Genomic DNA, 100,371 nt, shown 5'->3' with positions numbered 1-100,371 from the left:
GACCGCCTCGGGCACCCTGGGGTGAGGGCTTCCGGCGGGGCGGTCGATTACTACGTCCGAGGTCTGAACCAACGCATCTAGCGCACCGAAGTACTGAGCGGAAGCAGGGTCGGACATCACCTGATCGTAGTGGCGGTCCGGCCCGCGTGGCCGTCGAGGACTTAGTCGCCGGGGGGATCTCGATACACCCGAGTCGCTTCGCTCCTCGGGCGCAGGTGGGTTGAGTGGCGGTGACGAAGGAGCCGCCGTATCGAAACCTCGATCACCCAATCAGCCGCTCGATCACCGTCGACTGAAGTGGTCCGGCGCTACGGCGATGCGGTGTGGCGGGGCCAGGTCCAGGCTGTGCGCAGGATGAAGGCCAGGATCAGTAGCTCGAGTCCGATCGAGAGAACGTAGAAGTAGGTCCAGGATTCACCCACTCCGTTGAATATCGCGTAGGGGATGCTCAGCGATGCCACGACGAGGTTGATGGCGCGGTTCGCGCGGGCTGGCAGCGTCATGGACAGCAGGATCATGAAGATCGAGATCGCCATGGACGTGAGGAAGACGACCAACAACGTCTGGCTGATGTCGAACTCGAAGACGACGCCGCGCCGGATGTCGTCGATGAAGCCGGGCTTGTACAGGGCGAAGTAGTCGACGTAGATGTAGAAGAACATGAAGCTGGTCCAGGCCGCCGCAAGTTTGGCCTGCACGGGCATGCGCGGATCTTCCAGCGCGCTCGGGGACGGCGAGTTGCCTAGCGCAGTGCGGGATTGAGGTGTTGTCATCACGATGATCCTTGCCTTGATCGGTTGGGTGCTTTCACCTTCACCGATGTCGGCGGCGGGCACATCGGCCCCGGAGACAGATTCGGCTTGGCCGTTGGTATGGCTGAACTCTTGTACTTTCGGCCGATACGCCGCCGACACGGGATGCCTAGGCTGATCAGATGGGCACCAACGCACTGCGCTCACTGTGGGCCGAGCCTCGACCCACGAACCCCCCGGGCCCGGGACCCCGGGACTGGTTCCTGGTCGCAGCGCTGATCTGCTGGTCCCTGGCGGAAGCGGTGCTCCGCCAGAATCTGGCGCCGCGCCCGCTGCTGTTGCTCGCGACGCTCGCTGCCGTCGGTCCGCTGCTGTGGCGACGTACGCACCCCTTCTTCGCGGTGGCGGTCGCCTTCGGCACCCTGACGATCGTCGACATCGTCAGAATCCTCACCGAGTCACAAGGCGCGCTGCTGAACAGCATGTTCGCGACGCTGATCCTGGCCTACGCCCTGTTCCGGTGGGGCTCCGGCCGGGAGGCCGCGACCGGTCTCGGCATCATCCTGCTCTGGCTGCCCATCACCACCGTCGCGGACCCCACCAGCTTGGCGGACAAGGTCGCCGCGTACGCGTTCTTCCTATTCGCCGCAGCGCTCGGCGCCGCGATCCGCTATCGCGCGAAGATCCGCGTCCGCGACATCGACGAAGCCAAGGCCCGCGAACGCGAACAGCTCGCTCGCGAACTCCACGACACCGTCGCCCACCACGTCTCGGGCATTGCCATCCAGGCCCAGGCAGGGCGCGCCGTGGCGGCGGCCGACCCCGAGCGCGCGGTCGAGGCCTTAGCCACCATCGAAGACGCGGCGACCCGAACCCTCACTGAGCTGCGCGCCATCGTCGGTGTACTCCGCGATACCCAGAACACCGAGTTCGCGCCGCAGCCCGGCGTGGCCGAGGTCGAGCAGCTCGCCACCGACGACCAGACGCGTCCCCGCGTTGACGTGACGCTGTCCGGCGAGTTCGACGACCTCAGCCCGGCGGTGGGGGCCGCGATCTACCGCCTGGCCCAAGAGTCCATCACGAACGCTCGACGGCACGCCCGCCACGCCACCCAGGTCAACGTCGCCGTCATCGGCGACGTTGACCACATACGACTGACGATCGACGACGACGGCTTCTCCGGCGCTGGCGGCCGGGCCCCGGCAGGCTACGGCCTGGTGGGCATGCGAGAACGCGCTTCACTGCTCGGCGGCACCCTCCAGGCAGGTCCGGTCGCCGAGCGAGGCTGGCGAGTGGAGGCCAACCTGCCCCGAACCCGGAGGACGCGATGACCATCAGGGTGCTCATCGCCGACGACCAGCCCATCGTGCGCACCGGGCTGACGATGCTGCTCGACGCCCAACCCGACATCGAGGTGGTCGGCGCGGCAGCAGACGGGCGCGAAGCAGTCCGACTGGCTCTCCAACTGCGCCCCGACGTCGGGCTATTCGATGTTCGCATGCCGATGATGGACGGCATCGAGGCCACACGACGTCTCGCCGGCCCCGATGTCACCGACCCCCTGCCGATCGTGGTCATCACCACCTTCGATCTCGACGAATATGTTCACGGGGCGCTCAAAGCCGGGGCGCGCGGGTTCCTGCTGAAGGACGCCGGACCCGCTCTGCTGACCCAGGCCATTCACGCCGCCGCCGACGGGGACGCACTGATCGCGCCCAACGTGACAGTCCGACTGCTCGCAGCGTTCGCCCACTCACAGACCTCACCACCGAGGCAGCCGATCGAGCCGCTCACCGCCCGCGAGGAGGAAGTCCTCGTGCCTGTCGCTCGGGGCCGCACCAACGGCGAGATCGCCGGCGAGCTGTGCATCACCCCGAGCACCGTCAAGGCCCATCTCGCCAGCCTCATGCGAAAGCTCGGCGCCCGGAACCGCGTCGAGGTCGCCATGTGGGCCCACGAGACCGGTCGTCTTTGATTGTCCGACGGCCTGCCGTCACCTGGTGGCTGGCCTGTCGGGTGGCGGTGATCTCGATACACCCGTGTCGCTTCGCTCCTCGGGCACTCGATCACCTAAATGGGACTCGATCACCCAGGGCGGGCCGGGTGGCGTGATCTCGATACGCCCGCGTCGCTTCGCTCCTCGGGCACTCGATCACCTAGCACCGTGCATCGACGATCAGTAGCGTGGTCGGGGCTCGCGTTTGATGGGGCGGACCAGCCCGGCTATCGCTACCGCATAGATCACGACGGCCGCGACCGGACCTAGCAGCGGCCACCACTGCCAGTCGGCGGGCAGGACGCTCGCGAACAGCGCCACCGCGCAGCCGCCGAGCGCCGCCCCCATGGCCGTCCCGGTGAACGCGTTAACGCCGGGTATCGCCGCCGAATGCACGCCCAGGAGGTAGGCCGCGGCCAGGCAGCCCGCGGCGACCGCCGCCACCGCGGGCACGTCGACCAAGACGAGCAAACCGGCAACGCATGCCACGGCCATGGTTGCCGCCGGACGGATGAACCATCCGAGAACGGCTAATCCGGCAGCGCCGACGGCGAGGAGCCCGATGGCCGCGTTCAGCAGGAACGCCTCGGTGGCGATCATCGTCGTCTCCCGGTGCCCGCGCCGGCCCCCAGGACGTGCATCGCCAGATGCAGTCCGACATCGGGGTGCCAGGCGACCAGATCGACACCGACCGCGGTGAGATCCCGATACATGCCGGACCGTTCCAGCCGCCACCATCGGGCGATGGTCGCGTCGGTGTCGTCGGCGAACGGTGAGCCGGGGAGCACGTCGACCGCGACGACGCGATGCCCCCGCGTGCGCAGGTCGACCAGAGCGAGTGCGAAATCGGTGTCGAGCAGCGTGGAGAATGCGATAACGATCGCGTTGGGCGGCATGGCCATTCGGGGGACGAGTGTGCCTTCGTCGCGCTGTGCGTCATCGGCGTCGAGGATGGTGTCGAGCACCCGATAGAACTGTCGGCGCCCGATGTCGGGCCGGAGCCATCGCACCTGGCGGCCCAGCGTCACGACCCCCACCCGATCGGCCGCCTGCAAGGCGCTGTCGACGACCTGAGTCGCGCCGCGGGCAACCCGGTCGCTCGCCGCAGTCGCAGGCCCCCGGGGCTGCGGGTGGGTGTCGAGCACGACGACGAGATCGGCGGAGCGGTCGGTGAACCGGTCGGTGACGTGCAGCTGCCCACGCCGCGCACTCACCCGCCAGTTCACCGCGCGCAATTGGTCGCCGGGCACATAGGGGCGGATGTCGGCGTATTCCACTCCCAGGCCGTGGTGGCGGGTGAGATGGGTGCCGATCCGGTCGGGGAGTTCGGCATCGGGCAAGGGAGTGGCGGGCGGATCGGCCACCGGAAACACCCACAGGTCGACGGCCGGCACAACCACGGATGCCGCGAAGAACCCGGAACGGGTGATCGCCTGGACGTGCGTCCCGACGCGGTACCGGCCCCAGCGCTCGGCGGTGGCCCGGATAGTGGCCGTCCCGGCCGCCCCCGGATCGAGTTCCACTTCGACTCCGGGGTCCACGTCGACCCCGGTGATCGTCAGGATTGATTGCGGCGCATCGCATTCGGGATACAGGAGTGCGTCGATCGTCTCCGCCTCGAAACAGCGCGCCACCGACGGATCTGCGCGCACCCAGACGGCGGCGGCATCGTCGCGCGGCCTGGCGGTGGCGGCCAGGATGCCCACCATCGGTGCGGCGAAAGCGAACAACTGCCATCGCCCGGCGAGTACCGCCAACGCCACGGCAACCGCTGCGCACGTCGCCAACGACATCGTCAGCGGCGACGGCCGCCAGACGATCGGCACATGATTAGGGCGGACGACGGTACTCATCGGCGAGACATCATTTCGGCGTGCGCGGGACGGGCAGACGCCGGAGCAAGTCATCGATCACATCGTCGCCGTGGATCTGACGGACCCACATCTCGGGGCGCAGACTGATCCGATGCGCGGTCGCGGCCACCGCAAGGGTCTTCACGTCCTCGGGTATTACATAGTCCCGGCCCGCCAGCAGCGCCTGGGCGCGCGCCATTTGCACCAGGTCGAGTTCGGCTCGTGGGCTGATCCCGACCTCTACCTGCGGGTGGGTGCGGGACGCCGCGGCCAATGCCACCACGTAGCGCACCATGTCGTCGTGAACGTCGACCTGTTCCACGGCCTCCCGCATGGCCGATACCTCATGCTGGTCCACGATCTGGCTGAGCGTCGGCGGCACCGACCCGCGGTCCAGGCGACGTCGCACCATCCGGGTCTCGTCGGATTCGTCGAGATAACCGAGTCGCAGCCGCAGCGCGAAGCGATCGCGTTGCGCCTCGGGCAGGGGATAGGTCCCCTCGTACTCGATCGGGTTGTCGGTGGCCAGCACCATGAACGGGCTGGGGAGCGGGCGGGTCAGACCGTCGACGCTGACCTGGCCCTCGGCCATCGCTTCGAGTAGGGCGGCCTGGGTCTTGGGCGGAGTCCGGTTGATCTCGTCGGCGAGGAGCAGGTGCGTGAAGATCGGTCCGGGCCGGAACTCGAATCGGCCGGAGGACATGTCGTAGATCGTGGAGCCGAGCAGGTCCGCCGGCAGCAGATCGGGAGTGAACTGAACCCGGGTGAAGTCGAGACCCAGAACGGCCGCGAACGACCGGGCGATGAGGGTCTTGCCGAGTCCGGGGAGATCCTCGAGCAGCACGTGGCCACCGGCAAGCGCCGCGATCATGATGAGCCGCAAGGCATCTCGCTTGCCGACGACGACGCGTTCGATCTCGGTCAGGATCTCCTCGGCCCGCCGGGCGGTGGTTGCTATCGACGGGACAGGACCGGATGTCATAGCTGCTCCAATTGCTTCAGGATGGCGTCCAGGGTGTCCCGGCCGGGTCCGGGCTGGTCCCGGTCGGCGTAGTTGGCGCCCAGCGGATCCACCCACGGCCACAGCTCGGGGCCGAACGTCATCCGGCCGGTCGCCCCGAGGGTTCCCGCCGTCGCACCGCGTCTCGCAGCTCCGTGCCGGTTGCCTGTGGCCATGAGAAATTCCCGCGCCAGAATCGGGCGCAGATGACGGTCCCAGTCGCCGCGCGTTCCGTCCGCCCAGGCGATCAGGTTGCGGGTCCGCGCCTGCCAGCGCACCAAGGCGTCGTCGCGCTCGGAGTCCCACGGTTGGGGCGGGGGCGCCGAGCGCGCCCCGAGCGATATCGACAGCCGGAGCACACCGAGGATGACGGCCGCCACCGCGCCACCAACCAGGAGCGCATGGGGCCGCAGCGGGCCCACCGCCGCGGCGACCACGAGGCCCGCCACCACGACGATCCCGGCCATGACCAAGCGGTCGATCATGGTCGGCCCCCGAGGTCGTCGAGCAACATACGCAGCCAGGTCACCGCGGACTCGCGATGCCGTTCGGTCATCTCGTGCGGGCTGAACCGGGCTTCGGCGAACAGACCGACCAGCGGAGCCGCCGCCGCGGTCTCGCGGTGCAACGCGCCGCGGGCAACCGCACGGTCGAGCACTTCCGAAGGGGTGTCCGAGGGCTGCGGCGCGACGCCGGGAGCATCGGCGAGTTCCCGTTCCATCACGGCGTAGCAGGCGATGATCGCCGCTCGTGGATCCCGCCCGGGTTGGGTCACCTCGGCCAGACTGAGTGTGGCCGCGCGGACCAACGCCGCGGGCGGGTCGTCGGTCGTGGGGGAGGGACCTTCGTCGGGATCGAACGACGCTTCCCCGGCCATCGCCCCGGACGGCGACCGTGCGGCGAGCAGGATGGTTCCACCGACGGCCAGTGCGACGAGAAGTACGGCCACCGCAACAATGGGAGCGGTGGGCACGTCGGATATCTGTCCGTCGGCGGCCGGCGGCGGTCGAGGCTGGTCGGTACCAGGCCCTGAACTGGGTTGTGAGGGCGTGGGTTGCGCATCGTCGGGGCCGATGGGCACGCGGATCGCCAGGAGGACGCCCATCGCCGCGAGGACCGCGACGATGATGAGGACCGCGGCCAGCACATGGCGCAGGCGTGGGCGCGGGCTCCTGGCGCGCGGCTGCATCGGGATCTGGGGCTTCACGCGTTGCGCCCGGTACGCCTCGACCAGGGTGAGCGCCAGGATCGCTGCGGCGACGAGGCCGAGCGCGACCAGCGTGATCATGGTCGCCGCACCGTCGGCGGGTCTACGCGCGGATGCGCTCGTGTCGGACTCGGGGAGTCGGCCGCGCAGGGCGACCAGGGCCAACGCGACGGCGCCGAAGACGACGCCGACGCGGAGTATGCGGTTGTCCGAACGGTCCATGTCGACCCCGTCTGGTCGCGGTCCATCGCTGCGTCGAAAGTGTCTTCGTTTTCATCGTGACACACGACTCGCCAGGGGTGGCCTGGGTTGGCCGGGTGCGGTGATCTCGATACGCCCGTGTCGCTTCGCTCCTCGGGCACTCGATCACCGTCGGGGACATCGCCGCCCGGTCTATGAGTGGTTTGGCCTGTTTGGGTGCGGTGATCTCGATACGCCCGTGTCGCTTCGCTCCTCGGGCACTCGATCACCCTGGCGGGTGCTGGCCTCGGTTGTGTCGCTCTCGATTACCGTGGGGCAGGCACTCGATCACTGTCTAAGACCAGGTTCAGACGTCGACCGTCTCCAGGGCCTCATTGAACGCCGCGCTCGGGCGCATCACCTCGGACAACCGCTTGGGATCGGCCGCGTAGTAGCCGCCGAGATCGACGTGGTTGCCCTGTACCTCGGCCAGCTCCGCGATGATCTTCTCCTCGTCGGCGGCCAATCGCTGGGCCAGCGGCTTGAACTGTGCGGCGAGTTCGGCGTCGTCGGTCTGGGCGGCGAGCGCTTCGGCCCAGTACAAGGTCAGGTAGAAGTGGCTGCCGCGATTGTCCAGCTCGCCGGTCGTCCGCGACGGGCTCTTGTCGTTCTCGAGGAGCTTGCCGGTCGCCTCGTCGAGAGCCTTGGCCAGAACGGTGGCCTTCGGGTTGTCGCCCTTGCGACCGAGATCTTCCAAGCTGACCGCAAGTGCCAAGAACTCGCCGAGCGAATCCCAGCGCAGGTGGTCCTCTTCGACGAGCTGCTTGACGTGGCGGGGAGCGGAGCCGCCCGCGCCGGTCTCGTACAGACCTCCGCCGGCCATGAGCGGCACGATCGACAGCATCTTGGCGCTGGTGCCCAGCTCCAGGATCGGGAACAGGTCGGTGAGGTAGTCGCGCAAGATGTTGCCGGTCGCGGAGATGGTGTCGAGGCCGCGGATGAGTCGTTCCATCGTGTACCGGATCGACCGCACCTGCGACATGATCTGGATGTCGAGGCCCTCGGTGTCGTGCTCCTTCAGATACTCGCGGACCCTGGCGATCAGCTCGTTCTCGTGCGGCCGGTACGGGTCGAGCCAGAACAGCACCGGCGTATCCGACAGCCGTGAACGCGTGATGGCCAGTTTCACCCAGTCGCGGATGGCCGCGTCCTTCACGGTGCACATGCGCCAGATGTCGCCCTCCTCGACGTGCTGAGTCATGAGGACTTCGCCGGTCTCGTTGTCGACCACATCGGCGGCACCGGCGAACGGGACCTCGAAGGTCTTGTCGTGCGAGCCGTACTCCTCGGCCTTCTGCGCCATCAAGCCGACGTTCGGGACGGTGCCCATCGTCGTCGGATCGAACTGCCCGTTGGTCTTACAGAAGTTGATCATCTCCTGGTAGATGCGGGCGAAGGTCGACTCCGGGTTGACCGCCTTCGTGTCTTTCAACTTGCCGTCGGCGCCGTACATCTTTCCGCCGGCCCGGATGAGCGCCGGCATCGAGGCGTCGACGATCACATCGGACGGGGAGTGGAAGTTCGTGATGCCGCGCGCCGAATCGACCATCGCGAGTTCGGGTCGGTGCTCGTGACACTCGTGCAGGTCTTCGATGATCTCGTCGCGCTTGGTGGTGGGCAGCGCCTCGATCTTGCTGTACAGATCCGACATGCCGTTGTTGACGTTCACACCCAGCTCGTCGAACAGATCCTGATGCTTGGCGAAGGCGTCCTTGTAGAACACCTTGATGGCGTGGCCGAAGACGATCGGATGGCTGACCTTCATCATCGTCGCCTTGACGTGGAGCGAGAGCATCACGCCGGTCTCGAAGGCGTCCTGGAACTGCTCCTCGTAGAACTCGCACAGCTTCTTGCGGCTCATGAACATCGAGTCGGCGACGTCGCCCTTGCCCAGCGCCACATGCTCCTTGAGCACGACCTTCTGCCCGTCGGCGCCGGTCAGTTCCATCCGCACGTCACGGTCCTTGTCGAGCGTCATGGACTTCTCGCCGTGGTAGAAGTCGCCCTCGGTCATGTGGGCGACGTGGGTCCGCGACGCCATCGACCACTTGCCCATGCTGTGCGGGTGCTTGCGCGCGTACTCTTTGACGGCCTTCGGTGCCCGACGATCGGAATTGCCTTGCCGTAGCACCGGATTCACCGCGCTGCCGAGCGCCTTCGAGTAGCGCTTGTTGATCTCGCGTTCTTCGTCGGTCTTCGGGTCGGCCGGATAGTCGGGGAGGGCGTAGCCCTTCTCCTGCAGTTCGGCGATAGCGGTGGTCAGCTGCGGGACCGAAGCACTGATGTTCGGCAGCTTGATGATGTTGGCCTCGGGACGCAGCGCGAGTTCGCCCAGGGCCGCGAGGTTGTCGCCGACCCGCTGCTCCTCGGTCAGATAGTCGGGAAACTGTGCGAGGATGCGCGCCGCCAGCGAGATATCGCTGGTCTGGACGTCGATCCCGGCAGCACCGGCGAAGGTTTCCAGTATCGGAAGAAACGAATAGGTCGCGAGAAGCGGTGCTTCGTCGGTCAGTGTGTAGAAGATGGTGCGTTGCTCGGAACTCACGTGTGCTCTCCTGATCCTCTGGGTGGGGATCTGCTCAGCGGCCTGTTTGTGGCCGACTCGATTTGTCCGGTGCGCGGGGTAAGCACCGGTGGCACACCCAACCTATCGCGAGCGGGAGAGCGACGCGGCGGTAACGGTCGTCGGCGGCGTCCGACGCCCGGACCGGGTCCTCGATGTGTGGCCCGGGCGACCGGGGCTCCTCCGGTCAGCCGTAGTGCGCGTAGCTGCACTCCGGGTTCGGATCGGTGACGAACGAGACCAGACTGCCGGCCATCGTGATCGTGCACCCGCTGGCACCGGGACCTTCGGCCTTCACCGATGTCGAGATCTCCGGGAACACGTCGTAGGTCTTGGTCCACGGCAGGGCGGCGTTCTCTTCGACGACCTCATCGGCTCCGTTGATCCGATACCGGATGGTCGCGGTGCCCGACCCTTGCACTTCCAACGTGGCCGAGCCGACGGGCGCACCGGTCGGCGTCGCCGCCTGGGACTGTGTCGGCGGGGTCGACGTCGACCTTTCGTCGGCAGACGGACCGCACCCGGCGGTAAGGGCGACGACGGCGAGGGCACTGGCGGCTGCGATGCGGATTCTCATGCGCGCCGAACCTACCCGACCGCCAGCGCAGGCGTGCGCGCTTGTCGGTTCCCCGATCGAAACCCGTGTCGTGTGGCTTCATTGGTGTGTCCGGTTTCCGACGAGCGGGGAGGATCATGGTCGACCACAGGCGGATCAACGAGAGCGATCGGATGTATCTGAGTCCGGTCTTCCTCCGGCCGGGTGAGGCAACGTCGCTGGCGCGGTGGGAGATCGCCGACGACATGCTGGCTCCGGAGACGGCCTATCAGATCGTTCACGACGAGGCGATGCTCGACGGCAACGCTCGCCTCAACCTGGCGACGTTCGTCTCGACGTTCATGGACAAGCACGCGCGCGACCTCTACGCCGAGACGGTCGACAAGAACATCATCGACAAGGACGAGTACCCCGCGACGGCCGCGATCGAGGAACGCTGTTGGCGGATCATCGGAAACTTGTGGAACAACCCCGATATCGACAATGCGATCGGCACGTCGACCATCGGCTCGTCGGAGGCGTGCATGCTCGGCGGGCTGGCGCTCAAGCGTCGCTGGCGCGAGCGGCGGGTGGCCGACGGGAAGCCGGTCGACAGTCCCAACGTGGTGCTGTCCACCGCCGTGCAGGTGTGCTGGGAGAAGTTCTGCAACTATTTCGAGGTCGAGCCGCGCTGGGTTCCGGTGGATGCCGACCATCTCGTCATGGACGGCCACGACCTGGAGAACTACGTCGACGAGAACACGATCGGCGTCGTCGCGATCATGGGGCAAACGTTCACCGGCCTATTCGAGCCGGTGAAGGCCATCGCCGAGAAACTCGACGAGATCCACGCCTCGACCGGGCTCGACCTCAAGATCCACGTCGACGCCGCATCGGGCGGGATGGTGGCGCCGTTCTGCCATCCGGACATCGAATGGGATTTCCGTGTGGACCGCGTCGCGTCGATCAACACCTCCGGCCACAAATACGGGCTGGTCTACCCGGGCGTCGGCTGGATCGTGTGGCGCAGCGTCGCCGACCTTCCGGAATCGATGGTCTTCCACTGCGCCTATCTCGGCGGCAATATGCCGACGCTCGCGCTGAACTTCTCGCGGCCCGGCGCCCAGGTCCTGCTGCAGTACTACCAGCTGCTGCGGCTGGGCCGTGCCGGCTACACCGCGGTTCAGCAGGGGGCGCTCGACGTCGCGCAGTTCCTGTCCTCGCAGATCGCGGCGCTGGGCCCATTCGACCTCGTCAGCAAGGGCGACACCATTCCGGCCTTCGCGTGGAAGCTGAAGGACGGCTATACCGAGAACTGGACGCTCTACGACCTGGAAGAACGCCTGCGGCTCAAGGGATGGCAGGTGCCGGCCTACCCGATGGCGGACAACCTGGCGGACATGACGCTGCAACGCATCGTCGTGCGTTTCGGGCTGAGCCACGATCTCGCGGAGTCGTTGCTGGCCGACATCAAGACCGAGGTCGCCTTCCTCGACTCGCTCAACAGCCCGATGCGCCGGGAGGCGACCGGCACCCACTTCCACCACTGACCGATCCGGAGTCTCCCGCCGGTGCCGGGCGCGGTGCGCCGTGCTGTTCATGTGCGCCCCGTGCGATCAGAAGTCGCGCTACGCTCGGACAATGCCGGCCAGCGCCGACTTTCGAACGTGGTGCGTCTCGGGCGACCGATTGGACGCACCCTCGGAGGTGGACGTGCGGGGTCAGCGGCTGGTGTCGGTGGCCTCCTACGGGTCGGCCGTGGTCGGCTTCGCCTTCGCCGCCGTCAGTTTCGCCGCCGGTTCACCACAGGTCGGCGCGGCCAATCTGGTCGTCGCGCTCGCGATCGCACTCGTGCCGTTGCTGAAACGGCTCGGCCCGTTGGCGCCGGCCATCGGCTTCGTCGCGACGGCCACTGTGTCGTTGCTCGTGCTCAGTCTCATCATCGGCACCGGCGCCGGGCTGTCCCTGTACTTCGTCATCATGGCGGCGGCCGCGCCGATGATCGTCGGAAGCAAACGACCCGTGCTGGCACTCGCGGTCCTCGGTATCGCGATCACGGCCGTGGTGGGTCTGCACCTGGGTGTGCCGTCGAACACCGGGCGGTTGCCCGACTGGCTGATGACGGTGGGCTTCATCGCTAACGCCGTCGGGGCGAGTGTGCTGGCTTTCGTGATCGTCGGCTACGGACTGTTGCAGATCCAGCGCGCCGAAGACGCGCTGGAGGAGGAGTACGAGCGGTCGGAAGCGCTCCTGGACAACATCCTGCCGCGCAGCATCGCGCAACGGCTCAAACAGCCGACACACATGGAGATCGCCGACACCTACGACGACGCCTCGATCCTCTTCGCCGACATCGCGGGATTCACGGCCATGTCCAGTCACACGTCGCCGACCGAAGTGGTGCGGTTTCTCGATCGTCTCTACACCGAGCTCGACGCGCTCGTGGAACGTCACGGCCTGGAGAAGATCAAGACGACCGGGGACTCGTACATGGTGGTCAGCGGCGTTCCCGAGCCGCGTTCTGACCACCTGCAAGCGCTGGCGCGCTTCGCCCTCGACATGCACGACGTGTGCGCCGCGGTCAACAGCGCCGACGGCGGTGCCATGCCGTTGCGGGTCGGCCTTGCCGACGGCCCCGTCGTCGCGGGAGTCATCGGCTCGACCAAGTTCTTCTACGACGTATGGGGAGACGCGGTGAATCTGGCGTCGCGAATGGAATCGACAGGGGTGCCGGGCCGCATCCAGGTGACGGCCTCGGTGCGCGACAGACTGGCCGGCAGCTTCGTTTTCGAGGAGCGCGGGGTCGTCGCCGTCAAGGGCAAGGACGACCAGAACACGTGGTTCCTCGTCGGCGAGCGTCCGCGCCGGGGGGCGCTGGCCGCCTAGCGTCGATGCCCGGTCAGGGCGTCACGATGTTGAAGTCGGGGTCGGGTCGTTGCAGCGCTCCCAGGATCGTGCCGAGCACCGTGGCGTCCCCGGTGACCTTCAGTCCCGCTGCCTGTGCGGCGGCGATGTCGCCGGTCACCAGGTGCACCAGCACCCCGTCGGGGACGGTGATCGTCGCGGCGACTTCGGTGTCGTCGCGATCGCGGCTGCGCAGCAGGACCCCGTTGTGGAGGCGGGTCACGAACCGGGTTTCGCCGAACACCCAGCGCGTCGTGATGTCGAGGTCCCAGACTTTCGCCGCGTCGATCTGGATGGCGAGTCCGTCGATGAACATCTCCGGCTGCAGGTGGCTGACGATGTCGTAGCCCGAGGCCGCGGTGGGGGTGCCGAAATTGCCGGTCCGCAGTTCCATCGCGCCGGACAGGAAGAAGTTCCGCCACGGGCCGTTCTCGGAGCCGAAGCCGAGCTTTTCCAGCGTGTCGGCGAGCAGTGCGCGGGCAGCTTCGTGCTCGGGCTCGGCGAACACGACATGGTCGAGGACCTGCGCCGTCCTCCGCAGATCGCCTTCCGCGAAAGACTTGCGCGCCTTCTCGACGACGGCATCTGCGCCGCCCATGAACTCCACGTAGCGCACCGCTGCCGCCTCTGGCGGATGCTGCCACAGGCGCGACGGGTTGCCGTCGAACCACCCGAGATAGCGCTGGTAGATCGCCTTCACATTGTGGCTCACCGACCCGTAGTAGCCATGGGTGTTCCACGCCTCGTCGAGCTTCGGCGGCAACTGGAACTGCTCGGCGATCTCCGGTCCGGTGAATCCCCGGTTGAGCATCCGCAGCGTCTGGTCGTGCAGGTAGGCGTACATCTCGCGCTGGGTCTGCAAAAAGTGGCGGACGCGTTCGGCGCCCCACGTCGGCCAGTGATGGGAGGCGAAAACGACGTCGGTGTCGTCGGCGAACATCTCGATCGCCTCACCGAGGTAGTGCGACCATCCGTGCGGGTCGCGGACCACCGCGCCGCGCAAAGTCAGCAGGTTGTGCAAGGTGTGGGTGGCGTTCTCGGCGATGCACAACGCGCGCAGGTCCGGGAAATGGAAGTGCATCTCGGCCGGTGCCTCGGTGCCGGGAGCGAGTTGGAACACCATCCGGATGCCGTCGACGGTCAATTCCTGACCGGTCGCGGTGATGTCGACCGTCGGCTCGATCAGAGTGACCGTGCCCGTCGAGGTGGTCTGTCCCAGTCCGGCGCCGACCCCGCCCCGCGGGTTGCGGGGGAGTGCGGCACCGTACATGTAGCCCGCGCGGCGGGACATGGCCGTTCCGGCGTAAAGGTTCTCGGCGATCGCGGGCTCGAGGAACCCCTCGGGGGCGATGATCTGGACCGTTCCCGCGTCCACCTCCTCCTGGCTGACTATGCCCTTCACGCCGCCGAAATGGTCGACGTGGCAGTGCGTGTAGATCACCGCGACGACCGGTCGGTCGCCCCGGTGTTCGCGGTAGAGGGCGAGAGCGGCGGCAGCGGTCTCGGTGCTGATGAGCGGGTCGATGACGACGATGCCCGTGTCGCCTTCGACGACCGTCATGTTCGACAGGTCGAATCCGCGAATCTGATAGATCGAGTCGGTGACCTCGTAGAGGCCGTGCTTGACGGTGAGCTGCGATTGCCGCCACAGGCTCGGGTGGACGGTGTCGGGCGCTTCCCCGTCGAGGAAGGCGTACGAGTCGAAGTCCCAGATCGCCTGGCCGGCTGAATTCGTGATCGCAGCGACGTCGAGCGTCGCGGTCAGGCCTCGATCCGCATCCCTGAAGTCCTGCACGTCGTCGAACGGATAGCTGCCGTTGGCGGTCATTGCCACTCCCTTGGCCGATGGCGGTCCGACGCGCGTCGGCCCGTGCGCTAACACTGGCACACGGAAGGGACGCGCGGTCGGAACACGGCGAGCGGTTCACGCCGAGCGGGTGACGGCGAGACCGAATGCGCGGATTCGGTACCGGGCTGTGCCATGCTGTCGAGGACTGGCGACCGGTGAACGCAACAGGAGGTCTACCGACGATGTCTGACGCGCGTCACGGCGATGCCGACGATCCGGACGGCCCAGCGGTCGTCCCCGGGGCCGTCGACGCCCGATTCACCCTGGCGGCCGAACGAACGATGCTGGCGTGGCTGCGCACGTCCATGGGCCTCATCGCGGCCGGCGTCGCCGTCCTGCACATCTTCGACCCCTTCGACAACCCGCACGCCCGCACCACGATCGGTTCGGCGCTGGTCCTCATGGGTGCGCTCGCCGCTGTGACCGGTCTCGTGCGATGGCGTCGCGTCGATCGCGCGCTCGAAGCCGGCGGGCCGCTGCCCGGCCCGTGGCCGATTCTGGTGCTGACGATACTGATCGTCGCGGTTGCACTCGGCTTCATCGTCTGGCAGTAGGGCTTCGGAGCCGGCTGGGCGCCTCACCAGACCCCGGGCGCACGGAACTGGACGCTGATCCGGGCACCCGCGCACCGTTCCTTGGGCACGGCGTGATCCCAGGTGCGCTGGCACGACCCGCCCATCACGAGGAGATCACCCGAGCCGAGGGTGAACCGGCGGGATCTGCCGCCGCCGCGGGGCCGCAGCAGCAACGAGCGGGGAGTTCCGAGCGAGACGATCGCCACGAGCGTATCGGCGTGGCGGCCACGTCCGATGCGGTCACCGTGCCAGGCGACGCTGTCGGAGCCGTCGCGGTAGAGGCACAGTCCCGCTGTGGCGAATCCGTCGGGCAGGTCGTGGCGGTAGTGGTCGCTCAGGCGCGCACGTATCTCGTCGAGCAGCGGGTCGGGAAGGCGATCGGACGCCATGTAGTGCGCGACGAGACGCGGCACGTCAACGACGCGGTCGTACATCTCGCGCCGCTCGGCTCGCCAGGGAACACGATCGACGAGTTCCTCGAACAACCCGACCGACCCGGACAGCCATCCGGGCCGCACGTCCACCCACGCGCGAGCATCGAGCCGGACGCGATGAGCAACCTCCAGGCCGCCGAGTTCCGGACCGGCCTCGCCGGACACGGCTGCGTCGAAAAGCGAGCCCTGGAAACCGTCGACCATGCGACCAGAATACGCGATGTGTCGAACGTATGAGCTAATGCTGGCCACGGTCGGCGCCGGGGCCGAATAAATCGGTGGCCGTCATCGGCATGTGGGCGTAGCGTCGGGCGCGGACATGTCGTCGACGAAGGATTCGCTGTGCTCAATCGGGATCGCGCTGTAGCCCTGCGCTGACCTGACGCCTCTCACCGGAGGCTCGAATCGTCAGCGCGCCACTCGACGATCCGGAGTTTCCATGTCCATCCCGCACAACCCTGCTGTCGTACTCAGCGACCTCTCCTTCTCCTGGCCCGACGGCACGCCCGTATTCACCGGCGTCGACGCGGCGTTCGGCGCCGGGCGCACCGGCCTCATCGGGACCAACGGTTCCGGCAAGTCGACGCTGCTGCGACTCGTCGCCGGAGAGTTGACGCCGTCATCCGGCCGGATCGATATCGACGGCGTTGTTGGCTATCTGCCGCAGCAGCTGACCCTCAAGACCAACGCGACGGTGGCCGACCTGCTGGGAATCCGCGTCCGCCTCGACGCCCTGCGCGCCATCGAATCCGGTGACACCGACCCGCGCCGCTTCGACGAACTGGGCGATGACTGGGATGCCGAGTCCCGTGCCCGCGCCGCGCTCGACGTGCTGGGCCTCAGCTCGATCGGTCTCGACCGTCCGGTCAGCCAACTGTCCGGCGGCGAGACCGTGCTCGCCGCGCTCGCGGGCTTGCGCTTGGCGGGTGACGAGGTGGTGCTGCTCGACGAACCCACGAACAACCTCGACCGCCAGGCCCGGCACGGACTTTACGACGCCGTCACGGCGTGGTCGGGTGCGCTCATCGTCGTGAGCCACGACGTGACCCTGCTCGACCTCCTCGACGAGACCGCCGAGTTGCGGTCGGGCTCGATGACCGTCTTCGGCGGTCCGTTCAGCGCCTACCGCGAGTACGTCGCCGCCGAACAGGCCGCTGCCCAGCAGGCCGTCCGGTCCGCCGAGCAGGAGCTGAAGAAGGAGAAGCGCCAGCGCGTCGAGGCGGAGACCAAGCTGGCCAGGCGCAGCCGGTACGCCAAGACCGACTTCGAGAACAAGCGCAAACCGAAGATCATCATGAACATGCTCAAGGGCAGCGCGCAGGTCTCGGCCGGAAAGCTCCGCGGTCAGCTCGACGGACGGGTCGAGGCTGCGCGGGAGGAACTCGACAGCCAGGAGGCGCGCTTGCGCGACGACGCCCGGATTCGCATCGATCTGCCGGATCCCGGTGTCTCGACCGGTCGGCGCCTCGCCGAACTGCACGACGGGCGGCACGATCCGATCGTCATCGCCGGACCCGAGCGCGTGGCGCTCACCGGCCGCAACGGGATCGGCAAGACCAGGCTGCTCGAGTCACTGTTCGCCGACGACGAGTCGGACGAGGACCGCGTCCGGGCGATCGCTCAGACCGGCCGCATCGGCTACCTGCCGCAGCGGCTGGACAACCTCGACGACGAATCGACGATCTTCGAGGCGGTCCGCCAGACGGCCCAGCACACTCCGGCCGTCGAGATTCGCGCCCAACTGGCACGGTTTCTGTTTCGCGCCGACGACGTACTGCGGCCGATCGGCGTGCTTTCCGGCGGCGAGCGATTCCGGGTGGCCCTCGCCCGGTTGCTGCTCGCGGACCCCCCGAATCAGCTCCTCATCCTCGACGAACCGACCAACAACCTGGACCTGGCGAGCATCGACGAACTGGTCGACGCCTTGGACGCCTACCGAGGCGGGCTCATCGTGGTGAGCCACGACGATGCTTTCCTGGAGCGGCTTCGCATCGATACCAGGGTCGTGCTGGACGACGACGGGCTGGCGATCGAACGCTAGCGTCTCGTGCGATACGGGCGAAAGCACCAGAACGCCGCGAGAGGGGCGTACCAAGGAAGGTGGGACGTATCGCGAGGCAATGGAGGCGCACATGACTACCGACCGCTACCGAAAACTCACGGCGGAAGAAGCCGCGGAGGCGGTGCCAGCGCCCTGGCATGTCGCCGAGGGAGCGCTGCGCGCCGAATACCGGACGCAATCGATGGTTCGCGGCCTCAATCTCGTCACCGAAGCGGTCGAGGCCGCCGAGGCTGCCAATCACCACCCGGACATCGACTTCCGGTACGGCACCGTGACGTTCACCGTCATCACGCACGCGGTGGGGCAGCTCACCGACGCCGACGTGGAGCTGGCGACCGCTATCGCCCGGATCGCCGAGCGCCTGGACATCGCCAACGACTGAACCGGCGGACGCGCCGAAGAGGTCTCGTTACGGTTGCACCATGGCCCGCGAGGAGATCATCGGCGTCGTCGGGGCGACGACGAACAACCTGCGCAACGTCACCGTCGACGTGCCCAAACAGGCTTTCACCGTCGTGACCGGGGTGTCGGGGTCGGGTAAGTCGTCGCTGGTGCTCGACACCATCGCCGCGGAGGCCCAGCGCCTGGTGAACGACTCGTATTCGGTATTCGTCCGCAACAGGCTGCCGCAGATGCCCGCGCCAGAGGTGCAGTCGATGTCCGGTCTCACCTTCACCGCGCTGATCGATCAGCGGCGCTTCACCGGCAACGCGAGGTCCACGGTGGCCACGGCGGCCGACGTGGCACCGCTGCTGCGCCTCGTCTTCTCGCGGATCGGCGAGCCGTCGGCCGGGTACTCACCGTCCTATTCGTTCAACGATCCGTCCGGGATGTGCCCGGTCTGCGAGGCCTCGGCACGGTCGTCGACATCGATGTCGACGAGTTGATCGATCCGTCGAAGAACATCGACGAGGGGCCCGTGCGGTTCAGCCAGTTCCGCCCGGGCGTGTACCGGTGGAAGCGATTCGCCCACTGCGGGCTGGTCGACCGGAAGAAGCCGCTCAAGGACTACACGCCCGAAGAGATGACGCTGTTCCTCTACGCCGACCAGGTGAAGCTCCCGAATCCGGATCCGGAGTTCCCGCAGACCGCGCGTTTCGACGGCGTCGTGACCAGGATGCGCGATGTCTATGTCAAGAACCACCCGACGAAGATCTCGGCATCGGTGCGCGAAGAACTGGACCGGTTGATGACTCGACGCCAGTGCTCAGAATGCGGCGGAGCGCGGCTCAACGCCGCCGCCAGGGCGAGCCTGATCGACGGCAGATCGATCGTCGACTGGTCGTCGATGTCAGTGGCGAAGCTGCGCGCGCTCGTCGGCGAGATGGACGTTCCCCGGATCGCGCCGGCGCTGGCGAACATCCGGCACACGCTCGACGCGTTGCTGTCGGTCGGGCTCGGCTACCTCTCGCTCGACCGGCAGTCCGGGACCCTGTCGGGAGGGGAGGCGCAGCGCGTGAAGATCGTCCGCCACCTCGGCAGCGCGCTGACCGACGTGACCTACGTCTTCGACGAGCCGTCCACGGGACTGCATCCCGCCGACGTCCAACGGCTCAACAAGCTGCTCCTGCGCCTTCGGGATGCCGGGAACACCGTCCTGGTGGTGGAGCACCACCAGCAGGTGATCGGTGCCGCCGACCACGTGATCGATATGGGACCGGGAGCGGGGGCGGACGGCGGCCAGGTGCAGTTCGAAGGTTCGCCCGCCGATCTTCGGCAGAGCGCGACGCTGACCGGCCGGTTGTTGGCTCGCCGGCTTCGCGTCAAGAAAACGGTGCGTGATTCGCGAGGTCGCGCGACGGTCACCAACGCCCGGGCGAACAACCTGACCGGGTTCGACGTCGACATTCCGCTGGAGGTGCTGACCGCCGTCACCGGCGTCGCCGGTTCCGGGAAGAGTTCGCTGGCCACCGACGAACTCGCACGTCAGCACCCGGAGTTCACCGTGGTCGGCCAGGACCCCCTGCGTGGCGGCGTGCGATCGACCTCGCTGAGCATTCTCGGTGTCGCCGACGACGTGCGCGATGCGTTCGGGTCCGCGTCCGGACTCGCGCCGTCGTGGTTCAGCTTCAACTCCAAGGGTGCCTGCCCGGCCTGCGGCGGCAAAGGGTTCATCACCACCGAGCTGGCCTTCCTCGACGATGTGTCCATGCCCTGCGACGTGTGCCGCGGCGCCCGATTCAACGACACCGCGCTAGCGGCGAAACTGGACGGCCATTCGATCGCCGACGTCCTGCACATGCCGGCACCGCGCATCGGGGAGGTATTCGCCGGCCATGCCGCCATCGCCACTGCCATGACGTGGCTGGAGCGGGTCGGTCTCGGCTACATCGCGGTCGGCCAATCCCTCGACACGCTGTCCGGCGGTGAGAAGCAGCGGCTGCTGCTGGCGCGACATCTCTGCGCCTCACCCGCGCTGGAACACGAGCGAATCGTGCTCGACGAACCAACGACCGGCCTGCATCCGAGCGATGTGGACCGGATCAACGCCCTGTGCGCCGACCACGTCATCGACATCGGGCCGGGAGCCGGTTCCGACGGGGGCACCCTGTTGTTCGCCGGGCCCCCTGCGGCGCTGCCCGAGTGCGAGAAGTCGTTGACCGGGCGGGCGCTCGCAGTCGCGGCGGGGGAGTAACGAGCCCGGCCTACTCGGCGTCGATGACAGCCTGAACGCGCGGGGCGAAAACCTCGATCAGGTCGGCGCCCGACGGCTCGGCGAAGGCTGGTACGCCGACGAGGTAGCGCATCGTCGCCAGCCCGAACAGCATGCTGACGACGGCGCGCACGGTGTCGGTGCTCACGCCGATCTCGGCGGATGCCAGCGGCACCATGGCGTCAGACACGAATCCGCCGAAGTTCTGGGACATCGCGTCGTCGGAGATCGCCGCGCGGAGGAACCCCTGGAGGGCGGTGCCGGTGAGCTCGTCGTCCCACACGGTGACAAACGAGGTGACCAGCCGCCGGCCGAGCTGATCCCGTGGACCGGTCGCCGCCTGCGCGACGATGGTGCCGGGGTCGATCGGCAACTCCATGGCGGCGACGAAGAGCCCGCGCTTGTTCGCGAAATAGTAGGGGATCAATGCGACATCGACGTTCGCCCGCGTCGCGACCGCGCGCATGCTGGTGCTGGCGAAGCCGTTCTTGGCGAACAGATCCCGCGCGGCGGCGAGGATGTCGTCGCGCGCGGTGCTGGGGCCTGAGCGTCGGCCGGTCGGGGTTGCCACGGACTCCACGGTAGCGGATTTCAACAATCGTTGACATCGCCGGTCGTTCGTCCTACCGTCGTAGTTCAACAACTGTTGAAGGAGTGGGGATGGACGATCATCTGGTGAAGAAGCTGGTCGGCGTCATCGTCGGCGCGTCGATCGCGATCCCGCTGATCCTGCTGATGTTCATCGGCCCGGCGTCGCGAGGCGCGCCGCACGACCTGCCGATCGGTGTCGTCGGTCCACCCGCGATGGTCACGAAGATGGGCGCCACGCTCGAGGCGCGCCAGCCCGGTGCCTTCGAGGTCCGGAGCTTCGCCTCGGCTGAGGAACTGCACGAGGCGGTGCGCGATCGTGAGGTGTACGGCGGCGTCGTTCCCGGTCCCGATCCGTCGACGGTGATCGCCTCGGGCGCGGGGCCCGCGGCCGCGCAACTCATCACCCAGCTCGGTGCTCGGATCGCCGCCGGGGGTGGACCTGGAGCGCCGGAACCCCGGGTTGTCGACGTCGCGCCGCCGGCCCCCGACGATCCGCGCGGGGCGGGCTTCGCTGCGATGGTCATGCCGGTCTTCATGGCCGGCGCCATCCTGGGCATCGCGCTGCCCCAGCTGACGCGCCGTGCCGGGCTCACCGCGGCGTTGTTGCCGGTCGGTGCGGCGGCGATCGGTGGGGCGAGCGTCGGCGCGGCCATGGCCGTCGGTGTCCTCCCCGGCGGATTCTGGTCTCAGGCCTTCGCCATGTCGACGGGCATCCTGGCGATCGGTGCGGCGATCGCCGGGCTCGTGACTCTCGTGGGAGTCGGTGGAATCGGCGTGGCGGTCGTTCTCTTCATGCTGATCGGCATGCCGCTGGCGGGGATCGGGTCGCCGCCGGAGTTCCTGCCGGGGATCTGGGCGAGCGTCGGCCAATGGTTGCCGCTCGGAGCGACGGGCACGGCGTTGCGCGGTGCGGCCTTCTTCGCCGACGGAAAGCTGATCGGCGCGGGGTCGGCGCAAGCCTTCGCGGCGCTCGTCCTCTGGATCGCCGTCGGATACGCGCTACTGGGGTTGGCGCACCGGCGACGTGAGCGCGTCGCGGTCGACGACTGAGGTGCCCACTCGGCGGGGGCGAGGTGCCCAGTCGGCGGGGGCGAGGTGCCCAGTCGGCGGGGGCGAGGTGCCCAGTCGGAGGGGGTGAGGTGCCCAGTCGGCGGGGGTGAGGTGCCCACTGGGCGTAGGTGAGGTGCCCACTCGGCGGAAAATGAGTCGGCGCGGTGTCGCTTCAATGCGCTGCGGCGCTTTCAGTCGGCACAATGGGAGGGGTGTGGACCACCCGGACCTTGTTGGCATCGATATCGGTGGTTCTCGTCGCTGTCGTCGCGACGGCGTGCGGCGGTCCATCCGCGCCCGATGATCCCCTTCCGACCCGGACCGGTCCCGCGACCGCGAGTGAAACCCACGTCGTGGCAATGGGTTTGGCCGCACCCTGGTCGATCGCCTTCTTCGGCCGGGTTCCGCTCGTCAGCGAACGCGACTCCGGGCGCATCCTCGAGATCGACGACGAGGTCGGCACGCGCGTCGTCGCGACGGTCGACGGCGTCGACGGGACGGGTGAGGGCGGCCTGCTCGGGATCGCTGTGCGCCAGCGCCACCTCTACGCCTACTACACGGGAGGTTCGGAGAACCGGATCGCCCGGTATCCGATCACGGGGACAGCGGGTTCGCTGGCCCTCGGGCGCGGCGAAACGATCCTGCGCGGTATTCCGTCGGCGACCTATCACAACGGCGGCCGGATCGCCTTCGGCCCGGACGGGATGCTCTACGCGACGACCGGTGACGCCGGACGCCCGGGCCTCGCGCAAGAACACGCCTCGCTGGCCGGAAAGATCCTCCGCATGACACCGACCGGCGCGGTGCCCGCGGACAACCCGTTTCCCGGGTCCCTGGTGTACTCGCTGGGCCACCGAAACTCCCAGGGGATCGGCTGGTCGGCGGACGGACGCATGTTCGCGTCCGAATTCGGAGCCGATGCCGAGGACGAACTGAACCAGATCGAGGCAGGCAAGAATTATGGGTGGCCGGCCGTCGAGGGAAGGCAACGCGGGGACCGTGCGCCGGAGTACACGGACCCGCTGATCACCTGGCCCACCGACGAGGCGAGTCCCAGTGGAATCGCCGTCGTCGGCGGCGCCGTCGTGATCGCGAATCTGCGCGGCGAGAGGCTGCGCGTCGTGCCGCTGAACGATACCGCCACCTCCGCCGACCGGTATGCCGGCGAATTCGGACGGCTGCGGGACGTCGTCGTGACGCCCGGCGGTGAACTCTGGGTGCTGACCAACAACACCGACGGGCGCGGCACCCCGGGCGCGGGCGACGATCGGATCGTCCGGGTCACGGTGGACGGCGCGCGGTAACTCCGGCGAAAACTCGGCATTACGATGCCGTTGCCCGACGCCGTTCCGATTGCGAACTGCGAGTTCACGCAGGGACAATCATGCTCATGAAACGTCCAGCGCCCGGCGACGCCGTGGCCGCGATCTCCCAGGCGGATGACCGGATCGGCCTATCCGAGTCGATTCGATCGGCACGGGACGTCCTGGCCATGGCCGCGCGTCAGGCCGATGCGGCGCAGGCCGCCGAGTGGTGGTCGGCGCTGGTCGTGGAGGCGGTCGCCGCCGCCGTCCGGGTCATCGGGGCGCCCGCCGGCGTGGAATGGGAGTGGTTCGTCACCGGGAGCTGCGCCCGGGGAGAGGGCCTGCCCGGTGCCGACGTCGAAACGCTGATCCGCTTCGGCCCCGACGCTGACCGGCGCCGGGACGTTCTCGCGGCGGCCGCCGACGTGCACGACGTGCTCGAACGAGCCGGAATCGCGCCCGATGGGAACGGCGCCATCGGCAGCCGTGCGCGCTGCTGCCGTACCGACGAGGGCTGGCGCGAGGCCACCGATTCCTGGGCCGCGGATCCGGCGACGGACCGGGGTGTCGTCATGGCCGGGCTGACCCTCGACGCCCTGCCCGTCACCGGCACGGGGGAGTCGTCCTGGCTGGCGCAGACGATGCTCGCGGCCTGTCGACGGCATCCGGCCCTGGCGGCCGCGATGGCACAGGATTGCTCCGCGGTGCGGGAGGTGGTGCCCGCTCGTCTCGCCGTGCTGACCCGGCGCGCCGACACGGTCGACATCAAGCAAGCGGTGGTGGATCCGATCGTGCGGCTGGCGCGGCTCAAATCCGTCCTCGGCGACTCGGGCGAGCGCTCGACGCAGGGGCGCCTGACCGCCCCCGACGGGGTGCTGACCGACATCGACTGGCCCGCCCTGACGCATGCGCTCACCGCGGCGACCGGTCTGCGCTGGGCGTTGCGCCGCGACCGCTGGATGGGCGGACGGTCGGTCGGCGACGTCGTCGCGTTGAGCGAGTTGGCGCCCCATGAACGGGCCTTGCTGAGGGGTGCGGGCCGCGAGGTCATGGGTGCCCAGCGGGTACTCGCCTACGTCGCGGCGACGGAGATTCGATGACGACGGCGATCGGCGCGGCGACGGTCGCCGCGTGGGCCGTCGCCGCGCAGCGCCTCGAAGGCTGGGAACCCGACGACGAGGAGATCGCCGCACTGAGTTCGCTGGCCGGGGGCGCGATCAGCGTGGGCGACTACCTGGCCGGGTGCCGGCGGAGATACGTCGACGACGTGCCGCGGCGCACCCCGGTGCTGGCCCGTCGGCGGCCCTATCTGATCCGCGGCACCGATGTGCTGGACAACAACCTGGACATCTCCTCGATGCAGGTCTTGGCGCGCGCCGAGCACGCGGTGGTGGCCGGACGCACTGTCCGCCTGCTGACCCAGCCGGTTGCCGTGCGTTCGGTCGGCGATGTGCACCGCGCGTTGTTCGCCGACGTCTATTCCTGGGCCGGGGAGCCGCGGACGATCGACATCAGCAAGCGGGGGACGCGGTTCGCCGCCGTGCACGAGATCGCGGCGGGAATGGCCCGGACCGACCGCGACGTGACCGAGGCCCTGGCCTGTGCCGATGGATACAGCCCAACGGCACTCGGCCACCGGCTTGCCCGGATCTACGCCGACTACAACGCGATTCATCCGTTCCGCGAAGGAAACGGGCGCGCGGGCACGATGTTGCTGCAGCTCATCGCCATGCGGGGCGGAAGGTGGTTGGCGCTGGACCGGCTCACCGGCGGCGAATGGCTTGCCGCGTCGCGCGCCTCGATCGCGGGTACAACGGTCGTCGGGCCGGACGCCGAGCCGCTGCGCGCCCTGCTCGAACCGCTGATCGTGGGCTGACGCGGCGGGCCCCGGCGCGGTTTCACCGTGAGGCGAGCCAGGCGAGATAGGCCGCGCCGCGGGGTGAGATCTCGTAGCCGACGTCGTGGCTGATGGTCAGCCCGAGCCCCTTGAGTTTCCGGATGTCGGTCTTCATCGGCGCCCGCTCGACACCGCGCAGCTCGGCCAGTCTGGTGGACACCACTCGTGGGTTCTCGGCTATCCAGGTCAGGATGTCGCGAGTCCACGCCCCGGATTCGCGGCGGTCGAGTCGCGCGAGACGGCGAGCGATCTGTTCGCATTCCTCGTTGGTGGGAATGGACTCGCGCAGCTCGATACGTGGATCCTCGCCGGCCCACTCGACGTCGATGCGGTAGACGTGTGCACCGCGGGTGCTCTTGCGCAACGCGGTCCGCAAGGTGTCCGCGTCGGCCATCCCCGCCGCGCGCGCCTGCGCGTCGGTGAGCCCGCCGAGGTCGTCGACCCGTGTCACGGCGGTGAGTCGAACAACCCCGGCGGCAGTCAGCTGAGTCCCGCCCACCCGCACCTTGGGCGAGTCCCAGCAGCGGTACTGCGCGGTGACGGTGCCGGCGCGGATGCCTTCGGCGATCGGTGTGGAGATGAGCACGTCAGCGATTCTGGCACCCCGTCAAGACCGTTGTCGTCGCATTCGGTCCGGCGTAGCGTGAAGACCATGTGCCGCAACATCCACACCCTGCACAATTTCGATCCGCCGGCCAGTTCGGACGAGGTGACCGCAGCAGCACTGCAGTACGTCCGGAAGATCGCCGGAACCACGAAGCCCTCCAAGGCCAACCAAGAGGCATTCGATCGGGCCGTGGCCGAGATCGCGCACAGCACCCAGCATCTGCTGGACGCGCTCGTCACCACCGCACCGCCGAAGAATCGCGAGGAGGAGGCCGCGAAGAAGCGCGCCCGGGCCATCGCGTCCGGCCGGTACGCCAGCTGAGCCGGGCGACACGAGAGGTCGGCGATATCCGGCTGACCGTCGCCGCCGCGGCCTAAGATCGTGCACATGAGGCTGCACGAGGTGTTCGACGGTGTCGCCACGGTTTTCGAAGCCGTCGGCGTGCTCGCGATTGTCGTGGGCTTCCTCGTTTCGTTCTACCTGTGGCTGTCCCGGCTGGTCCGCGGAGAAGCCGGCGCCCTGCAGGTGCTGCGAACCGCGGTGGGCAGCTCGATTCTGTTGGGCCTGGAGATCCTCGTCGCCGCCGATCTGATTCGGACGATCACGTCGGAGCCGTCGCTGGAGAACGTGGGCGTCCTGGCAATCATCGTGTTGTTGCGGACGGTGCTCAGCTGGTCGATTCAGATCGAGATCGAGGGGACGCTGCCGTGGAAGCGCGCGCTGACCGAATCCGGCGGAGCGATCCTCGCTCGTACGGTGGCGGCCGAACGCGGTCGCCATGAGGCGCTCGACGACAGGGGAGCCTAGGCATGTCAGGCACACGACCGACCACCGCCTCCGTCGCGGATTTCCTCGGCAAGGTCGGCGACGAGCGCAGGCGCGCGGACGCGACGGCCGTCGTCGAACTGATGCGCACGGTCACCGGCGTCGAGCCGGTCATGTGGGGGCCGTCGATGATCGGCTTCGGCGATCAGCCCTACACGACGGCCGACGGCAAGCAGCACGAATGGTTCGCCGTCGGGCTGGCGCCGCGCAAACAGGCGCTGACGCTCTACGGGCTCACCTTCTACGGAAGCAACACCGATCTACTCGACCGGCTGGGTCCGCATACGACGGGCAAGGGCTGCCTGTACGTCAAGCGGCTTTCCGACGTCGACGAGGAAGTGCTGGCCGAACTCATCCGGCGCGGGTGGCAGCAGAATCACCGGGACGGCTAGCGCCGCAACTGCTGGCTCGCGTCGAAACGCTCCTCGCGCTGACCCAGGTGCCACGCATGCCACCGGCACCATCGCCGCATCTGGGCGTCCTGCCACCGCCGGTCGATCGCCGGGACGAGCCTGCGCAGGATTTCGGCCACGGCGACGAGCGGCGCGCGCCCGACCAGTAGCGCGAACCCCGGCCAGCCCGAGGGCAACCGGTAGTCGCGCCGATTCCACGGGAGCATGAACAGACGCGTGTAGCCCGCCTGCAACTGCAAGTGGTACTTCGCCCGTATCCGGGCGATGCCGCGCAGGTCGGAATCGGGCTCGAAGGACGGAACGAAACCCTCCACCAGCTCGGCCCCGAGATCTCCGGAGTCGTGCTTGCGCGTCGCGTCGAAGAAGTAGAGGAGCCGCACACCGTCGGCGACCGACGTCGGATACATCTCGTCGACCTGACAGCCGACGAGATGGCCGAGGTAGCGGTTGAAATGCAGCACGGCGCGGATCTCCGCGGGGGAGGTGAGGAAGCCGAGCGCGTACAGGCCGAGCGCGGGCCCGACGCTGCCGCCGAGCAGCGTCAGCATCATCTCGCTCTGGCTGATCGGGAGCCCGTGGGCGGCGCGATCCCACTCCGGATGCTCGGCGACACGGGCGCGGATCGACACGTGCATGACGCGGACCTTCAAGGAGACTTCCCGTGCGCGCGAGCCCGGAGTCAGCGCGGCGCCGGGCCGGCAGACTTCGAGCCACCAGCGGCTCGTCTCCAAGTAGCGGTGCAACGCGCTGGCCCCGGCATAGCCGCCGGAGAGGGAGAGCGGAACGGCCAGCGACGCCTCGGTGTAGGTGTCCATCGTTCCCGCGTTGCCGACGGCGCCGAGGCTGTAGCCCCACCGGCGCCAGACGGCCGCTCCGCGCTCGACGAGGTCGGGATCGACCCAGTCGGGGATGGTCTCGAACTCGGCGAACAGTTCGCGCATCGACGCCGGGGCGTCGGGCACGTTGTCGACGCCGACCCGCAGCGCCTCGTCGAGGAGTTCCCGGGAACGCTCCGGTCCCAGCGCGCCGTGATAGGTCTCGGCGACGAAACGTTCGGCGACCGGGTCGCCGGTGTCGTGATCGCGGGCGAAACGGCGTTGCACCGACGGTGCGGGCAACAGGTCGAACCGGGTGAATCGGTGGACTCGGTCGCGCAGCTTCTGGTGCGCTGGCGAGACGACCAGATCGACCATGTCATCACTCCTGCCAGACGGGACACACCTGACAGTAGTGGGTCCGGCCGGCCGTGTGGTCTCCCCGGGCTGATGGCGCGTTGCTCAGGCCACCGACGCGGTCGACCTCGTCTCGACCGCCAGACCGCGAACGGTGAGCAGCGGAAGCACCTCGCTCACCACCCGCCGGACCAGGTGGGGGTCGGCCGACCGGAGAGTGACCCCGTCGGCGACGCGGGCCGCCCAGATGTCCCAGAGCAACCCGGCCAGGGTGGACGCGGTACCGGCGTGGACTAGCGACTCGGTGGGAGATCCGGGAGTCCATTCGGGATGGAGACGCGCGTACCCGGCGAACGCCGTCGACACGGTCTCCGCAAGGTAGACGTCCAGGTCGACGAAGGCGGGCAGCGGCGATCGGGCCGTGCGCTGTGCTGCGTCGCGCAAGGTCGGCGCGGCGAATCGCTCGACGTCGTCGGGGGCGGACGGTGTGAGTTCGACCCAGCGACGGTCGGAGCGGTCGTCGATCTCGACGGCGAGCCGCAGGGGTGCGCCGCTCATGCGAGACCCTCCCGGACGATCCGGTGGAACCGGCTGCGGTGGAACAGCAGCGGGTTGTTTGCCTCCGCGGCGAAGTGGTCGACGACCTCGAGTAGCGCGATCGAGTGATCTCCGGCGGGAATCAGCCGGTCCAGCCGCGTCGTGAAGCCCGCGGCGGCGCCGTGGAGGTGCACCGCGCCGTCGAGCGTCGAACTCCACCCGATGTCGGCGAACCGCTCGGCCGCCGGGCGCCGGAACTGCTCGGCGAGCGATTCCTGGTCCTCGGCGAGGATGCTGATGCCCCAATGCGTTTGATCGCGAAGGTGGGGCAGGGTCGACGATGAACGGCCGATGCTCACCGACACCAGCGCCGGATCGAGCGATACGGAGGTGAACGAGGACACGAGCAACCCGATGGGTCCGGCCGGGCTGAGCGCGGCGACGGCGACCAGTCCGGAGGGGAAGTGGGCGAACGCCCGGCGCAGCACTGCCGGGTCGGTGGGGGCGGTAGTCGGTGCGGACACGGATGTTCCTCTCAATTGTTCGGGGTCGCTGGCAGGAAGGGGGAACCGAAGCCGGAACCGGCGAAGCGAGGATCGCCGGGATGGCGGGCCGAGAGACCGCCGTCGAACAGGCCGTCGCGGGTCAGTTGCGGAATGACGCCCTCGCCGAACCAGTAGAGCTCCTCCAGATGCGGATAGCCGGACAGGATGAACTCGTCGATCCCGAGATTCGCGTAGCCGCGGATCGCGTCGGCCACCTCGCGGTGGCTGCCGACGAGCGCCGTTCCGGCACCGCCACGGACGAGGCCGACACCGGCCCACAGGTTGGGGGCGATCTCCAGCGTGTGCGGATCCCGCCACGACCCGTCGGCCCGGTGGGCGGCATGCAGTTCGCGCATCGCCGCCTGGCCCACCGACTCGCTGCGCGCCAAACCCTCCTGTGCCTTGGCCACCACGTCGTCGTCGAGGGCGTCGAGGAGCCGCCCGGCTTCGGCCCAGGCCTGTTCGGCCGTGTCGCGGGCGATGACGTGCAGCCGAATGCCGAAGCGCACGTCGCGGCCCTGCGCAGCGGCCAGTTCCCGGATCCACGCGATCTTCGCCGCCACCGCGTCGTGCGGTTCGCCCCAGGTGAGGTAGACGTCGCTGTGCCGGGCGGCGACCGGTCCGGCCGGCTGCGAGGATCCACCGAAATAGATCGGGGGAGCGGGCAGCGGGACCGTGGGCAGCGCCGCGTTCTCCACGGTCAGGTGCTCACCGGCATAGGTCACCGTCTCGCCGCGCCACAACGCGGTGACGATGTCGAGGAACTCGTCGGTGCGCGCGTAGCGGGCGACCTTGTCCAGCTGATCGCCGTAGGCGCGCTGCGTCGAGGTCTCACCTCCGGTGACGATGTTGACCAGGAGACGCCCGGGGGCGTGTTTTGCGAAGGTGCCGGCCATCTGGGCGGCCAGAGTTGGGCTGATCAGCCCGGGCTGCAGCGCGATCAGAAAGGCGAGTCGCCGCGTCTCCCGAGCGAGCATCGCCGTAGTGATCCAGGCGTCCTCGCACCATGGACCGGCCGGCGTCAGCGCACCGGTGAACCCGAAGTCCTCGGCGGCTCGGGCGATCGACGCTAGGTAGCTGATGCTGGCGTCCCGATCGCCGCCCGCGGCACCGGCGGGCACGCCGTGGCCGCCACCGACGATGGATCGGGAGTCGCCGTAGGTGGGGAGGAACCAGTGCAGTTTGACGGTCATCTCAGGCTTTCGTCGAATCGTCGGTGGACTTACAGGGACGTGTGGGTGGGCGGAATCTGGCGGCTCAGCGCCCACTTGCCCAGATGGTGGAGCTTCCACCGTTCGGGATCGTGCAATGTGTGGGTGCGCGCATCGCGCCAGAACCGGGACAGGTTGGCTTTCTCCGAGGCCGAGCGCGTCCCCCCGAAGTCGAAGAGTTCGGCGCCGGCGCGTCGTGCGGCCCGGCCGGCGGCCACCTTCGCCGCCGCCGTGGCCAGCGACGCCTCGGCGACCCGGTCCCGCCGCCCCTCGTCGCCGGAGGCATCGGCTTCGTCGATGCGGTCGGCGGCGGTGAGCAGCAGTGACTCGGCCGTTCGCACGGCCAGTTCCAGATCCCCGGCCTGAGCGATCAGGTAGGGGTCGTCGGCCGCGTCGTGCACGGTCGATTCGAACCACGGACGTGCCGCCGATACCGCGGGGCGGACGGCGTCGAGGGCGCCGCGCGCGATCCCGGTGTCGATGGCGGCGTGGATGAGCTGGGCCCGGGCGCCATAGGTACCGGGCGTCTCCAGCAGGGCGCTGAAGTCGAGGACCTGCTCCGGCTTCACCGCGACCCGGTCGAAGCTGACCGTGCCGCTGCCGGTGGTGCGCTGCCCGAATCCGTCCCAGTCATCGACGACGGTGATCCCCGGCGCGTCGGCCGCGACGTAGGCCACGACCTTGCGAGGCCGCCCACCGTCGTGCGCGACCGCGCGGACCGCGAGGAGATCGGCGTGCAGGGCCCCGGTGCAGTAGTACTTGACTCCCGACAGCAGCAGACCGTCATCGGTGGTGCGCAGCGTCGTGGAATCGTCGACGACGGTCGGTCCGGACCGTTCGGTCTGCGCGTTCGCCAGGCGCGCGCCGTCGAGGATGCGCGGGTAGACGCGTCCGGCGAGTTCCGCGGATCCGGCACGGCGCAGCGCCTCCAAGAAGGTGAAATGGCTTTGCGGTATCTGGGCCAGGCTCGGGTCGGCGGCCGCGATGATCGACACCACCTTGGCCAAGGTGGCGACCCCGACGTCGGCACCGCCGAACCGCGAGGGCACGGTGATGGCGAGTAGTCCCGAGTCCGACAGGGCCGCGACCTCGTCGTGCGGATGCACGCGGATCGCGTCGCGGTCGCCCGCACCCGCAGCGAAGGCGGGTGCGAGCGACTTGGCGACGTCGATGGCCTCGGCATCGTCGGCGATCCGGCGGGTGCTCGCGGTACGCAGCCCCGCCACCGGGTCGTCGGTGTTGCTGATGAGGTGTGTCATTCCGGCTCAGCTGTAGAGGCTGAACTGGGGTGCGCGCCGGTTCAGCGTCCAGTCGCCGACCTCGCGCGCCTTGTAGGCGACGGGATCGTGCACGGTGTGGGTGCGCAGGTTGCGCCAGTGCCGGTCGAAGCCGTACGCGCTGGTGGTGGCCCGGGCGCCCTGGATCTCGAAGAGGCGCGAGGCGACTTCGAGGGAGACCTTCGTCGTCAGGTACTTGGCCTCGGCGATCGCGACCGCCGTCGCCGCCCGCTGCTCGGCGGTGAGTTCGGGACCGAAGTCCAGTGACTCCTGCAGCGCGTCGCCGGCCCGGTCGGCCAACAGCGCGGCCGCGGTCACCTGCGACTTCAGTTCGCCGACGAGTTCGAGGATGTAGGGGTCGTCGACCGCGGTTTCCAGACCGGAGGTCTCCCACGCGCTGGCGTTGAGCTTGGTCCAGTCCAGCGCCTCCTCCAGGGCGCCCTCGGCGGTGCCGATGTAGAAGTTGACGAACGCCAGCTGCCAGTGCGGGGTGACCAGCGTCTGGTACGCGGAGAACTCCTTGCCCGTGATCGGGTCGGCGCCGAGGATCTGGTCGCGCGAGACCGGCGTGTTCACGAACTCGACGCCGCCGGAGTCGGTGAGCCGCTGACCGATGTTGTCCCAATCGCCGAGCGGCCGGAAGCCCTCCACGTCGCGGGGCAGGGCCAGGAACACCAGGTCGCCCTCGAACACCGCGGTCACCGAGAGCCAGTCGGCCACACTCGCACCGGACGCGAAGGTGCGGCGGCCGTTGAGCCGGAAACCGTCACCGTCGCGTGTGAGTTCAAGCGCCGAGCCGCCGCGTGGATTCTGCACGCCGCCCCAGAACGTCTTCTCCTCGGCGTTGCGCCGCGAGATCTCCTGCGCCTGCTCCGGCGTGCCGAACAAGTGCGGGATCCGCTGCTGCGCGTAGTGGTAGCCGAGCAGATGGGCGATCGACGTGTCGCCGCGGGCGATGCGCCGGGTGAGCTGCTGGCTCTGGGCGTAGTTCAGGCCGGAGCCGCCGAACTCGACGGGCTCGCCGACCTGGAGCAGGTCGGCCTGGCGCAGCAGGTCGACTTCGGCGACCGGGTCGGCGTTCGCGCGGTCGCGCTCGGCGGCGGTGGAGCGCAGCTCGGCGGCGACGAGATCGGCGCGCCGCAGGGCATCGTCGAAGCGGCCCTGCTGGTCGGCGACGTTCTCGGCGGGGGCGTTGGTGGTGACGGACATGATGATTTCCTTACTGGTTGTCGTGCGTGCTTGGTGGAGTGGCGGATGGGTCAGGCGAGGATGCCGTTGGCGGCGAGTTCGGATTCCAGGCGACCGCTGGAAGCGAGGTCGGCTTCGAGTTCGCGCACCAGCGGCAGGATCCGGGTGCCGAAGTACTCGACGTCCTCGAGGTAATGCAGGAAGCCCAGGAGGAAGAGGTTCACCCCGCGGGTCTTGTAGGCGACGATCCGCTCGGCGATCTGCTCGGGGGTTCCGATGAGCCCGGTCCGGAATCCGTCGTTGTACTGCACGAGATCGGCGAATTCGGAGTCCTGCCACATCCCCTTGCCGTTCGACGTCGACTGGCCGGCCTGCCGGACGGCCGAGCCGAATCCCTCGACGGCCTCGCGGTCGGCCTTGTCGACGATCTCGCGCAGCACGTCGCGCGCCTCGGACTCGGAGTCGCGGCCGACGAGGAAGCCGTTGAGACCGAAGCGCACGGTACGACCGTGCAGGGCAGCCTCGGTGTTCACGTCGATGACCTGCTCGGTGATGCCGTCGAAATCCTTGCCGTTGCTGAAGTACCAGTCGGAGACGCGGCCGGCCATCGCGCGGGCCGCGGTCGAGTTCCCGCCCTGGAAGATCTCCGGGTGGGCGCGGCCGGGAACGTCCACCGGCTTGGGCTTCAGGTCGAAGTCGTGCAGGCGATAGAAGTCCCCGTTGAACTCGGCGTGATCCGACGTCCAGATCTCGCGCAGGTAGGTGATGAACTCCTCGCTGCGCCGGTAGCGCTCGTCGTGTTCGAGCCAGGGCTCGCCCAGCTTGGTGAACTCGTCGCGGAACCATCCGCTCACGACGTTCACCGCGGCCCGGCCGCCGGAGATCTGATCGGCCGTCGCGAGCAGCTTGGCCAGCACGCCCGGCTGCCACAGCCCGGGGTGGACCGCGGCGATCACCTTGAGCCGCTCGGTGGCCAGCAGAAGTGCCAGCGAGAAGCTCGTCGACTCGTGCTGGTAGGCGGCGCCGTAGGAGGCGATGTAGCGCACCTGGCTCAGGGCGTAGTCGAACCCGTTGTTCTCGGCGAGGACGGCCAGCTGGCGGTTGTAGTCATAGCTCCAGTCGGTGCGCTGCTCGATCTTGGAGACGACGAGACCGCCGCTCACGTTGGGCACCCAGTACGCGAACTGCAGGGGAGCTGCGGCCGCGTCGAGCTGTTGTTCGGATCGGGATGCGGGCATGACGAAAGGGACCTCCTTGAAGGCCGGATCGGGATGGGTTGGTGGATGAAGGCGGCGACAGGTGCGCGCGATCAGGTCAGCGACATCGAGTGGCGCGACACATTCGGTGCGTCATGGGATTCAGTCTGCGCGAGCCGGCGCCCCAGGTCATCGTTGGGATCACGCGGGTTTCAAAGGAGCCCGTTGGGTCAGGCCAGACGGGTGACGCGCACCGTCACGTCGAGCTCGGATTGTGCGCTGCCGGTGTAGATCCCTTTGATCGGTGCGAGGTCGGCGTAGTCGCGGCCGGTCCCGACCGAGATGTGATGGTCGTCGATGAACTTGTTGTTGGTCGGATCGATTCCCCACCAGCCGCCGGTCCACACCTCGATCCAGGCATGGCTCTCGCCGTCGACGGCTTCGCCGATCTCCGCGTCGGCGAGCGGGTGCAGATATCCCGACACGTAGCGGGCGGGAATGCCGAGGCTGCGGAGCATCGCCAGCGTGATGTGGGCGTAGTCCTGGCATACGCCCTTGCGGTGCCGCCACGCGTCGGCCGCGGTCGAGTGCACCTCGGTCGTCCCCGGCTCGTAGGTCATGGCCTCGAAGACCTTGGTCACCACCGCCTCGGCCGCGTCGGCGGGACGCAGCCCGGCGGAGGAGTCCGCCGCGAACGCCGCGAGTTCGGCGGTGTGCGGCGTATACGCGGTCGGCCGCAGCATCTCGTCGTACTCGTCGACCACCGACCCGTTGCGCAACTGCACCCAGTCGACCGAGGTGGTCTCCTCGCCCCTCGTCTCGTTCTCGGTCTCCACGACCGCGATACCGGTGACCTCGAGCCGTTCGTGCGGCGAGTGCAGGTCGAAGGCGGTGACCACGGTGCCCCAGTAGTCGTTGTAGCGGAACTGCCGCGCGCCCGGCGACGTGTCGACGTGGTCGACGACGACGCTCTGGCGGCTGTCGCTGCGCGGGGTGATCCGCGCCTCGTTGAACGACGAGGTCACCGGCGCGGTGTAGGTGAATCCGGTGGTGTGGATCAGCCGCAGCCGGGCGCTCATGACGTTCCTCCGTGCTCGAAGCCGGCGAGTCCGGTGTCGGTCCACGACACGTAGGGCTCGATGTGGAAGTGCTCCTCGGCGATCGATTCGCTGACCGCCCGGCACGTCTCCTGCATGTCGAGGAGGTAGGCGGGCAGGTCGCGTACCATCTCGGCGCGCCCGATGAACTCGACGGAGCTGCGCGCCCGGCCGAGCAGGGTGAGTGCCGTCGACTGGGACCCCACGCGGTCGGGCCGTTTGTCCAATTCGGCGAGGAATCGTTCGGCGACCCGGAGGGAGTGGAACACCGACCGGGGGAACAGCCGGTCGAGCATCATGAACTCGACGACGTTCTCGGTGTCGACGGCGCCGCGGTAGGCGCGGACGTAAGTGTCCTGGGCGCCGGCCGCGACGAGCAGGCTCATCCACGAGAGGGCGTCGCGCCGGTAGGCGGAACGCGACATCAGCAGGCGGACGGTCATGTCGACGCGCTCGATGGAACGCCCGACGATCAGGTAGCTGTAGCCGTCGTCGTGGCTGAGCGTCGCGTCGGTCAATCCGGCGAACATCGCCGCCCGCTCCTTGATGTAGGTCGCGAACGCGTGCGGGCCGAGGAGGCGGGCCCGGCGCTCGGCGTCGTCGAGCCCCATGTAGGTCGCGTTCAGGCACTCCCACATCTCGCTCGAGATGACTTCGCGCGCGCCGCGGGCGTTCTCCCTCGCGGTCTCGACGAGACCGACGATCGATTCCGGGCACGAGCGGTCGTAGGCCACCCGGTCCACCATTGACCACACGGTGTGCTCCCGGTCGTTCTCGGGATCGAAGCCGAGGACGGCCATCACGTGGCGGACCATGGAATCGGTGTCGACGGTGGCGTCCTCGAGGAGCTGCTGGACGACGACGTCGAGAATGCGGGCCATATCGTCGGCTCGTTCGACATAGCGGCCGATCCAGTACAGCGAGTCGGCGTTACGGGCGAGCATCAGCGCTGCACCCCCTCGGATCGTCCCTGTTGCTGGGTCTGCTGGTGCCGGTGGGATTCGGTCTCGCGGGTCAGCAGTGGCTCGACGTCGGGGGTGGCCGGCGGCGACGCCGGTATTTCGGCGTCCACGAGTTCGTCGTCGTCGACGTCGCCGGGTGCTTTCGGCGCCGAGGTCGCCAGCACCCAGGTGTCCTTGGACCCGCCGCCCTGCGACGAGTTGACCAGCATCGACCCCTCGTCGAGCGCCACCCGCGTCAGCCCGCCGGGCAATACCCACACCGATTCGCCGTCGTTCACGGCAAAGGGGCGCAGGTCGACGTGGCGGGGTTGGAGCGCGTCGTCGAAGAGGGTGGGATTGGTGGACAGCGCCACCAGGGGCTGAGCGATCCACCCGCGCGGGTTGGCCCGGATCCGGTCGGCGAGGCGGTCGAGTTCGGCCGCGGTCGCGAAGGGCCCGAACACGATCCCGTATCCACCGCTGCCCTCGACCGGCTTGACGACCAGTTCGTCGATGCGGGCCAGGACTTCGGCGCACTCGTCGGGGAGCCAGCAGCGCAGCGTCTCGACGTTGCGCAGGAGCGGTTCCTCGCCCAGGTAGTAGCGAATGATCTCCGGCACATAGGTGTAGACGAGCTTGTCGTCGGCGACGCCGTTGCCGATCGCGCTGGAGATGACGACGTTGCCGGCGCGGGCGGCGTTGACGAGACCCGCGACGCCGAGCATCGAGTCCGGGCGGAACTGAAGAGGATCGAGGTACTCGTCGTCGATGCGTCGATAGATGACGTCCACGCGGGTCTGCCCGTCGGTGGTGCGCATGTAGACGACGTTGTCGCGGCAGAACAGGTCACGGCCCTCGACGAGTTCGATCCCCATCTGGCGGGCCAGGAGCGAATGTTCGAAGTAGGCGGAGTTCGCGACACCGGGGGTGAGCAGGACGACGGTCGGGTCCGACACCGAGGTGCGGGCCGACGCCTGCAGCGCGCGCAGCAGATGGCGCGGATAGTCGCGCACGGCACGCACCCGGTGGGTCGCGAAGAAGTCGGGGAAGACGCGGGCCATGGTCCGGCGGTTCTCCATGACGTAGGAGACGCCCGACGGGGAGCGGACGTTGTCCTCCAGGACGCGCAGCTCGCCGTTCTCGTCGCGGATCAGGTCGACTCCGGCGACATGGATGCGGACGCCGTTGGGCGGCCGGATCCCGGCGGCCTGGCGGTGGAAGTGGGCACACGAATTGATGAGGCGCCGGGGGAGGACGCCGTCGCCGAGGATCGCCTGTTCGCCGTAGACGTCGTCGAGGAACATCTCCAGGGCGCGAACCCGCTGTTTGATGCCGGCCTCGAGTCCCTTCCACTCGTCCGCGGAGATGACGCGGGGAATCGGATCCAGCGGGAACGGGCGCTCTTTTCCGGAGAGGGAGAAGGTGACCCCCTGGTCGATGAAGGCCCGCCCGAGGGCGGTCAGCCGCGCGCGCAGATCACTGGTATCGATCGAGCCGATCGCCGAGGCGATTCCGCGGTAGGGCGCGCGCACCGACCCGTCGGCGTGGAACATCTCGTCGATCGCCCGCTGCTCCCAGCCCGAGCGGTATCGCCGGAACGCGGGGATCCGCGCGTCCTGCGCTTGGGGGTGATCGGGGCGGGTCATGGCACGAATCGTCGCACAGCCGATGTGTCAGCTCGGGCGCCGTTGTGTTGCGCGTGCGTTAATCGTCTGTGTCGCGCCTCGGTGAGTCGCCCGGTTTCCGGCCGGACCCGTTGACGTGAGCTGCTTCACACCATACGGTTAGACATCATCCAAAAAACGTATGACGTGAAATGAGGTGTCGCGGGTGAGTCTCGGGAAACGAGCGGTCGTGCTGGGCGGAAGTATCGCGGGGATGTGCGCTGCCGGTGCCGCGGCGGCGTATTTCGACGAAGTGCTGGTGCTGGAGCGCGACATCATCCCCGACGACGCCGAGCACCGGCGAGGCATTCCGCAGAGCAAGCACCCGCATTTCCTGTTGAACTCCGGTCGCCGCGCGATGGATGCGCTCTTCCCGGGTTTCGAGGACGCGCTGATCGACGCGGGCGCCCTGCACATGATGCCGTCACTGGCCGCGGCGCACTGCGAGGGCGCCGGCTGGGTGCCTCGCAAGGAGGCGCCGATGACCATGGTCTACGCGTCGAGGCTGCTCATCGAGCGGACCCTGCGCGAGCGTCTTGCCCGGGTGCCGGGCGGGCGCGTCGTCGAGGGCGTCAACGTCGAGGGACTCGAGACCGCCGACGGCGGACGGGTCACCGGCGTGTGGGTGCGCGGTGGCGACGAGGGGCCGGACCGGCGGTTGGTGGCCGCGGATCTCGTCGTCGACGCGCTGGGGCGGGGCTCCGCGGTCGCGGATTGGCTGGCGAAGGCGGGCTGGCCCGAGGTTCCGGTGCAGTCGCTCGACGCGGGTGTCACCTACACCTCCCAGTGGTTCCAGAAACCGGCCGACCCGCCGGCGAGCTGGTGGTGGGCGCAGATGTCGGTGATGCCGACCGCCGACACCGGACCGCATCCGGTCGAGCACGACTTTCTCTGCCAGATCTTCCCGATCGAGGGCGACCGCGTGCTGGTCACGATGGGGTCGTGGGGCCATCCGATGCCGCGCAAGGAAGAGGAGTTCCTGGAGACCGTGCACAAGGTGCGGGCGCCGGCATTCGGTCGTGCGGTCGACCTGTGCGAGCCGATCTCGAACGTGTTCGTCACGAAGTCGACCGGCAACAAGCGCCGTCGCTACGACGCGCTGGCCGACCCGCCCGGCGGACTCGTCGTCATCGGCGACGCCATCTGCGGGTTCAACCCGTTCTACGCGCAGGGCATGAGTTCGGCGTCGAAGTCGGCGGTCCTGCTGCGGGACAAGCTGCGATCGGCCGATGCCGCTGGAGGAGACGTCGGCGTCGGGTTCTGCCGCGACTACTTCGCCTCGCAACGGCAGTTGCTCGACGACATCTGGACGCTCGCCCTCGCCCGCGATCAGGGCTACGCGAATGCACAGGGCACCGAGGTCGTGCCGCGCTGGCGACAGCGGCTCGCCAACCGTGCGAGCTGGCCGCTTTTCAACCACATCTCGGCGACGACGCGAGAGGATGACGTCGTCGCGCAGCATTTCGCCGACGTCTTCAACCTCGAAGAATCGGTGACGACGATGGTGCGCAGCCCGCGCGTGCTGGCGGGTCTGGCGTGGTTCGCGGGCAAACGCGCACTGGGCCGGACGAAGCTGCCCCTCGGGTTCGACAGTCAGCAAGACCCGCCGTCGCACGTGTGGCGCGACGGCAAGCCGCATCCGGCCGGCCGCGTACGCGTGATCCCCAAGGGGACGGCACCCGAAGACATGGCAGCCGTTTCGGCGGCGGGAAAGTAGGAGAAATGGCGGCCTGCACCCCGGGCGACGTCCCGTCGATCATCACCGGCTATCTCGGATTCGATTGCGAGAAGGCCAATCCCATCGTCACCGTGCGCAATCCGGCCGACCTGGCGAACTGGACGCTGCCGGTCCTGGAAGTGACGATCGTCCTCGGCGCGGTCCTCGCCCTGGTCCACGCCATCAGACGGCTGCGCCGCGATGGCGACCCGACGAATCTGGCGATCTGGGTGGGTTCGCTGGTCTACCTGTTCGTGATCGAGCCGCCGCTCTACTTTCCGGAGTGGTTCCGCGCCGAAGAGGCGATGGGATTCATGTTCTCCCACAACGTCTTCACGGTGAACTTCATGTTCGACCGGTTGCCGCTCTACATCGTCGCCTTCTATCCCGCGGTGAGCCAGCTGGCCTACGAGATCGTGCGCGCCTGGGGGTTCTTCGACGGGTCACGGCGCTCGGCCCTGCGGGGCTCGATCGTCGTGGCGCTCGTCTTCCAGGCCTTCTACGAGATCTTCGACCAGCTGGGTCCCCAGTTGAAGTGGTGGGCCTGGAACATCGACGCCCCGTTCTACGCGGACACGGTCCGCCAGATGCAGGATCGGGGCATACCGACCGACAAGCTGGGCAATCCGTCGGCGGTGCCGACGCTGGCGTCGGTCCCGTGGGGCAGCGTCTGGCTGTTCGCCACCGTCTCTTTCGCGGTGCTCGTCTACCTCGCCGTCCGCCTCGTGCGCAACGCCGCACTGGCCGGGAGTGCGCCGCGAGGGTGGTCGCTGACGTGGCGGATTGTGGTCGCCGGGGTGGTCGCGGTGATCAGCATGCCGTTGCTGTCGATTCCGACGGCGGTGTTCGGGCGAGACGAGCACGCGAATCAGCAGGCGCAGACGGTCGTGTACACGATCGAGCTACTCCTGGTCTGGGCGATCGGGCTGGCACTGCTCTACGCGCAGTGGCGCCGGTTGCGCGCTCAACCGGGCACGGGCGCCGATGACGCGCGCACCGCCTACCCCTTCCTCGTCGTCTTCCCGCCGTTGTTCCTGGCGGTGCATCTGGTGCTGTGGGTGACGGCGCTGCCCGCCTTCTTCGGCGCCGAGGACGGGCTGACCGCGGACAACACGCCGATCGGCAACCTTCCCTATGTGGTCGCCTGTTTCGCCGTCGCCGTGGGGGTGCTGGCGTTCGCGCTGATCCGTGGACGGCGGGCGGCGACGCCGTTCGGCGACGGGGCGGGTGCGCCGCGCGGCGCCGAGGTGCAGGCCGATGCCGTGTGAGACGATGGCCGCATGAGGACCCGGGGGTGGCAAGGCGATCTGCCTCAGGACTCCGATGAGGCCCGAGAGCGGATCCTGCGTGCCGCGGCGAGCTGCGTCGAGCGCTTCGGTGCTCAGAAGACCCGGCTGGCCGACGTCGCCAACGAACTGGGTGTCACCCGCCAGACCGTCTACCGCTACTACTCGTCGGTCGACGAGATGCTAGTCGCGGTCGCGCGAGCCGGCACGGCGGATTTTCTCGATCGGATGCGCGCGGATCTGTCGCACGTGCACACCGCGGCGGACGCGATCACCGAGACGATTCTCTACTGCCTGCGAGTGCTGCCCGACGAACCCGCGATCGGACTGATGCTGCGGGCGGGGGAGACGGAGTTCTTCACCCGCGAGGCGACGTCGGCCGGGGCCGTGGATCTGGGCGCTCAGATGCTGCGTCGGCTCGACGTCGATTGGGCGGCCGAGGGTTATGACGACGATGCGATGACCGGCCTCGCCGAGCTGGTCATGCGGATATGGCTCAGCTTCCAGCAGTACCCGACCGTCCCGCCGCGATCCGACGACGAGCTGCGCGCCTTCATCCGGCAGTGGATCTGTCCGCCCGCGCCCACTCGGCGCAGGTGAGGTGCCCACTCGGCGGATATCGCCTGTTGCCTAGTAGCCGATGACCCCTGCCGTGCCGTTCGACAGCCAGGTGACGCCGTCGAAGATCTGGTTGCGCGGCGCGACCAGCAGCACGGTCGGACTCACGTTGCGGCCGCATCGGATGTTGAGCCGATGGATCCCGGGCGCGACGTCCTTGCCGAGCAGGGTCGTCGACACGATCATCGGGGGAGCGGGGCGCCGTTCCGGAGCCGTCCGCCCGGCGGGCGCGGTCCGCCGAGGATTCGCCGGCTGCCGCTGACCCGTCGGCCGCCGCTGACCCGCCGGGCGCTCGGTCACGGCTTCCGGTGTCGCGACCACCCGATCGTCCATCCAGACGCGGCAGCGCGTGTCGATCCCGACCGCGGAGCCCCGGTGGTAGGTGATCTGCCAATCGGAATCGCCCGAGCCGGTCACGCTGATCGTCGGGACGGGCGCAGCGTGTACTTGCCCGGTGGCCGGGAGCGTCAACGCCGCTGACGCGACCAACACGAGAACGGAGGTTGCGAAACGTCTTCCTGTGAACAACATCGACAGATAATATCAAAAATATGACATTTGTTGAATGGATACTGTTGGCGATCGGCGCGTCGGTCGCGATCGCGCTCGCCGGCCTGCTGGCCGCAGGCGTTGCGGCCTCGATCGCGCGCCGGCCGGACCGCGCGCCGGTCGAGCCGTTGACCCCGGCCGAACTGGACGAGTATTTCCAGCGACGGGCGGCATTCGCCATCACCGTGTCCGCGCGTACGCCACTCGCGCCGGACGTGGTGTTCGACCGCCTCATGGGCCGCGCGTATCTCAGCAGCCTCCCGTTCCTCTCGGGGCCGGACTGGATCGACGGCCACAGCGCCCAGGAGCGGGGTGTCTGGTCCAGGCGCACGATGTCGGGAACCATCTATTCCGTCACTGAACAGGTGATATTGGCCAAACCGGCGGAGACGTTGGTGCTCACCGGAACGGCGGTCTGCACGCCTGCGACGATCCAGTCCTTCGCCGAGCGCTTCGATATCTCGACCGTCGGCGCGAGGGGAGTGACCGAAGTGAGTTGGACCGTGGCCGGCACGCCGAGATGGGTGGGATTTCTGCCGTGGCGCTGGGCGGCGCCCTTGGTGAGCCCCGTCCTCGCTTTCGTGCTTCGCCACATCCTGCGCCTCGGCGCTTTCCGTGCTCCGCGCGCAGAGACCGCGTAGGCCGCGTAGGCCGCCAAAAGGACCTAGGTACCGTTGTCACATTTCATATATGAAACATGTTAGGGTGATTTCGTTGTGATCACAGCCACAGCGCGCCGCGGATCGGGCCCGGCGCCGGATTACAACACCGATCGGGGGATTTGATGGCGTTCGAGCTTCCCGCCTCACGCGGGCCGGTTCGCGACCTCGCTGTGGAGGCGGGGCACACGCTGGGGTTCGCGTTGCAGGCGGTGGGGGCGCTCGTCGTCGCCACGCTGCGGTTCCGCCTGTCGCTCGCGGAGACGCTCAATCAGATCGTGTTCATTGGGCGGGTGAGTACCGGGCCGTCGCTGTTGCTGATGATCCCGGTGGGGGTCTTCATCGCGGTGTCGGTCGGCGAACTCGCCGGCCGCATCGGTGCCGGCGGTTACTCCGGCGCCGTGGTCGCCTTCGTCATCGTCGGGCAGGCGGCCGCCCTGGTGTGCGCCCTGATGATGGCCGGTGTCGCGGGGTCGGCGATCTGTACCGACCTGGGCTCACGCAAGATCAGGGAAGAGATCGACGCGATGGAGGTCATGGGCCTCAACATCATCGAGCGGCTGGTCGCACCGCGCATCGCGGCCGCGATCGTCGTCTCGGTCGTGCTCTGTTCGCTGATCACGGTCACCGGCGTCGGCGCTTGCTACCTCTATCACATCTACGTGCAGCATCTTCCCGCCGGCGCGTTCATGTCGACCTTCAGCCAGTACGGGCGCATGTCCGACTTCGTCATGGCGCTGGTGAAGGCGTCGATGTTCGCCTTGCTCGCGACCATCGTGGCCTGCTTCAAAGGACTGCACGCCCGCGGCGGTCCGAGCGGCGTCGCCGACGCGGTCAACGAGGCGGTCGTCGTGGCTTTCGCGCTGGTCTTCATCTTCAACACGATCCTGTCGCAGGTCTACACGGTGATCGTGCCGGCTGTGGGGGCGTACTGACATGGTTTCCACCACCGATGTCCGGGTACGGACGCGCCTGGGCTACCGCCGCCGCCTCGATCCGCTCGTCGACCACACGGTCCGCTTCGGCGAGTACGTCACCTTCATCGGCCGCGCGGTCGCCGCCATCCCGTACACGCTGGTCCACTACCGCAAGCACGTCGTCCGGCAGATCGCGGAGATGACCTTCGGCACCAAATCCCTTCTCTCGGGAGGCGGAACCATGGGCATCGTCCTCGCGATGTCGCTGGCCGCCGCGATGATGCTGGGCGTCGAGACGTATCGCGGCTTGCAGTTGGTCGGGATGACGTCGCTGTCGGGCATGCTGGCCGCGATCGCCAACACCAGGGAGCTGGCACCGGTCGTCGTCGCGATCGCCCTGGCCGCGAAGGTCGGGACTGGATTCACCGCCCAGATCGGCGCGATGCGGATCTCCGACGAGATCGCCGCGCTCGACGTGATGGCCATCCGGTCCATCCCGTTCCTCGCGACGACGCGGATGATCGCCGCGATGGTGTGCGTTCTGCCGATCTACATGATCGGTCTGCTGGCCAGCTACATCGCGACGCGCGCGGTCGTGGTCTGGTACAACGGCGAGTCGTCGGGCACCTACGACTACTTCTTCCATCTGGCGCTCACGCCCACCGACCTTCTCTATTCGGCGATCAAGGCCGTGGTATTCGCGGCGATCGTGACGCTGGTGCACTGCTCGTACGGCTACTTCGCGAGCGGCGGACCCGAGGGAGTCGGTCAGGCCGCTGGCCGCGCGTTGCGCACCTCGATCCTGGCGATCGGAATCTTCGACGTGGTGTTCACCTTCGGTCTGTGGGGGCTGGTCCCGCAGATCCCGGGATTGGGGCTGTAGCCGATGACGGTCATGTTGCCCGGAAAGTCGGTCTCCCGAGCGCGCTATGCGGCGCGCGCGATTCTCGCGGCCCTGTTGATCCTCGCGTTCTCGCTGTGGATGGTGTCGCGCAGCACCGGCGTGCTCGATTCGGACCCGAAGGTCTACGCCGAGATCCCGGCGTCGGCGGGTCTCATCCAGTCCGGGGCGCCCGTGCGATTCCACGGGGTCAAGGTCGGCGAGATCAGCTCGATCGACGCCGGCTCGGCGTCGTCGCGGGTCGGGCTGACCATCGACGGGGCGGCGATGGGGAGCATTCCGGCGACCGTGATGCTGCGCGTGCTTCCCCGCACCTTCTTCGGCGACATCTACGTGCAGCTCGCACCGATCCCCGGATCGCCGCAGACGCACGTCGCCGCGCCCCTGACGCCCGGCGCGCAGATCGCCGTCGACGACGGACCGGACGCGATCAACCTCTACAACATCTTCTCGAAGCTCTCCGAATTGATCGCCGAGGTCAAGCCGGACGAGATGAACGTCGCCCTCGCCGCCGTCGACAAGGCGATCGGCGGGCGCGGCGAGCAACTCGGCATGATGATCGACGACTGGTGGACGGCGTCGAAAGAGATGGAGTCGACGATCAACCGGTTCATCGACGCCACTCCGCAATTCGCGAGGGTCACCGAGTCGCTCAAGCGCGCGACGCCGGCGATGATGGAAACGCTGTCCTCGGTCGCGAACATCTCGCGCGGCGTGATCGACACCGGTGATCAGATCGCCGAGTTCTTCGTCTCGGCCAGCGGCTACCTGGGATCTGTCGGTCCGTTCGTGGCGAAGAACCGGAAGAACCTGATCACCGTCGTCGATTCGACGGGGACGATCCTCGGTACCGTCGCCGACAATCCCACCGGCATCACCCGAACCGTGCGGGAGGCGAGCAAGTTCGGCAAGGCCGGGACCATCCTGTTCGCGTCGGGCCGGTTCAACATCACCGCGGTGCCGACCTTCTCCCAGCCGCAGCCCTACTCGGCGGCGGACTGTCCGACCTACGGGTCGATGCGCGGAGCCAAGTGTTTCGGCAAGCGATCGCTGTGGGGGACGGGACCGGTGCGCGCACCCGGTCAGCGAAACGGAACGATCCTGCATCCGCCCAAGCCCCGGATGCGGCCGGCCGGTTTCACCGATTCGGGGGTGATCGACGGGGCCGGAGAAGCGTCGGCGCTGCGCGGGCTGGAAGCGGTGATCACCGGGCAACGGCACCGGCCTGCGTCCGGAAACCCCAATGCCGCTACGACGATGATGCTCGGGCCGATGGTCCGCGGCACGGAAGTGAGGGTCCGATGACCAGGCTGCGCCTGCTGACCGTGATCAAAGCGGTCCTGTTCGTCGGTGTGGGGGTCGTCGCCTTCTCCTTGATGGCCAACACGTTGCGGACTCCGGTTCACGGAGCCACCGCGGACTATCTGCTCAACTTCGCCGACGCGGAAGGGCTGGTCGAGGGCAACCCGGTGAAGATGTCGGGAGTGCGGGTCGGACGGGTCGCGGCGATCGAACTGGCGCCGCAAGCCGACGGCACCGCCCGGGCGCGTGTCCGCGTGTCCATCGAACGAGCCCACCGCGTGCCGGAGCACGCCCGCGCCGCCGTGCGCTACGCGGACATGCTGGGCGCCCGGTACATCGCGCTGTCCGACGGCGGCCCCAATACGCCGCGGCGCACCGGCAACGAGATACCCGTCGAGGCGACCGCCGGCCCGGTGAACCTGACGGCGCTGATGAACGGGTTCGAGCCGCTGTTCTCCGCGCTGGACCCCAAGCAGGTCAACGAACTCGCGCAGGGTTTCGTCGACACGTTCGCCGGTCGGACCAAGTCGGTGGACCTCTTGCTCCGCCAGATCGCGTCGATGGGTTCCAGCCTCGCGGCGAACGGTCCGGTTTTCGCCCGATTGGTCGCCAACCTCAACACCCTGATGTCGACCGCGGACAGCCGTAGCGCGCAGCTGACCGAGCTGTTCGTCGGACTCGGCCAACTGACGTCGGCGATCGTCGGCGACAACGGGCAACTCACCGCGCTGCTCGACTCCGGCGACCGCGCGATCGGTTCTCTCGCCCAACTGATGACGACGGCCGGCGACTCGTTCGAGCGCTCACTCACCGGCCTGCGGGAAGTCACCGACGCGTGGATTCCGAACACGCCGGCGTTCGAGACCTTTCTGGCCAGGTTCCCGGTCATGGCCGACCGGATCAACCACAGTGGACGTTACGGAGGATTCATGATGCTCTACCTCTGCAATTTCACGCTCAAGGCGTGGAACCTGGAGGCGAACATCTTCGGTCCGCTGCATTCGCCGGTGTGCAGGTAGGGGCCAGGACATGTTTCTCGTTCGGCTCATCGACGTCTTCGTCGGCATCCTCGAATTCGTCTTCAAATCCGACAAACGGGCTCAGGGTGCCTCGCCCGCCGTGCTGGGTACCGCCGGAATCATCACGCTGGTGGCGCTGCTGCTCTTGGCCACCGGTGTCCCGCACTGGCGGTATCTCGCTCGCAGCGAGCCCTACGCCGCGGAGTTGGGGAATGCGGCAGGTCTCACCACCTCCGACCCGGTCCTCATCGCCGGCGTGCCCGCCGGACGCATCGAAGCGGTCCGACTCGCCGGTGACCGGGTACGGGTCGAGTTCCGCCTCGACCGCAAGCAGCCCCTCGGCGACCAGACGCGCGCCACGGTGCGACTGCGCACGGTGCTGGGAAAACGCTACTTCGAACTCGTACCGGGCGGCCGCGGCCCGGTCGGCCCCGACAACACGATCCCGCTGAACCGGACCGACGCGGCGTACACGCTCGACGACATCTCGGCTGACGCACTTCGCTCGTCGACCGACGTCGACCCGACCGTCGTCCGGGCGATGCTGAACACGATGGAGTCCATGGTGCCCGACTCCCAGCAGTTGTCGTCGACGCTGGCCGGTGCCGGTGGGGCGGCACTGGCGATTTCGGGGACGGGGGCCCAACTCGACCAACTGCTCGGGATCGCGAAACGCCTGGCGCAGGCGACCGCGGGACAATCGGACTCCGTGTCCACCGCCATGGCGAACACGCAGGCGATCGTGCAGACCCTCGTCGTGCGCAGATACGTGCTGACGCGGCTGGCCGACAACCTGCGCCTGGTGCTGGCCAAGATGGCGCAGACGTTCCCGCGGATCCCGATGGCGGAGCTGACCACCAACATCATGGCCGTCACCGGGACGCTCAAAGCGAATGCCGCCACGATCGACGAGATCCTCAAGAAGCTGCCGCCGGCGATGCGCACGATCACCGATGCGACCGGCAACGGCAACTGGGCCGACGTCGTCTCCCCGTCGGCGGTCATTCCCGACGGTCTGTTGTGTGTGCTCGGAACGATGCAGGGGTGTAGCTGATGACTTTTCGCCAGGTCCGTGAAGTCCGCGTGCGCAAGCGCTACGGCGGCAAGGTTCTCACCGCGCTGGTGCTGGTGACCGCCATGGTCTACAGCGGGTGGTTCTTCCTGCTCCGCGATCCCCAAGTACGCACGATCGGCGCCGATTTCGCCTTCGTCAACGGGCTCTACCAGGGATCCAAGGTGACCATCCTGGGCGTGCCGGTGGGGCGGGTGGAAGAACTCGTGCCGCGCGGCGACCACGTCCACGTCGTGATGAGCCTCCCGAAGGGCATCGACCTGCCCGCCGACGTGCGCGCGCATGTGCTCAACCCCTCGGTCATCAGCGACCGGCACCTCGACCTGGCACCCGCTTACACCGGCGGCCCCACCCTCGCGGCCGACAGCACCATCCCGCGCGAGCGGACGAAGGCTCCGATCAGCTTCGACCAGCTGATCGGCAGCCTGGGGACGCTGACCCAGATACTCGGCCCGAGCGAGGCGCCCGGAGCGACCGATGTCGGCACGCTGCTCAACCGCACAGCGCAGTCGTGGAACGGCCGCGGTACCAAGGTCAATCAGGCGCTGACCGAATTGTCCGCCGCCAGCGGGGTTTTCGGTGCCCGCGCCGACGACATCGGCGCGTTGATCGCCAGTCTCGACCAACTGATGGCCACGTTCCGGGCCAAGCAGGTTTCCCTGGACGGGCTCGTGCGCTCGATGGGGGATCTGTCGGCCCAGTGGCAGGCGGCGAACCAGGATGTCGCGACGCCGATCAAGAATCTGCGCGTCGTCTTCGATCAGATCAACGGCTTCGTCGTGGCGCACGGCAACGATGTCGGCACCGTGGCGGCCAATCTGGACGAACTCGGACGGGTGGTCGCCGCCAACCGGGCCGGCTTCGCCGAATTCATGGACTTGGCGCCGTTGATGCTGCAGAACCTGTCGAGCACCATCGGACCCGACCGGCGGGGCCGCATCCGGCTCAACGTCTCGACGACGCTGACGCAGTTCAAGACGCTCAAACCGCTGTGCGATCGCTTTCCGATGCCCATCTGCATCGGTGCCGGGCTGACGAACCCCATCGGTTTCCCCATCTCCAGCTCCGATCCGCTCGGGATCGTATCGGCGATCACAGGCGGCCAGCTGCCGCCGAAGCCGGGGCCCCGATGAGCCCCCGGCGATGGGGGCTGACCGCCCTCGCGGTGGCATCGGCGGTCGCGACGGCGGGGTGCGGAATCGGCCTGCAGGACGTTCCCGTCGGAGGTGTGCGGGGCACCTTCGACGTCACCGCCGAACTCGACACCGCCGACGGGGTCGTCGACGGCGCCGACGTCATCAACGGGCAGCAGGTCGTCGGCCGGGTGACGGCGGTCCGCCTCGTCGACGGCCAGCCGGAACTGACGCTGTCGCTCCGCAAGACCACCGACCTCCCGCAGAACGTGACGGCGGCCGTCGAGATCCCGTCGGCGCTGGGCACCCCGTTCATCCGGCTGCAGAATCCTGCCGTCGCGGAGGGGCGGCTCGGCGCCGGTGGGCGAATCACCGCGGATCGGACCTCCGTCGGCCCGCAGGTCGAGGGGACGCTCGCGGCGCTGGGCAACATCCTGACCGGCAGCGGGGTGCGTCAGCTTCAGTCGGTGATGGCGGCCCTGAACACCGCGTTCGCCAACCGGTCCGACAAGGTCGGGGAGCTGATCGACACCCTCAACCGCCTGCTGGCGCGCTCGTCGCGCCACACCGAGGACTTCAACCGCGCGATGCGGGTCGCGGCCGAGGCGACCGATCTGATGACGGCGCGGCAGGCCCAGATCGAGGCGTTCCTCGGCGAGACACCGCGCGCGGTGACCGTCCTGGCCGCCCAGCGCGACCGGATAGCGGCACTGATGACGCAGACGACGAGCCTCGCGACGAACCTCGACGCGATCACCAAGGGCCGTCAAGACCGACTCGACGCCCTCGTGCCCGACGCCGCGAAACTGGTCGACTCGCTGGCCGCGTTCAACGACGGCGTCGGACACACGCTGGCGAACATGAACTCGTTCATGCGGAACTTCTCGCGGGCGATCCGGGGCGACTACCTCGTCTTCGACGGGGCACTCGACATTCCTGGCGGCATCGACAAGATCATCACCGGGGGCCTTCTCGGCTCCGGTCAACCGCTGCCGTCCCCCGGGGAACTCGCCGACATCTTGTCGGGCGGTCTGTGGCGGGACCGCAATCACCAGGCGAAAACCCCCAAGAAGGCCGCACCCAAGGCAGCGCGGCCGGGCAGCGCCCCGCGGCGAGGAGGCCGGCCATGAGAGACCGATTCCCCACCGGCACCCTGCAATTCGTCATCTTCCTGATCGTCTCGGCGATCGTGATCCCGGTCGGTATCAACTTCATCGCCGGCCCGGAGGGCTTCGGTTCGAAGCTGCGCCTGCACGCCCGGATGGACGACGCGTTCGGCCTGACCGCCGGCACCGGTGTCACCCTCCGCGGCGTCGACGTCGGCACGGTGGCGTCCGCGTCGCTGAGTCCGGATGGTTCCGGGGCGCGGGTCGACCTCGTGCTGCGCGGCGACACCCGCGTGCCACGGGATTCGTTCGTGCAGGTCACGATGGCCTCGATGGCCGGCATCCAGAGCGTCGACATCATCCCCAGTTCCGAAGCCGGCCCCTACCTGCGGAGCGGGGATGCGATCGCCGCGCCCGCCGACAAGCAGCCGATGCAGATGGACGCGATCATCGCGCGGGCCGCCAAGGTGTTGGAGACCTTCCGGGGCGGATCGGTGGCGACGATCGGCAACGAGCTCTACCGGGCCTTCGGCGCCGACGGCGACGCGCTGGCGAAGTTCGTGGCGAACGGTTCGGCGCTGGCCAAGGTGGTGGCCGCCAACGCGCCGATGCTGCGGGGGCTGCTCACCGAATGGCTCGACATCCTCGGGGCGATGGGTGCCACGACCGCGACCTTCGAGTCGGGCATGCGGTCGGCCGCGTCCTTCACCGACCAGCTCGACGCCAATCAGCCGGTCTTCGTGTACCTGCTGGACCACTCGCCCCGCGCTTTGGCCCACGCGCAGCGCCTGTTCGACAAATACCGGGGCACCTTCGGCGGTGTGCTGGCGAATCTGGTGGCGGTCGAACCGATCGTCAGCGATCGTCGCGAGTCGTTGCGGACCGGTCTCAAGACGATCCCGCAGGGTCTGGTGGACCTGCGCTCGATCGTGAAGGGTGACCGAGCCGACTTCGCCTTGATCGGCACTCAGGGGCCGGTGTGCCTCTTCTACGACGAGCCGCGCCGCGCCGTCGGCGATCTGACGCCGTCGCGGCCGAATCTGGCGCGGTACTGCCCGCCGGGCGACGGCTACGGCCAGCGCGGATCGGTCAACGCGCCTCGGCCGAACAACCTGGGCACGCGCAACTGGGGATCGCCGGGGGCGCCGTCGGGGCCGCCGACGGTCACCGACCCGGTACTGGTGCCCAACGGGGCCGAACTCCTCCAGATGTGGGAACAACTTCTCGAAAGGACGCGAAATGGCGAGTAAGACAGTCGAGCCCGACACCGTCGACGGTACCGATGAGGTGGCGAAGACCGACGATGCGGTCCGGGCGGAAACCGCCGCCGAAGTGCCCAAGCGGAGTCGAACGGCGGTGCGTTCGGCACCGGCGAAGCGGCGCAGACCCGACGCCGCGAAGCGTGCGACCGCCGATACGAGCACCGCACCGCCGAAATCGCGCCGGCGGGCCGGGGCGCTGCTCGTCGGGCTGGTGGCACTGTTGCTCGCCGCCACCGGCTTCTTCGGCTACCACTACTTCGCTGCGTCGGCGGGCGCGGACAACGCCGAGACCCGCTCGGAGATCGTCCGGGTCGCCAACGACTACGCCACCAAGCTGTCGAGCTTCGACTACCGGGATCTGAACAAGAACCGGGAGTCCATCGCCGCGATGTCGACGGAGGACTTCGGCAAGAAGTACGACGAGATGGTGAAGGCCCTCACGGAGATCGTCGCCAACGGCAAAGGGGTGGCGACCGCCGAGGTCATCAACTCCGCGGTGGAGTCGGTGAAGGACGACAAGGCGACGGTCATCCTCTTCGTCAACCAGAAGGCCACCAACGTCGTTGCGCCGGACGGCAAGAACCAGCCGTACCGAATGGTGGTGAAACTTCAGCGAACGGGCGGGCATTGGCTCGTCGACGATGTGCAAACCGTGTGACCCGATGATCGATTCCAACCGGAGGTAACGAGGACATGTCAATCGCCAACCACGCAATGAAGTACACGCCCGACCTCGACGAGGCCGTGCCGGAACTGCGAACACAGGACACACGGATCGAGATCACCACCAGGCGCCGCCGGCTGACGAGTCTGCGCAAGCCGGCGCAGATCTCCGAGGCGATCGACTTCTGGTCGCTGGCCGGCGCCGCCGCCAACGTGGTCATGCAGCTCGGCTGGCCCGAGGTCGCCTACGGGGTGATGGAGAGCAAGGTCGAATCAGGGGCGTTGATGAAGCACCCGTGGAAGCGGGCACGCACGACGTCGCAGTATCTCGCGGTCGCCGTACTCGGCACCGACGAGGAGAAGGAGGCCTTCCGGGAGGCCGTCAACTCGGCGCACCGCCACGTCAAGTCCGACGAGCGGAGCCCGGTGAAATACAACGCCTTCAACCGCGAACTCCAGCTGTGGGTGGCGGCCTGTCTGTTCATCGGCGTCGAGGACTCCCACCAGCTCCTGCACGGCCTCATGAACGAGGAGGACGCCGAAGAGTTCTACCAATCGGCGAAGACGCTCGGTACGACGCTCCAGGTTCCCGACGACATGTGGCCGGCGACGCGAAAAGACTTCGACCACTACTGGAACGTGGCCTGCCAGCGCGTCGTCATCGACGACACGACGTGTGACTTCATGAACGACCTCGTCGACCTGAAGATGATCAATCCGTTGATCCGCCTGCCGTTCGTGAACCTGCTGCGGTTCTTGACGATCGGGTTCCTCCCGCCGCTGTTCCACCGGCAGCTCGGGTTGGAGTGGACCGAAGACGATCGCCGCCGCTTCCAGCACCTCTTCACCTTCGTGTCGATCGTCAACAAGTTCTTGCCGAAGTTCATCCGGGCCGGCGCCACCAAAGTTCTCATGAAAGACCTGCAATGGAGGATGAAGCATCACAAAGACATGATCTGAACGGCGCGCCGGGAGGCCGTGCGGCGAGGCGATCGCGGGGTGCGCCTCACCTGTGCGGGCGTGCCCGCACGGCATACTGAGGCCAGATGTGAACGCGGGTCGGGGAGAACGAAGGGATAGACGTGACGAGGGCAAGTCTGCGTAGGACGCAGCTGACCGACGAGGTCGCCGGCGATCTGCGTACCAGGATTCTCACGGGGCAGATCCGCCCGGGAGAGTTCATCCGACTCGACGACGTTGCCTCGGAACTGGGCTGCAGCGTCACCCCGGTCCGGGAGGCGCTGGTCACCCTGCGCGGCGAGGGACTGGTGCGGTCGTCGCCGCACCGCGGATTCATCGTCGATGAGTTGAAGCGCGAAGACATCGTCGACATCTTCTGGATGCAGTCGCAGCTGTCGGCACGATTGGCCGTGCACGCTTCGCGGAATCCGGATCTGGAGGACCATCTCGTCGAGCTCAACTCGATCGTCGACGCGCTGGAGCAGGCGGTCGAGTCGGGTGACTCGGACAAGGTCCTCAAATGCGAGTACGAGTTCCACCGGCGCATCCACCTCGCCTCCGAAAGCAAGAAACTGGCGTGGTTCCTGGTGGCCGCGTCGAAGTACACCCCGTACAGCCTGTATCTCCAGGACAAGGATTGGGGGACACAGGCGGTGGAGAGTCACCGGCGCCTGATCGGCCACCTGGCTCGCGGCGATGCGGAAGCCATCACGGCCGAGATCCACAGCCGGTTCATCGATGCGCGGGAACGGTTGGTGCGAGAGCTCGAGCTGCGCGGATTCTGGGAGGAATCCGGAGCCGAGGACGACGTGAGCGACGATGCGGAGGCAGCGGGAATCGCCGCGTCGAGCGCTTAGGAGTCGGTGCGGCAAGCCATGATTGCCGGGAAGTGGCAAACTATGTCGGTGCCCGAATACATGACCTATGAGGAATTTGGCCGACGCTTCTTCGAACTCGCCGTGACCGAGCCCCGCGTCGGCGAGGCATTCGCGTCCATCGCCGGAGAGAGTTTCGACGTCGGGCCGATCCCTTCCGGCCCCGGCGGCATGGTCAAGGTCCTCGCCCGCGTCAGCATCGACGAGCCGAACATCGAGCGCTCGGTGGAGGACCTGATTCGGTTCACCGTGCAGATCCCGCTGCGGATCAAGATCGAGATCGACCTCAAACTCGACCGTCTGCGCTACGACGTGGACGGGCTGATCACGCTGCCGTTGACGGTGCACGCCGTCGAACCGCTGCAGATCCACTTCGACGTCGAGGCGCCCAAACCCGGCGACGTCCACGTCGACGTCGCGTCGCGCAACATGCGGGCCGAGATCGTCCGGAACCTGGCGCAGGTCGACGACGAGGTGCGCCGAGTCATCGCCAAGCAGGTCGCCGAAGAGATCAACAAGCCCGAGGTCAAGGCCGCGCGAGTCATCGACGTGGATGCCCAGCTGTCGGCCGCGATGGATTCCAAGCCGGTCGCGGATGAGATCGAAGAGGCGGTCGAGGACGCTATCGACGAGATCGGTGAGGAGTAGTCCCCGGATCGGGGACCTATCGCCGCTCGGGGAGCGGCGGCACGGCGAGCATCGGCACCAGGAAGCGCCGGGCGAGACCGGCCAGTTGTTCGTCGTCGTCGATGTCCACGATTTCGCTGGGCGTGGTGAGGAAGGATGCCGACACGCGAACCATCATCTCGGCCACGAGATCGACGTCGGCTTCGGGCGCCACGTGACCGGCCGCCTGCTCGCGGCGCAGCTGACCGGACACGAACTGGCGGACGACCGCGACCATGCTGCCGTCGTCGCCGACCATGGTGTGCGCCAACAGATCTGGATCAGCCGTCAGCAGTCCCTCGACGATCGGATTACCGCGAATCGCGCGCAACGAGCTGACGAAGCCGAGAACCACCCGGTCCTCGACCGTGTCCGCGTCGCGGATGTCGACGAGGAACCGGTCGAAATACCGGCGGTACTCGCGCAGGGTCACCTGTTCGACGAGTGCGTCCTTGGTCGGGAAGCGCCGGTAGACGGTGATCCGCGCTACTCCGGCGCGCCGGGCGACATCGTCCATCGTCGAGTGGCGGACGCCGATGGCGCTGAACTGTTCGCGCGCGGCGTCGAGGATGCGCGTTCGGATCTCGTCGTCGGTACCGGTGGTACCCGAGGTATCGGCCAGGACGCGTCCGAACATGGCGGCGACGCGGGGATTGGCGACTGGCGGCACAGCCTCCATCACACCCTCCTGACCTGATCCGGCCCGGAAGTTTAACACGGTCGTGTCGTCGGCTCTGGTGTCAGAACGCCGGTGTGATGGCGGCGCTAACTGCCGTATCCGCCGTACCCGCTGGAGCCCATGTCGAGCCAATAGAGCAGGTTCTGGAGGAAGTGGAAGATGGTCACGTCGGTCTCCTTCGGCGGGGCGCTAGAACTTCCGGTTGTGCTGCGGGAGTTCGATGCTGATGGGCATGCGGAGTTCGGACATGTACCAGAGCACGAACTGCCGCAAGAACTCGTCGAACATCCAGTAGGCGTTGTCCATCGGCGGTGCGACGTTGAGAACTCCGGAGCGGACCGCGACGTACGGCGCCCAGCTGACTTCCAGGAGCGGGCTCCACACGGGTTCGCGCGGGACCCTGATCCAGTCCGCGATCTTGTCACCGAGGATGAAGCGGGTGAAGGCGCCCAGGATCGGTTTGCTCAGCAGCGTGAGGTCGAGTTGCGCGCCGAGCGCGAGGAGTTCTTGAGCCAGTTGCCGGCCCTCGCGAGTCGGCGCCAGAACGGGGTCGAGAACCTGTTTCGCCTGGGAATTCGCCTGTTTCCACGACGACGGGAGGTACTCGTCGCTGATGCCGAGGAGGTGCCCGCAGACCTGCCAGCTGTGCAGGTATCCCTGGGATTCGTGGCGGGGCGTGGGGACCCGCCAGGCAGTCATGTTCTGCATGATCGTCGTCGGGAGACTGTGCCAGGTGATCATCAGGTCGTCCTGGCTGATCGGGACGTATTTCTTCGGCCAGTGCGGCGACTGCGGCAGCAGATGGCGCACGGCGGCGTGGATCATCCTGGTCTTCACGCACGTCAAGATCATCTGGCCGTCGGGCTCGTAGGCGTTCACGGTGCCGATGTCGTAGCCGAGTTTGGCGGTCTTGGCGATACGGTCCTTGAAGAATTGACCGCCCTTTGAGTAGTAGACCGCGCGTGCCTCGTTGGGGATGACCGTCGACATCATCCCGCTGGCGAAGGCGTAGAGCACGGAGATGAGGGTCCCGTGCTTCTTGTTGTATTCGAAGCCCGCGGCGAGTTTGCGGTGGTCGGTCCACTCGGGGAGCTTCCGCGCGTACTCGATGAAGTCGCGCAGCTCGTTCGGCAGATTCTTGGGCACGGCCTGGCCGTTGCGGACCCAGGTCCTCAGCTCGGCGTTGATCCGGTTGACGTTGTGACGTTCCAGCACGTTGGCGATCACCGGATCGGCCTCCGGATCCCACACCGTCCGCGGGTCCGCTCCCGAACCCCGGCCGGCTACCGATCCCCGCGGCGACCAGGACCACGGTTCGGCCCGCGCTGTACTCCCGACCGCTAGTGCGCCGACGGCGCCCACGGCGGCGCCGCCGACTCTTAACGCATCACGTCTACTGACCTCGCGTTCCAACATTCCCCGACCTCCCTGTGGACTGAAACAGAGATACACGATGTGTACTCATGTATCTCAATGAGACCACGATCACACCCTCAAGGGGTGGGATTGGAGAAACTCCGCGCGTGTACCGGTACTCGCGCAGCGGGGAACGCTCGGCGGATGGAATGCCGAAGCGGGTCAGGCTTCGGTCGCGCCTTCGCTTTCGGCGATGGCCTTCTCCACGTCGAGCGCTTTCACCTGGGCGATCAGGTCGTCGAGCGCCTCGGGCGGGAGCGCGCCGGGCTGGTTGAACACCATGTAGCCCTTCTTGAACACCATGAGGGTGGGGATGGACCGGATGTTCGCCGCCGCCGCGAGCTGTTGCTCTGCTTCGGTGTCGACCTTCGCGAACACGATGTCGGAGTGGTTCTCCGACGCGCGTTCGAAGATCGGGCCGAACTGCCGGCACGGACCGCACCAGGAGGCCCAGAAGTCGACGAGCACGATCTCGTTGTCGGTCACGGTCTGGTCGAAGGCCGCGGCGGTCAAGTCAGTGGTTGCCATGCCGAGTCCAACGTCGGGAGTCGCGGATCTGTTCCATCGCCGCCGCCAGTGACGTCGACGCGAGTCGTCGACGGCCGGGCCAGCCCAGGGCGGAGAACGTGCCGCGCATGGCCGCCGAAACGCCGGGAAGGTCGTCGCGCGAACTGAGGTAGGCGTACTGGAGGTCGGGATCGAGGCCGAAGAAGGCGTCGAAGAACTCGACGGTGGCCGTCGGTCCGAGACGCAGCAGCACGCCGAGGCCGAGCTCGCGTAACCGATAGACCCGCCGCGCCGGCGACGGCCAGAGCGCGGCGCGCGGGTCCGCGCCGCTCGTGATCGCGTCGACGACGATGTCGGCGCATCGCAGCGACGTGGCGACGCTGTACCCGGTCGCGGGGTGCATGAGGCCGCCGGCGGCGCCGAACCGCAGGGGGCCGTCGTCCGCCCACGGGTCGAGGGTGGGGCCGGTGAGCGGGAAGTCGACGATCTCGACGTCGGCCGCGTCGTCGCGCGACCACCCGGCCGGGGTCCCGCGCAACTCCCATCGCCCGGCGAGGTCGTTGACCGGCGGCGGGTCGCCGGCGAGGAAGGTCTCCTCGACGAGGAGGCGTTCGCCGTCGACCGGCACCCGGTAGCCGAAGGTGAGCGGCCCGGCGCCGGACGCGCCGGAGCCCAGCGGCGACCGCCAGTCCATGAGCACGGTCTCCGCGTCGTCGACCGAACCCACGACGCCGTAGGCGCGCTGTCGGGGTGCCCCGGGATGCCCGCGACGACTGCTCGCATCGATCACCACCGGTGCTTGCAGCGTCGAACCGTCGGCGAGGACGGCACCGGACCGCCCGACGCGCAGGACCTCGGCGGTGACGATGGTCACCGCGTCGAGCGACAGCGCGCGCCGGAGGGCGGAGTTGTCGAGGACCGCATATGCGCGGTCGAGGACGCGGCGGCGCGGCGTGTAGACGGCGACCTCGTCGCTGCGCGTCGCCAGGCAGTCCATGCTCAGCCACGCGGGAAGCTCGTCGACGAAGGCGCCGAACGTCTGTGACCAGCGCTGTTGGGGCGTGCGGTCGACCAGGGTCACAGCGAGCCCGGCAACGGCGGCGCGGTGTGCGAGCGCCGCACCGGCCGGACCGGCGCCTACGACCAGCAGGTCGGTCCGGACGTCGGAATCGGGGCTCGCCATGCGACTCACGCTAGCCGTAGGACCCCGGAAAGGATTTCGAACCCGCCCGTCCCGGCCCGTAGACTCGATCCGTCATGATTACCGCCACCGACCTCGAGGTCCGCGCGGGCGCCCGGACTCTGTTGTCGGCGCCCGGCGCTGCGTTGCGCATCGGCCCCGGTGATCGCATCGGACTCGTCGGGCGCAACGGCGCGGGCAAGACGACCACCCTGCGAATCCTGGCGGGCGAGACCGAGCCGTACGCCGGCTCGGTCGTCCGCAACGGCGACCTCGGCTACCTGCCGCAGGATCCCAAAGAAGGCGATCTGACCGTGCTTGCCAAGGACCGGGTCCTCTCCGCCCGCGGTTTGGACACCCTGGTGCGCGATATGGAGAAGCAGCAGCTGCTGATGGCCGAGTTGGTCGACGACGCGGCGCGCGACAAGGCCGTGCGGCGCTACGGCCAGCTGGAGGAGCGGTTCGCCGCGCTCGGCGGATACGTTGCCGAGTCCGATGCCGCGCGGATATGTCACAACCTCGGCTTGCCGGATCGTGTGTTGTCCCAGCAGCTTTCGACGCTTTCCGGTGGTCAGCGCCGTCGTATCGAGCTGGCCCGGATCCTGTTCGCGGCCTCCGACGAGGGCGGCAAGTCGACGACGACGCTGCTGCTCGATGAGCCGACGAACCACCTCGACGCCGACTCGATCACGTGGTTGCGCTCCTTCCTGCAGAACCATGACGGAGGGCTGATCGTGATCAGCCACGATGTCGAGCTGCTGGCCGACGTCGTCAACAAGGTGTGGTTCCTCGATGCCGTGCGGGGCGAGGCCGACGTCTACAACATGGGCTGGCACAAGTATCTCGATGCGCGCGCGACCGATGAGGCGCGCCGGCGCCGTGAGCGTGCGAACGCCGAGAAGAAGGCGGCGGCACTGCGCACCCAGGCTGCCAAACTCGGTGCCAAGGCGACGAAGGCGACGGCGGCGCAGAACATGCTCAAACGCGCTGACCGCATGCTCAGCGAACTCGATGAAGAGCGCGTGGCCGACCGCACCGCGACCATCAGGTTCCCCGAGCCCGCGCCCTGCGGGAAGACGCCGCTGATGGCGTCCGGGCTGACGAAGACCTACGGCTCGCTGGAGATCTTCACCGGCGTCGACCTCGCCATCGACAAGGGCAGCCGGGTCGTCGTGCTCGGCCTCAACGGTGCCGGAAAGACCACGCTGCTGAAGCTGCTGGCCGGCGCCGAGAAGCCCGATGCCGGCATGTTGGAGCCCGGGTACGGCCTGAAGATCGGCTACTTCGCCCAGGAGCACGACACTCTCGACGACGAGGCGACGGTGTGGGAGAACATCCGGCATGCCGCGCCCGATGCGGGGGAGCAGGATCTGCGCGGACTGCTCGGCGCGTTCATGTTCAGCGGACCGCAGCTCGAACAGCTGGCCGGCACCCTGTCCGGCGGTGAGAAGACGCGATTGAGTCTCGCCGGACTCGTCTCGTCGGCGGCCAACGTATTGCTGCTCGACGAGCCGACCAACAACCTCGATCCCGTCTCGCGCGAGCAGGTCCTCGACGCCCTGCGCAGCTATCACGGCGCGGTCGTCCTCGTCACCCACGACCCGGGCGCGGCCGCCGCGCTCGATCCCCAGCGCGTGATCATGCTGCCCGACGGCACCGAGGACCACTGGTCCGACGAGTACCAGGAACTGATCGAACTAGCCTGATTCCGCCGAGTGGGCACCTCACCCGCGTCGAGTGGGCACTTCACCTGCGTCGAGTGGGCACCTAGCTCCGTAGGTATCGCTTGCGCAGCTCGCCTTTGACCATCTTTCCGGTGGGCGTGCGCGGCAGATCGTCGAGGAAGTCCACCGACCTGGGCGCCTTGTAGGCCGCGAGGGAGGCCTTGGCGTAGTCGATCAGCTCGGCGGCCAGTTCCTCGGAGGGCACATACCCTTCCGAGAGCTGTACGCAGGCCTTTACCTGCTCGCCCATCTCGTCGTCGGGGACGCCGATCACGGCGACGTCGTACACGGCGGGATGACTGATCAGCACGTTCTCCGACTCCTGCGGGTAGATGTTGACTCCGCCGGAGATGATCATGAACGCCGAGCGGTCGGTGAGGTAGACGAAGCCCTCTTCGTCGACGTAGCCGAGATCGCCGGTCGTCGCCCACGTCTCGTGATGCGGGTGCTGGCTCTTGCGGGTCTTGTCCGGGTCGTTGTGATACGTGAACGGCACTTCATCGCGTTCGAAATAGATCGTGCCGACCTCCCCGGCGGGAAGCTCGTTCCCGTCGTCGTCGCAGATGTGGACGACGCCCAGCGCCGCTTTGCCGACCGAACCGGGATGGGTCAGGGCGTCCTGAGCGCCGATGAGGCAGACTCCCGCTGCCTCGGTCGCCGCGTAGTACTCGTTGACGACCGGCCCCCACCAGTCGATCATCGCCCGCTTGACCTCCGCCGGGCAGGGGGCGGCCGCGTGGATCGCGGCTTTCATGCTGGATACGTCGTAGCGTGCGCGCGCTTCGGGCGGAAGTTTGAGCATGCGGACGAACATCGTCGGGACCCACTGGCTGTGTGTGATCCGGTATTCCTGGATGTAACGCAGTGCGGTCTCGGCATCGAAGCGATCCATGAGGACAGTCGTCCCGCCCAGGGAGTTGACCATGCCGCAGTAGCGCAGCGGAGCGGCGTGATAGACGGGTGCGGGGGAGAGGTAGACGGTATCGGCATCGAAGCCGTACACGGGACCGAAGACCGCCGAGACCAGGTCGGGCACCTCGTCGACCTGCCCGGTGGGAAGCGGTGGCTTGATCCCCTTGGGCCGTCCGGTGGTGCCCGACGAGTACAGCATGTCCGTGCCGCGGGGCTGGTCGGTAAGCGGATCGGGAGATGACGCGGCCAGCACCTCGTTGTAGTCGGCGAACCCGGGAAGGGGACCGGCCCACGCGACCCGGCGACCGGGCGCGGCGAGCGCGTCGATCTCGTCGGAGTCGGCGACGGCGCCCGCAACGTTGGCCGAGGCGAAGAGTGCTTTGGCGCCGCAGTCGGTGAGGATGAAGTTGGTCTCCGCCGCGGTCAGGTGATGGTTGATCGCGGTGATGTAGAGACCGCTGCGGATCGCCGCCCAGTAGACGTCGAAGGCGCGCAGGTCGTTGTCGGTGACCATCGCAACGACGTCGCCGGGGCGAAGACCCAGTTCATCGTGAAGATAGTGGGCGATCCGCGTCGAGTTCTCGTCGAGTTCTCGATAGGTGACCTGGCGTCCCGACGCCGGTGCGATGATCGCCGGCTTATCCGGCGTTTGGACTGCGTGGGTTCCGGGGAACATGCGCCGAGCGTATCGCTGCGCCGGGCACGGTCGGCAAGATTCTGGGCACGGTCGGCGAGAATGTGGGCACGGTCGGCGGGATTGTGGGCACGGTCGGCGGGATTGTGGGCACGGTCGGCGTCAGGCTCGCGCCCCCGCGCGGACCGACGCCTCGACCAGGTCGAGGACGGCCTCTAGGTTCGCCGTCGACTCGCCGGTAGCGAGCCGATTGATGAGACCGTCCATCACCAGGTCGAGATAGGTGACCAGCACCTCGGTCGGCAGGTCGTCGCGCAGCCGCCCCGCGGTGCGCTGATTCCGCAGGCGGGTCAGCGTCGCCGAGTCCAGCTCGGCCGAACGGGCCCGCCATTCGTCGCGGAACGCCGCGTCGGTGCGGATCTTGCGCGCGATCTCCAGCCGCGTGCCCAGCCAGTCGAAGTCCTGCGGGCGCGCGAGCATGTCACGCATGACCTGGACGAGGCCCTGTTCGGCCGCCACGTCGGCCATGCGGTGAGCGTCCTCGTCGGCGAGCGCGAGGAACAGAGCTTCCTTGTCGCGGAAGTGGTGGAAGATCGCCCCCCGGGATAGGCCGGTCGCTTCTTCCAGGCGTTTGACGGTCGCCCCGTCGTAGCCGTAGTCGGCGAAACACCGCCGCGCGCCGTCGAGGATCTCTTGACGACGCGCGGCCAGGTGATCGTCGGAGACCTTAGGCATCAGCCTTCAGCATGTTCCGCAGCACGTACTGGAGGATGCCGCCGTTGCGGTAGTAGTCCGCCTCGCCGGGGGTGTCGATGCGCACGACCGCGTCGAACTCGATCTTCTCGCCGTCCTCCTTGGTGGCCGTGACGTGCACGGTCTTCGGGGTGACGCCCTCGTTCAGCTTCTCGATGCCCTCGATGTCGAAGACCTCGGTGCCGGTGAGGCCGAGCGATTTCGCCGACTCGCCCTGCGGGAACTGCAGCGGCACCACGCCCATACCGATCAGGTTCGAGCGGTGGATGCGCTCGAAGGACTCGGTGATCACGGCCTTGACGCCCAGCAGGACGGTGCCCTTGGCGGCCCAGTCACGAGAGCTGCCCGAGCCGTACTCCTTGCCGCCCAGGACGACCAGCGGGATGCCGGCCTTCTGGTAGTTCTGCGACGCGTCGTAGATGAACGACTGCGGGCCGCCTTCCTGGGTGAAGTCGCGGGTGTAGCCGCCGGACACACCGTCGAGCAGCTGGTTCTGCAGGCGGATGTTCGCGAACGTACCGCGGATCATCACTTCGTGGTTGCCGCGACGGCTGCCCAGCGAGTTGTAGTCCTTGCGCGCCACCCCGTGCGAGTCGAGGTACTGCGCGGCCGGGGTACCCGGCTTGATCGGGCCGGCCGGGCTGATGTGGTCGGTGGTGACCGAGTCGCCCAGGAGGGCCAGGACGCGGGCGCCCTTGATGTCGGAGACCGGCGACGGCTCCAGCTGCATGCCGTCGAAGTACGGCGCCTTACGGACGTAGGTCGAGTTCTCGTCCCACTCGAAGGTGTCGCCGTCCGGGGTGCTGAGGTTCTTCCAGCGCTCGCCGCCGTCGAACACGGTGGCGTACGAGTCGCGGAACATCTTCTCGTTGATCGCCGACTTGATGGTGTCGTCGATCTCCTGGGGCGACGGCCAGATGTCCTTCAGGAAGACGTCGTTGCCGTCGGTGTCCTGGCCCAGCGGATCGTTCTCGAAGTCGAAGTCCATCGTGCCGGCCAGCGCGTACGCGATCACGAGCGGCGGGCTGGCCAGGTAGTTCATCTTCACGTCGGGGGAGATGCGGCCCTCGAAGTTACGGTTGCCCGAGAGCACGGCGGTCACGGTCAGGTCGTTGTCGTTGACCGCCTTGCTGATGGCGTCGGGCAGCGGTCCGGTGTTGCCGATACAGGTGGTGCAGCCGTAGCCGCCCAGGTAGAAGCCGAGCTTCTCCAGGTAGGGCCACAGGCCGGCCTTCTCGTAGTAGTCCGAGACGACCTGTGACCCGGGTGCCATGTTGGTCTTGACCCACGGCTTGGTGGACAGGCCCTTCTCGACCGCGTTGCGGGCCAACAGGCCGGCGCCCAGCATGACCGACGGGTTCGAGGTGTTGGTGCACGACGTGATGCCCGCGACCGCGACCGCGCCGTGGTCCAGCACGAAGGTGTTGCCGTCCGACGTCACCGTGACCGGCTTGGACGGACGGCCCTCGGCGCCGTTGGCCGCGGACTGGATCGGCACCGCGCCGTCGTCGGCGAAGGACAGTGCGGCCGGATCGGAGGCCGGGAAGGATTCCTCGACCGCCTCGTCGAGCTTGGTGTGCTCGACGGGGTGGTGCTCCTCGACGTAGTTGTGGATGTCCTTGCGGAAGGCGACCTTCGACTCCGAGAGCAGGATGCGGTCCTGCGGGCGCTTCGGGCCGGCGATCGAGGGCACGACCGTACCGAGGTCGAGCTCGAGGTACTCGGAGAACTCCGGCTCGCGCTCGGGGTCGTGCCACATGCCCTGCTCCTTGGCGTAGGCCTCGACGAGCGCGAGCTCCTCGTCGGTGCGGCCGGTCAGGCGCAGGTAGTTGACCGTCTCCTCGTCGATCGGGAAGATCGCGCAGGTCGAGCCGAACTCGGGGCTCATGTTGCCCAGGGTGGCGCGGTTGGCCAGCGGCACCTCGGCCACGCCCTTGCCGTAGAACTCGACGAACTTTCCGACGACGCCGTGCTGGCGCAGCATGTCGGTGACGGTGAGCACCACGTCGGTCGCGGTGACGCCGGGCTTGATCTCGCCGGTCAGCTTGAAGCCGACCACGCGCGGGATGAGCATCGAGACGGGCTGGCCGAGCATGGCCGCCTCGGCCTCGATACCGCCGACGCCCCAGCCCAGCACGCCCAGGCCGTTCTCCATCGTGGTGTGCGAGTCGGTGCCCACACAGGTGTCCGGGTAGGCCTGCCCGTTGCGGGTCATCACGACGCGGGCGAGGTACTCGATGTTGACCTGGTGGACGATGCCGACGCCCGGCGGGACCACCTTGAAGTCGTCGAAGGCGCCCTGGCCCCAGCGGAGGAACTGGTAGCGCTCGCCGTTGCGCTCGTACTCGAGTTCGACGTTGCGCTCGAAGGCGTCGGCCCGGCCGAACACGTCGAGGATCACGGAGTGGTCGATGACCATCTCGGCCGGGGAGAGCGGGTTGACCTTGTTCGGGTCGCCGCCGAGGGCCGAGACGGCCTCGCGCATGGTGGCGAGGTCGACGACACAGGGGACACCGGTGAAGTCCTGCATGAGGACGCGGGCGGGGGTGAACTGGATCTCGATGCTCGGGTCGGCGCTGGGATCCCAGTTGCCGAGGGCCTCGATGTGCTCGGAGGTGATGTTGGCGCCGTCTTCGGTGCGCAGCAGGTTCTCGGCGAGCACCTTGAGCGAGTAGGGAAGTCGCTCGGTGCCCTTCACTGTGTTGATGCGGAAGATCTCGTAGGACTTGTCGCCCACCTCGAGGGTTCCGCGGGCGCCGAATGAATCAATACTCACTTGCAAACATCTCCTCTTAAAATGTCCTCGGTGTGCTGGTGAGGGCTCGCAACAGCACGATCCGACGGGCTGTGTCGGGTTGTCCGGGTCAAGCGGCGCCGAGAAGTTCGGCGCGACACCGTCAGTCTAACAGTACGGGCGTACTGTTACCACACCGGGGTGTCGCCGGGCTGCTCGTTCGACGCCCATCCATTGTGTCGTACTCTTGCGCAATCAAGAAGGTGAAGTCAGAAAGGCGCAAGCGATGAGTCCCGAGCCCTCCTCGGCGGTCCCGACGATTCCGTACGGCGCCAGCGTGCCCGACAACGTCGACGTCGACGCCATCGTCGCGGATCTCAAGGCCCAGAGCGTTCACGGGCCGGCCGAGCAGGTTCCCGCACTGAAGCAAGTCGTCGCCGACGCGAAGGCCGACGGGCACGACATCAAGATCGTGGTGCTCACCTCCAAGCAGCCCAAGTTCACCTACTACCGCGACGTCGCACTGACGGTGCAGCCGAAGACCGGGGGCACCGTCATCGTGCTCGGCCCGGACTCGGTCGGCAGCTCCGGCCCGGAGTTCGCCCGTGTGGTCCAAGAGGAGGCGGCGCAGAACCTCACGCTGTCGGATCCGCCCGGTGCGGCGCGCCAAATGGTCGACCAGTTGACCGCGCCGCACATGAACTGGTCGGTCATCACGATCGTGCTGACGCTCGCGGTCCTGCTGGCCGCCGTGGCCGCCCGCTTCCTTTCCAAGCGAAAGGCCGGCGCTCATGCGGGTGCCGCGGCCGATGAGCAGGGTGTCGTCAGCCCGGATTCGGCCGACGGGGATACGGTCGCCGCCGACGATGGCGACGCCTCGGTCACGGCGGGTGGACCAGGCGAGAAGGCCTCGACCGACGACTGATCGTCGACACGCATCGCTTGTTGCGAAAGTGAGACCTCCCGGCATTCGGGCGCTTTTGCGCTGATCACAGCATCGCCGCAGGTAATCACATATTTGTAATTCAGTTTCTGGTGTTTCCCACGCTCACTCATGTGACGTACGGTGCAATTGTCACAGGTGAGGTTCTTGTGACGTGTGATGTCCACCTCGCGGATTTGAGGAGCACCGGCGTGAGGCGAACCCAGACCAGAGCAACCCGAAAAGGTCATCCGATCACCGCGCTGCTGCGCGGTGGTGTGCTGACTGCCGCGGTCGCCCTGACGACACTGGTCGCCGGAGTGGCCGGTGCGGCGCCGACGGATCAGAAGGCGGCCAAGATCTCGTCGCTGGTCAACCAAGTGGCCACCAGCGACCAGAACCTGACCGACCTCGACAACACCCTCGCCGTGAAGCGCGAAGCGGTGAATCGTGCGCTGGTCGACTTCCAGAACTCGATCGTCGCCGAGCGGCTCGCCACCGTCGCCGCGTTGGGGGCGCGCAAGTCGCTCAAGGACGCCGACCGGCGCGTCGCTACGGCGCAGAAGCGGTTCGACGCCTACGCCGAGCGTGCGTACCGGCGCGGACCAGCCGGTTCGATGCGCGACTACGTCTCGTCGGACAACCCCCAGCAGGTCCTCGACCAGGTCGCGGTCCTCGACCGCGTGAGCGCCCAGCAGCGCCGGAACATCGAACGACTCAAGATCGCCCGCAACCAGAAGGCCAATCGTGCCGCGGCGGCCGAGGCCTCGCGGCGCCAGGCGGCATCGGCGGCGCGCAGCGCCGCGAGCCGGCGCACCGACGCGATCACGGCGGTGAAGACCGCTCAGGAAGCGATGCGCTCCGAGCAGCAACGCAGGCTCGCCCTGCTGACCAAGCGGGCCGAGGCGCAGAACAAGCTCAACGCACTGCGAGGCATCAACCAGCGGGTCGCGGCGCCCGTCCTCCCGGGCATCGGTGCCATCCGCACCGACGCGGTCGACAGCAAGGCGGCGATGGAAGCGGCCGCCGCCGCGGCGAAGCTGGCCGCGGACGTCGCGCAGAAGGTCTTGGCCGGGGTCATCGGCTCCCAGCAGATTCCGCACTCGGCGCTGTTCGACGAACTGGGCCTCGGAGGCAGCGATCTGACCAGCATGGGCGGCAACGGCTCGTTGTCGCGGCTGTCGACGGGCTCGCTCGGGGCACTCTTCGGCAGCACGGGCAGTTTCGGCGGAGGCGGCGGTCAGGTCCGCCCCGGTCTTAAGGGCCCGCAAGCCGTCGAACTGGTCGTCAACCGGGCGATGTCCCAGTTGAACCAGCCCTACGCGTGGGGCGGCGGCGACGCCAACGGCCCGACGAAGGGCATCCGCGACGGCGGCGTGGCCGACGCGCACGGCGACTACAACAAGATCGGCTTCGACTGCTCGGGTCTGATGATCTACGCCTTCGCCGGCATCGGCATCGACCTGCCGCACTACACGGGCTATCAGTACACCTCCGGTCCGCAGGTGCCGATCTCGCAGATGCAGCGCGGCGACATGATCTTCTGGGGAGCCAACGCCAGCCAGCACGTCGCCCTGTATCTGGGCAATAACCAGATGGTCGAGGCGCCGCAGTCCGGCGACGTCGTCAAGGTCTCGCCGGTCCGGATGAGCGGGACGATGCCGATGGTCGTGCGTCTCTGGTGAGACGCACCGGCGAACCCGGCTCCGTCGATCCACCGATGGACGCGCGGGCAGCCGTTATCGCCTTACCCCGTTCGCGCGGCTAGGCTGGTGCAGACCGTTTCATCACCCATGCGCCGATCCCTCGCGGCCCGGCACAGGACAACGACGACAGGAGTTGGGCTTTGACGTCGCAGCCCGCCAACGACCAGCAACCTTCGGCCACGCTCTCCGAGGCCGATGTCAAGCTGATCGAGAAGGCCATCTACGAGGTCAAGCGAGTCATCGTCGGCCAGGACCAGCTCGTGGAGCGCATCCTCGTCGGCCTGCTCGCCCGCGGCCACATCCTGCTCGAGGGTGTTCCCGGTGTCGCCAAGACGCTGGCCGTCGAGACGTTCGCGACCGTCGTCGGGGGCTCGTTCTCCCGCGTCCAGTTCACCCCGGACCTGGTGCCCACCGACCTCATCGGTACGCGCATCTACCGTCAGGGCAAGGAACAGTTCGATACCGAGCTCGGCCCGGTCGTGGCCAACTTCCTGCTCGCCGACGAGATCAACCGCGCGCCGGCCAAGGTCCAATCGGCGCTGCTGGAGGTAATGGCCGAGCGCCAGGTGTCGATCGGCGGCGTGACCTATCCGATGCCCGATCCGTTCCTGGTCATGGCGACGCAGAACCCCATCGAGAACGAGGGCGTCTACCCGCTCCCGGAGGCCCAGCGCGACCGCTTCCTGTTCAAGGTGACCGTCGACTACCCGTCGGTCGAAGAGGAACGCGAGATCGTCTACCGGATGGGCAACGTCCCGCCGACCGCCTCCCAGGTACTCGACCCCGAGGCCATGATCCGACTGCAGAAGGCGGCGGCGAACGTCTTCGTCCACCACGCGCTGGTCGACTACGTCGTGCGGTTGATCAACGCGACCCGCCGGCCCGGCGACCTCGGTATGACCGAAGTCGCTTCCTGGCTGGCGTACGGCGCCTCGCCTCGCGCGACCCTCGGCATCATCGCCGCAGCCCGGGCGCTGGCCCTCGTGCGCGGGCGCGACTATGTCGTGCCGAACGACATCGTCGAGATCGCGCCGGACGTGCTGCGGCACCGTCTCGTGCTCACCTACGACGCCCTGGCCGACTCGGTCGACGCCGACGACGTCATCGCCCGCGTCCTGCAGACGGTCGGGCTGCCGCAGGTCGTGGCCGCCCCGGCCAACGGCAACGGCGGGCCAGTCGGTCAGGCCGGTCAGATCCCGGCGATCCCGAACCATGCGGTAGCGGCACCGGGCCAGATCCCGGCGCCGACGAGCAATGTCCGGCATGCCGGCCAGTAGCACCCCACTGCCGTCGTTCGCCGACGGCCTTCTCACGGATCCGGCGCTCACCGCCGCTCTGCGCAACCTTGAGCTGACCGTGCGCCGCAAGCTCGACGGTGTGCTGCAGGGCGAGCACGTCGGCCTGATCCCCGGCCCCGGTTCCGAGCCGGGCGAGGCCCGTCCCTACCAGCCGGGCGACGACATCCGCCGGATGGAGTGGGCGGTGACCGCCCGAACCACGGTTCCGCACGTTCGCCAGATGATCGCCGACCGCGAACTGGAGACCTGGATGGTCATCGACGTGTCGGGCAGCCTCGATTTCGGCAGCGTCGGGCATACCAAACGCGATCTCGCCGTCGCGGCCGCCGCGATCATCGTCCACCTGACGGCCGGCGGCGGCAACCGGATCGGCGCCATCGTCGTCACCGGTGACGAGCTCGTCCGTATTCCGGCCAAGGGCGGCCGGGCCCACGCGCAGACCCTGCTGAAGAAGATCGCCACCACGCATCGCAGTTCGCCGACGGTGCGCGGCGACCTGCGCGACGGGATCGAGGCGCTGCGCCGCCCCGAGCGCCGCCGCGGCCTGGCCGTCGTCATCAGCGATTTCCTCGGGCCGATCGACTGGGATCGTCCGCTGCGCGCCATCGGCGCACACCACGAACTGCTGGGAATCGAGGTTCTCGACCCGCGCGACCTCGACCTGCCGGTGATCGGCGACGTGCGACTGGCCGATGCTGAGTCGGGGGAGATCCACGACGTGGTCATTACCGAACAGGTCCGCGCCGACTTCGCCGCCGCCGCGGCGGCCCACCAGGAGCGCGTGCACAAGACGATCCGTGCCTGTGGCGGCCCGGTGATGACTCTGCGCACCGACCGTGACTGGGTGGCCGACACCGTCCGGTTCATCGGCGGACGGCGCCGCGGTCTCGCCGCGGGGGTGAGCTGATGCTCGCGAATCCTTGGTGGTTGCTCGTCCTGCTGATCGTCGCGGCGCTCGTGGGGCTCTACGTCTTTATCCAGCGCCAGCGCCGTTCGCGGGCGATGAAGTTCGCCAATCTGGAGATCCTCAAGACGGTCACGCCCAAGCGGACCGATCGCTACCGACACGTGCCGTTCGTGTTCCTGGTGGTGTCGCTGGTCCTGCTGACCGTCGCGCTCGCCGGTCCGCAGGCAGACCGCAAGGTGCCGCGCAACAAGGCCACGGTGATGCTGGTCGTCGACGTTTCCCGCTCGATGAACGCGACCGACGTCGCGCCGTCGCGAATCAAGGCGGCCCAGGAGGCGGTGAAGAAGTTCGCCGACGAACTCACCGAGGGCATCAACCTGGGGTTGATCTCCTTTGCCGGCACGCCGACGACGCTGGTCAGCCCGACCCCTGACCACAATGCGACCAAGACGGCCGTCGACAAGCTGCAGCTCGACGACAAGACGGCCACCGGCGAGGGCATCTTCGCCGCTCTCGAACAGATCCGGACCCTCAACTCGCTGCTGGGCGGTGACAATTCAGCGCCGCCTGCGCACATCGTGCTGCTGTCCGACGGCAAGCAGACCGTTCCCGACACGCAGGACGCACCGCGCGGGGCGTTCACCGCCGCGCGCAAGGCCAAGGAGAGGCGCGTTCCCGTCTCGACCATTTCCTTCGGTACCAGCAGCGGCTACGTCGAGATCGAGGGGGAGCGGGTCCGGGTACCGGTGGACGACGCCTCGCTCAAGAAGATCGCCCAGCTGGGCGCCCCGGGAGGACGATTCTTCACCGCGTCCAGCCTGGAAGAACTCAACGAGGTCTACGGCACGCTGCAGGAGCAGATCGGCTACGAGACGACGCGCGGTGACAACTCCCATCCGTGGGTCCTGTGGGGCACCATCGCCGCGCTGATCGCCGCGGCCGGCGCCCTGCTGCTGAACCAGCGGCTGCCCTAGTGCCGACCGTCTTTCGCCGGTCGTGCCAGTGCCGCCGAAGACGCCCGGTCCGCACCGACCCGCAGTTCGCTCACCGGATCGCGACACGATAGGTTTTGTAGTCATGACTACCTCTCGCTCTGTACTTGTCACCGGCGGCAACCGCGGTATCGGCCTGGCCATCGCGCAGCGTCTCGCCGCCGACGGCCACAAGGTTGCGGTGACGCACCGCGGGTCGGGTGTTCCCGACGGCCTGTTCGGCGTCCAGTGCGATGTCACCGACACCGAGTCGGTGAACCGCGCGGTCGCCGAGGTGGCCGAGCACCAGGGTCCGGTCGAGGTCGTGGTGGCCAACGCCGGCGTCACCGAGGACACGCTGCTGATGCGGATGGACGTCGACCAGTTCGAGCGCGTCGTGAACGCCAACCTCACCGGCGCCTTCCGCGTCACGAAGGCGGCGACCCGCGACATGCTGAAGAACCGCTGGGGCCGCTTCATCTACCTCGGCTCGGTGGTCGGCCTGATGGGAACCCCGGGTCAGGCGAACTACGCGTCGAGCAAGGCGGGCGTGATCGGCCTCGCGCGCTCGGTGACCCGCGAACTCGGCAGCCGCAACATCACGGCCAATGTCGTCGCCCCCGGCCTGATCGACACCGACATGACTCGCGCGCTGCCCGAGGAATACACCAAGACCGCGGTCGACCAGGCCATTCCGGCCAAGCGCATGGGCCAGCCGGAGGAAGTCGCCGCCGTGGTCTCCTTCCTCGCCTCCGACGACTCGGCCTACGTCGCGGGCAACGTGATCAACGTCGACGGCGGCCTCGGAATGGGCCACTAGGCTCGCCGCCCCACATCGTCCCCGCTTCGACCAAACCCGACCTAGACCCAGGAGTCAGCCATGACCGGCATCCTCGACGGCAAGACCATCCTCGTCACCGGCATCATCACCGACGCTTCCATCGCCTTCTCGACGGCGAAGGTCGCCCAGGAGCAGGGCGCCAAGGTGATCATCACCGGCATCCCCGAGCGGCTGCGTCTCATCGACCGCATCGCCAAGCGCCTTCCGCAGGAGGTGCCGCCGGCGATTCCGCTCGACGTCACCGACGAGGAGTACCTGGGCGGCCTGGCCGACAAGATCCGCGAACTCGCTCCCGAAGGAATCGACGGCGTCGTCCACTCGATCGCCTTCGCCCCGCGCACGCTCATGGGACCCGACTCGCTGCCGTTCCTGGAGGGCCCGGGGCCCGATGTCGCCAGGGCTTTCGAGATCTCGGCGTGGAGCTACGCGTCGCTCGCTCGCGCGGTCCTGCCGGTGATGAACGAGGGCGGTTCGATCGTCGGCATGGACTTCGATCCGCGCACCGCCCTGCCCGACTACAACTGGATGGGCGTCGCCAAGGCTGCGCTCGAATCGGTCAACCGCTACGTCGCCCGCGAGGTTGGCTACGCGAAGAAGATCCGCTCCAACCTCGTGGCCGCCGGGCCCATCAAGACGCTGGCCGCGAAGGCCATCTCCGGCACCGCCACCGACGACGCCAAGAAGCTCAACATGCTGAACGACTACTGGAATGGCGCGTCGCCCATCGGGTGGGACGTCGACAACCCAGAGGTCGTCGGAACCAGCGTGTGCGCCCTCCTCTCGGACTTCCTGCCGGGTACCACCGGGTCGATCATCTACGTCGACGGCGGCGCCAGCCACAACACGTGGTTCCCGGAGGACTTCATCGCCGCGCAGTGAGCCGGCCGTGACAACCGAGTCGTTCAGCGCGGTCCTGTTCCTGTCCTTCGGCGGACCGGAACGGGCCGACGAGGTGACCCCGTTCCTGGAGAACGTCACCCGCGGGCGCGGTGTGCCGCGCGAGCGGCTCGACGAGGTCGCCGAGCACTACTACCATTTCGGCGGCGCGTCGCCGATCAACGCTCTCAACCGGGCGATGATCGAGGCGCTGCGCCGCGGTCTCCAGGCGCGCGGGCGCGACATGCCGGTGTATTTCGGGAACCGCAACTGGGACCCGTACGTCGAGGACGTCCTGGTCCAGATGTACCGCGACGGGCATCGGCAGATCCTCGTCCTCGCGACGTCGGCGTGGGGCGGCTATTCCGGCTGCAAGCAGTACCACGAGGACATCGGCAGGGCGATCGCCGCGCTGAGCGAGCGGGAACCGGCGGCCAAGACCGACCCGGTCCTACTGCGCAAGCTCCCGCAGTTCTGTTCCGAGACCGCGTTCCTCGACGCCGAGGCCGATGCCGTGCGCCGAGCCGCCGCGAGTCTGCCCGGCGCGGACGCCCCCGCGCGATTGGTCTTCACCGCGCATTCCATCCCCACCAGCGCAGACGAGGCGGTCGGCGGCGGCCTGTATTCGAGACAGGTCGCCGAGGCGTCGACGGCGGTCGCGCGACGTCTAGCGGCCGACGGGATCGTCGCGGGTACCCAGATCGGTCGGGATTTCGATCAGGTGTGGCAGTCCCGGTCGGGACCGCCGCAGGTCCCGTGGCTCGAACCCGACATCGCCGATCACCTGACGGCGCTGGCCGAGCGGGGGGAGCAGCAGGTGGTGGTCGCGCCGATCGGCTTTATTTCCGACCATCTGGAGGTCATCTGGGACCTCGACAACGAGCTGGCCGAGCTGGCGGCCGACCTCGGCCTGGGGTACGCCCGGGCCGATACCGTCGGCACGGATCCGAGGTTCACCGATCTTCTCGCCGACCTGGTCGACCGCTATGCCGATGGCGGCGGCGACCTCGACGCGCCGGGGTGCGGCGACAACGGCGCAGGCTGCCGGTCCGGCTGCTGCGGGTAGCGGCGATCGGAGCCCCGGGGGCTCAGGCGCGCCGGAACTCCTCGATGATCTTGTTGACGGCGCCGGCCATGGCCGTTCTCGCCGCGGACGCGACCTCGCGGAGCCGGGCGTCGGAGCGGTCGGCGTGGCTGCCGGAGACGCCGAAGCTCGCGCGGCGCTGCGAGGCCAGCGCCAGCGTGGCGAGGACCTGGGCGGCCTGCGCGGCAACGTCGGCCGCGCGCGCATCCGCGCCCGGCGGAAACAGCGGCGTGAAGTTCTCGACATGAGCGGCGAGGTCGGCGCGCAGCGTGGCCGCCTCGCCCGACGACTGGCCGGGCAGTGCGGACAGGGCCGTGACGGTCTGGGTCATGGCCTCGCGCAGGGCCATGCGCGCATCGCCCAGACCGGGCGAACCCGGCGCGGTTGCGGGCCCGGGCAGCCGGTAAAGGTGCCATTCGACGGCGCGATCGGGGTCGCGCGCCGGAATCACCGCCCAGGCCGCGCCGTGTCCGGCATCGACGACCAGCGCCTCGCCCGCGATCGCCGCCGCGCCCGATGCCTGTGGCGGCAACCCGGCCGGATCGCCCGGAACCGGAAGGCGCAGCGACAGGTGCTCGGCTGATCGGAGCAGTTCCAGCCAGGTGGCAGGACCGCCATCGTCGGACCCGGCGATCAGGTCGGCGGACGTGTCGAGGCCGCGCAGCGTGTCCAAGAAGTCGTCGGCGGCGCACGCCCGGGCCACCAGCGCGGCGGCCCAAGCACCGGCGGTCGTCAACAGGAACGCGGGCTGCGCCGGTGGACGAGAATCGTTCGGGGAAGGTACGGGGGTCATAGCGAGGCCAGGATAGCCCCCGTAGCGTATCGGCCATGACCGATGACAGGCCCGCATGAGCACCGGTGGTTCGGTAGTCGACGCGCTGCCCGGAATGCTGCTCGTCATGGGCATCTTCGGTGTGCCGCCGTTCGCCGTGATCGCGGCGGTCGCCTACGGCTTGCGGGGAATGGAGCGAAACCCGGCCGCGGCCGATGTCACCGCCGCCCGCGGTCTGGGCACGTGGATGGCGCTCGCAGCGTCAGTGGTGCTGGGCGTCGCGTTGTGGTTCGCGTGGTTGAGCTGGGGCGGCTATTACACCGATGCCAGTGGGGCGGTGAACGGCCCCTACCGCCCGTGGCAGGTGATCGCCTGCGCGTTGAGTGTCGGAGCGATCTGCGCGGCGCTCGGCTGGTTCACCCGGTGGCGGATCTCCGGGCCGCTCGTCGTCGCGCTCGGAATGATCGTGGGATTCGCGACGACCTGGGGCGTCGATGCGGCGCGCCACGACGGCAGCGGCCTCTGGGGAGTGGGCTACCTGCTTCTCGCGGTCGGTGGGTCGATCGCGCTGTGCACCGTCGCCACGGTGGTGATCGGCGTTCGCGCGTGGCGCGCCGGACAGCGTTCGGTCTGACCGGATCCGGCGGTGCGGCGTTCACCGATTCCGGCGGCCTCTGGCGATACGCTGGGCGACCGTGATGGAAGATCGCTACGGACGAGACGTACTCGCGACACCGCGCCGGGGCGGCCCACGGGTTCCCGTCGTACCCGCGGAGAAGGGGCTGGTCGTCGAGGACGCGGCCAGCGGCTACTGCGGCGCGGTCGTCGGCTTCGAGAAGTCCTACGACGGATTGTTCGTCCGTCTCGAGGACCGTCACGGCGCGACGAGGATCTTTGCCATGCGGCCCGCGGCCTTCCTCATCGACGGCAAACCGGTGACCCTGGAACGGCCGACGGGATCACCGTCGTCTACGAGTGCTCAGCGCACCGCATCGGGGTCGCGCAAGGCGCAACACACGCGGGCGAGCGTGGCCCGGGCGAGCAGAATCTTCGTCGAAGGCGTCCACGACGCCACCCTGGTCGAACGCGTGTGGGGCGACGATCTGCGCGCCGAGGGGGTGGTCGTCGAGAGTCTCGACGGCCTCGACAACCTCGCGTCGGCGCTCGACGGCTTCGGCCCGGCACCCGGCCGGCGGGCCGGCATCCTCGTCGACCACCTCGTCGACGGTTCGAAAGAAGCGCGGCTCACCGCGTCGCTGGGGCAGAACGTCCTGGTCTGCGGACATCCCTACATCGACGTGTGGGAAGCGGTGAAACCGGCGTCGGTGGGCATCGCGGGGTGGCCGGTGATCCCGCGCGGCACCGACTGGAAGTCCGGCGTGTGCGCCGAACTGGGCTGGGGCAGCCCGCAGGACGGATGGCGGCGGGTCCTGGCGGGTGTGCGCGACTACCGCGACATCGAGGTGCCGTTGCTGCGGTCGATGGAGGAACTCATCGATTTCGTGACGGCCCAGGGGGAGTAGCCGCAGCGGCGTCGCCCTCGTCGGACGGGGACTCTTCGACCGGCAGCTTCGCGTCGAAGACGAGACCGAAGATGCCCAGGGCGAAGAAGAAGACCGTGCTGCCGATCAGCCACGGATTGGGCCCGCTGGTCACCGAGTGTCCGAGCAGCACCACCGCCGCGGTGCCGGGGAAGACGCCGATCAGGGTCGCGACCGTGTACGGGAAGAACCGCACCGACGACAGCGCCGAACAATAGTTCGCGAGCGAGAACGGGCACGCGGCGATCAGTCGGAGGGCGCCGACCGCCAGCCAGCCCCGTCGGGCGAGGCGCGCTTCGATCGCCATGACCACCGGCTGCTTTAGGTAGGGCTGCACCTTCGCGCGGCCGATGACCCGGATGGCGATGAACGAGGCGATGGCGGCGAACATGGTGGCCGCCATCGCCCCGGGTAGCCCGACGTACCACGGAAACAGCACGCCCGACGAGAAGGTGAAGGCGGAGCGGGGGACCGGAAAGATCGTGATCAGCGCGTAGCAGACGAAGAAGATGATGGGGAACGTCGGCCCGAGCCCCGACCGCCACGATTCGATGGCGTCGACGATCCCGCGCGTCGGCGCGACGTAGGACGTGACCATGATGGCCGCGATGACGATTCCGACCACGACGAGACGCCGGATCACCGTGCCGCGGATATCGGCTTCGAGGAGTTCGTCGCCGGTCCGCGGATGTTCGTCTGACGCACCGCTCACCTGCGCGACTCTACTGGGCGCTCATCGCCTAGTCGGAGACCGTGCGGCGAGGGGGATCGGCTATCGTCGCAAATACAATATGAAAGGCGGCGAAATGTCTCTGTCCTCCGCGTATGAAGAGTGGTCGGATGCGGCCGCCGCGGTACTCGCGAAGTCGCGTCGCGTGGACGTCGCCGACCTGCCGGCGAGTCCCACCGAGCTGCTGTCGACGCCCATTCCGGGCGGTCTGGTGGTGCGCCCGCTCTACACCCGGCTCGACGAAGCGACCGAGCCCGGTTTGCCGGGCGAGTTTCCCTTCGTTCGGGGCGCCGACCGCGTCCGCGACGTCACCATGGGCTGGCGGGTAACCGAACGGTTCGGCGACGACGATGCGGCGCCGGCCACCCTCAACGAGACGATCCTGGACGCCTGCGCGAACGGTACGAGCGGTATCTGGCTCCGCGTCGGGGTGGGGGTCGGCGTCGATGATGTGCCCGCCGCACTGACCGGGGTCTACCTGGACCTCCTTCCGGTCACGCTGGACGCCGGGGAGGCGGGCATCGCGGCCGCACGCGCGTTCACCGCCGTCCTCGACGACGCACCCGCCCCGCCGCAGGAGGCCCCGCCGACGGTCGCCACCGCGCATTCGCTGGGGTTGTCCCCGCTCACCGCCGCCTACTCGGGCCGCGCGACGGTGCCGCAGCAGGATGCCACCGCCTTGGCCGCCGAGGTCGCAGCGGGCGCGCACGCCGACCGGGTGCGCACCTTGCGCATCGACGGACTCGACTTCTCAGCGGGCGGCGCCGACCCGGTGACCGAGCTGGGACTGGTGGTCGCGGTGGGCGTCAGCCATGTACGAGACCTGGTCGACGCAGGGCTGAGCCCGGCGCAAGCGCTGCGCCAGCTCACCTTCGCCGTCAGCGTGACCGACGACCAGTTCGGCGCCATCGCCAAGCTGCGCGCGCTGCGCATGCTGTGGGCGCGGGTGGCCGAGGTGCTCGGTGTGCCGGACGCTGGTGCGGCGGTCACCCACGCGGTCACCGACCTGGCGATGTACGCGCAGCGGGACCCGTGGGTGAACATGCTGCGCAGCACGGTCGCGGCGTTCGGCGCCGGTGTGGGCGGTGCCGACCAAGTCACCGTGCACCCCTTCGACGCGGCGATTCCCGGCGACAGCCGGAGCGCCAAGCCGGCGTTCGCGCGACGCATCGCGCGCAACACCCAGCTACTCCTGCTCGAGGAGTCCAACATCGGCCGGGTGCTTGACCCGGGTGGGGGCTCCTGGTTCATCGAGTCGCTCACCAACGACCTGGCCGAGGCCGCATGGGGTGTCTTCACCGATGTCGAAGCGCAGGGCGGCTACCGGACCGCGCTGGGCGACGGCCGGGTGGCCGAACGGATCTCGGCCGCGCTCGCCGACCGCGACGCCGGCGTGGCGAAAAGGTCGACGCCTGTCACCGGAGTCAGCGAGTTCCCCAACCTCGACGAGCCGGTGCTGCTGCCCGGTGCCGCATCGACGACTGAGCTGCCGGGGGCCCCGCCGAACCTCGCACGCGTCGCTCGGCATTTCGAGGCGCTGCGCGACCGGGCCGACGCGGTGGCCGCCGGCGGCACCCGCCCCAGCGTGCTGCTGATCCCGCTGGGCCCGATCGCCGAGCACAACGGGCGCACTACGTTCATCGCCAACCTGCTGGCGGCCGGCGGGATCGCCGCCGTGAACCCCGGACCGGTCACCGCCGACCGGATCGTCGCGCTCGTCGCCGAACACGCCCCGCGCGTCGCGGTGCTGTGCGGGTCGAAGGCCCGCTACGCGGAAGAAGGCCCCGCCGCGCTGGCGGCCGCCAAGGGCGCGGGCATCGCCCGCGTGTATCTCGCCGGCCCCGACAAGGAATGGCCCGACCCGGAGTCGCCGCCGGACGGGTCGCTGCGTGCCGGAATCGACGCGGTCGCGGCACTCACCGACATGGTCGACCTGATCACCGAAGCGCCGACGGCGGGAGCACCGGCATGAGTGAGTATTCCGTCCCCGACTTCGCCGGTGTTCCGCTGCGATCGGACTCGTCGGAGCCGCCGGTGACCGTCGCCCAGGCGACCGAGCGGATCGAAGCGGCCGCGCGGGCGCACGGCTACAGCGCCGAGCAGGTGGTCTGGCAGACGCCTGAACAGATCGACGTGAAACCGATCTACACCCGCGCCGATCGTGACGCGGTTGCCGCCGAGTACCCGCTCGACTCCGTCCCGGGCGCGGCGCCGTTCATCCGCGGCCCGTACCCGACGATGTACGTGAACCAGCCCTGGACGATCCGCCAATACGCGGGCTTCTCCACCGCCGCGGAGTCCAACGCCTTCTACCGCCGCAACCTCGCCGCGGGGCAGAAGGGCCTGTCGGTCGCCTTCGACCTGGCCACGCACCGCGGCTACGACTCCGACCATCCGCGCGTGGCCGGCGATGTCGGCATGGCCGGTGTCGCGATCGACTCGATCCTCGACATGCGCCAGCTCTTCGACGGCATCGACCTGGGCAACGTGTCGGTGTCGATGACGATGAACGGGGCGGTGCTACCGATCCTCGCGCTCTACGTCGTGGCCGCGGAGGAACAAGGCGTGCCGCCGGAGAAGCTGGCCGGGACCATCCAGAACGACATCCTCAAAGAGTTCATGGTCCGCAACACCTACATCTATCCGCCCGACCCCTCGATGCGGATCATCTCCGACATCTTCGGCTACACCAGTGCCAAGATGCCGAAGTTCAACTCCATCTCGATCTCCGGCTATCACATCCAGGAAGCCGGGGCGACCGCCGATCTGGAGCTCGCCTACACGCTGGCCGACGGTGTCGAATACATCCGCGCCGGTCTCGACGCGGGCCTCGACATCGACAAGTTCGCTCCCCGGCTCTCCTTCTTCTGGGGCATCGGGATGAACTTCTTCATGGAGGTGGCCAAATTGCGCGCCGCCCGCCTCATCTGGAGTGAGCTGGTCGCCCAGTTCAACCCGCGCAGCGCGAAATCGCTGTCGCTGCGCACCCACTCGCAGACCTCGGGGTGGTCGTTGACGGCCCAGGACGTGTTCAACAACGTCGCGCGCACCGCCGTCGAGGCGATGGCGGCGACCCAGGGGCATACGCAGTCGCTGCACACCAACGCCCTCGACGAGGCCCTCGCCCTGCCGACGGACTTCTCCGCCCGCATCGCGCGCAACACGCAGCTGCTGTTGCAGCAGGAATCGGGTACAACCCGCCCGATCGATCCGTGGGCCGGCTCCAACTATGTCGAGTGGCTCACCGCCCAACTCGCATCCCGCGCCCGCGCGCACATCGCCGAGGTCGAAGAGGCCGGGGGCATGGCGAAGGCGATCAGCGAAGGTCTGCCGAAGCTGCGGATCGAGGAATCCGCCGCCCGCACCCAGGCGCGGATCGACTCCGGCCATCAACCGGTCATCGGGGTGAACAAGTACCAGGTCACCGATGACGAGGAGATCGAGGTCCTCAAGGTCGAGAATTCCAAGGTCCGCGCCGAGCAGCTCGCCAAGCTGGCGAAGCTGCGGGAGGAGCGCGATTCGGCCGAGGTCGAGTCGGCCCTGGAGGCGCTCACCCGGGCCGCCGGACAGCCCGGCGGCTCGATGGACACCAACCTGATGGCGTTGGCGATCGACGCCGCCCGCCACGGTGCGACCGGAGGCGAGATCTCCGACGCGATGGAGAAGGTGTTCGGGCGCCATCAGGCCGAGATCCGTACCATCAGCGGTGTGTATCGCCACGAGGCGGGAGAATCCGGCAACATCGACGCCGCGACGGCACTGGTCGAGGAGTTCGCCAAGGCCGAGGGCCGGCGGCCTCGCGTCCTGGTCGCCAAGATGGGCCAGGACGGGCACGACCGTGGACAGAAGGTGATCGCGACGGCGTTCGCCGATCTCGGCTTCGACGTCGACGTCGGCCCGTTGTTCTCGACGCCCGAGGAGGTCGCGGCCCAGGCCGCCGACAACGACGTCCACGTCGTCGGTGTCTCCTCGCTGGCCGCCGGACACCTGACGCTGGTGCCCGCACTGCGCGACGCCCTGGCGGCCGTCGGACGCGAGGACATCATGATCGTGGTCGGCGGCGTGATCCCGCCCGGCGACTTCCAGGAGCTGTACGACGCCGGTGCCGCCGCCATCTTCCCGCCGGGCACGGTCATCGCCGATTCGGCCGTCGAGCTGATCGGCAAGCTGGCCGACGCTTTGGGCCTGCAGCTGTCTGGCGCGGGGAAGTAGTGGTCGCTGGATCGGCGCGCACAGACCCCGAGCTGCTCGGCGACGGAGTCTTGGCCGGGCGTCGCTCGGATTTGGCGCGGGCCATCACCCTGGTCGAGTCCACCAACCCGGGGCACCGGCTCAAGGCCCAGGAGTTGCTACTGGCGATGACCCCGCACGCGGGGGAGTCGTTCCGGGTCGGCATCACCGGCGTGCCGGGTGTGGGCAAGTCGACGACGATCGAAGCCCTCGGCATGTACCTGATCGAGCAGGGCCACCGGGTCGCGGTCCTCGCCGTCGACCCGTCGTCGACGCGCACCGGCGGTTCGATCCTCGGCGACAAGACGCGCATGGGCCGGCTCGCGGCCCACCCGGACGCCTACATCCGGCCGTCGCCGACGGCGGGCACCCTGGGGGGCGTGGCCAAAGCGACGCGCGAGACGATCGTGCTCGTCGAGGCGGCCGGGTACGACGTCGTCCTGGTCGAGACCGTCGGAGTGGGGCAGTCGGAGGTCACCGTGGCCAACATGGTCGACACCTTCACCTTCCTCACCCTGGCCCGCACGGGTGACTCGCTCCAGGGGATCAAGAAGGGCGTGCTCGAACTGGCCGATGTCATCGTCGTCAACAAGGCCGACGGCAAGCATGTGAACGAGGCTCGGGCCGCCGCCCGCGAGCTGCGCGGCGCGCTGAGCCTGATCTACCCGCACGACGCGTTCTGGACGCCACCGGTGCTGACGATGAGCGCGCTGGAGAACTCCGGCGTCGACGAGTTCTGGACGGCCGTGCAGCGGCACCGCAAAGCGATGGTCGACACCGACCGGTTCGAGACCCATCGCAGTACCCAGCAGGTCGACTGGATGTGGACGATGGTCCACGACGAACTGCTCGCTCGCCTCGCCTCGAACCCGTCGGTCGCGCAGGTGCGCGCCGGCATCGAACGCCGGATCGGCAGCGGCGAACTGACGCCCACCCTCGGTGCCGCGGAGATTCTCGCCTCCTTCGATCAGCGCTGAAGCCGGCATCGTCTCGCCGGTCACGCGTCAATCGCGCGCGAGACGGGCGAGGACCTCCACCAACTCGTCGAGCATGGCCTCGGTGTCGGCCTCGGCCACCACGAACGCGTTCGGCGCGCCGATCATGCCGCGGCGGTCGGCGACGGTCATCGCCCGGGTGTGAGTGCCGGTCAGCTCGACGACGACGCGGGCGGCCTCGCAGGAGACCCGGCCGGGGTCGAGTGCGACCATGGCCGCGAACGGGTCGTGCAGATAGGCCAGGTAGCCCTCGTCCTGCGACCGGTGGAACTCGAAGTAGAAGCGCAGCGCGTCGTCGACGAGGGCGGTGAGCGGAGCGTCGCCGGTGCGACGGCGCAGCGCGGCGAGGTGATCCGGGGTGAACCGCATCTGTTCGGTGATGTTCAGACCGCACACGACGGGCGACGGGGCGTCGGGGCGGTCGAAGGCGGCGAAGACTTCGTCGGCGGCTTCGGGGTCGACCACCATGTTCCACTCCGCGACCGGCGTCGTGTTGCCCGCGACGCCGAAGGCCCCGCCCATGATGACCAGGCGGCGGAGTCGCGTGGGAAGGTCGGGGTCGAGGCGAGTGGCGAGCGCCAGGTTGGTGAGCGGACCGACGACGAGACCGACGAGGTCGCCGTCGTGCGCCGCGGCCGTGCGAACCCAGGCGTGAGCTCCTTCCAGGTCCGCGGCGGATGCGGTGGCGGGCGGCAGTTGCGCGTACCCGACTCCGCGGGGTCCGTGCGTGTCTTCGGCGGTGCGCAGCGGGATGGCGAGCGGGCCGGCCGCGCCCCGGAAGACCGGGATGTCCGATCGTCCGCACAAGCCGAGCCAGGCGAGATTGTTCTCGACGACGACCTCGGTCGGCACGTTTCCGGCGGTCGACACGACCCCGAGGAGTTCGGCATCGGGTCGGGCGAGCAGGTAGAGCAGCGCCAGGGAGTCGTCGATGCCGGTGTCGCAGTCGAGCAGCAGCCGGGTCACGAACGGACCATAGCCGATGAAAAATCCCCGACCGGATTCGGTCGGGGATTCCTTCGGTGTCCGAGGGGGGACTTGAACCCCCACGCCCGTTAATAGGGCACTAGCACCTCAAGCTAGCGCGTCTGCCATTCCGCCACTCGGACTCGGTGCCGGATAACACTAACCGAGGACGCGGCGTTTACCCAAATTCGCATAATGGAACCGTGACTACCTCCCGCGCACTCGACGAAGTCGTCGATCTGATCGCCCAACTGATTCGCTTCGACACCTCCAACACCGGCGAGCCGGAGACCACCAAGGGCGAGGAGGAATGCGCGCGCTGGGTGGCCGATCGACTCGCCGAAGCGGGTTATGAGACCACCTACGTCGAGTCCGGGCAACCCGGTCGCGGCAACGTGTTCGCCCGGCTTCCCGGCGACCCCGAGAGCCGCGCCGGTGCGCTGCTGGTGCACAGCCACCTCGACGTCGTGCCCGCCGAAGCCGAGGACTGGGCGGTGCATCCGTTCTCGGGCGCGATCGCCGACGGGTACATCTGGGGCCGGGGCGCGGTCGACATGAAGGACATGGCCGGAATGGCGCTGGCCCTGGCGCGCCAGTTCGCGCGGGAGGGCACCGTCCCGCCCAGAGATCTCGTGTTCGCCTTCCTCGCCGACGAGGAGGCCGGAGGCAAATGGGGGTCGCAGTGGCTCGTCGAGCATCGCCCCGACCTGTTCGAGGGAATCACCGAAGCGGTCGGCGAGGTCGGCGGCTTCTCGCTCACCGTCGATCGCCCCGACGGCCGGCAGCGGCGTCTGTACCTGGTCGAAACGGCCGAGAAGGGCCTGTCGTGGATGCGCCTGCGGGCGACCGGCACCGCCGGACACGGCTCGTTCCTGCACTCCGACAACGCGGTGACCGAGCTGGCGGCGGCGGTGGCCCGCATCGGCGCCCACCAGTTCCCGCTGGTCCTCTCCGATTCGGTGACCGAGTTCCTGGCGGCCGCCGCCGAGGAGACCGGGCTGGATCTCGGCGCGCAGACGCCGGACCTGGAGACCGCGCTGTTCAAGCTCGGCGGTCTGGCGCGAATCATCGGTGCCACGCTGCGCGACACGGCCAACCCCACGATGCTGAACGCCGGCTACAAAGCCAACGTGATTCCGCAGACCGCGGAGGCGGTGATCGACTGCCGGGTGCTGCCCGGGCGCCAGGCGGCTTTCGAGGCCGAGATCGATGAGTTGCTCGGCCCGAACGTCACCCGGGAGTGGGTGACGCACCTGGAGCCCTACGAGACGACTTTCGACGGTCATCTGGTCGATGCGATGAACGACGCGATCCTGGCGCACGACCCCGACGGCCGGACCGTGCCCTACATGCTGTCCGGCGGCACCGATGCCAAGGCCTTCGCCAAGCTCGGCATCCGGTGCTTCGGCTTCTCCCCGTTGCAGTTGCCGCCGGAACTGGACTTCGCCGCCTTGTTCCACGGGGTTGACGAACGCGTACCGGTGGATTCAGTGTTGTTCGGTACCAAGGTTTTCGAGCATTTCCTGTTGCACAGCGCACCGACCGAAAGGTGACCCATGCCCGACTCGTCCTACGACCCGTACGCCGCTTTGCCCCAGCTCCCGGGGTTCACGCTCACCTCGGCCGACGTCACCGACGGTGCCCCGCTGGCCACTCCCCAGGTGAGCGGGATCATGGGTGCGGGCGGTGAGGATGTGTCGCCGCAGCTGAGCTGGTCGGGCTTCCCGCCGGAGACGCGCAGCTTCGCCGTCACCGTCTACGACCCGGACGCGCCGACCGCGTCGGGTTTCTGGCACTGGGCGGTGGCCGACATCCCGGTGTCGGTCACGTCGCTGGCTGCCGGCGCCGGCGACGGCGAGGCCGGGTCGCTGCCCGACGGTGCGGTCACCTTGGCCAATGACGCGTCGGGCAAGCGCTACATCGGCGCCGCCCCGCCCGCCGGACACGGCCCGCACCGCTACTTCGTGGCCGTCCACGCCGTCGACGTCGAATCGCTCGGCCTGCCCGACGGCGCCACGCCTGCCTACCTCGGCTTCAACCTGTTCTCCCACGCGATCGCGCGCGCCGTCGTCGTCGGCACCTACGAGCAGAAGGCCTAGCCGCTCGGGGCGTCAGCCCGCGGCGGTGCGGTGTCCGGCACCGACCGCCTCGGCTATCGAGGCGAAGCCGGCGCCGCGCACCTTGGCGGCCAGTCCGGCGTGAATGTCCTTCGCGTACAGGGGGCCGCCGTAGATGAAGCCGGTGTAGCCCTGCAGGAGCGTGGCGCCGGCGAGGATGCGCTCCCACGCGTCGTCGGCAGTCTCGATGCCACCCGCGCTGACCAGGAGCAGGTCGTCGCCGACGCGCGCGTACAGCCGGCGGAGGACGGCCAGCGAGCGGTCGGCGACGGGTGGGCCGGAAAGCCCGCCGTCCCCGGCTTTGGACACTTGCTCCGGCGACGATCGCAGCCCGGCCCGGGAAATGGTCGTGTTCGTGGCGACGATGCCGGCCAATCCGGTCTCGACCGCCAGATCGGCGACGGCATCCACGTCGTCGTCGGCCAGGTCGGGGGCTATCTTCACCAGAACCGGCCGATCGGTGGCCGCTCGCACGGCGGCGAGGATCGGTCGCAGTTGTTCGACCGCTTGCAAGTCGCGCAATCCAGGTGTGTTCGGCGAACTGACGTTGACCACGACGAAGTCGGCGAGCGGGCCGAGTCGTGTCGCGCTGTGGGTGTAGTCGTCGGCGGCGGCGGACAACTCGACCGCCTTGGTCTTTCCGATGTTGGCGCCGATGGGCACCGCATGGCCGCGCGACGACCGCAACGCCTTGCCCAATCGGGTCGCCGTGGCGTCCGCGCCGGGGTTGTTGAAGCCCATGCGGTTGATCAGGGCGCGGTCGGCCGTCAGCCGGAACAGCCGGGGTTTGGGATTGCCCGGCTGGGCCTGTCCGGTGATGGTGCCGATCTCGGCGTAGCCGAATCCCATCGGGCCCCACGAGCGCACGGCTGCGGCGCTCTTGTCGAATCCGGCGGCGAGCCCCAGTGGAGCGGGGAACACCGTGCCGAGCGCCTCTTGCCGCAGGATCGGGTCGTCGACCGTCAAGGCGCGGCCGACGAGGCGGCCGGCGCCGGGAAGCGCGCCGACGAGCCTGATCGCGCCCGATGCGATGCCGTGCACCGTCTCGGCCGGCAGGCGGAACATCAGCCACCGCAACGGCGGATAAAGCGCCGCGCCGAGGGCGCTGATCACCAGCGAACGTTCCGGTGCCACCGGGGCGGGGGACTCCGGAGTTCCGGCGAGGCGGGCATCGGCGACGCCCAGCGCGGACAGGAGTTTGTCCGGGTGGCGGGTCGACACCAGCCAATAGGGCGTGGGGTCGTCGGGGTCGTCGAGAACCAGCAGCACCATCGGCCGGACCCAGCTGTGATGCACCAGGAAGGCTGCGGGGTCGAGTTGCCGGCCCATGGCCGCGCTCTTGGCACTGGGCGGCACCGACGCGCCCCGACCGATCACCGAGCCGGGCAGCCGTGCCCCGCCGGCGTGGAGCTCGCCATCGGCGGTCACGCGGATGCGCCGGCGGCTCACCGAGACGAGTACCGCGACGAGGAGCGCGGCGACCGCGGGGAAGACCCACCAGCTCCACGCCGCACCGTGTGCGCCGAGGCGAATCTCGTAGCCGAGCACTCCGGTGAGCACCGCGGCGGCCAACCACCACCAGAGCGGCACCCACAACCGTTCGTCGTATCGGTCAGTCTGGGCGTCACTAGTCACGCGGCTCAGCGTAGTCTGCGGGTGTGTCCGATCGAATTCCGTCACCCCCCGCCGTCGACGCGCTGCGGATCCGCCGCCTCGACAAGGACCTGCCGTTGCCGGCCCGAGCTCATCCCGGCGACGCGGGAATCGACCTCTACTCGACGACCGATGCCGAGCTGCGCCCCGGGCGGCGGCAACTGGTCGGAACCGGCGTCGCGATTGCCCTGCCGTTCGGCACGGTCGGGCTGATCCACCCGCGATCCGGGCTGGCCGCGCGAGCCGGACTGTCCATCGTCAACACGCCGGGAACGATTGACGCCGGATATCGCGGGGAGATCAAGGTGTGTTTGATTAATCTCGACACCGACGAGCCCGTCGTCATCAAGCGCGGCGACCGGATCGCGCAGCTCGTGGTCCAACGGGTCGAACTGCCCGACCTCGAAGAGGTCGAGGAACTCGACGACACGAGTCGCGGAGCCGGCGGCTACGGATCGAGCGGCGGCCACGCGGCGCTGTGAGATCCGGCGACACGGTGAGACCAGCACGGCAGGAGTGGGACATGGCAGGACAGGCGAGGGTCGGCGAGGCAGCCGGGCCGTACGATTTCGCCGATTTGGCGAACAGCCCAGACGAGCTGGCCAACTCGCATCTCGACCTCGGTTCGGTGCTGGTCCCGGTCGTCGAGGGCGGACAGGTCAGCGTCGAGATGTCGGTGGACCACCAGCCTGAGGCCGTGTACCTGCTGACGCCGGTCGGCCGTGTCTCGGTGGCGGCTTACGCCGCGCCGAAGTCACCCGGACAGTGGCGCGAGGTCGTGGGGGAGTTGGCCGAGTCGATCCGGGCCGAAGGAGCCGAGGCGCGGACCGAGAACGGGCACTGGGGGCGAGAGATTTTCGCCGAGGTGCCCGGTGACGAATGCCACCGGTTCATCGGCGTCGACGGGCCTCGATGGATGGTGCGGTGCGTTGCCAGCGGTCCGCCGGAGACGGCCGAGCAGCTCGCCCAGCTCGCCCGGGCGGTGCTGGCGGAATCGGTGGTCCGCCGCGGGAACGACCCGTATCCGCCGCGCGAGCCGTTGCCGCTGATCCTCCCCGACGTGCTGGCCGAGCAGGTCCGAGCGGCCCAGCAGCAGATGGTCGATGAAGGACAGTTGGCGCTCGACGACCTGCCGCCGGATTTCGCCGACGGCGGTGTTCCCCAAGAGCCGCTGGTCAGCGACGCCCAGCCCGGGTTCGCCGAGCCGCAACCCGGCGAGCAGGCGAGTGGTCAGTCGGCGCCGGGCGCGCCCGCGGGTGGTCCGGAAGGGGCACGTCGGTCCCGCGTCTCGCGCGGCACCGCGATGCAGCAGTTGCGCCGCCGTCGCTGATCAGACCGACTCGGACTGTCGCGCTTGCGTCCAGGCCTGCGCCGCCAGACGCCCCAGCGTCGCCGGCTCATGTCCCCAGGCGTCGAGGGTGGTGCGACGCAGCGCCGAACGCGGGGCGGCGGCCGCCCACTCCTCGCCGACCGCGGCGGGGTGGAGAGGATCGTCGTCGGAGACCACCACGGACAGCGGCACGGCGAGATGTTCCAGTTCCCCGGGTGTCGGGCCGACCATGGTCGCGGCCGCGCGCAACTGCTCGACGAGTGCGGGGTAGAGGGCGGTCCAGGAGCGGGTCAGCTCCGCGGCCAGCCACGGCGGACTGGAGGCGGCCATCGCGTCGATGGTGGCGGTGAGCCCGTCGCGCGTCAGCGCGTCGGCGGTCGCCTTCGCCGAAGCCGCCGCCACGCTGCCCGCCGGCTCCCCGGACCAGGGCGGAAGGGCCGCCCACACTCCGGCACAACTGCGGGACCCGGCGCGAAGCGCCCACCGGGTGGCGACGCTGGCACCGATCGACACGCCGCCGACCAGGATCGGGCCGTCGCGGTCGGCGAGCTCGTCGAGCGCCCGCAGGTACTCGTCGACGAGTTCGGCGCCCGGCGGCAGCGCCACCAGCGGGATCTGCGCCGCTTGCGCAGCGGGGCCGAACGCGCGACGGGCGTAGTCGTCGTCGGATCCGGTGCCGGCCATCACGACCAAAGGGCTGGACATGACTTGATCCTGCCCCAGGACTACCCTGGGCAGCGAAACGGTAAGCAACTTCTCTTGCCCGGGAGGGTGTGATGGCCACAGCCGGCTATCTGCGGCGGATGACGCGCAAGCTCGTCGAAGATCTGGAGGTCGCCGACGCGGCCGACATCGCCGACGAGTCGCGATCCCACGGCGCCCAGTGCGCCTCCGAATGCGCCCGAGGCGAGGAGGTGCGCATCTTCGGCGAGCTGCGGTCGGTGCAGACCTGTTCCAAGAACGCCAAGGCCGGGGTGGTGGCCGAGTTCTTCGACGGAACCGACATCGTCACCCTCAAATGGCTGGGGCGCAATCGGATCCCGGGAATCGAACCGGGCCGCAAACTGTGGGTGTCGGGCCGCGTCGGCGAGAAGGACGGCACCAAGGTGATCTTCAACCCGTACTACGACCTCGACGGTGACTGAGGCCCACACCCGCCCCGGCGGCGACCGCGACGAACCGGAATCGCAGGACGACGCCGGTCGGGCGGAGCAGGTGGAGAACGCGCGAGAGCCCAAGACCCTGCTCGAGCAGATGGGCGGCGTGTCCAGTCTGGTCTATTCGACGCTGCCGATCGTCGTCTTCGTCCCGGCGAACGCCTGGTTCGGGTTGCGCGGAGCGATCTTCGCCGCGCTGGGCGTGGCCACCGCGATCCTCTGCTATCGCCTCTACCGCCGCGAGGACGTCACACCGGCGATCTCCGGGTTCCTCGGCGTCGCGATCTGCGCCTATATCGCCAACCGGACCGGCGACGCGAAGGGCTATTTCCTGTTCGGCATCTGGACGATGCTGGTGTATTCGGCCCTGCTGGTGCTGTCGATCATCGTCCGATGGCCGCTGATCGGCGTCGTCTGGAACCTGGTGAACGGGGCGGGCACGGCGTGGCGCCGCGACCGCCCGACGCTGATCGCCTACGACCTGGCGACGGCGCTTTGGGCGGCGGTGTTCATCGCGCGGTACCTCGTGCAGTCGAATCTCTACGACTCCGGCCACACCGGCCTGCTGGCCGCCGCCCGCATCGGCATGGGATGGCCGCTGACGATCCTCGCCGTGGTCGCGACAGTCCTGCTCGTCCGTCGCGCCGACCGATTCGCTAGTCGAGGTGCATCGCGGACTTGAGGGCGTCCTCGACGTCCTCGGGGGCGACGAACACGAGTTCGTCCCCGCCCTCCACCGAGTCGTCGGACTGCGGCGCGATGACCCGGTTGCCGCGCAGAACGGCGACGAGGGCGACATCGCGTGGCAGTCCGAGCTTGCCCACCGGGCGACCCGCGAGCGGAGTGTTGTCCGGGAGCGTCATCTCCACCAGGTTCGCTTGACCCTGCCGGAAGGTCATCAATCGCACGAGGTCGCCGACGCTGACCGCCTCCTCGACCAACGAGGCCAGGATGCGCGGGGTGGACACCGCGACGTCGACACCCCAATCGTCGTCGAATAGCCACTCGTTGCGCGGATCGTTGACCCGGGCGACGACGCGGTTGACCGCGAACTCGGTCTTCGCCAGCAGGGCGACGACGACATTCGCCTTGTCGTCACCGGTCGCCGCCACCATGACGTCGTAGTCCTGCAGTTGGGCGCGCTCCAGGTTGGTGAGTTCACACGCGTCGCCGGTCACCCATTCGGCACCCGGGACGGCGTCGGGCTCGACGTTGCTCGGCTCCCGCTCGAACAGGGTCACCGCATGCTTGTTGGCCAGCAGTTCGCGGGCGATGGAACGGCCGACCGCGCCGGCACCGGCGATCGCGACTTTCACGGATGGACCTCCTGCGGCCTCAGTCGTGCGCCGGTCGGGGCGCGGCGGCGGTAGCGCGGACGGCGGCACGGTCGGCGGACCGCACCGCTACGTATACGAGGTCGTCATCCTGCAGGGCCGTGCGGGGTTCGGGCAAGATCGGCCGGCCCACCCGGTTGAGGAACACGACCTGGCAACCGGTCTCTTCACTGAACTTGGCGACCGAGACGCCGATCCACGACTCGTCGATGTCGAGCTGGATGAGGTCGACGCTGCCGCTCGGGTCGCGCCACGCCACCGCGTCGACGTCCTCGTCGAGTTCGGCAACGAAGCGCTCGGTGGTCCACGGCACGGTGGCGACGGTCGGAATGCCGAGCCGGGCGTAGACCTGGGCGCGGCGCGCGTCGTAGATGCGGGCCACCACGCGCTCCACGCCGAAGGTCTCGCGGGCCACGCGGGCGGCGACGATGTTCGAGTTGTCGCCGGAGGAGACCGCGGCGAAGGCGTCGGCGGCCTCGATTCCGGCCCGGGTAAGAATGTCGCGGTCGAAACCCATTCCGACCGTCGTCGTCCCGTTGAAGCCGGGGCTCAGCCTGGCGAACGCCTCGGCGCTCTTGTCGATCACCGAGACGGTGTGACCTCTGCCTTGCATCGCGTCGGCCAACGACGCGCCGACGCGACCGCATCCCATGATGACTACCCGCACGGTCACGAACCTACACCGTGCCGGGCCGGTCGTCGGGAGCCTCGCGTCAGGTGCGCGCCGATGGTTAGCAGGATGGCGCCGATCGGCCTAATGTGAGCGTGGTGTCCACCCTGTCCCAGGTTCCGGTCGCGCTCAAGCGCCTGCTCGTCGGCCGCCCGTTCCGCAGCGACCGATTGGGCCAAACCCTGCTTCCGAAGCGCATAGCGCTGCCGGTGTTCGCCTCCGACGCGATGTCGTCGGTGGCGTACGCGCCGCAGGAGATCTTCCTGGTGCTGTCGGTCGCGGGGCTGGCCGCGTACAGCTTCACCCCGTGGGTGGCACTCGCCGTCGCCGTGGTGATGGTCGTGGTGGTGGCCAGCTACCGGCAGAACGTGCACGCGTATCCGTCGGGCGGAGGCGACTACGAGGTGGCCACGGTGAACCTCGGGCCGCGTGCGGGGCTGGTCGTCGGCAGCGCCCTGCTCGTCGACTATGTGCTGACCGTCGCCGTGTCGATCGCCTCCGCGGTGGAAAACATCGGTTCGGCCATTGACGTGGTGCACCACAACCGGGTGTGGTTCAGCGTCGCGGCCATCCTGCTGCTCGCCGCGGTGAACCTGCGCGGAATGCGCGAGTCCGGCGGATTCCTCGCGGTGCCGACCTATCTGTTCATCGTCAGCGTCCTGGGGATGCTGGGCTGGGGCTTCGCCCGCCTGCTGTTCGGCGGCGAGGTGCACGCGGAGACCGCCGACTTCGATCTGCGCGCCGAGCCGGGGCACTGGGTGGGATTCGCGATGGTGTTCCTCGTGGCCAGGGCGTTCTCCTCGGGTTGTGCCGCGCTGACCGGCGTCGAGGCGATCAGCAACGGGGTGCCGGCCTTCGAGAAGCCCAAATCGCGGAACGCGGCGACAACCTTGCTGCTGCTCGGCGCCTTCTCCATCACACTGCTCCTCGGCCTGGTGATGCTGGCGCGCGAAGCCGGCGTCAAGTACGTCGCCGATCCCGCGCACGACCTGATCGGCGCGCCCGAGGGCTACCGGCAGCGTTCCATGATCGCGCAACTCGCGCACGCGGTGTTCGGCGGCTTCACCCCGGGGTTCTACCTGGTCGCGGTCGCGACGGCGCTGATCCTGCTGCTCGCGGCCAACACGGCGTTCAACGGCTTCCCGGTGCTCGGTTCGGTCCTCGCCCAGGATCGCTACCTGCCGCGCCAGCTGCATACCCGCGGGGACCGGCTCGCGTTCTCCAACGGCATCCTGTTCCTGGCCATCGCCGCGATCGTGTTCATCGTCGTCTTCGACGCCGAGGTGACCGCGCTCATCCAGCTCTACATCGTCGGCGTCTTCGTGGCGTTCACCTTGAGTCAGACCGGCATGGTGCGACATTGGACGCGTCTGCTGCGCACCGAATCCGATCCGACCGCCCGCGCCCGGATGCAGCGCTCGCGGGTGGTGAACGCGATCGGTCTGGTCATGACCGCCAGCGTTCTGGTGGTCGTGTTGATCACGAAGTTCCTCGCCGGAGCGTGGATCGCCGTCGTCGCGATGGCGGTGCTGTACGTGCTGATGGAGCTGATCCACCGGCACTACGCCACCGTGCAGTCAGAACTCGACGCCTCCGCCGACGACGAGGAGGTGTTGCCGCCCCGGACGCATTCGATAGTGCTGGTGTCGTCGCTGCACCTGGCCACGCGTCGGGCGGTCCGCTATGCCCGCGCCACCAGGCCGGACACGTTGGAGGCGGTGACCGTCAACGTCGACGACCGCGACACCCGCAAACTGGTCGCGCAGTGGGAGGCCAGCGACATCACGGTCCCGTTGAAGGTGATCGCCTCGCCGTATCGCGAGATCACCCGACCCGTCGTCGACTACGTGCGCCGCGTGCGCCGGGACAACCCGCGCGACGTGATCACCGTGTTCATCCCCGAGTACGTCGTCGGGCACTGGTGGGAACAGATCCTGCACAACCAGTCGGCGCTGCGACTCAAAGGCCGCCTCCTATTCGAGCCGGGCGTGATGGTGACCTCGGTGCCGTGGCTGTTGAGTTCGTCGGACCGGCGCAAGGAAACGCCGCACTACGTAGCACCGGGGGAGACCCGGCGCGGCGTCGGCCGCTGACCCGATCAGTCGACGCGACATGACTTCAGATTTGCTGACCTGCGATATCACCGGCCTCGCGCACGGTGGTGCCGGCGTCGCCCGGGTGGACGGCCGAGTCGTCTTCGTCACCGGAGCGTTGCCGGGCGAGACCGTCCGCGTCGAGGTCACCGACGACTCGCGCTCGTCGTGGTGGCGGGGACGGACCGTCGACATCGTCTCGCCGTCGCCGGACCGCACCCCGGTGTCTTGCCCCGCGGCCGCCGCGGGAGCTGGGTGCTGCGACCTCGCCTACGGCACTGTCGCGGCGATCCGTCGCGCGAAGACGACCATCCTGTCCGACGCGCTCACCCGGATCGGGCGGCTCGAGCCGCCAACGGGGCTCGCGGTCGAGGCGATCGGCGAGGAGTCGGGCCACGACTGGCGGATCCGCGCACGCCTGGGAGTCGGGCCGTCGGGCGCCGTCGGGTTCCGCGCCGCGCACGGCACCGCCATCGTCGACGCGCCGTGTGCCGCGCTGACCGCGTCCCTCGCCGATGCGATCGCCGAGCTCGGCGGTCGCCGTGGTCGGCCAGATGCCGGCGATCTGGCACCGGGGTCGGAGGTGCTCGCCGTTCACGACGACGACGGCGGTGTGCACCTGGCCGTGCTGGCGGGCGCGGGGGCCCAGCAGAAGGGGGCTGGCCGAGCGGCCGCGCAGCGTCGCCGTGCCCGGCACCAGCGGGCGCTTCGCCCCCGGATCCTGTCCGGTTCGGCGACCGTTCGGTACCGCGTCGGTCCGCGCACCTGGGACCTGCCGGTGCAGGCCTTCTGGCAGGCGCACCGCGGTGCGCCCGAAGTGTATTCCCGGACCGCTGCTGGCTGGCTCGCGGAGGCCGGGGTCACCGGGGCGGTGTGGGACCTCTACGGCGGGGCCGGGGTCTTCGCCGGCGCGGCCCTCGACAGCGGAGCGGACCGTGTCACGATCGTCGACACCGCCGCCGACGTACTCGCCGCGGCCGGGCGCGTCTTCGACGGCCGGGCGGTGACGACCAGGCGCGGGCCGGTCACGCCGGGGGCGCTGGCCGAGCTGCCCCCGCCTGCCGCCGTCGTCCTCGATCCGCCGCGCAGCGGCGCCGGGACCGCCGTGATGGACGCGGTCGTCGCGGCGGCGCCGGACGCCATCGTCCACGTCGGCTGCGATCCGGCGGCCTTCGCGCGCGACGTCGGGCGCGCCGTCGCCGGCGGCTACCGGTTGGCGAAGGTGCGCGGATTCGACGCCTTTCCCCTGACGCATCACGTCGAAGCCATGGGCCTGCTCGTGCTCCGCTGAAACGTCCGTAGACTGAAACGAAATCGCTCAGCCCGCGATCTCGAGATGACAGGAGGACTCGACGATGAGTCTGTTGGAGTCGATCAACTCCCCGGCTGACCTGTCCGGCCTGACCGGCGAGGAGCTGGATCAACTTGCCGGTGAGATTCGTCGATTCCTGGTCGCCAAGGTCGCGGCGACCGGTGGACACCTGGGCCCGAATCTCGGTGTCGTCGAGCTGACCCTGGCCGTCCACCGCGTCTTCGACTCGCCGAACGATCCGGTGATCTTCGACACCGGCCATCAGTGCTACGTCCACAAGATCCTCACCGGGCGCGCCGCCGGGTTCGACTCGCTGCGGCAGCGCGACGGGCTCACCGGGTACCAGGAGCGCGCCGAAAGCGCGCACGACTGGGTCGAGTCGTCTCACGCGTCGGCAGCGCTCTCCTACGCGGACGGACTGTCGAAGGCCTTCGAATTGCGCGACGAGCGCCGCACGGTCGTGGCCGTTGTCGGCGACGGTGCGCTGACCGGCGGAATGTGCTGGGAGGCCCTCAACAACATCGCCGGCGCCAAACGGCCGGTCGTCATCGTCGTCAACGACAACGGACGCTCTTACGCGCCGACCATCGGAGGCATCGCCCAGCATCTGTCGGGCCTGCGTCTGCAACCCGGCTACGAGCGCGTCCTGGACGAGGGGCGCAAGCTGCTCAAGCAGGTGCCCGTCGTCGGCGAGCCCGCCTACGCCGTGGTGCACGGCGTGAAGAGCGGGATCAAGGATCTGTTGGCGCCCCAGGCGCTGTTCGCCGATCTGGGACTGAAGTACGTCGGACCGGTCGACGGCCACGACATTGCCGCCATGGAAAGCGCGCTGCGGCACGCCAAGGCGTTCGGCGGGCCGGTGATCGTGCACGCGGTGACCCGCAAAGGTAACGGATACGGTCCGGCCGAGAACGACGAAGCCGACCAGATGCACGGCATCGGCGTCATCGACCCGGCGACCGGGCGCTCCGCGGCCGTCGCGGCACAGGACTGGACCTCGGTGTTCTCGGCGGCCCTTGTCGAGGCCGGCGGTCGGCGTGACGATGTCGTGGCGATCACGGCGGCGATGGCCGCACCGACCGGCCTCGCCGCCTTCGGCGAGAAGTTCCCGGACCGCCTCTACGACGTCGGAATCGCCGAGCAGCACGCGCTCACCTCGGCCGCCGGGCTGGCGCTGGGCGGGCTGCATCCGGTCGTGGCGATCTACTCGACGTTCCTCAACCGGGCCTTCGATCAGCTGCTGATGGATGTCGCGCTGCTGCGCCAGCCCGTCACGCTGGTGCTGGACCGGTCGGGGATCACCGGCCCGGACGGTCCGAGTCATCACGGCATGTGGGACCTGTCGCTGATGGCGATGGTTCCTGGCCTGCGTGTGGCCGCCCCTCGGGACGCGGTACGGCTGCGGGAAGAGCTGGACGAGGCGTTGAACACCGACGACGGCCCGACGGCGATCAGGTTCGCCAAAGGTGCTGTGCCCGAAGACATCCGGGCGCTGCAGCGCACCGACGACGGCGTCGACATTCTGCGTCACGACAATTCTGACTCGGCCAGCCCGACCGGCGATGTCCTGCTGGTGGGCGTCGGTGCCTTCGTGGCACTGGCGTGCGATGCCGCCGAGATCCTGGCGAAGCACGGCTTCGAGGTCACCGTCGTCGATCCTCGCTGGGTGCTCCCGGTGCCCGGGTCGATCGTCGAGATGGCGGCTGATCACCGCCTCGTCGTCACCCTGGAGGACGGCCTGGTCGACGGCGGTGTGGGATCGGAGATCGTCGATGCGCTGGCCGCCGCCGGCCATCAGGTTCCCGTCATGCAGCGCGGGATTCCCAAGGAGTTCATCGCGGCGGCCTCGCGTGGCGAGATCCTGACCGGCTTGGGTTTGACGGCCCAGGAGTTGGCGCGCACGATCGCCGCGGCGCAGGCCAGGCGGATGGAGCCGGAGACCGCCGAGTCGACCGTCGCCGCACTCGGCGAGGACGCCGAGTAGTCCCGATCCCGCCGACTGGGCACCTCACCCACGCCGAGTGGGCACCTCACCCACGCCGACTGGGCACCTCATCTGCGTTGACTGAGCACCCACCCACGCCGAGTGGGCACGTCAGCCACGCTGACTGGGCGTTTGACCAGGGCCGACAGGTCCGCCGCCGCGCTGGACCAGTAGCGCGGCCCTAGGTCGTCCTGCCGGCACGATTCGGCGCCTAGCAGATTTCCTGGCATCGTCGAGTCCTGGGCAGCTCAGGAGGTCAGGCCACTCGGTGCAGTCCAGGTGCCCACTGGGTGGGGTTGTGGTGCCCACTCGGCGTGGGTGAGGTGCCCACTCGGCGGAGGTGAGGTGCCCACTCGGCGGGGTCGGCTTGACGGCTTGACGGCTAGGCGTTTCGCAGGGCGTCGGCTATCGGGTCGCGGGTCAGGTCGCGCTGCCACGGCCGGGCCTGACCGGCGGCCAACGCCTCGTCGACGGCTGCCGGTTCGGCTTCGACTCCGACCCAGCACAGCTGGCGGACCAGGTCGGGTGCCAGCAGGTTCTCGGTCGGCACCGACACCTCCTCGGCCACCTCGGCGAGGGCCGGGCGCACCGCCGCGACCCGTGCAGCGGCCTCGGGCTTTCGCTGCTCCCACCGGTTGATCGGCGGCAGACCGGTGGACGCCGCCTTGCGGGACGGAAGCTCGTTCTCGGGCAATGCCTGGGCACGGTGCAAGGCGGCGAGCCATCGGCGCGCATGCCGGCGCTGGCGCGGTCCGCCGAACACTTTGAGGGCGGTGAGTTCGTCGACGGTGGTGGGGTTGGCCGCTGCGGCGTCGACGATCGCGGCATCCGGCAGTACCCGGCCCGGAGCGACATCGCGATGCTGGGCGAGGTCTTCGCGGGCGAGCCATAGCTCCCGGACGGCCGCCAGCTGCCGCGGCGTCTTCAGGCTGTGGATGTTGGACGTACGCCGCCAGCGGTCGGGTCGCGGAGGCGCGGGCGGGCGTTGCCGGATGTACTCGAACTCCTGGGCGGCCCAGTCGTTCTTGCCCGCGCCCCGCAGCGCGGAATCCATCGCGTCGCGGAGTTCGACGAGCAGTTCGACGTCGAGGGCGGCGTAGTTGAGCCAGTCGGCGGGCAGCGGGCGCTTCGACCAGTCGGCGGCGCCGTGTCCCTTGCGCAGTTCCCGGCCGAGGAAGTGTGCTGTCATCGCGGCCAGGTTGACCCGTTCCAGCCCGAGGAGACGTCCGGCGAGTTCGGTGTCGTAGAGGGTGCCGCATTCGAAGCCCAACTCACGCAGACATGGCAGGTCCTGGTCGGCGGCGTGCAGCACCCACTCGGCGTCGGCAAGCGCGCTGATCACCGGCTGCAACGCGTCGGGGTGGCCGATCGGGTCGATGCGGAACGTACCGGCGCCCGGACGGCGGATCTGTACGAGATAGGCACGTTGCGAGTACCGGAAACCGGATGCGCGCTCGGTATCGACGGCAATCGGGCCGGCGCCGTCGAGCAGCCGCTGCGCCGCATCGGCGAACTCATCGGGGGAGGTGATGACGTCGGGCACACCCTGCGCCGGGGACAGCAGGGGTTCGGGTGCGTCGTCGGCGGACATGGACAACCGCTTCTCAGTCGGTGGATTTGAGGGCGACGACCCCGGTCGGCGGCAGACCGGCCGCCGTGGCGAGCACGTCGCAGAAGGCTTCCAGATGGGGCCGCAGGACGGGGTCGAGCGCGGTCCACGAGGCGCGCAGCTCCAGCTGATGGGCGCGCGGCGGGCCGGCGATGTCTCCGTAGCGGACCGAGCTCGTCGATGTGACGGTGCCGCCCAGCGCGGTCAGCACCGGCGCCTGGCTGGAGTTTTCGCCCTCCGGCACGCCCAGCGCATCGGTCAGCCAGCTCCACGCCACCTCGGGGAGCATGGGATCGGTGGCGAGGTCGGCTTCCATGTCGACCTGGATGTAGGCGACCAGCCGAATGGTTCCGCTCCAGGCGTCGTGGCCTTCGGGGTCGTAGAGGAGAATGAGGCGCCCGAAAGCCGATCCGGCGGCATCGGTCGGGATGTCCTCCGGCTCGTCTGCTCGCACCTCGGCACCGACGGCGTAGCTGTACGGCGCGAGGCGTTGCGGCGGCCGGATCGGACTCACGTCGATGTCCGGGCGCACTTTCGCGGCCTGCAGTGACTCCACGGCGAGGGTGAAGTCGGCGGGGTCACCCGCTCGGCCCGACGCGGTACCGCCATCTGAGGCACCTGATCCGATCACCGGTCCAACGTAGGACGGACCGGGCCGCCTCGGTGGGAGGCGCGCCGGTCGAGCGCAGCGAGGGGGATGGGTCCGGTCGAGCGCAGCGAGGGGGATGGGTCCGGTCGAGCGCAGCGAGAGGGATGGGTGCGGTCGAGCGCAGCGAGAGGGATGGGTGCGGTCGAGCGCAGCGAGGGGAGTCGGCGGATCGCGCGCGAGGGAATCCGATCGAGTTGTGGCACAGTGGTCGCCGTGAGTCTCAAACCCTTACTGGCGGCCGCTGCCGGCCAACGGCCGGATCGCCGGCCGGTGTGGTTCATGCGTCAGGCGGGCCGGTCGCTGCCCGAATACCGGGCGCTGCGCGCCGACCGCGGCATGCTGGAATCGTGTTTCGACCCGGCGATGGTCTGCGAGATCACGCTGCAGCCGGTGCGCCGTCACGATACCGACGGCGCCATTCTCTTCTCCGACATCGTGGTGCCGCTCAAGGCCGCCGGTATCGACCTGGACATCGTCGCGGGCACCGGCCCGGTGATCGCGACTCCCGTGCGCACCGTGGCCGACGTCGAGGCCGTCAACCGGCTCGACCCGGACGCGGTCGGCGCGATCGGGCGTGCGGTGTCGCTGCTGCGGGCGGAACTCGATCCGACGCCGACCGCGCTCATCGGCTTCGCCGGTGCGCCGTTCACGCTGGCGTCCTACCTCATCGAGGGCGGGCCGAGCCGGCACTACGCGCACACCAAGGCGATGATGTACGGCAACCCGGAGCTCTGGCATGCGCTGATGGCACGTCTCGTCGACATCACCGTCACCTTCCTCCGCGTTCAGCTCGAAGCGGGCGCGCAGGCCATCCAGTTGTTCGACTCGTGGGCCGGCATGCTCTCCCGACGGGATTACGAGACTTTCGTCGCACCGCACAGCACGCGCGTTTTCGCCGAGGTCGCCGACTTCGACGTGCCGCGTATCCACTTCGGCGTCGGGACGGGCGAGCTGCTGGTGCCGATGGCTCAGGTCGGTGCCGACGTGGTCGGCGTCGACTGGCGCGTCCCGCTGGACGAAGCGGCTCGACGGATCGGACCCGACAAGGCCTTGCAGGGCAATCTCGACCCTACGGTGCTGTTCGCCGGCGACGACGTGATCGCCGAACACGTCGCACGGGTGATCGCCGACGCGGACCGCGCGGTCGCGGCCGGGGCGCGCGGTCACATCTTCAACCTCGGGCACGGTGTCCTGCCCGACACCGATCCGGACGCGATCACCCGAACCGTCGAGCTGGTGCAT

The 100,371-nt window shown here is 68.6% G+C and carries 95 protein-coding genes, 1 tRNA gene and 1 pseudogene (1 of these 97 cut by a window edge); 56 read left to right on the top strand and 41 right to left on the bottom strand.

Translation table 11 applies throughout. The annotated features are described in order from the left end of the window. Positions 1 to 308: 308 nt before the first annotated feature. Positions 309 to 773 (bottom strand): DUF6326 family protein, encoded by a 465-nt coding sequence (locus tag GOARA_RS15135; protein ID WP_007323282.1) that lies wholly within the window; start codon positions 771 to 773, stop codon positions 309 to 311. Between the two features lie 161 nt (positions 774 to 934). Here GOARA_RS15135 and GOARA_RS15130 point away from each other — a divergent pair, with 161 nt between their 5' ends. Together GOARA_RS15130 and GOARA_RS15125 are read left to right on the top strand one after the other, a co-directional pair. After that, complete coding sequence (locus GOARA_RS15130; protein WP_007323281.1) at positions 935 to 2,083, top strand: sensor histidine kinase; 1,149 nt, start codon at positions 935 to 937, stop codon at positions 2,081 to 2,083. Beyond that, complete coding sequence (locus tag GOARA_RS15125) at positions 2,080 to 2,727, top strand: response regulator (protein ID WP_007323280.1); 648 nt, start codon at positions 2,080 to 2,082, stop codon at positions 2,725 to 2,727. Before GOARA_RS15130 ends, GOARA_RS15125 begins: the two co-directional genes overlap by 4 nt. Positions 2,728 to 2,928: 201 nt before the next feature. On the opposite strand, the gene GOARA_RS15120 is transcribed toward GOARA_RS15125, so the two are convergent. The 7 genes from GOARA_RS15120 to GOARA_RS15090 form a co-directional block, all read right to left on the bottom strand. Then, positions 2,929 to 3,348: a hypothetical protein gene (locus GOARA_RS15120; RefSeq protein WP_007323279.1), complete on the bottom strand. Its 420-nt coding sequence runs from the start codon at positions 3,346 to 3,348 to the stop codon at positions 2,929 to 2,931. Continuing rightward, positions 3,345 to 4,601, bottom strand: coding sequence for a DUF58 domain-containing protein (locus GOARA_RS15115; RefSeq protein WP_007323278.1), 1,257 nt, complete (start codon positions 4,599 to 4,601; stop codon positions 3,345 to 3,347). Before GOARA_RS15115 ends, GOARA_RS15120 begins: the two co-directional genes overlap by 4 nt. A gap of 10 nt (positions 4,602 to 4,611) precedes the next feature. Then, positions 4,612 to 5,583: an AAA family ATPase gene (locus tag GOARA_RS15110; RefSeq protein WP_007323277.1), complete on the bottom strand. Its 972-nt coding sequence runs from the start codon at positions 5,581 to 5,583 to the stop codon at positions 4,612 to 4,614. Beyond that, a complete protein-coding gene (locus GOARA_RS15105; protein WP_007323276.1) occupies positions 5,580 to 6,086 on the bottom strand; it encodes a hypothetical protein in 507 nt (168 codons plus the stop codon). The genes GOARA_RS15110 and GOARA_RS15105 overlap by 4 nt, the downstream gene beginning before the upstream one ends. Beyond that, a complete protein-coding gene (locus tag GOARA_RS15100; protein ID WP_007323275.1) occupies positions 6,083 to 7,030 on the bottom strand; it encodes a DUF4129 domain-containing protein in 948 nt (315 codons plus the stop codon). Before GOARA_RS15100 ends, GOARA_RS15105 begins: the two co-directional genes overlap by 4 nt. 325 nt (positions 7,031 to 7,355) lie before the next feature. Further along, complete coding sequence (locus GOARA_RS15095) at positions 7,356 to 9,593, bottom strand: NADP-dependent isocitrate dehydrogenase (protein WP_007323274.1); 2,238 nt, start codon at positions 9,591 to 9,593, stop codon at positions 7,356 to 7,358. A 205-nt stretch (positions 9,594 to 9,798) separates the two neighbouring features. Beyond that, positions 9,799 to 10,188 carry a hypothetical protein gene (locus GOARA_RS15090; protein ID WP_007323273.1) on the bottom strand — a complete coding sequence of 130 codons (390 nt, stop codon included), beginning with the start codon at positions 10,186 to 10,188 and terminating at the stop codon, positions 9,799 to 9,801. A gap of 116 nt (positions 10,189 to 10,304) precedes the next feature. Here GOARA_RS15090 and gad point away from each other — a divergent pair, with 116 nt between their 5' ends. Next, entirely contained in the window at positions 10,305 to 11,696 is a 1,392-nt protein-coding gene (gene gad, locus GOARA_RS15085) for a glutamate decarboxylase (protein ID WP_007323272.1), read from the top strand. Between the two features lie 91 nt (positions 11,697 to 11,787). Then, positions 11,788 to 13,032 (top strand): adenylate/guanylate cyclase domain-containing protein, encoded by a 1,245-nt coding sequence (locus GOARA_RS15080; protein ID WP_138947720.1) that lies wholly within the window; start codon positions 11,788 to 11,790, stop codon positions 13,030 to 13,032. Positions 13,033 to 13,045: 13 nt separating this feature from the next. Here the strand turns inward: GOARA_RS15080 and GOARA_RS15075 are convergent, their stop codons facing one another. Beyond that, entirely contained in the window at positions 13,046 to 14,878 is a 1,833-nt protein-coding gene (locus GOARA_RS15075; protein ID WP_007323270.1) for an alkyl/aryl-sulfatase, read from the bottom strand. 203 nt (positions 14,879 to 15,081) lie between these two features. On the opposite strand from GOARA_RS15075, the gene GOARA_RS15070 reads away from it, so the two are divergent. Continuing rightward, entirely contained in the window at positions 15,082 to 15,453 is a 372-nt protein-coding gene (locus tag GOARA_RS15070; protein WP_007323269.1) for a YidH family protein, read from the top strand. A gap of 23 nt (positions 15,454 to 15,476) precedes the next feature. On the opposite strand, the gene GOARA_RS15065 is transcribed toward GOARA_RS15070, so the two are convergent. Next, complete coding sequence (locus GOARA_RS15065) at positions 15,477 to 16,112, bottom strand: alpha-ketoglutarate-dependent dioxygenase AlkB (RefSeq protein ID WP_007323268.1); 636 nt, start codon at positions 16,110 to 16,112, stop codon at positions 15,477 to 15,479. A gap of 235 nt (positions 16,113 to 16,347) precedes the next feature. Here GOARA_RS15065 and GOARA_RS15060 point away from each other — a divergent pair, with 235 nt between their 5' ends. From GOARA_RS15060 to GOARA_RS15050, 4 genes are all read left to right on the top strand, one after another. Continuing rightward, entirely contained in the window at positions 16,348 to 17,949 is a 1,602-nt protein-coding gene (locus GOARA_RS15060; protein ID WP_007323267.1) for an ABC-F family ATP-binding cassette domain-containing protein, read from the top strand. Positions 17,950 to 18,040: 91 nt separating this feature from the next. Further along, the gene (locus tag GOARA_RS15055) at positions 18,041 to 18,352 is read left to right on the top strand and encodes a 4a-hydroxytetrahydrobiopterin dehydratase (RefSeq protein WP_007323266.1); all 312 of its coding nucleotides are present in this window, start codon (positions 18,041 to 18,043) and stop codon (positions 18,350 to 18,352) included. 40 nt (positions 18,353 to 18,392) lie between these two features. Beyond that, complete coding sequence (locus tag GOARA_RS20435; RefSeq protein WP_007323265.1) at positions 18,393 to 18,857, top strand: P-loop NTPase family protein; 465 nt, start codon at positions 18,393 to 18,395, stop codon at positions 18,855 to 18,857. Beyond that, positions 18,803 to 20,605 (top strand): excinuclease ABC subunit UvrA, encoded by a 1,803-nt coding sequence (locus GOARA_RS15050; protein WP_007323264.1) that lies wholly within the window; start codon positions 18,803 to 18,805, stop codon positions 20,603 to 20,605. The genes GOARA_RS20435 and GOARA_RS15050 overlap by 55 nt, the downstream gene beginning before the upstream one ends. A 10-nt stretch (positions 20,606 to 20,615) precedes the next feature. Here GOARA_RS15050 and GOARA_RS15045 read toward each other — a convergent pair whose 3' ends face one another. Further along, positions 20,616 to 21,194 carry a TetR/AcrR family transcriptional regulator gene (locus GOARA_RS15045; protein ID WP_245548435.1) on the bottom strand — a complete coding sequence of 193 codons (579 nt, stop codon included), beginning with the start codon at positions 21,192 to 21,194 and terminating at the stop codon, positions 20,616 to 20,618. An 89-nt stretch (positions 21,195 to 21,283) separates the two neighbouring features. Here GOARA_RS15045 and GOARA_RS15040 point away from each other — a divergent pair, with 89 nt between their 5' ends. The 4 genes from GOARA_RS15040 to GOARA_RS15025 all read left to right on the top strand — a co-directional run bounded on the left by GOARA_RS15040 (position 21,284) and on the right by GOARA_RS15025 (position 25,444). Continuing rightward, on the top strand, positions 21,284 to 22,264 hold the full coding sequence (locus GOARA_RS15040) for an ABC transporter permease (protein WP_007323262.1): 981 nt from the start codon (positions 21,284 to 21,286) through the stop codon (positions 22,262 to 22,264). Between the two features lie 359 nt (positions 22,265 to 22,623). Beyond that, positions 22,624 to 23,568 carry a PQQ-dependent sugar dehydrogenase gene (locus tag GOARA_RS15035; RefSeq protein WP_007323261.1) on the top strand — a complete coding sequence of 315 codons (945 nt, stop codon included), beginning with the start codon at positions 22,624 to 22,626 and terminating at the stop codon, positions 23,566 to 23,568. Positions 23,569 to 23,654: 86 nt separating this feature from the next. Further along, the gene (locus GOARA_RS15030) at positions 23,655 to 24,668 is read left to right on the top strand and encodes a putative nucleotidyltransferase substrate binding domain-containing protein (protein WP_170265448.1); all 1,014 of its coding nucleotides are present in this window, start codon (positions 23,655 to 23,657) and stop codon (positions 24,666 to 24,668) included. After that, complete coding sequence (locus GOARA_RS15025) at positions 24,665 to 25,444, top strand: Fic/DOC family protein (RefSeq protein WP_007323259.1); 780 nt, start codon at positions 24,665 to 24,667, stop codon at positions 25,442 to 25,444. The genes GOARA_RS15030 and GOARA_RS15025 overlap by 4 nt, the downstream gene beginning before the upstream one ends. Positions 25,445 to 25,466: 22 nt before the next feature. Here GOARA_RS15025 and GOARA_RS15020 read toward each other — a convergent pair whose 3' ends face one another. After that, positions 25,467 to 26,051 carry an ASCH domain-containing protein gene (locus tag GOARA_RS15020; protein ID WP_007323258.1) on the bottom strand — a complete coding sequence of 195 codons (585 nt, stop codon included), beginning with the start codon at positions 26,049 to 26,051 and terminating at the stop codon, positions 25,467 to 25,469. Between the two features lie 66 nt (positions 26,052 to 26,117). Here GOARA_RS15020 and GOARA_RS15015 point away from each other — a divergent pair, with 66 nt between their 5' ends. The 3 genes from GOARA_RS15015 (at position 26,118) to GOARA_RS15005 (ending at position 27,289) form a co-directional block, all read left to right on the top strand. Further along, the gene (locus tag GOARA_RS15015; protein WP_007323257.1) at positions 26,118 to 26,393 is read left to right on the top strand and encodes a DUF2277 domain-containing protein; all 276 of its coding nucleotides are present in this window, start codon (positions 26,118 to 26,120) and stop codon (positions 26,391 to 26,393) included. Positions 26,394 to 26,459: 66 nt separating this feature from the next. Beyond that, positions 26,460 to 26,879, top strand: a complete 420-nt coding sequence (locus tag GOARA_RS15010) for a DUF1622 domain-containing protein (protein ID WP_007323256.1) — start codon at positions 26,460 to 26,462, stop codon at positions 26,877 to 26,879. A gap of 2 nt (positions 26,880 to 26,881) precedes the next feature. Beyond that, on the top strand, positions 26,882 to 27,289 hold the full coding sequence (locus GOARA_RS15005) for a DUF1801 domain-containing protein (protein WP_007323255.1): 408 nt from the start codon (positions 26,882 to 26,884) through the stop codon (positions 27,287 to 27,289). Here GOARA_RS15005 and GOARA_RS15000 read toward each other — a convergent pair. The 10 genes from GOARA_RS15000 to GOARA_RS14955 all read right to left on the bottom strand — a co-directional run bounded on the left by GOARA_RS15000 (position 27,286) and on the right by GOARA_RS14955 (position 38,120). Further along, positions 27,286 to 28,503 (bottom strand): oxygenase MpaB family protein, encoded by a 1,218-nt coding sequence (locus GOARA_RS15000; protein ID WP_007323254.1) that lies wholly within the window; start codon positions 28,501 to 28,503, stop codon positions 27,286 to 27,288. The genes GOARA_RS15005 and GOARA_RS15000 overlap by 4 nt on opposite strands. An 84-nt stretch (positions 28,504 to 28,587) precedes the next feature. Then, on the bottom strand, positions 28,588 to 29,040 hold the full coding sequence (locus GOARA_RS14995) for a uroporphyrinogen decarboxylase/cobalamine-independent methonine synthase family protein (RefSeq protein WP_007323253.1): 453 nt from the start codon (positions 29,038 to 29,040) through the stop codon (positions 28,588 to 28,590). Beyond that, positions 29,037 to 29,543, bottom strand: coding sequence for a flavin reductase family protein (locus GOARA_RS14990; protein WP_007323252.1), 507 nt, complete (start codon positions 29,541 to 29,543; stop codon positions 29,037 to 29,039). The genes GOARA_RS14995 and GOARA_RS14990 overlap by 4 nt, the downstream gene beginning before the upstream one ends. A gap of 11 nt (positions 29,544 to 29,554) precedes the next feature. After that, positions 29,555 to 30,757 (bottom strand): LLM class flavin-dependent oxidoreductase, encoded by a 1,203-nt coding sequence (locus tag GOARA_RS14985; RefSeq protein ID WP_007323251.1) that lies wholly within the window; start codon positions 30,755 to 30,757, stop codon positions 29,555 to 29,557. 29 nt (positions 30,758 to 30,786) lie between these two features. Continuing rightward, entirely contained in the window at positions 30,787 to 32,034 is a 1,248-nt protein-coding gene (locus GOARA_RS14980; RefSeq protein WP_007323250.1) for an SfnB family sulfur acquisition oxidoreductase, read from the bottom strand. 6 nt (positions 32,035 to 32,040) lie between these two features. Continuing rightward, positions 32,041 to 33,261, bottom strand: coding sequence for an acyl-CoA dehydrogenase family protein (locus tag GOARA_RS14975; RefSeq protein ID WP_007323249.1), 1,221 nt, complete (start codon positions 33,259 to 33,261; stop codon positions 32,041 to 32,043). Between the two features lie 50 nt (positions 33,262 to 33,311). Further along, a complete protein-coding gene (gene sfnG / locus GOARA_RS14970) occupies positions 33,312 to 34,478 on the bottom strand; it encodes a dimethylsulfone monooxygenase SfnG (RefSeq protein WP_007323248.1) in 1,167 nt (388 codons plus the stop codon). A gap of 188 nt (positions 34,479 to 34,666) precedes the next feature. Next, entirely contained in the window at positions 34,667 to 35,515 is an 849-nt protein-coding gene (locus GOARA_RS14965; RefSeq protein WP_007323247.1) for a transglutaminase family protein, read from the bottom strand. Then, positions 35,512 to 36,480 (bottom strand): alpha-E domain-containing protein, encoded by a 969-nt coding sequence (locus GOARA_RS14960; RefSeq protein ID WP_040523580.1) that lies wholly within the window; start codon positions 36,478 to 36,480, stop codon positions 35,512 to 35,514. Before GOARA_RS14960 ends, GOARA_RS14965 begins: the two co-directional genes overlap by 4 nt. Then, positions 36,477 to 38,120 (bottom strand): circularly permuted type 2 ATP-grasp protein, encoded by a 1,644-nt coding sequence (locus GOARA_RS14955; RefSeq protein WP_007323245.1) that lies wholly within the window; start codon positions 38,118 to 38,120, stop codon positions 36,477 to 36,479. The genes GOARA_RS14960 and GOARA_RS14955 overlap by 4 nt, the downstream gene beginning before the upstream one ends. Before the next feature lie 184 nt (positions 38,121 to 38,304). Here GOARA_RS14955 and GOARA_RS14950 point away from each other — a divergent pair, with 184 nt between their 5' ends. From GOARA_RS14950 to GOARA_RS14940, 3 genes are read left to right on the top strand one after another with little or no spacing between them, the layout of a single operon-like run. Further along, positions 38,305 to 39,855: an NAD(P)/FAD-dependent oxidoreductase gene (locus GOARA_RS14950; protein WP_007323244.1), complete on the top strand. Its 1,551-nt coding sequence runs from the start codon at positions 38,305 to 38,307 to the stop codon at positions 39,853 to 39,855. 5 nt (positions 39,856 to 39,860) lie between these two features. Then, complete coding sequence (locus GOARA_RS14945) at positions 39,861 to 41,123, top strand: hypothetical protein (protein ID WP_007323243.1); 1,263 nt, start codon at positions 39,861 to 39,863, stop codon at positions 41,121 to 41,123. A 12-nt stretch (positions 41,124 to 41,135) separates the two neighbouring features. Continuing rightward, positions 41,136 to 41,741, top strand: coding sequence for a TetR/AcrR family transcriptional regulator (locus GOARA_RS14940; RefSeq protein ID WP_007323242.1), 606 nt, complete (start codon positions 41,136 to 41,138; stop codon positions 41,739 to 41,741). A gap of 30 nt (positions 41,742 to 41,771) precedes the next feature. Here the strand turns inward: GOARA_RS14940 and GOARA_RS14935 are convergent, their stop codons facing one another. Beyond that, positions 41,772 to 42,290, bottom strand: a complete 519-nt coding sequence (locus GOARA_RS14935) for a hypothetical protein (RefSeq protein ID WP_138947719.1) — start codon at positions 42,288 to 42,290, stop codon at positions 41,772 to 41,774. Positions 42,291 to 42,334: 44 nt separating this feature from the next. Between GOARA_RS14935 and GOARA_RS14930 the strand changes: the two genes are divergently transcribed. From GOARA_RS14930 to GOARA_RS14870, 13 genes are all read left to right on the top strand, one after another. After that, positions 42,335 to 42,949, top strand: a complete 615-nt coding sequence (locus tag GOARA_RS14930) for a hypothetical protein (RefSeq protein WP_138947718.1) — start codon at positions 42,335 to 42,337, stop codon at positions 42,947 to 42,949. 143 nt (positions 42,950 to 43,092) lie between these two features. After that, entirely contained in the window at positions 43,093 to 43,902 is an 810-nt protein-coding gene (locus tag GOARA_RS14925; protein ID WP_007323239.1) for an MlaE family ABC transporter permease, read from the top strand. Between the two features lies 1 nt (position 43,903). After that, positions 43,904 to 44,767 carry an MlaE family ABC transporter permease gene (locus GOARA_RS14920; protein WP_007323238.1) on the top strand — a complete coding sequence of 288 codons (864 nt, stop codon included), beginning with the start codon at positions 43,904 to 43,906 and terminating at the stop codon, positions 44,765 to 44,767. A 3-nt stretch (positions 44,768 to 44,770) separates the two neighbouring features. Further along, positions 44,771 to 46,090 carry an MCE family protein gene (locus GOARA_RS14915; protein ID WP_007323237.1) on the top strand — a complete coding sequence of 440 codons (1,320 nt, stop codon included), beginning with the start codon at positions 44,771 to 44,773 and terminating at the stop codon, positions 46,088 to 46,090. Continuing rightward, positions 46,087 to 47,106 carry an MlaD family protein gene (locus GOARA_RS14910; protein WP_007323236.1) on the top strand — a complete coding sequence of 340 codons (1,020 nt, stop codon included), beginning with the start codon at positions 46,087 to 46,089 and terminating at the stop codon, positions 47,104 to 47,106. The genes GOARA_RS14915 and GOARA_RS14910 overlap by 4 nt, the downstream gene beginning before the upstream one ends. 10 nt (positions 47,107 to 47,116) lie before the next feature. Continuing rightward, on the top strand, positions 47,117 to 48,160 hold the full coding sequence (locus tag GOARA_RS14905; RefSeq protein ID WP_007323235.1) for an MlaD family protein: 1,044 nt from the start codon (positions 47,117 to 47,119) through the stop codon (positions 48,158 to 48,160). Next, positions 48,160 to 49,311, top strand: a complete 1,152-nt coding sequence (locus GOARA_RS14900; protein WP_007323234.1) for an MCE family protein — start codon at positions 48,160 to 48,162, stop codon at positions 49,309 to 49,311. Before GOARA_RS14905 ends, GOARA_RS14900 begins: the two co-directional genes overlap by 1 nt. Beyond that, positions 49,308 to 50,441 (top strand): MCE family protein, encoded by a 1,134-nt coding sequence (locus tag GOARA_RS14895; RefSeq protein WP_007323233.1) that lies wholly within the window; start codon positions 49,308 to 49,310, stop codon positions 50,439 to 50,441. Before GOARA_RS14900 ends, GOARA_RS14895 begins: the two co-directional genes overlap by 4 nt. After that, on the top strand, positions 50,438 to 51,667 hold the full coding sequence (locus tag GOARA_RS14890) for an MlaD family protein (RefSeq protein ID WP_007323232.1): 1,230 nt from the start codon (positions 50,438 to 50,440) through the stop codon (positions 51,665 to 51,667). Before GOARA_RS14895 ends, GOARA_RS14890 begins: the two co-directional genes overlap by 4 nt. Further along, complete coding sequence (locus GOARA_RS20640; RefSeq protein WP_007323231.1) at positions 51,657 to 52,337, top strand: Rv1363c family protein; 681 nt, start codon at positions 51,657 to 51,659, stop codon at positions 52,335 to 52,337. Before GOARA_RS14890 ends, GOARA_RS20640 begins: the two co-directional genes overlap by 11 nt. 35 nt (positions 52,338 to 52,372) lie before the next feature. After that, positions 52,373 to 53,302 (top strand): oxygenase MpaB family protein, encoded by a 930-nt coding sequence (locus tag GOARA_RS14880; protein ID WP_007323230.1) that lies wholly within the window; start codon positions 52,373 to 52,375, stop codon positions 53,300 to 53,302. Positions 53,303 to 53,424: 122 nt separating this feature from the next. Beyond that, positions 53,425 to 54,159 (top strand): GntR family transcriptional regulator, encoded by a 735-nt coding sequence (locus GOARA_RS14875; protein WP_007323229.1) that lies wholly within the window; start codon positions 53,425 to 53,427, stop codon positions 54,157 to 54,159. A 42-nt stretch (positions 54,160 to 54,201) separates the two neighbouring features. Then, positions 54,202 to 54,825, top strand: a complete 624-nt coding sequence (locus GOARA_RS14870; RefSeq protein ID WP_050947301.1) for a hypothetical protein — start codon at positions 54,202 to 54,204, stop codon at positions 54,823 to 54,825. Between the two features lie 16 nt (positions 54,826 to 54,841). Here GOARA_RS14870 and GOARA_RS14865 read toward each other — a convergent pair whose 3' ends face one another. From GOARA_RS14865 to GOARA_RS14850, 4 genes are all read right to left on the bottom strand, one after another. Continuing rightward, positions 54,842 to 55,522 (bottom strand): TetR/AcrR family transcriptional regulator, encoded by a 681-nt coding sequence (locus tag GOARA_RS14865; RefSeq protein ID WP_007323227.1) that lies wholly within the window; start codon positions 55,520 to 55,522, stop codon positions 54,842 to 54,844. A 189-nt stretch (positions 55,523 to 55,711) separates the two neighbouring features. Then, positions 55,712 to 56,938: an oxygenase MpaB family protein gene (locus GOARA_RS14860; protein ID WP_040523460.1), complete on the bottom strand. Its 1,227-nt coding sequence runs from the start codon at positions 56,936 to 56,938 to the stop codon at positions 55,712 to 55,714. 162 nt (positions 56,939 to 57,100) lie between these two features. Next, positions 57,101 to 57,466, bottom strand: a complete 366-nt coding sequence (gene trxA, locus GOARA_RS14855) for a thioredoxin (RefSeq protein ID WP_007323225.1) — start codon at positions 57,464 to 57,466, stop codon at positions 57,101 to 57,103. Continuing rightward, positions 57,453 to 58,628: a lycopene cyclase family protein gene (locus tag GOARA_RS14850; protein ID WP_007323224.1), complete on the bottom strand. Its 1,176-nt coding sequence runs from the start codon at positions 58,626 to 58,628 to the stop codon at positions 57,453 to 57,455. The genes trxA and GOARA_RS14850 overlap by 14 nt, the downstream gene beginning before the upstream one ends. 74 nt (positions 58,629 to 58,702) lie before the next feature. Here GOARA_RS14850 and GOARA_RS14845 point away from each other — a divergent pair, with 74 nt between their 5' ends. Continuing rightward, the gene (locus tag GOARA_RS14845; RefSeq protein ID WP_007323223.1) at positions 58,703 to 60,331 is read left to right on the top strand and encodes an ABC-F family ATP-binding cassette domain-containing protein; all 1,629 of its coding nucleotides are present in this window, start codon (positions 58,703 to 58,705) and stop codon (positions 60,329 to 60,331) included. A gap of 61 nt (positions 60,332 to 60,392) precedes the next feature. Here GOARA_RS14845 and GOARA_RS14840 read toward each other — a convergent pair whose 3' ends face one another. The 3 genes from GOARA_RS14840 to acnA all read right to left on the bottom strand — a co-directional run bounded on the left by GOARA_RS14840 (position 60,393) and on the right by acnA (position 65,430). After that, complete coding sequence (locus tag GOARA_RS14840) at positions 60,393 to 61,937, bottom strand: acyl-CoA synthetase (RefSeq protein WP_007323222.1); 1,545 nt, start codon at positions 61,935 to 61,937, stop codon at positions 60,393 to 60,395. A gap of 120 nt (positions 61,938 to 62,057) precedes the next feature. Beyond that, positions 62,058 to 62,630, bottom strand: coding sequence for a TetR/AcrR family transcriptional regulator (locus tag GOARA_RS14835; protein WP_007323221.1), 573 nt, complete (start codon positions 62,628 to 62,630; stop codon positions 62,058 to 62,060). Beyond that, entirely contained in the window at positions 62,623 to 65,430 is a 2,808-nt protein-coding gene (acnA, locus tag GOARA_RS14830) for an aconitate hydratase AcnA (RefSeq protein WP_007323220.1), read from the bottom strand. The genes GOARA_RS14835 and acnA overlap by 8 nt, the downstream gene beginning before the upstream one ends. 238 nt (positions 65,431 to 65,668) lie before the next feature. Here acnA and GOARA_RS14825 point away from each other — a divergent pair, with 238 nt between their 5' ends. The 8 genes from GOARA_RS14825 (at position 65,669) to GOARA_RS14790 (ending at position 73,969) form a co-directional block, all read left to right on the top strand. Beyond that, complete coding sequence (locus GOARA_RS14825; RefSeq protein WP_007323219.1) at positions 65,669 to 66,307, top strand: Rv1476 family membrane protein; 639 nt, start codon at positions 65,669 to 65,671, stop codon at positions 66,305 to 66,307. Positions 66,308 to 66,516: 209 nt separating this feature from the next. Beyond that, a complete protein-coding gene (locus GOARA_RS14820; protein WP_138947717.1) occupies positions 66,517 to 67,989 on the top strand; it encodes an NlpC/P60 family protein in 1,473 nt (490 codons plus the stop codon). Between the two features lie 161 nt (positions 67,990 to 68,150). Then, positions 68,151 to 69,287: an AAA family ATPase gene (locus GOARA_RS14815; protein WP_007323217.1), complete on the top strand. Its 1,137-nt coding sequence runs from the start codon at positions 68,151 to 68,153 to the stop codon at positions 69,285 to 69,287. Then, a complete protein-coding gene (locus GOARA_RS14810; protein WP_007323216.1) occupies positions 69,265 to 70,215 on the top strand; it encodes a DUF58 domain-containing protein in 951 nt (316 codons plus the stop codon). The genes GOARA_RS14815 and GOARA_RS14810 overlap by 23 nt, the downstream gene beginning before the upstream one ends. Then, positions 70,215 to 71,189 (top strand): VWA domain-containing protein, encoded by a 975-nt coding sequence (locus tag GOARA_RS14805; protein ID WP_007323215.1) that lies wholly within the window; start codon positions 70,215 to 70,217, stop codon positions 71,187 to 71,189. Before GOARA_RS14810 ends, GOARA_RS14805 begins: the two co-directional genes overlap by 1 nt. Before the next feature lie 103 nt (positions 71,190 to 71,292). Continuing rightward, positions 71,293 to 72,006 (top strand): 3-oxoacyl-ACP reductase FabG1, encoded by a 714-nt coding sequence (fabG1, locus tag GOARA_RS14800; protein WP_007323214.1) that lies wholly within the window; start codon positions 71,293 to 71,295, stop codon positions 72,004 to 72,006. A gap of 60 nt (positions 72,007 to 72,066) precedes the next feature. After that, positions 72,067 to 72,906 (top strand): NADH-dependent enoyl-ACP reductase InhA, encoded by an 840-nt coding sequence (gene inhA / locus GOARA_RS14795; RefSeq protein ID WP_007323213.1) that lies wholly within the window; start codon positions 72,067 to 72,069, stop codon positions 72,904 to 72,906. Between the two features lie 7 nt (positions 72,907 to 72,913). Further along, complete coding sequence (locus GOARA_RS14790; protein ID WP_007323212.1) at positions 72,914 to 73,969, top strand: ferrochelatase; 1,056 nt, start codon at positions 72,914 to 72,916, stop codon at positions 73,967 to 73,969. A gap of 22 nt (positions 73,970 to 73,991) precedes the next feature. Here GOARA_RS14790 and GOARA_RS14785 read toward each other — a convergent pair whose 3' ends face one another. Then, positions 73,992 to 74,780: an Rv1486c family protein gene (locus GOARA_RS14785; RefSeq protein WP_138947716.1), complete on the bottom strand. Its 789-nt coding sequence runs from the start codon at positions 74,778 to 74,780 to the stop codon at positions 73,992 to 73,994. Positions 74,781 to 74,835: 55 nt separating this feature from the next. On the opposite strand from GOARA_RS14785, the gene GOARA_RS14780 reads away from it, so the two are divergent. Together GOARA_RS14780 and GOARA_RS14775 are read left to right on the top strand one after the other, a co-directional pair. Next, positions 74,836 to 75,393 carry a hypothetical protein gene (locus GOARA_RS14780; protein ID WP_007323210.1) on the top strand — a complete coding sequence of 186 codons (558 nt, stop codon included), beginning with the start codon at positions 74,836 to 74,838 and terminating at the stop codon, positions 75,391 to 75,393. A gap of 64 nt (positions 75,394 to 75,457) precedes the next feature. Then, a complete protein-coding gene (locus GOARA_RS14775; protein WP_040523556.1) occupies positions 75,458 to 76,282 on the top strand; it encodes a DUF3097 domain-containing protein in 825 nt (274 codons plus the stop codon). On the opposite strand, the gene GOARA_RS14770 is transcribed toward GOARA_RS14775, so the two are convergent. Next, the gene (locus GOARA_RS14770) at positions 76,251 to 77,012 is read right to left on the bottom strand and encodes a TVP38/TMEM64 family protein (RefSeq protein WP_007323208.1); all 762 of its coding nucleotides are present in this window, start codon (positions 77,010 to 77,012) and stop codon (positions 76,251 to 76,253) included. The genes GOARA_RS14775 and GOARA_RS14770 overlap by 32 nt on opposite strands. 94 nt (positions 77,013 to 77,106) lie before the next feature. Between GOARA_RS14770 and GOARA_RS14765 the strand changes: the two genes are divergently transcribed. From GOARA_RS14765 to meaB, 3 genes are read left to right on the top strand one after another with little or no spacing between them, the layout of a single operon-like run. Beyond that, a complete protein-coding gene (locus GOARA_RS14765) occupies positions 77,107 to 79,002 on the top strand; it encodes a methylmalonyl-CoA mutase family protein (protein ID WP_007323207.1) in 1,896 nt (631 codons plus the stop codon). Continuing rightward, positions 78,999 to 81,242 carry a methylmalonyl-CoA mutase gene (gene scpA, locus GOARA_RS14760; RefSeq protein WP_007323206.1) on the top strand — a complete coding sequence of 748 codons (2,244 nt, stop codon included), beginning with the start codon at positions 78,999 to 79,001 and terminating at the stop codon, positions 81,240 to 81,242. Before GOARA_RS14765 ends, scpA begins: the two co-directional genes overlap by 4 nt. Then, positions 81,242 to 82,237, top strand: a complete 996-nt coding sequence (meaB, locus tag GOARA_RS14755; RefSeq protein WP_040523453.1) for a methylmalonyl Co-A mutase-associated GTPase MeaB — start codon at positions 81,242 to 81,244, stop codon at positions 82,235 to 82,237. Before scpA ends, meaB begins: the two co-directional genes overlap by 1 nt. Positions 82,238 to 82,264: 27 nt before the next feature. On the opposite strand, the gene GOARA_RS14750 is transcribed toward meaB, so the two are convergent. Further along, a complete protein-coding gene (locus tag GOARA_RS14750) occupies positions 82,265 to 83,221 on the bottom strand; it encodes a nucleoside hydrolase (RefSeq protein ID WP_007323204.1) in 957 nt (318 codons plus the stop codon). Positions 83,222 to 83,278: 57 nt separating this feature from the next. Continuing rightward, positions 83,279 to 83,364 (bottom strand) — tRNA-Leu (locus GOARA_RS14745). Between the two features lie 60 nt (positions 83,365 to 83,424). Here GOARA_RS14745 and GOARA_RS14740 point away from each other — a divergent pair. Both GOARA_RS14740 and GOARA_RS14735 read left to right on the top strand, forming a co-directional pair. Next, positions 83,425 to 84,774, top strand: a complete 1,350-nt coding sequence (locus GOARA_RS14740) for a M20/M25/M40 family metallo-hydrolase (RefSeq protein WP_007323203.1) — start codon at positions 83,425 to 83,427, stop codon at positions 84,772 to 84,774. Between the two features lie 3 nt (positions 84,775 to 84,777). Further along, the gene (locus tag GOARA_RS14735) at positions 84,778 to 85,320 is read left to right on the top strand and encodes a YbhB/YbcL family Raf kinase inhibitor-like protein (protein WP_007323202.1); all 543 of its coding nucleotides are present in this window, start codon (positions 84,778 to 84,780) and stop codon (positions 85,318 to 85,320) included. Positions 85,321 to 85,332: 12 nt separating this feature from the next. On the opposite strand, the gene GOARA_RS19485 is transcribed toward GOARA_RS14735, so the two are convergent. Next, complete coding sequence (locus GOARA_RS19485) at positions 85,333 to 86,451, bottom strand: quinone-dependent dihydroorotate dehydrogenase (RefSeq protein WP_170265454.1); 1,119 nt, start codon at positions 86,449 to 86,451, stop codon at positions 85,333 to 85,335. An 81-nt stretch (positions 86,452 to 86,532) separates the two neighbouring features. Beyond that, positions 86,533 to 86,973 (bottom strand): annotated as a pseudogene (locus GOARA_RS20635) (DUF3093 domain-containing protein); the annotation flags it as partial. A 23-nt stretch (positions 86,974 to 86,996) separates the two neighbouring features. Between GOARA_RS20635 and dut the strand changes: the two are divergent. Then, positions 86,997 to 87,473: a dUTP diphosphatase gene (gene dut, locus GOARA_RS14725; protein WP_007323200.1), complete on the top strand. Its 477-nt coding sequence runs from the start codon at positions 86,997 to 86,999 to the stop codon at positions 87,471 to 87,473. A 41-nt stretch (positions 87,474 to 87,514) separates the two neighbouring features. After that, positions 87,515 to 88,321 (top strand): DUF3710 domain-containing protein, encoded by an 807-nt coding sequence (locus tag GOARA_RS14720; protein ID WP_007323199.1) that lies wholly within the window; start codon positions 87,515 to 87,517, stop codon positions 88,319 to 88,321. Here the strand turns inward: GOARA_RS14720 and GOARA_RS14715 are convergent, their stop codons facing one another. Next, on the bottom strand, positions 88,322 to 89,026 hold the full coding sequence (locus tag GOARA_RS14715; RefSeq protein WP_040523452.1) for an alpha/beta fold hydrolase: 705 nt from the start codon (positions 89,024 to 89,026) through the stop codon (positions 88,322 to 88,324). A gap of 71 nt (positions 89,027 to 89,097) precedes the next feature. On the opposite strand from GOARA_RS14715, the gene GOARA_RS14710 reads away from it, so the two are divergent. After that, positions 89,098 to 89,466 carry an OB-fold nucleic acid binding domain-containing protein gene (locus tag GOARA_RS14710; protein ID WP_007323197.1) on the top strand — a complete coding sequence of 123 codons (369 nt, stop codon included), beginning with the start codon at positions 89,098 to 89,100 and terminating at the stop codon, positions 89,464 to 89,466. Next, positions 89,459 to 90,160, top strand: coding sequence for a DUF3159 domain-containing protein (locus tag GOARA_RS14705; RefSeq protein WP_007323196.1), 702 nt, complete (start codon positions 89,459 to 89,461; stop codon positions 90,158 to 90,160). Before GOARA_RS14710 ends, GOARA_RS14705 begins: the two co-directional genes overlap by 8 nt. Here GOARA_RS14705 and GOARA_RS14700 read toward each other — a convergent pair. Then, positions 90,135 to 90,794 (bottom strand): potassium channel family protein, encoded by a 660-nt coding sequence (locus GOARA_RS14700; protein ID WP_007323195.1) that lies wholly within the window; start codon positions 90,792 to 90,794, stop codon positions 90,135 to 90,137. The two genes, GOARA_RS14705 and GOARA_RS14700, sit on opposite strands and share 26 nt — an antisense overlap. Positions 90,795 to 90,813: 19 nt before the next feature. Continuing rightward, a complete protein-coding gene (locus GOARA_RS14695; RefSeq protein ID WP_040523549.1) occupies positions 90,814 to 91,479 on the bottom strand; it encodes a potassium channel family protein in 666 nt (221 codons plus the stop codon). Between the two features lie 101 nt (positions 91,480 to 91,580). Between GOARA_RS14695 and GOARA_RS14690 the strand changes: the two genes are divergently transcribed. The 3 genes from GOARA_RS14690 (at position 91,581) to dxs (ending at position 96,871) form a co-directional block, all read left to right on the top strand. After that, on the top strand, positions 91,581 to 93,575 hold the full coding sequence (locus GOARA_RS14690) for an APC family permease (RefSeq protein WP_007323193.1): 1,995 nt from the start codon (positions 91,581 to 91,583) through the stop codon (positions 93,573 to 93,575). 19 nt (positions 93,576 to 93,594) lie between these two features. Then, positions 93,595 to 94,866 (top strand): class I SAM-dependent RNA methyltransferase, encoded by a 1,272-nt coding sequence (locus GOARA_RS14685; RefSeq protein WP_083834891.1) that lies wholly within the window; start codon positions 93,595 to 93,597, stop codon positions 94,864 to 94,866. A 64-nt stretch (positions 94,867 to 94,930) separates the two neighbouring features. Continuing rightward, positions 94,931 to 96,871, top strand: coding sequence for a 1-deoxy-D-xylulose-5-phosphate synthase (dxs, locus tag GOARA_RS14680; protein ID WP_007323191.1), 1,941 nt, complete (start codon positions 94,931 to 94,933; stop codon positions 96,869 to 96,871). A gap of 382 nt (positions 96,872 to 97,253) precedes the next feature. Here dxs and GOARA_RS14675 read toward each other — a convergent pair whose 3' ends face one another. Both GOARA_RS14675 and GOARA_RS14670 read right to left on the bottom strand, forming a co-directional pair. Continuing rightward, complete coding sequence (locus GOARA_RS14675; RefSeq protein WP_007323190.1) at positions 97,254 to 98,462, bottom strand: HRDC domain-containing protein; 1,209 nt, start codon at positions 98,460 to 98,462, stop codon at positions 97,254 to 97,256. A gap of 13 nt (positions 98,463 to 98,475) precedes the next feature. Then, entirely contained in the window at positions 98,476 to 99,111 is a 636-nt protein-coding gene (locus tag GOARA_RS14670) for a DUF3000 domain-containing protein (protein ID WP_007323189.1), read from the bottom strand. Positions 99,112 to 99,333: 222 nt separating this feature from the next. Here GOARA_RS14670 and hemE point away from each other — a divergent pair, with 222 nt between their 5' ends. Next, positions 99,334 to 100,371 carry the 5' portion of a uroporphyrinogen decarboxylase gene (hemE, locus tag GOARA_RS14665; RefSeq protein ID WP_007323188.1) on the top strand. It continues 9 nt past the right edge of the window, so the window shows 1,038 of its 1,047 coding nt (coding positions 1–1,038); it begins with the start codon at positions 99,334 to 99,336; its stop codon lies off the right edge, out of view.

The sequence above is a fragment of the Gordonia araii NBRC 100433 genome, from assembly GCF_000241265.1.
Lineage (GTDB): Bacteria > Actinomycetota > Actinomycetes > Mycobacteriales > Mycobacteriaceae > Gordonia > Gordonia araii.
Note: the sequence above shows the minus strand (reverse complement) of the source record. Positions and strands in the feature narration are given on the sequence as shown.

What these genes read in the sequence shown, in the direction of transcription:
- GOARA_RS14835 (WP_007323221.1), bottom strand. Translation starts at nt 62,630, where the DNA reads ATGCCTAAGGTCTCCGACGATCACCTGGCCGCGCGTCGTCAAGAGATC.
- GOARA_RS14860 (WP_040523460.1), bottom strand. Translation starts at nt 56,938, where the DNA reads ATGTTGGAACGCGAGGTCAGTAGACGTGATGCGTTAAGAGTCGGCGGC.
- GOARA_RS14845 (WP_007323223.1), top strand. Translation starts at nt 58,703, where the DNA reads ATGATTACCGCCACCGACCTCGAGGTCCGCGCGGGCGCCCGGACTCTG.
- GOARA_RS15075 (WP_007323270.1), bottom strand. Translation starts at nt 14,878, where the DNA reads ATGACCGCCAACGGCAGCTATCCGTTCGACGACGTGCAGGACTTCAGG.
- GOARA_RS14775 (WP_040523556.1), top strand. Translation starts at nt 75,458, where the DNA reads ATGGAAGATCGCTACGGACGAGACGTACTCGCGACACCGCGCCGGGGC.
- gad (WP_007323272.1), top strand. Translation starts at nt 10,305, where the DNA reads ATGGTCGACCACAGGCGGATCAACGAGAGCGATCGGATGTATCTGAGT.
- GOARA_RS14965 (WP_007323247.1), bottom strand. Translation starts at nt 35,515, where the DNA reads ATGAGCGCCCGGCTGCGGCTGATCCACACCACCGGATTCACCTACACC.
- GOARA_RS14955 (WP_007323245.1), bottom strand. Translation starts at nt 38,120, where the DNA reads ATGACCCGCCCCGATCACCCCCAAGCGCAGGACGCGCGGATCCCCGCG.
- GOARA_RS14780 (WP_007323210.1), top strand. Translation starts at nt 74,836, where the DNA reads ATGAGCACCGGTGGTTCGGTAGTCGACGCGCTGCCCGGAATGCTGCTC.
- fabG1 (WP_007323214.1), top strand. Translation starts at nt 71,293, where the DNA reads ATGACTACCTCTCGCTCTGTACTTGTCACCGGCGGCAACCGCGGTATC.
- GOARA_RS15070 (WP_007323269.1), top strand. Translation starts at nt 15,082, where the DNA reads ATGTCTGACGCGCGTCACGGCGATGCCGACGATCCGGACGGCCCAGCG.
- GOARA_RS15105 (WP_007323276.1), bottom strand. Translation starts at nt 6,086, where the DNA reads ATGATCGACCGCTTGGTCATGGCCGGGATCGTCGTGGTGGCGGGCCTC.
- GOARA_RS14895 (WP_007323233.1), top strand. Translation starts at nt 49,308, where the DNA reads ATGAGCCCCCGGCGATGGGGGCTGACCGCCCTCGCGGTGGCATCGGCG.
- GOARA_RS14675 (WP_007323190.1), bottom strand. Translation starts at nt 98,462, where the DNA reads ATGTCCGCCGACGACGCACCCGAACCCCTGCTGTCCCCGGCGCAGGGT.
- GOARA_RS14785 (WP_138947716.1), bottom strand. Translation starts at nt 74,780, where the DNA reads ATGACCCCCGTACCTTCCCCGAACGATTCTCGTCCACCGGCGCAGCCC.
- GOARA_RS15060 (WP_007323267.1), top strand. Translation starts at nt 16,348, where the DNA reads ATGTCCATCCCGCACAACCCTGCTGTCGTACTCAGCGACCTCTCCTTC.
- GOARA_RS14840 (WP_007323222.1), bottom strand. Translation starts at nt 61,937, where the DNA reads ATGTTCCCCGGAACCCACGCAGTCCAAACGCCGGATAAGCCGGCGATC.
- GOARA_RS14925 (WP_007323239.1), top strand. Translation starts at nt 43,093, where the DNA reads ATGGCGTTCGAGCTTCCCGCCTCACGCGGGCCGGTTCGCGACCTCGCT.
- GOARA_RS14915 (WP_007323237.1), top strand. Translation starts at nt 44,771, where the DNA reads ATGACGGTCATGTTGCCCGGAAAGTCGGTCTCCCGAGCGCGCTATGCG.
- GOARA_RS15030 (WP_170265448.1), top strand. Translation starts at nt 23,655, where the DNA reads ATGAAACGTCCAGCGCCCGGCGACGCCGTGGCCGCGATCTCCCAGGCG.
- trxA (WP_007323225.1), bottom strand. Translation starts at nt 57,466, where the DNA reads ATGGCAACCACTGACTTGACCGCCGCGGCCTTCGACCAGACCGTGACC.
- GOARA_RS15130 (WP_007323281.1), top strand. Translation starts at nt 935, where the DNA reads ATGGGCACCAACGCACTGCGCTCACTGTGGGCCGAGCCTCGACCCACG.
- GOARA_RS20435 (WP_007323265.1), top strand. Translation starts at nt 18,393, where the DNA reads ATGGCCCGCGAGGAGATCATCGGCGTCGTCGGGGCGACGACGAACAAC.
- GOARA_RS14765 (WP_007323207.1), top strand. Translation starts at nt 77,107, where the DNA reads ATGTCTCTGTCCTCCGCGTATGAAGAGTGGTCGGATGCGGCCGCCGCG.
- GOARA_RS15005 (WP_007323255.1), top strand. Translation starts at nt 26,882, where the DNA reads ATGTCAGGCACACGACCGACCACCGCCTCCGTCGCGGATTTCCTCGGC.
- GOARA_RS14805 (WP_007323215.1), top strand. Translation starts at nt 70,215, where the DNA reads ATGCTCGCGAATCCTTGGTGGTTGCTCGTCCTGCTGATCGTCGCGGCG.
- GOARA_RS14715 (WP_040523452.1), bottom strand. Translation starts at nt 89,026, where the DNA reads ATGTCCAGCCCTTTGGTCGTGATGGCCGGCACCGGATCCGACGACGAC.
- GOARA_RS15040 (WP_007323262.1), top strand. Translation starts at nt 21,284, where the DNA reads ATGGACGATCATCTGGTGAAGAAGCTGGTCGGCGTCATCGTCGGCGCG.
- GOARA_RS15100 (WP_007323275.1), bottom strand. Translation starts at nt 7,030, where the DNA reads ATGGACCGTTCGGACAACCGCATACTCCGCGTCGGCGTCGTCTTCGGC.
- GOARA_RS14870 (WP_050947301.1), top strand. Translation starts at nt 54,202, where the DNA reads ATGTCGGTGCCCGAATACATGACCTATGAGGAATTTGGCCGACGCTTC.
- GOARA_RS14920 (WP_007323238.1), top strand. Translation starts at nt 43,904, where the DNA reads ATGGTTTCCACCACCGATGTCCGGGTACGGACGCGCCTGGGCTACCGC.
- GOARA_RS14905 (WP_007323235.1), top strand. Translation starts at nt 47,117, where the DNA reads ATGTTTCTCGTTCGGCTCATCGACGTCTTCGTCGGCATCCTCGAATTC.
- GOARA_RS14890 (WP_007323232.1), top strand. Translation starts at nt 50,438, where the DNA reads ATGAGAGACCGATTCCCCACCGGCACCCTGCAATTCGTCATCTTCCTG.
- GOARA_RS14940 (WP_007323242.1), top strand. Translation starts at nt 41,136, where the DNA reads ATGAGGACCCGGGGGTGGCAAGGCGATCTGCCTCAGGACTCCGATGAG.
- GOARA_RS15055 (WP_007323266.1), top strand. Translation starts at nt 18,041, where the DNA reads ATGACTACCGACCGCTACCGAAAACTCACGGCGGAAGAAGCCGCGGAG.
- GOARA_RS14810 (WP_007323216.1), top strand. Translation starts at nt 69,265, where the DNA reads ATGTCCGGCATGCCGGCCAGTAGCACCCCACTGCCGTCGTTCGCCGAC.
- GOARA_RS15120 (WP_007323279.1), bottom strand. Translation starts at nt 3,348, where the DNA reads ATGATCGCCACCGAGGCGTTCCTGCTGAACGCGGCCATCGGGCTCCTC.
- dxs (WP_007323191.1), top strand. Translation starts at nt 94,931, where the DNA reads ATGAGTCTGTTGGAGTCGATCAACTCCCCGGCTGACCTGTCCGGCCTG.
- GOARA_RS14720 (WP_007323199.1), top strand. Translation starts at nt 87,515, where the DNA reads ATGGCAGGACAGGCGAGGGTCGGCGAGGCAGCCGGGCCGTACGATTTC.
- GOARA_RS14710 (WP_007323197.1), top strand. Translation starts at nt 89,098, where the DNA reads ATGGCCACAGCCGGCTATCTGCGGCGGATGACGCGCAAGCTCGTCGAA.
- GOARA_RS20640 (WP_007323231.1), top strand. Translation starts at nt 51,657, where the DNA reads ATGGCGAGTAAGACAGTCGAGCCCGACACCGTCGACGGTACCGATGAG.
- GOARA_RS15110 (WP_007323277.1), bottom strand. Translation starts at nt 5,583, where the DNA reads ATGACATCCGGTCCTGTCCCGTCGATAGCAACCACCGCCCGGCGGGCC.
- GOARA_RS15035 (WP_007323261.1), top strand. Translation starts at nt 22,624, where the DNA reads ATGGGTTTGGCCGCACCCTGGTCGATCGCCTTCTTCGGCCGGGTTCCG.
- GOARA_RS15065 (WP_007323268.1), bottom strand. Translation starts at nt 16,112, where the DNA reads ATGGTCGACGGTTTCCAGGGCTCGCTTTTCGACGCAGCCGTGTCCGGC.
- GOARA_RS15015 (WP_007323257.1), top strand. Translation starts at nt 26,118, where the DNA reads ATGTGCCGCAACATCCACACCCTGCACAATTTCGATCCGCCGGCCAGT.
- GOARA_RS15025 (WP_007323259.1), top strand. Translation starts at nt 24,665, where the DNA reads ATGACGACGGCGATCGGCGCGGCGACGGTCGCCGCGTGGGCCGTCGCC.
- GOARA_RS15080 (WP_138947720.1), top strand. Translation starts at nt 11,788, where the DNA reads ATGCCGGCCAGCGCCGACTTTCGAACGTGGTGCGTCTCGGGCGACCGA.
- GOARA_RS14995 (WP_007323253.1), bottom strand. Translation starts at nt 29,040, where the DNA reads ATGAGCGGCGCACCCCTGCGGCTCGCCGTCGAGATCGACGACCGCTCC.
- GOARA_RS14980 (WP_007323250.1), bottom strand. Translation starts at nt 32,034, where the DNA reads ATGACACACCTCATCAGCAACACCGACGACCCGGTGGCGGGGCTGCGT.
- GOARA_RS15090 (WP_007323273.1), bottom strand. Translation starts at nt 10,188, where the DNA reads ATGAGAATCCGCATCGCAGCCGCCAGTGCCCTCGCCGTCGTCGCCCTT.
- scpA (WP_007323206.1), top strand. Translation starts at nt 78,999, where the DNA reads ATGAGTGAGTATTCCGTCCCCGACTTCGCCGGTGTTCCGCTGCGATCG.
- GOARA_RS15125 (WP_007323280.1), top strand. Translation starts at nt 2,080, where the DNA reads ATGACCATCAGGGTGCTCATCGCCGACGACCAGCCCATCGTGCGCACC.
- GOARA_RS15010 (WP_007323256.1), top strand. Translation starts at nt 26,460, where the DNA reads ATGAGGCTGCACGAGGTGTTCGACGGTGTCGCCACGGTTTTCGAAGCC.
- GOARA_RS14975 (WP_007323249.1), bottom strand. Translation starts at nt 33,261, where the DNA reads ATGTCCGTCACCACCAACGCCCCCGCCGAGAACGTCGCCGACCAGCAG.
- sfnG (WP_007323248.1), bottom strand. Translation starts at nt 34,478, where the DNA reads ATGCCCGCATCCCGATCCGAACAACAGCTCGACGCGGCCGCAGCTCCC.
- inhA (WP_007323213.1), top strand. Translation starts at nt 72,067, where the DNA reads ATGACCGGCATCCTCGACGGCAAGACCATCCTCGTCACCGGCATCATC.
- GOARA_RS14945 (WP_007323243.1), top strand. Translation starts at nt 39,861, where the DNA reads ATGGCGGCCTGCACCCCGGGCGACGTCCCGTCGATCATCACCGGCTAT.
- GOARA_RS14850 (WP_007323224.1), bottom strand. Translation starts at nt 58,628, where the DNA reads ATGGCGAGCCCCGATTCCGACGTCCGGACCGACCTGCTGGTCGTAGGC.
- GOARA_RS14825 (WP_007323219.1), top strand. Translation starts at nt 65,669, where the DNA reads ATGAGTCCCGAGCCCTCCTCGGCGGTCCCGACGATTCCGTACGGCGCC.
- GOARA_RS14735 (WP_007323202.1), top strand. Translation starts at nt 84,778, where the DNA reads ATGCCCGACTCGTCCTACGACCCGTACGCCGCTTTGCCCCAGCTCCCG.
- GOARA_RS14900 (WP_007323234.1), top strand. Translation starts at nt 48,160, where the DNA reads ATGACTTTTCGCCAGGTCCGTGAAGTCCGCGTGCGCAAGCGCTACGGC.
- GOARA_RS14865 (WP_007323227.1), bottom strand. Translation starts at nt 55,522, where the DNA reads ATGGAGGCTGTGCCGCCAGTCGCCAATCCCCGCGTCGCCGCCATGTTC.
- GOARA_RS14880 (WP_007323230.1), top strand. Translation starts at nt 52,373, where the DNA reads ATGTCAATCGCCAACCACGCAATGAAGTACACGCCCGACCTCGACGAG.
- GOARA_RS14685 (WP_083834891.1), top strand. Translation starts at nt 93,595, where the DNA reads ATGACTTCAGATTTGCTGACCTGCGATATCACCGGCCTCGCGCACGGT.
- GOARA_RS14935 (WP_138947719.1), bottom strand. Translation starts at nt 42,290, where the DNA reads ATGTTGTTCACAGGAAGACGTTTCGCAACCTCCGTTCTCGTGTTGGTC.
- GOARA_RS14985 (WP_007323251.1), bottom strand. Translation starts at nt 30,757, where the DNA reads ATGACCGTCAAACTGCACTGGTTCCTCCCCACCTACGGCGACTCCCGA.
- GOARA_RS14910 (WP_007323236.1), top strand. Translation starts at nt 46,087, where the DNA reads ATGACCAGGCTGCGCCTGCTGACCGTGATCAAAGCGGTCCTGTTCGTC.
- GOARA_RS15000 (WP_007323254.1), bottom strand. Translation starts at nt 28,503, where the DNA reads ATGGTCGATCTGGTCGTCTCGCCAGCGCACCAGAAGCTGCGCGACCGA.
- GOARA_RS15135 (WP_007323282.1), bottom strand. Translation starts at nt 773, where the DNA reads ATGACAACACCTCAATCCCGCACTGCGCTAGGCAACTCGCCGTCCCCG.
- GOARA_RS15115 (WP_007323278.1), bottom strand. Translation starts at nt 4,601, where the DNA reads ATGAGTACCGTCGTCCGCCCTAATCATGTGCCGATCGTCTGGCGGCCG.